The sequence below is a fragment of the Haloarchaeobius amylolyticus genome (genome assembly GCF_042678045.1).
Taxonomy (GTDB): Archaea; Halobacteriota; Halobacteria; order Halobacteriales; family Natrialbaceae; genus Natrinema; species Natrinema amylolyticus_A.
Genome location: NZ_JBHUDI010000001.1, coordinates 246921 through 359239, shown reverse-complemented (window position 1 = coordinate 359239; position 112319 = coordinate 246921). Strand labels below are relative to the sequence as shown.

General features: G+C 59.1%; 113 protein-coding genes, 1 tRNA gene and 4 pseudogenes (1 of these 118 only partly in view). 46 read left to right on the top strand and 72 right to left on the bottom strand.

All coding sequences use genetic code 11. The features are described 5' to 3' along the window. Positions 1–54 carry the final stretch of an AMP-binding protein gene (locus tag ACFR99_RS01815; RefSeq protein WP_390283803.1) on the top strand. Its footprint begins 1953 nt before the window's first position, so only the last 54 of its 2007 coding nucleotides appear in the window; its start codon lies beyond the left edge, outside the window; the stop codon is at positions 52–54. 98 nt (positions 55–152) lie between these two features. On the opposite strand, the gene ACFR99_RS01810 is transcribed toward ACFR99_RS01815, so the two are convergent. Next, a complete protein-coding gene (locus ACFR99_RS01810) occupies positions 153–983 on the bottom strand; it encodes an HpcH/HpaI aldolase/citrate lyase family protein (RefSeq protein ID WP_390283801.1) in 831 nt (276 codons plus the stop codon). Between the two features lie 821 nt (positions 984–1804). Between ACFR99_RS01810 and ACFR99_RS01805 the strand changes: the two genes are divergently transcribed. Further along, positions 1805–2557 (top strand): IclR family transcriptional regulator, encoded by a 753-nt coding sequence (locus ACFR99_RS01805; protein WP_390283799.1) that lies wholly within the window; start codon positions 1805–1807, stop codon positions 2555–2557. A gap of 22 nt (positions 2558–2579) precedes the next feature. Here the strand turns inward: ACFR99_RS01805 and ACFR99_RS01800 are convergent, their stop codons facing one another. From ACFR99_RS01800 to ACFR99_RS01790, 3 genes are all read right to left on the bottom strand, one after another. Then, positions 2580–3563, bottom strand: a complete 984-nt coding sequence (locus ACFR99_RS01800) for an LLM class flavin-dependent oxidoreductase (protein WP_390283797.1) — start codon at positions 3561–3563, stop codon at positions 2580–2582. A 97-nt stretch (positions 3564–3660) separates the two neighbouring features. Next, positions 3661–4449 carry an enoyl-CoA hydratase/isomerase family protein gene (locus ACFR99_RS01795; RefSeq protein ID WP_390283795.1) on the bottom strand — a complete coding sequence of 263 codons (789 nt, stop codon included), beginning with the start codon at positions 4447–4449 and terminating at the stop codon, positions 3661–3663. Positions 4450–4527: 78 nt separating this feature from the next. Beyond that, positions 4528–6084 carry an acyl CoA:acetate/3-ketoacid CoA transferase gene (locus ACFR99_RS01790; RefSeq protein ID WP_390283793.1) on the bottom strand — a complete coding sequence of 519 codons (1557 nt, stop codon included), beginning with the start codon at positions 6082–6084 and terminating at the stop codon, positions 4528–4530. A 136-nt stretch (positions 6085–6220) separates the two neighbouring features. Between ACFR99_RS01790 and ACFR99_RS01785 the strand changes: the two genes are divergently transcribed. Further along, the gene (locus tag ACFR99_RS01785; protein WP_390283791.1) at positions 6221–7345 is read left to right on the top strand and encodes an acyl-CoA dehydrogenase family protein; all 1125 of its coding nucleotides are present in this window, start codon (positions 6221–6223) and stop codon (positions 7343–7345) included. 9 nt (positions 7346–7354) lie between these two features. Here the strand turns inward: ACFR99_RS01785 and ACFR99_RS01780 are convergent, their stop codons facing one another. After that, positions 7355–8218, bottom strand: coding sequence for a 3-hydroxyacyl-CoA dehydrogenase family protein (locus ACFR99_RS01780; protein ID WP_390283789.1), 864 nt, complete (start codon positions 8216–8218; stop codon positions 7355–7357). A gap of 129 nt (positions 8219–8347) precedes the next feature. On the opposite strand from ACFR99_RS01780, the gene ACFR99_RS01775 reads away from it, so the two are divergent. Then, positions 8348–9517: a thiolase C-terminal domain-containing protein gene (locus tag ACFR99_RS01775; RefSeq protein ID WP_390283787.1), complete on the top strand. Its 1170-nt coding sequence runs from the start codon at positions 8348–8350 to the stop codon at positions 9515–9517. Positions 9518–9575: 58 nt separating this feature from the next. After that, positions 9576–9962: a Zn-ribbon domain-containing OB-fold protein gene (locus ACFR99_RS01770; protein ID WP_390283785.1), complete on the top strand. Its 387-nt coding sequence runs from the start codon at positions 9576–9578 to the stop codon at positions 9960–9962. Positions 9963–10010: 48 nt separating this feature from the next. Here the strand turns inward: ACFR99_RS01770 and ACFR99_RS01765 are convergent, their stop codons facing one another. Further along, positions 10011–11648, bottom strand: coding sequence for an acyl-CoA synthetase (locus ACFR99_RS01765; protein WP_390283783.1), 1638 nt, complete (start codon positions 11646–11648; stop codon positions 10011–10013). Positions 11649–11818: 170 nt separating this feature from the next. Here ACFR99_RS01765 and ACFR99_RS01760 point away from each other — a divergent pair, with 170 nt between their 5' ends. Next, complete coding sequence (locus ACFR99_RS01760; RefSeq protein ID WP_390283781.1) at positions 11819–13516, top strand: acyl-CoA mutase large subunit family protein; 1698 nt, start codon at positions 11819–11821, stop codon at positions 13514–13516. 12 nt (positions 13517–13528) lie between these two features. Here ACFR99_RS01760 and ACFR99_RS01755 read toward each other — a convergent pair whose 3' ends face one another. Next, on the bottom strand, positions 13529–14035 hold the full coding sequence (locus ACFR99_RS01755; RefSeq protein WP_390283779.1) for a GNAT family N-acetyltransferase: 507 nt from the start codon (positions 14033–14035) through the stop codon (positions 13529–13531). A 115-nt stretch (positions 14036–14150) separates the two neighbouring features. Here ACFR99_RS01755 and ACFR99_RS01750 point away from each other — a divergent pair, with 115 nt between their 5' ends. After that, entirely contained in the window at positions 14151–14567 is a 417-nt protein-coding gene (locus ACFR99_RS01750; RefSeq protein WP_390283777.1) for a cobalamin B12-binding domain-containing protein, read from the top strand. A 596-nt stretch (positions 14568–15163) separates the two neighbouring features. Here ACFR99_RS01750 and ACFR99_RS01745 read toward each other — a convergent pair. Then, a complete protein-coding gene (locus tag ACFR99_RS01745; RefSeq protein ID WP_390283775.1) occupies positions 15164–15814 on the bottom strand; it encodes a dienelactone hydrolase family protein in 651 nt (216 codons plus the stop codon). A gap of 161 nt (positions 15815–15975) precedes the next feature. Here ACFR99_RS01745 and ACFR99_RS01740 point away from each other — a divergent pair, with 161 nt between their 5' ends. Then, entirely contained in the window at positions 15976–17454 is a 1479-nt protein-coding gene (locus ACFR99_RS01740) for an AMP phosphorylase (RefSeq protein WP_390283773.1), read from the top strand. A gap of 18 nt (positions 17455–17472) precedes the next feature. Here ACFR99_RS01740 and ACFR99_RS01735 read toward each other — a convergent pair whose 3' ends face one another. Further along, complete coding sequence (locus tag ACFR99_RS01735) at positions 17473–17931, bottom strand: universal stress protein (RefSeq protein ID WP_390283771.1); 459 nt, start codon at positions 17929–17931, stop codon at positions 17473–17475. A gap of 59 nt (positions 17932–17990) precedes the next feature. Then, entirely contained in the window at positions 17991–18791 is an 801-nt protein-coding gene (locus ACFR99_RS01730) for an ABC transporter permease (protein WP_390283769.1), read from the bottom strand. Between the two features lie 174 nt (positions 18792–18965). Here ACFR99_RS01730 and ACFR99_RS01725 point away from each other — a divergent pair, with 174 nt between their 5' ends. Beyond that, on the top strand, positions 18966–20093 hold the full coding sequence (locus ACFR99_RS01725) for a COG1361 S-layer family protein (protein WP_390283767.1): 1128 nt from the start codon (positions 18966–18968) through the stop codon (positions 20091–20093). A gap of 108 nt (positions 20094–20201) precedes the next feature. Here ACFR99_RS01725 and ACFR99_RS01720 read toward each other — a convergent pair whose 3' ends face one another. Both ACFR99_RS01720 and ACFR99_RS01715 read right to left on the bottom strand, forming a co-directional pair. Further along, positions 20202–21143, bottom strand: coding sequence for an ABC transporter ATP-binding protein (locus ACFR99_RS01720; RefSeq protein ID WP_390283765.1), 942 nt, complete (start codon positions 21141–21143; stop codon positions 20202–20204). A gap of 97 nt (positions 21144–21240) precedes the next feature. Next, positions 21241–22401 carry a sodium:phosphate symporter gene (locus tag ACFR99_RS01715; RefSeq protein WP_390283763.1) on the bottom strand — a complete coding sequence of 387 codons (1161 nt, stop codon included), beginning with the start codon at positions 22399–22401 and terminating at the stop codon, positions 21241–21243. 207 nt (positions 22402–22608) lie between these two features. Between ACFR99_RS01715 and ACFR99_RS01710 the strand changes: the two genes are divergently transcribed. Continuing rightward, the gene (locus ACFR99_RS01710) at positions 22609–22752 is read left to right on the top strand and encodes a DUF7557 family protein (protein ID WP_390283761.1); all 144 of its coding nucleotides are present in this window, start codon (positions 22609–22611) and stop codon (positions 22750–22752) included. A 193-nt stretch (positions 22753–22945) separates the two neighbouring features. On the opposite strand, the gene ACFR99_RS01705 is transcribed toward ACFR99_RS01710, so the two are convergent. From ACFR99_RS01705 to ACFR99_RS01695, 3 genes are all read right to left on the bottom strand, one after another. Beyond that, on the bottom strand, positions 22946–23365 hold the full coding sequence (locus ACFR99_RS01705; protein WP_390283759.1) for a CBS domain-containing protein: 420 nt from the start codon (positions 23363–23365) through the stop codon (positions 22946–22948). Positions 23366–23950: 585 nt separating this feature from the next. Beyond that, positions 23951–25081 (bottom strand): S1C family serine protease, encoded by a 1131-nt coding sequence (locus ACFR99_RS01700; protein ID WP_390283757.1) that lies wholly within the window; start codon positions 25079–25081, stop codon positions 23951–23953. Positions 25082–25218: 137 nt separating this feature from the next. Continuing rightward, complete coding sequence (locus tag ACFR99_RS01695; RefSeq protein WP_390283755.1) at positions 25219–26457, bottom strand: mandelate racemase/muconate lactonizing enzyme family protein; 1239 nt, start codon at positions 26455–26457, stop codon at positions 25219–25221. A 177-nt stretch (positions 26458–26634) separates the two neighbouring features. Here ACFR99_RS01695 and ACFR99_RS01690 point away from each other — a divergent pair, with 177 nt between their 5' ends. After that, positions 26635–27447, top strand: coding sequence for a high-potential iron-sulfur protein (locus tag ACFR99_RS01690; protein ID WP_390283753.1), 813 nt, complete (start codon positions 26635–26637; stop codon positions 27445–27447). A gap of 78 nt (positions 27448–27525) precedes the next feature. On the opposite strand, the gene ACFR99_RS01685 is transcribed toward ACFR99_RS01690, so the two are convergent. From ACFR99_RS01685 to ACFR99_RS01660, 6 genes are all read right to left on the bottom strand, one after another. Beyond that, positions 27526–28395, bottom strand: coding sequence for an alanyl-tRNA editing protein (locus tag ACFR99_RS01685; protein WP_390283751.1), 870 nt, complete (start codon positions 28393–28395; stop codon positions 27526–27528). 78 nt (positions 28396–28473) lie between these two features. Continuing rightward, positions 28474–29004 carry a multiprotein-bridging factor 1 family protein gene (locus ACFR99_RS01680; RefSeq protein ID WP_390283749.1) on the bottom strand — a complete coding sequence of 177 codons (531 nt, stop codon included), beginning with the start codon at positions 29002–29004 and terminating at the stop codon, positions 28474–28476. Between the two features lie 93 nt (positions 29005–29097). Then, the gene (locus ACFR99_RS01675) at positions 29098–30375 is read right to left on the bottom strand and encodes a J domain-containing protein (RefSeq protein WP_390283747.1); all 1278 of its coding nucleotides are present in this window, start codon (positions 30373–30375) and stop codon (positions 29098–29100) included. A 130-nt stretch (positions 30376–30505) separates the two neighbouring features. Then, the gene (gene dinB / locus ACFR99_RS01670; protein WP_390283745.1) at positions 30506–31771 is read right to left on the bottom strand and encodes a DNA polymerase IV; all 1266 of its coding nucleotides are present in this window, start codon (positions 31769–31771) and stop codon (positions 30506–30508) included. Between the two features lie 87 nt (positions 31772–31858). Next, on the bottom strand, positions 31859–32590 hold the full coding sequence (locus ACFR99_RS01665; protein ID WP_390283743.1) for a GNAT family N-acetyltransferase: 732 nt from the start codon (positions 32588–32590) through the stop codon (positions 31859–31861). A 570-nt stretch (positions 32591–33160) separates the two neighbouring features. Next, the gene (locus tag ACFR99_RS01660; protein ID WP_390283741.1) at positions 33161–33796 is read right to left on the bottom strand and encodes an IS6 family transposase; all 636 of its coding nucleotides are present in this window, start codon (positions 33794–33796) and stop codon (positions 33161–33163) included. A 209-nt stretch (positions 33797–34005) separates the two neighbouring features. Here ACFR99_RS01660 and ACFR99_RS01655 point away from each other — a divergent pair, with 209 nt between their 5' ends. Beyond that, the gene (locus ACFR99_RS01655; RefSeq protein WP_390283739.1) at positions 34006–35013 is read left to right on the top strand and encodes a hypothetical protein; all 1008 of its coding nucleotides are present in this window, start codon (positions 34006–34008) and stop codon (positions 35011–35013) included. 16 nt (positions 35014–35029) lie between these two features. Here the strand turns inward: ACFR99_RS01655 and ACFR99_RS01650 are convergent, their stop codons facing one another. From ACFR99_RS01650 to ACFR99_RS01640, 3 genes are all read right to left on the bottom strand, one after another. Beyond that, positions 35030–36307: a hypothetical protein gene (locus ACFR99_RS01650; protein ID WP_390283737.1), complete on the bottom strand. Its 1278-nt coding sequence runs from the start codon at positions 36305–36307 to the stop codon at positions 35030–35032. Positions 36308–36433: 126 nt separating this feature from the next. After that, on the bottom strand, positions 36434–36655 hold the full coding sequence (locus ACFR99_RS01645) for a hypothetical protein (protein ID WP_390283735.1): 222 nt from the start codon (positions 36653–36655) through the stop codon (positions 36434–36436). A 90-nt stretch (positions 36656–36745) separates the two neighbouring features. Next, the gene (locus tag ACFR99_RS01640) at positions 36746–37552 is read right to left on the bottom strand and encodes a Cdc6/Cdc18 family protein (RefSeq protein WP_390283733.1); all 807 of its coding nucleotides are present in this window, start codon (positions 37550–37552) and stop codon (positions 36746–36748) included. A gap of 210 nt (positions 37553–37762) precedes the next feature. On the opposite strand from ACFR99_RS01640, the gene ACFR99_RS01635 reads away from it, so the two are divergent. Continuing rightward, positions 37763–38821 (top strand): Cdc6/Cdc18 family protein, encoded by a 1059-nt coding sequence (locus tag ACFR99_RS01635; protein WP_390283731.1) that lies wholly within the window; start codon positions 37763–37765, stop codon positions 38819–38821. On the opposite strand, the gene ACFR99_RS01630 is transcribed toward ACFR99_RS01635, so the two are convergent. From ACFR99_RS01630 to ACFR99_RS20305, 4 genes and pseudogenes are all read right to left on the bottom strand, one after another. After that, positions 38804–39253, bottom strand: a complete 450-nt coding sequence (locus tag ACFR99_RS01630) for a DUF8104 domain-containing protein (protein ID WP_390283729.1) — start codon at positions 39251–39253, stop codon at positions 38804–38806. The two genes, ACFR99_RS01635 and ACFR99_RS01630, sit on opposite strands and share 18 nt — an antisense overlap. A gap of 35 nt (positions 39254–39288) precedes the next feature. After that, a complete protein-coding gene (locus tag ACFR99_RS01625; RefSeq protein WP_390283727.1) occupies positions 39289–39432 on the bottom strand; it encodes a hypothetical protein in 144 nt (47 codons plus the stop codon). Positions 39433–39508: 76 nt separating this feature from the next. After that, positions 39509–39619 (bottom strand): annotated as a pseudogene (locus ACFR99_RS20310) (hypothetical protein); the annotation flags it as partial. Positions 39620–39753: 134 nt separating this feature from the next. Continuing rightward, positions 39754–40050 carry a DUF8011 family protein gene (locus ACFR99_RS20305; protein WP_465260884.1) on the bottom strand — a complete coding sequence of 99 codons (297 nt, stop codon included), beginning with the start codon at positions 40048–40050 and terminating at the stop codon, positions 39754–39756. Positions 40051–40292: 242 nt separating this feature from the next. Between ACFR99_RS20305 and ACFR99_RS01620 the strand changes: the two genes are divergently transcribed. Next, positions 40293–40871, top strand: coding sequence for a DUF8100 family protein (locus ACFR99_RS01620; RefSeq protein ID WP_390283725.1), 579 nt, complete (start codon positions 40293–40295; stop codon positions 40869–40871). A 1217-nt stretch (positions 40872–42088) separates the two neighbouring features. On the opposite strand, the gene ACFR99_RS01615 is transcribed toward ACFR99_RS01620, so the two are convergent. From ACFR99_RS01615 to ACFR99_RS01575, 9 genes are all read right to left on the bottom strand, one after another. Beyond that, complete coding sequence (locus ACFR99_RS01615; RefSeq protein ID WP_390283723.1) at positions 42089–42601, bottom strand: hypothetical protein; 513 nt, start codon at positions 42599–42601, stop codon at positions 42089–42091. A 2-nt stretch (positions 42602–42603) separates the two neighbouring features. Continuing rightward, complete coding sequence (locus tag ACFR99_RS01610; RefSeq protein WP_390283721.1) at positions 42604–42996, bottom strand: hypothetical protein; 393 nt, start codon at positions 42994–42996, stop codon at positions 42604–42606. Between the two features lie 533 nt (positions 42997–43529). After that, positions 43530–43820: a HalOD1 output domain-containing protein gene (locus ACFR99_RS01605; RefSeq protein WP_390283719.1), complete on the bottom strand. Its 291-nt coding sequence runs from the start codon at positions 43818–43820 to the stop codon at positions 43530–43532. 67 nt (positions 43821–43887) lie between these two features. Continuing rightward, positions 43888–45162 (bottom strand): tyrosine-type recombinase/integrase, encoded by a 1275-nt coding sequence (locus ACFR99_RS01600; protein WP_390283717.1) that lies wholly within the window; start codon positions 45160–45162, stop codon positions 43888–43890. Between the two features lie 582 nt (positions 45163–45744). Continuing rightward, positions 45745–47757: an ATP-binding protein gene (locus ACFR99_RS01595; RefSeq protein WP_390283715.1), complete on the bottom strand. Its 2013-nt coding sequence runs from the start codon at positions 47755–47757 to the stop codon at positions 45745–45747. Between the two features lie 76 nt (positions 47758–47833). Next, a complete protein-coding gene (locus ACFR99_RS01590) occupies positions 47834–48610 on the bottom strand; it encodes a deazapurine DNA modification protein DpdA family protein (protein WP_390283713.1) in 777 nt (258 codons plus the stop codon). A gap of 22 nt (positions 48611–48632) precedes the next feature. After that, on the bottom strand, positions 48633–48779 hold the full coding sequence (locus ACFR99_RS01585; protein ID WP_390283711.1) for a hypothetical protein: 147 nt from the start codon (positions 48777–48779) through the stop codon (positions 48633–48635). A gap of 185 nt (positions 48780–48964) precedes the next feature. Continuing rightward, the gene (locus ACFR99_RS01580) at positions 48965–49924 is read right to left on the bottom strand and encodes a DUF932 domain-containing protein (protein WP_390283709.1); all 960 of its coding nucleotides are present in this window, start codon (positions 49922–49924) and stop codon (positions 48965–48967) included. A 94-nt stretch (positions 49925–50018) separates the two neighbouring features. Then, positions 50019–51194, bottom strand: coding sequence for a hypothetical protein (locus ACFR99_RS01575; RefSeq protein WP_390283707.1), 1176 nt, complete (start codon positions 51192–51194; stop codon positions 50019–50021). 192 nt (positions 51195–51386) lie between these two features. On the opposite strand from ACFR99_RS01575, the gene ACFR99_RS01570 reads away from it, so the two are divergent. The 5 genes from ACFR99_RS01570 to ACFR99_RS01550 are packed head-to-tail and all read left to right on the top strand — an operon-like array spanning position 51387 to position 58024. Next, the gene (locus tag ACFR99_RS01570) at positions 51387–51605 is read left to right on the top strand and encodes a hypothetical protein (protein WP_390283705.1); all 219 of its coding nucleotides are present in this window, start codon (positions 51387–51389) and stop codon (positions 51603–51605) included. After that, entirely contained in the window at positions 51605–52600 is a 996-nt protein-coding gene (locus ACFR99_RS01565; protein ID WP_390283703.1) for a hypothetical protein, read from the top strand. Before ACFR99_RS01570 ends, ACFR99_RS01565 begins: the two co-directional genes overlap by 1 nt. Continuing rightward, positions 52600–54981: a hypothetical protein gene (locus tag ACFR99_RS01560; RefSeq protein ID WP_390283701.1), complete on the top strand. Its 2382-nt coding sequence runs from the start codon at positions 52600–52602 to the stop codon at positions 54979–54981. Before ACFR99_RS01565 ends, ACFR99_RS01560 begins: the two co-directional genes overlap by 1 nt. Beyond that, a complete protein-coding gene (locus ACFR99_RS01555) occupies positions 54963–55970 on the top strand; it encodes a DUF8128 domain-containing protein (protein ID WP_390283699.1) in 1008 nt (335 codons plus the stop codon). Before ACFR99_RS01560 ends, ACFR99_RS01555 begins: the two co-directional genes overlap by 19 nt. Next, the gene (locus ACFR99_RS01550; protein ID WP_390283697.1) at positions 55967–58024 is read left to right on the top strand and encodes a type IV secretory system conjugative DNA transfer family protein; all 2058 of its coding nucleotides are present in this window, start codon (positions 55967–55969) and stop codon (positions 58022–58024) included. Before ACFR99_RS01555 ends, ACFR99_RS01550 begins: the two co-directional genes overlap by 4 nt. A gap of 60 nt (positions 58025–58084) precedes the next feature. On the opposite strand, the gene ACFR99_RS01545 is transcribed toward ACFR99_RS01550, so the two are convergent. The 11 genes from ACFR99_RS01545 to ACFR99_RS01495 form a co-directional block, all read right to left on the bottom strand. Next, entirely contained in the window at positions 58085–58783 is a 699-nt protein-coding gene (locus ACFR99_RS01545; RefSeq protein ID WP_390283695.1) for a hypothetical protein, read from the bottom strand. A gap of 2 nt (positions 58784–58785) precedes the next feature. Then, positions 58786–59754 (bottom strand): MvdC/MvdD family ATP grasp protein, encoded by a 969-nt coding sequence (locus tag ACFR99_RS01540; protein WP_390283693.1) that lies wholly within the window; start codon positions 59752–59754, stop codon positions 58786–58788. A gap of 9 nt (positions 59755–59763) precedes the next feature. Then, the gene (locus ACFR99_RS01535; RefSeq protein ID WP_390283691.1) at positions 59764–59985 is read right to left on the bottom strand and encodes a hypothetical protein; all 222 of its coding nucleotides are present in this window, start codon (positions 59983–59985) and stop codon (positions 59764–59766) included. Positions 59986–60118: 133 nt separating this feature from the next. Further along, the gene (locus tag ACFR99_RS01530) at positions 60119–61531 is read right to left on the bottom strand and encodes a 7-cyano-7-deazaguanine synthase (protein WP_390283689.1); all 1413 of its coding nucleotides are present in this window, start codon (positions 61529–61531) and stop codon (positions 60119–60121) included. Beyond that, positions 61528–61953: a hypothetical protein gene (locus tag ACFR99_RS01525; RefSeq protein ID WP_390283687.1), complete on the bottom strand. Its 426-nt coding sequence runs from the start codon at positions 61951–61953 to the stop codon at positions 61528–61530. Before ACFR99_RS01525 ends, ACFR99_RS01530 begins: the two co-directional genes overlap by 4 nt. Beyond that, on the bottom strand, positions 61946–62359 hold the full coding sequence (locus ACFR99_RS01520; protein ID WP_390283685.1) for a hypothetical protein: 414 nt from the start codon (positions 62357–62359) through the stop codon (positions 61946–61948). The genes ACFR99_RS01525 and ACFR99_RS01520 overlap by 8 nt, the downstream gene beginning before the upstream one ends. 162 nt (positions 62360–62521) lie before the next feature. After that, positions 62522–63796: a hypothetical protein gene (locus tag ACFR99_RS01515; protein ID WP_390283683.1), complete on the bottom strand. Its 1275-nt coding sequence runs from the start codon at positions 63794–63796 to the stop codon at positions 62522–62524. 70 nt (positions 63797–63866) lie between these two features. Continuing rightward, a complete protein-coding gene (locus ACFR99_RS20300) occupies positions 63867–64070 on the bottom strand; it encodes a DUF8139 family protein (protein ID WP_465260883.1) in 204 nt (67 codons plus the stop codon). A 97-nt stretch (positions 64071–64167) separates the two neighbouring features. Next, entirely contained in the window at positions 64168–65352 is a 1185-nt protein-coding gene (locus tag ACFR99_RS01505; protein WP_390283679.1) for a hypothetical protein, read from the bottom strand. A 220-nt stretch (positions 65353–65572) separates the two neighbouring features. Next, the gene (locus tag ACFR99_RS01500; protein WP_390283677.1) at positions 65573–66577 is read right to left on the bottom strand and encodes a tyrosine-type recombinase/integrase; all 1005 of its coding nucleotides are present in this window, start codon (positions 66575–66577) and stop codon (positions 65573–65575) included. A gap of 115 nt (positions 66578–66692) precedes the next feature. Next, the gene (locus tag ACFR99_RS01495) at positions 66693–67022 is read right to left on the bottom strand and encodes a transcription factor S (protein ID WP_390283675.1); all 330 of its coding nucleotides are present in this window, start codon (positions 67020–67022) and stop codon (positions 66693–66695) included. Positions 67023–67286: 264 nt separating this feature from the next. Here ACFR99_RS01495 and ACFR99_RS01490 point away from each other — a divergent pair, with 264 nt between their 5' ends. After that, the gene (locus tag ACFR99_RS01490) at positions 67287–67616 is read left to right on the top strand and encodes a DUF5789 family protein (protein WP_390283673.1); all 330 of its coding nucleotides are present in this window, start codon (positions 67287–67289) and stop codon (positions 67614–67616) included. A gap of 118 nt (positions 67617–67734) precedes the next feature. Here the strand turns inward: ACFR99_RS01490 and ACFR99_RS01485 are convergent, their stop codons facing one another. Then, positions 67735–68727: a beta-ribofuranosylaminobenzene 5'-phosphate synthase family protein gene (locus ACFR99_RS01485; RefSeq protein ID WP_390283671.1), complete on the bottom strand. Its 993-nt coding sequence runs from the start codon at positions 68725–68727 to the stop codon at positions 67735–67737. A 169-nt stretch (positions 68728–68896) separates the two neighbouring features. On the opposite strand from ACFR99_RS01485, the gene ACFR99_RS01480 reads away from it, so the two are divergent. Next, positions 68897–70090 (top strand): CobW family GTP-binding protein, encoded by a 1194-nt coding sequence (locus ACFR99_RS01480; RefSeq protein WP_390283669.1) that lies wholly within the window; start codon positions 68897–68899, stop codon positions 70088–70090. 38 nt (positions 70091–70128) lie between these two features. Here ACFR99_RS01480 and ACFR99_RS01475 read toward each other — a convergent pair whose 3' ends face one another. Then, positions 70129–70284 (bottom strand): hypothetical protein, encoded by a 156-nt coding sequence (locus ACFR99_RS01475; RefSeq protein ID WP_390283667.1) that lies wholly within the window; start codon positions 70282–70284, stop codon positions 70129–70131. A gap of 121 nt (positions 70285–70405) precedes the next feature. Between ACFR99_RS01475 and ACFR99_RS01470 the strand changes: the two genes are divergently transcribed. Then, on the top strand, positions 70406–70609 hold the full coding sequence (locus tag ACFR99_RS01470; RefSeq protein WP_390283665.1) for a hypothetical protein: 204 nt from the start codon (positions 70406–70408) through the stop codon (positions 70607–70609). Positions 70610–70760: 151 nt separating this feature from the next. Here the strand turns inward: ACFR99_RS01470 and ACFR99_RS01465 are convergent, their stop codons facing one another. Next, complete coding sequence (locus ACFR99_RS01465) at positions 70761–71921, bottom strand: glutathione-independent formaldehyde dehydrogenase (RefSeq protein WP_390283663.1); 1161 nt, start codon at positions 71919–71921, stop codon at positions 70761–70763. Between the two features lie 455 nt (positions 71922–72376). Here ACFR99_RS01465 and ilvD point away from each other — a divergent pair, with 455 nt between their 5' ends. Together ilvD and ACFR99_RS01455 are read left to right on the top strand one after the other, a co-directional pair. Continuing rightward, positions 72377–74104, top strand: coding sequence for a dihydroxy-acid dehydratase (gene ilvD / locus ACFR99_RS01460; protein WP_390283661.1), 1728 nt, complete (start codon positions 72377–72379; stop codon positions 74102–74104). 96 nt (positions 74105–74200) lie between these two features. Beyond that, complete coding sequence (locus ACFR99_RS01455) at positions 74201–74356, top strand: hypothetical protein (protein ID WP_390283658.1); 156 nt, start codon at positions 74201–74203, stop codon at positions 74354–74356. Between the two features lie 21 nt (positions 74357–74377). Here the strand turns inward: ACFR99_RS01455 and ACFR99_RS01450 are convergent, their stop codons facing one another. The 3 genes from ACFR99_RS01450 to ACFR99_RS01440 all read right to left on the bottom strand — a co-directional run bounded on the left by ACFR99_RS01450 (position 74378) and on the right by ACFR99_RS01440 (position 75909). After that, positions 74378–74809 (bottom strand): FAD synthase family protein, encoded by a 432-nt coding sequence (locus tag ACFR99_RS01450; RefSeq protein ID WP_390283655.1) that lies wholly within the window; start codon positions 74807–74809, stop codon positions 74378–74380. 112 nt (positions 74810–74921) lie between these two features. Next, positions 74922–75419, bottom strand: coding sequence for a Mov34/MPN/PAD-1 family protein (locus ACFR99_RS01445; protein WP_390283652.1), 498 nt, complete (start codon positions 75417–75419; stop codon positions 74922–74924). Between the two features lie 79 nt (positions 75420–75498). Continuing rightward, positions 75499–75909, bottom strand: coding sequence for a MaoC/PaaZ C-terminal domain-containing protein (locus tag ACFR99_RS01440; RefSeq protein ID WP_390283649.1), 411 nt, complete (start codon positions 75907–75909; stop codon positions 75499–75501). Between the two features lie 122 nt (positions 75910–76031). Here ACFR99_RS01440 and ACFR99_RS01435 point away from each other — a divergent pair, with 122 nt between their 5' ends. Beyond that, positions 76032–77936: a DHH family phosphoesterase gene (locus tag ACFR99_RS01435; protein ID WP_390283646.1), complete on the top strand. Its 1905-nt coding sequence runs from the start codon at positions 76032–76034 to the stop codon at positions 77934–77936. Positions 77937–78076: 140 nt separating this feature from the next. Here the strand turns inward: ACFR99_RS01435 and ACFR99_RS01430 are convergent, their stop codons facing one another. From ACFR99_RS01430 to ACFR99_RS01420, 3 genes are all read right to left on the bottom strand, one after another. Further along, positions 78077–78205 carry a hypothetical protein gene (locus ACFR99_RS01430; RefSeq protein WP_390283643.1) on the bottom strand — a complete coding sequence of 43 codons (129 nt, stop codon included), beginning with the start codon at positions 78203–78205 and terminating at the stop codon, positions 78077–78079. Between the two features lie 225 nt (positions 78206–78430). Further along, positions 78431–78754 carry a hypothetical protein gene (locus ACFR99_RS01425; protein ID WP_390283640.1) on the bottom strand — a complete coding sequence of 108 codons (324 nt, stop codon included), beginning with the start codon at positions 78752–78754 and terminating at the stop codon, positions 78431–78433. 80 nt (positions 78755–78834) lie between these two features. Beyond that, on the bottom strand, positions 78835–79104 hold the full coding sequence (locus tag ACFR99_RS01420) for a hypothetical protein (RefSeq protein ID WP_390283638.1): 270 nt from the start codon (positions 79102–79104) through the stop codon (positions 78835–78837). A gap of 102 nt (positions 79105–79206) precedes the next feature. On the opposite strand from ACFR99_RS01420, the gene ACFR99_RS01415 reads away from it, so the two are divergent. From ACFR99_RS01415 to ACFR99_RS01405, 3 genes are all read left to right on the top strand, one after another. Then, a complete protein-coding gene (locus tag ACFR99_RS01415) occupies positions 79207–80130 on the top strand; it encodes an HhH-GPD family protein (RefSeq protein ID WP_390283635.1) in 924 nt (307 codons plus the stop codon). Positions 80131–80491: 361 nt separating this feature from the next. After that, the gene (locus tag ACFR99_RS01410) at positions 80492–81190 is read left to right on the top strand and encodes a helix-turn-helix domain-containing protein (RefSeq protein ID WP_390283632.1); all 699 of its coding nucleotides are present in this window, start codon (positions 80492–80494) and stop codon (positions 81188–81190) included. Positions 81191–81634: 444 nt separating this feature from the next. After that, positions 81635–82216, top strand: a complete 582-nt coding sequence (locus ACFR99_RS01405) for a DUF7344 domain-containing protein (RefSeq protein ID WP_390283628.1) — start codon at positions 81635–81637, stop codon at positions 82214–82216. Between the two features lie 126 nt (positions 82217–82342). Here ACFR99_RS01405 and ACFR99_RS01400 read toward each other — a convergent pair whose 3' ends face one another. Continuing rightward, complete coding sequence (locus ACFR99_RS01400; RefSeq protein WP_390283625.1) at positions 82343–82792, bottom strand: hypothetical protein; 450 nt, start codon at positions 82790–82792, stop codon at positions 82343–82345. A 221-nt stretch (positions 82793–83013) separates the two neighbouring features. Between ACFR99_RS01400 and ACFR99_RS01395 the strand changes: the two genes are divergently transcribed. Then, complete coding sequence (locus tag ACFR99_RS01395) at positions 83014–83745, top strand: GNAT family N-acetyltransferase (protein ID WP_390283622.1); 732 nt, start codon at positions 83014–83016, stop codon at positions 83743–83745. 93 nt (positions 83746–83838) lie between these two features. Continuing rightward, complete coding sequence (locus tag ACFR99_RS01390; RefSeq protein WP_390283620.1) at positions 83839–85017, top strand: redox-regulated ATPase YchF; 1179 nt, start codon at positions 83839–83841, stop codon at positions 85015–85017. Positions 85018–85069: 52 nt separating this feature from the next. Here the strand turns inward: ACFR99_RS01390 and ACFR99_RS01385 are convergent, their stop codons facing one another. After that, a complete protein-coding gene (locus tag ACFR99_RS01385) occupies positions 85070–85297 on the bottom strand; it encodes an Mn2+/Fe2+ transporter (RefSeq protein WP_390283617.1) in 228 nt (75 codons plus the stop codon). A gap of 113 nt (positions 85298–85410) precedes the next feature. Here ACFR99_RS01385 and ACFR99_RS20295 point away from each other — a divergent pair, with 113 nt between their 5' ends. Then, complete coding sequence (locus tag ACFR99_RS20295) at positions 85411–85563, top strand: DUF8066 domain-containing protein (protein WP_465260885.1); 153 nt, start codon at positions 85411–85413, stop codon at positions 85561–85563. Between the two features lie 5 nt (positions 85564–85568). On the opposite strand, the gene gcvH is transcribed toward ACFR99_RS20295, so the two are convergent. Continuing rightward, a complete protein-coding gene (gene gcvH, locus ACFR99_RS01380) occupies positions 85569–85952 on the bottom strand; it encodes a glycine cleavage system protein GcvH (protein ID WP_390283614.1) in 384 nt (127 codons plus the stop codon). A 1-nt stretch (position 85953) separates the two neighbouring features. Beyond that, the gene (gene gcvT, locus ACFR99_RS01375; protein WP_390283611.1) at positions 85954–87051 is read right to left on the bottom strand and encodes a glycine cleavage system aminomethyltransferase GcvT; all 1098 of its coding nucleotides are present in this window, start codon (positions 87049–87051) and stop codon (positions 85954–85956) included. Positions 87052–87181: 130 nt separating this feature from the next. Between gcvT and ACFR99_RS01370 the strand changes: the two genes are divergently transcribed. Further along, positions 87182–87658: an NYN domain-containing protein gene (locus ACFR99_RS01370; protein ID WP_390283608.1), complete on the top strand. Its 477-nt coding sequence runs from the start codon at positions 87182–87184 to the stop codon at positions 87656–87658. A gap of 27 nt (positions 87659–87685) precedes the next feature. Here ACFR99_RS01370 and ACFR99_RS01365 read toward each other — a convergent pair whose 3' ends face one another. After that, on the bottom strand, positions 87686–87958 hold the full coding sequence (locus ACFR99_RS01365) for a DUF7513 family protein (protein WP_390283606.1): 273 nt from the start codon (positions 87956–87958) through the stop codon (positions 87686–87688). Continuing rightward, positions 87955–89526, bottom strand: coding sequence for a Na+/H+ antiporter NhaC family protein (locus ACFR99_RS01360; RefSeq protein ID WP_390283603.1), 1572 nt, complete (start codon positions 89524–89526; stop codon positions 87955–87957). The genes ACFR99_RS01365 and ACFR99_RS01360 overlap by 4 nt, the downstream gene beginning before the upstream one ends. 295 nt (positions 89527–89821) lie before the next feature. Between ACFR99_RS01360 and ACFR99_RS01355 the strand changes: the two genes are divergently transcribed. From ACFR99_RS01355 to ACFR99_RS01335, 5 genes are all read left to right on the top strand, one after another. Then, entirely contained in the window at positions 89822–90025 is a 204-nt protein-coding gene (locus ACFR99_RS01355) for a hypothetical protein (RefSeq protein ID WP_390283600.1), read from the top strand. A 163-nt stretch (positions 90026–90188) separates the two neighbouring features. Then, positions 90189–91040, top strand: a complete 852-nt coding sequence (locus ACFR99_RS01350) for a TatD family hydrolase (RefSeq protein WP_390283597.1) — start codon at positions 90189–90191, stop codon at positions 91038–91040. 199 nt (positions 91041–91239) lie between these two features. Beyond that, a complete protein-coding gene (locus ACFR99_RS01345; protein ID WP_390283594.1) occupies positions 91240–91818 on the top strand; it encodes a DUF2150 family protein in 579 nt (192 codons plus the stop codon). Positions 91819–92117: 299 nt separating this feature from the next. Then, on the top strand, positions 92118–93455 hold the full coding sequence (gene hmgB, locus ACFR99_RS01340) for a hydroxymethylglutaryl-CoA synthase (RefSeq protein ID WP_390283591.1): 1338 nt from the start codon (positions 92118–92120) through the stop codon (positions 93453–93455). Between the two features lie 256 nt (positions 93456–93711). Then, a complete protein-coding gene (locus ACFR99_RS01335) occupies positions 93712–94929 on the top strand; it encodes a CBS domain-containing protein (RefSeq protein ID WP_390283588.1) in 1218 nt (405 codons plus the stop codon). A gap of 15 nt (positions 94930–94944) precedes the next feature. Here ACFR99_RS01335 and ACFR99_RS01330 read toward each other — a convergent pair whose 3' ends face one another. Then, the gene (locus ACFR99_RS01330; RefSeq protein ID WP_390283586.1) at positions 94945–95391 is read right to left on the bottom strand and encodes a universal stress protein; all 447 of its coding nucleotides are present in this window, start codon (positions 95389–95391) and stop codon (positions 94945–94947) included. A gap of 146 nt (positions 95392–95537) precedes the next feature. Between ACFR99_RS01330 and ACFR99_RS01325 the strand changes: the two genes are divergently transcribed. The 3 genes from ACFR99_RS01325 to gcvPB all read left to right on the top strand — a co-directional run bounded on the left by ACFR99_RS01325 (position 95538) and on the right by gcvPB (position 99666). Continuing rightward, complete coding sequence (locus ACFR99_RS01325; protein WP_390283583.1) at positions 95538–96632, top strand: AI-2E family transporter; 1095 nt, start codon at positions 95538–95540, stop codon at positions 96630–96632. Between the two features lie 197 nt (positions 96633–96829). Then, entirely contained in the window at positions 96830–98167 is a 1338-nt protein-coding gene (gcvPA, locus tag ACFR99_RS01320) for an aminomethyl-transferring glycine dehydrogenase subunit GcvPA (protein ID WP_390283581.1), read from the top strand. Further along, a complete protein-coding gene (gene gcvPB / locus ACFR99_RS01315) occupies positions 98164–99666 on the top strand; it encodes an aminomethyl-transferring glycine dehydrogenase subunit GcvPB (RefSeq protein ID WP_390283578.1) in 1503 nt (500 codons plus the stop codon). The genes gcvPA and gcvPB overlap by 4 nt, the downstream gene beginning before the upstream one ends. 137 nt (positions 99667–99803) lie before the next feature. Here the strand turns inward: gcvPB and ACFR99_RS01310 are convergent, their stop codons facing one another. After that, positions 99804–99980, bottom strand: coding sequence for a DUF7838 family putative zinc beta-ribbon protein (locus tag ACFR99_RS01310; protein WP_390283575.1), 177 nt, complete (start codon positions 99978–99980; stop codon positions 99804–99806). A 133-nt stretch (positions 99981–100113) separates the two neighbouring features. Here ACFR99_RS01310 and ACFR99_RS01305 point away from each other — a divergent pair, with 133 nt between their 5' ends. After that, entirely contained in the window at positions 100114–100647 is a 534-nt protein-coding gene (locus tag ACFR99_RS01305; protein WP_390283573.1) for a cob(I)yrinic acid a,c-diamide adenosyltransferase, read from the top strand. Between the two features lie 51 nt (positions 100648–100698). Here the strand turns inward: ACFR99_RS01305 and ACFR99_RS01300 are convergent, their stop codons facing one another. Beyond that, a complete protein-coding gene (locus ACFR99_RS01300; RefSeq protein WP_390283571.1) occupies positions 100699–100839 on the bottom strand; it encodes a hypothetical protein in 141 nt (46 codons plus the stop codon). Positions 100840–100876: 37 nt separating this feature from the next. Between ACFR99_RS01300 and ACFR99_RS01295 the strand changes: the two genes are divergently transcribed. From ACFR99_RS01295 to ACFR99_RS01280, 4 genes and pseudogenes are all read left to right on the top strand, one after another. Further along, positions 100877–101107: a DUF7553 family protein gene (locus ACFR99_RS01295; RefSeq protein WP_390283569.1), complete on the top strand. Its 231-nt coding sequence runs from the start codon at positions 100877–100879 to the stop codon at positions 101105–101107. A 69-nt stretch (positions 101108–101176) separates the two neighbouring features. Beyond that, a tRNA-Val gene (locus ACFR99_RS01290) sits at positions 101177–101251 on the top strand. 669 nt (positions 101252–101920) lie between these two features. Then, positions 101921–102313, top strand: a pseudogene (locus tag ACFR99_RS01285) (transcriptional regulator FilR1 domain-containing protein); the annotation flags it as partial. A gap of 334 nt (positions 102314–102647) precedes the next feature. After that, on the top strand, positions 102648–103712 hold the full coding sequence (locus ACFR99_RS01280; RefSeq protein WP_390283566.1) for a methyltransferase: 1065 nt from the start codon (positions 102648–102650) through the stop codon (positions 103710–103712). 18 nt (positions 103713–103730) lie between these two features. Here the strand turns inward: ACFR99_RS01280 and ACFR99_RS01275 are convergent, their stop codons facing one another. The 6 genes and pseudogenes from ACFR99_RS01275 to ACFR99_RS20290 all read right to left on the bottom strand — a co-directional run. After that, the gene (locus ACFR99_RS01275; RefSeq protein ID WP_390283564.1) at positions 103731–104561 is read right to left on the bottom strand and encodes a cupredoxin domain-containing protein; all 831 of its coding nucleotides are present in this window, start codon (positions 104559–104561) and stop codon (positions 103731–103733) included. 13 nt (positions 104562–104574) lie between these two features. Beyond that, positions 104575–104940, bottom strand: coding sequence for an EthD family reductase (locus tag ACFR99_RS01270; RefSeq protein ID WP_390283561.1), 366 nt, complete (start codon positions 104938–104940; stop codon positions 104575–104577). After that, positions 104937–105413 (bottom strand): metal-sulfur cluster assembly factor, encoded by a 477-nt coding sequence (locus tag ACFR99_RS01265; protein WP_390283559.1) that lies wholly within the window; start codon positions 105411–105413, stop codon positions 104937–104939. The genes ACFR99_RS01270 and ACFR99_RS01265 overlap by 4 nt, the downstream gene beginning before the upstream one ends. A gap of 5 nt (positions 105414–105418) precedes the next feature. Beyond that, on the bottom strand, positions 105419–106528 hold the full coding sequence (locus ACFR99_RS01260) for an amidohydrolase family protein (protein ID WP_390283556.1): 1110 nt from the start codon (positions 106526–106528) through the stop codon (positions 105419–105421). An 815-nt stretch (positions 106529–107343) separates the two neighbouring features. Then, a pseudogene (locus tag ACFR99_RS01255) lies at positions 107344–107700 on the bottom strand (transposase); the annotation flags it as partial. Between the two features lie 96 nt (positions 107701–107796). Further along, a pseudogene (locus ACFR99_RS20290) lies at positions 107797–108777 on the bottom strand (winged helix-turn-helix domain-containing protein); the annotation flags it as partial. Positions 108778–109696: 919 nt separating this feature from the next. Here ACFR99_RS20290 and ACFR99_RS01250 point away from each other — a divergent pair. Next, positions 109697–111988, top strand: a complete 2292-nt coding sequence (locus tag ACFR99_RS01250) for a hypothetical protein (protein ID WP_390283554.1) — start codon at positions 109697–109699, stop codon at positions 111986–111988. Positions 111989–112319: the final 331 nt, after the last annotated feature.

The window sequence follows — 112319 nt, the reverse complement described above, 5'->3', positions numbered from 1 at the left end:
ATGAGCAGCATCGAGAATCCCGAGGCACTCGAAGGAATCGAACAGGCGCGATAAGCGCCCGGGGCCGTCTCATACGGGCTCCTGTTAGTCAGTGCCGGTCCAACCGCGATCAGACCTGCGGTTGTCCCGGGAACCCGGGACAGCAGACCGTTTCAGTTGTCAGTCTCGTCGGCGCGCTCGAGGATCCGTTCGGCCTGTGCGATGAGTGGTGCGTCGATCATCTCTCCGTCGACTTCGAACACACCCGTGTCCGCGCTGTCACGGGCCGCGAGAACGCGTTCTGCCCACTCGATGTCGTCGTCGCTGGGTGTGAATGCATCGTTGATAACCGGCACTTGGTCGGGGTGAATCGCCATTTTCCCGTCGTAGCCGAGCTGTCTGGCGAACGCCGTTTCTTCGCGGAGGCCGTCCGTATCCCCGTAGTCGGTAAAGACGATGTCGATCGCGTCGATACTGGCAGCGCTGGCCGCGATCACCGTTCGTTCGCGCGCGTACAACACTTCTATACCCTCGCCCGTGCGCGTCGCACCGATATCGGCCGCGAGGTCTTCGGCCCCGAACAGCAGCGCGTCAGTCGCGTCGACCGCGGCGATCTCGTCGGCCCGAAGGACGCCCGCCGCGGATTCGATCAGTGCCAGTACCGGGCAGGACGCGTCGGCTTCCTCGAGGCGCGCCTGAACTCGCTGGATATCCGTCTCAGCTTCCGTTTTCGGCACCATCACACTGTCCGGGCGTGGCCCCTCGAGGATCGCCTCGAGGTCGGCCATCGCTCCCAGGCCGATCGGATTCACGCGAACGGCGACCTCGCAGTCCGGATCGGTCTCGTCGAGGACCTCGCGGACGGCCTCACGTGCCTGGCCCTTGTCACCCGGCGCGACGGCGTCCTCGAGGTCGAACACGACGACGTCTGCGTCTCCCATCGCCGCCTTCCGCATGAGCTCGGGCTTATCGCCGGGGGAGAACAAAACGCTTCGTCGAACCATACCACGGACAAGTACGGTATATGACTAAATCGTATGGGTTTCCACGCTGAATGGACTCGGAGCACAGGTAACGTGGGCGTCGTGTTGTCAGCCGAATGCCCGGGATATAGAACCACCTCACACTAATAGTCGTTAGAATTATGAATATGTGTGAACAACATATTTCTTATAATAAATTCCCCTCCACCACAACAGCCGGTTCAGCATACACCACAGCTCTGTTAGCTGTATTCTCCCCTAAGTTCTGTTCATTTGTCGGTAGTTATGATTAGATTCAGTACAAATGTATTCTCATCTGGCAGTACTGCTACGATGTCTGCTTAATAATATATGTCTTCCGAATACTATTGGTATCTGACCAGTGTATAATATAATTGTTTGTGTAAGCCAGTCCTTGGTCTCTGCGTTACAACCATATGATTGTAATGTTCGGGGCAACGAACATGGTATGGTCGTCGGACGATCGATCCGGTGCAGTTGCACGACCGTATTCGGCCGCTATTCGATTTCGGTTGAACCGAATGTTTCCTATTCGGTAGTGTGGGAGTTCGAGCAGCCAGAACACGACAAATAGGCCGTGATATCGAGAGAAATGCGTTTCGGGACGTCCGAAACGGAATTGCCTCTCGTTTCGCACCAGCTCAGAGACGTTTTTGCCAGATAGCCGCCATTGAGTCCGGCAACGCGTGCCTTCTCGAGTCCACACTGCTGCTGCCGACCGGGTGTCTTCCGTCTCCTCGACCGAAATCGACACGAACTGCCCGAAACTTCATTCGGGAGAGCCGAAAGACTTCTATGAGTTCGGTGGCATGCACAGAGTGATGACGGGCGCGTCAAACCGATCGGTCGAACGGGCGTTCAGGATCGTCGACGAACTCGCGGAAAACGGCGGCGGGCGGGTCTCGGAACTCGCGGATCGCCTCGAGATGCCCGTCAGCACCGTTCACAACTATCTGCAGGCGCTCGTCGAGACGGGCTACGTCACGGTCGAAGACAAGGAGTATTCGACGACGACCCGGTTTCTCGAGGTTGGTCATCGACAGCGCCACCGCCTCGAAGTGTTTCAGGCCGTCAGCGACGAACTCCAGGACATCGCGGCGGAGACCGGCGAGCACGTGACGCTGATGGTCGAGGAAAACGACCAGTGTGTGATCGTCGCGGTGCAGGAAGGTCCCGATGCTGTCAATCTGTTCGCGTATCCCGGCGCGCGCATGCCGCTGCACGCAGCGGCTCCCGGAAAAGCGATCTTGGCACACATGTCCGACGAGCGCGTCGAAGAGATCATCGATCGACAGGGGCTCGTCGAGATGACCAACCGGACCGTCACGGATCCCGACGTGCTCTTCGACCAACTCGAGGAGATCCGCGAACAGGGGTACGCCATCGACGAGGGCGAACGCATCGCAGGCATGGTCTGTATCTCCGCACCGGTGCTGGACAAGAGCGGCGAGATCCGCGGGGCGATCTGTGTCTGTGGCCCACAGAGCCGAATCGACGAGGCGCGCCGCGAGGAGATCGCCGATATCGTCAAGCGGTCGGCGAACGTGACGCAGGTCAACCTGGACTACGTCTGAACCTCATCCGCTGGAACAGCGATCAGTCGTCGGCGACCGGTGCCAGCGCCTCGATCGTGTCTTCGGCCACGTCGTCGGCGGCTTGCTCCGGAATCGTCACGAGCGGCCGGTCGACGATCGTCTCGTTGACCAGCTCGCGGAGCCGCTGTCGAGCTTCGGATGGCGTTCCGGCGACGCCGAGGTCGTCGACCATTTCGTCGGTGACCAGCGCCGTCGCGTCGGCGCGGTCGCCCGCCTGCCAGGCCTCGGCGACACGCTCGACCCGGTCGGGAAACGCGGTGGCGATCGCGTTCCGGTAGCCCTCGGCACTGCCCGCGTAGTAGGCGATGTGACCGCGAACGGCGTCGTAGGCCTCTTCGGGGTCCTCGCTGACGGCCGACGGGACGTATGGAGCGATCGTGATCTCCTCGGGATCGCGATCCCGTTCTCGAGCGCTCGTTTCGACGACCTCGAACGCCTCGTCCAGTTGGGAAAAGGGGATGTTGTGTGGCAGCCACCCGTCACAGAGGCGGCCGACGACCCGGCGGTTCGCGGGACCAAGCGCCGCGTGGTAGACCGGCACGTCCCGATCCAGCGGCGGGACACCTGAGACGCTGACGAGCTCGCCGTCGTAGTCGACCGGCTCGTCGTCGGTCAAGATGTGCTGGATGATCTCGATGGTCTCGTGAGAGCGCCGCACTGGTCGTTCGAACGACTTCCCGTGAATCGTCTCAACGGCAGTGGGCGTGCTCGTGCCGACGCCCAGCGATGCACGGCCGTCGGCAACGCGGTCGAGCGTCGCGGCGGTCATCGCGAGAACGGCCGGCGTCCGCGAGAACACGTTGACGATCGCGGTGCCGAGTTCGACTTCGTCGGTCAGCGCGGCGATCTCGCTGAGTTTCACGACCGAGCTCGAGCCCCACAGCTCGCCCATCCAGACGGAGTCGTACCCCTGTGCTTCGGCGCTGATCGCGAGGTCGGTCGGGTCGTGCGTGCCGGTCCGCGGGATGACTACTCCGAGATGCATATCCGCTCGGTTCGACACACAGTGTGATAAATGATCACGTTCAGTGTCACAGGTTATCGAAGGGGAAACATCTCCTGTTTATACTCGGCCTACACCCTTAGCGGCCGACGAAGTCTGGCTCGTCGTCGCCGAAAAAGGCCTCGAGGCCGCGCTCGTAATCCTCCGTTCGCGTCGCGGCTGCGATGCCATCGGTCTCCGCTGCGAGCTGTCGCTCGAGCGACCGGTCGTAGCTGTCTGTCAGCAGGCGGGTCGTCGTCCCGAACGCCTGGGTCGGCCCTGCCGCAAGCTCGGCAGCGAGTTCGGCCAGCCGGTCGTCGAACTCGTCGGCGGGGACGACCTCGTTGGCCAGTCCCAGCTCGCGGGCTTCCTCGGGACCGATGGGCTCGTCTTTCAGGACGAGCTCCTTGGCGGTCCGGAGACCGACGAGCCGCGGCAGGAAAAACGTCGCGCCGCCGTCGCCGGTCAGTCCGATCCCCGGATACGCGAACTTGAGCGTCGTGTCCTCGCCGAGCACCAGCAGGTCCGGGAACAGCGTCAGGCTGAAGCCGAGCCCGGCAGCGATGCCGTTGACGCCACCGACAACTGGTGTCTCCGCCCGATGGAACTGCACGATCGCTTCGTGGGCCCGGCCGGCCAGCTCCCGGATGTGTGCTGCATCGGAGCCGTCGCCGGAGAGGGCGGTGAGATCCGCGCCAGAACCGAAGAAATCGCCCGCGTGCGTGAGGACGATACAGCGCGTGTCGGGGTCCTCGCCGAGGGTCGTCGCCGCCGACACCAGTTCGTTTGCCATCTCGAGGGAGAGTGCGTTTCGCCCGGCCGTGCTCTCGAGCGTGACAGTCGCGACGCCGTCGTCGTGATCGATCGAGAGGTTGTCGTACGCAACCATGGAAAACCGGTTTTCGGTGCGGTTGCTTAATCGTTCCTGCTCCGGCGCTCCAGGGGCGACAGCCCCGCAGGGCACAGCTTAGACCGCGTCGGTCAGGTCGAGCGGCTCGTCGGCAAAGAGTGCAGGGGACATCTCCGCGAGGTCCTCGGCCACGAGCGGCTCGAAACCCATCGGGTCGATGACGTCGTCCTCGACGTCAATGCCGGGTGCGACTTCCGTGAGCTCGAGTCCGTCCGGAGTGAGCTCAAAGACGGCGCGTTCGGTCACGTAGACGATCGGCTGGTCGATTTCGACGGCGTACTCGCCGCTGAAGGTGATCTGCTCGACCGAGTCGACGAACTTCGAGCTCGTCCCCTCACTCTCGATCGAGAGTTCGCCGTCGCCGGCCTCGATCTCGAGGCCGTCGGTCGTCAAGGTGCCACAGAAGACGACCTTCTCGGCGTTCTGGGTGATGTTGATGAAGCCACCACAGCCGGGCAGCTGCGAGCCGAATCGGCTGACGTTGATGTTGCCCATCGCGTCGGCCTGTGCCATCCCCAGAAAGCCCATGTCGAGGCCGCCGCCGTCGTAAAAGTCGAACTGCTGGGTCGAGGAGACCAGCGCTTCGTGGTTGACCGCGGTCCCGAAGCTGATGTCGCCGGAGGCAGCGCCGCCGACCGGCCCCGACTCGACGGTCTGGGTGATCTCGTCGTCGACGCCGCCCTCGGCCGCGACGACCGGGACGAGTTCCGGGACACCAACGCCGAGGTTGATGACCGAATCCGGCTCGAGTTCCATCGCGGCACGCCGGGCGATGATGGTTCGCACGTCGAGTGGGAGCGGCTCGCGCTCGTCGTCGGTCGGCTGTTTGATCTCGCCGCTGTAGGCAGGATTGTAGTCTTCCGCGTACGTCTGCTGGTGGTGACTCGGCGGCGCTTCGACGACGGAATCGACCAGCACGCCGGGGACGGCCACGTCGCGCGCGGTGAGCGTGCCCGACTCCGTGACGCGCTCGACCTGGGCGATCACGGTGCCGCCGGAGTTGTGGGCGGCCTGGGCCATCGCTAGCACGTTCGAGTCGAGGGCTTCCCGCTCCATGGTGATGTTACCGTTCTCGTCGGCCGTCGTCCCCCGGATGATCGCCACGTCGATCGGTACCGAGTGATAGAAGAGGTACTCCTCGCCGTCGACGGTCATGAGCTCGACGATGTCCTCGTCGGTGACGTCGTTGGCCTTCGCGCCGTCCTGACGCGGATCGACGAACGTCCCCAGCCCGACGTGGCTGATCGTGCCGGGCTTGCCCGCAGCAGTGTCCCGGAGCATGTGGTCCATCGCGCCGAAAGGCAGGTTGTAGGCTTTGATTTCGTTGTCGACGATTTTCTCCATCAGGTCGGGCGTAAAGCCCCAGTGGCTCGCGATCGTGCACTCGAGCATCCCGTCCTGGACCAGATGCGAGAGTCCACTGCCCTGTCGGTCCCCCTCTGCAGCGGGATGATAGAGCGTGAGATCGCGAGGATGGCCCGTGTCGGCGTAGCGTTCGCCGAGTGCCTCGAGTACGTACTCCGGAATCCCGACGGCGACGAAGCCGCCGACGCCAACCGTATCGCCGTCGTCGATACGCTCGACTGCTGCCTCTCTTGACTGCCGAACTGTCATATGTACCCTTCTCGAGAGGCGCTATTTTTAGCTATCTATCTGTGACACACCGCGGTCTCGAGCGGTAACGCCGGCATCGGCGGCGGTTGCATAACGGAATCGCACGCTTTACTACCCCGCTCTCGAACACTCCGGTATGGAGCTGACAGCCGAGCAGCAACTGATACAGGACACCGTCCGCGATTTCGTCGAGAAAGAAGTCGCCGAGACGGTCGACGAGCACGACGAGGCCCAGACGTTTCCGGAGGACGTCTGGGATGGACTCGCGGAGCTCGACCTGACCGGCCTCACGGTCCCTGAGGAGTATGGCGGGTTCGACGCCGACGAAGTGACTTACAGCATCGTCAACGAGGAACTGGCGCGGGGCCACCTGGCGGTCGCGACGGCACTGTCGGTGCACTGCCTGGCTACGTCGTGTATCCGTCAGTTCGGCACCGACGAGCACAGAGACGAGTGGCTGCCGGAGATGGTCGACGGCCGGCCGGTCGGTGCCTTCGCGCTCTCGGAACCCGACGCCGGTTCGAATCCGGCAGAGATGAGTACTGAAGCACGGCTCGAGGACGGCGAGTACGTCATCAACGGGAAGAAACAGTGGATCACGAACGGCAAGCGCGCGGGCGTCGTCATCCTATTCGCGAAGACCGACCGCGACGACCCCGATACCGTGACGCAGTTTTTGGTTCCCAAGGACACGCCGGGACTCGAGGTCGGCAAAAAAGAGGACAAGCTCGGGCTGCGCGCCAGCGACACCACGACGCTCATCTTCGACGACGTGCGGATCCCCGAAGAGAACCGCCTGACGGAGGTCGGTGACGGGCTCAAAGCCGCGTTCTCGATCCTGACCGGTGGCCGGATCGCGATCGCCAGCCAGGCGGTCGGCGTCGCCCAGGCGGCCCTCGACGCTGCCGTGAGCTACGCCAACGAGCGCGAGCAGTTCGGCGAGCCGATCATAAACCATCAGGCGATTGCCCACAAGCTCGCGGACATGCAGACGAACGTCCAGGCCGCACGCCTGCTGACCCGCGACGCTGCTCGCAAAAATGACGACGGGCTCGATCCGCAGGCGGCGAGCATGGCGAAGTACTTCGCCAGCGAGACGGCCGTCGACGTTGCTGACGAGGCGGTGCAGGTCCACGGCGGCTACGGCTACACCAAGGACTTCGACGTCGAGCGCTACTACCGCGACGCCAAGATCACCACGATCTACGAGGGAACCTCTGAAATACAGAAGGAGGTTATCTCACGGCACTTAGGCGAGTAGGACGAGTCGTTACTCGTAGTCGTAGAAGCCTTTCCCCGTCTTCTTGCCGAGTTCGCCGGCCTCAACTTTGCGTTTGAGGAGGTAGGCCGGCTTGTAGCGGTCGCCTAACTCCTCGTGGAGCGTCTCGGAGGCGTGCAGACAGATGTCGAGACCGATGTGGTCGGCCAGCGTCAGCGGCCCCATCGGAACGTTCGTGCCCAGTTCCATCCCCGCGTCGATGTCCTCTTTCGTCGCGACGCCTTCGTCGTAGGCCCGGATGCCCTCGTTGATCCAGGGCATCAGGATGCGGTTGGTGACGAAGCCCGGCTTGTCGTCGGACTCCCAGGTCGTCTTCCCCAGGTCTTCGGCGAAGGCATGGGCCAGCTCGGTGACCTCGTCGGCCGTCTTCTCGCCGGTGACGATTTCGACGCCCTCCATCACGGGCACCGGGTTCATGAAGTGCAGGCCGATGACATCCGCGGCCCGCTCGGTCGCGCTCGCGATCGAGGTGATCGAGAGCGTGCTCGTGTTCGTCGCGAGGACGGCGTCGTCCCGACAGATTTCATCGAGGTCGGCGAAGATGTCGCGTTTGACCTCGAGGTCCTCGAGCGCGGCCTCGACGACGATGTCACAGTCCGCGAGGTCGTCGAGGGCGGTCGTGCCGGTGATCCGGTCGCGAGCCGCGTCGGCCTCGTCTTCGGTGAGTGCGTCCCTGTTGACGAGTCGGCCGAGACTGTCGTCGATCGTTTCGAAGCCGCTGTCGACGAACTCCTGTTCGATGTCGCGCATCACGACGTCGTATCCGGCCGTCGCGGCGACCTGTGCGATACCACTGCCCATCGTGCCGGCGCCGACGACGCCGACACGGTCGATCGTCTCTACGTTTGCTACCATCACTCGGTGGTGGTCGGACTGTCGTAGTAAATGTCCCGACTCTCGTCAGTCGTCGAGACGACATGTGCAGCGTCGGTCGCCGTCCGACACAGCTATACCGTGTCGACTGATATGTAGTGCTGGTAGCTAATGTCGCAGGTACGTCTCGCCGGAACAGGCATGACTTCGTTTGGATCGCATCCCGATCGGACGGGCAGGGACATGTTCGCGGAGGCCGGCCTCGCCGCCCTCGAGGACGCGGGAGTCCCAGCTGCGGACGTCGACGAACTCTTCTATGGCAACTTCGTCGGCACCCTCTCCGAAGAGCAGGGCCATCAGGGGCCACTCATGGCGGAGGCACTCGGCACGACCGCCCCTTCCCGACGGGTCGAAAGCGCCTGTGCCTCGAGCGGGGTCGCGGTTCGTGACGCCGTTCGCGCGATCAGAAGCGGCGAGGCCGACGTCGTCGTCGCTGGCGGCATGGAGCGGATGACGAACATGGGCACGGCCGGAGCGACGAAAGGACTGGCCGGCGCGGCCGACGACCTCTACGAGGTCCGGTCGGGCGTTACCTTCCCCGGCGCGTACGCGCTGATGGCACGGGCCTACTTCGACGAGTATGGCGGGACCCACGAGGATCTAGCCCACATCGCGGTCAAAAACCACGACAACGCGCTCGTCAACGACCACGCCCACCTCCAGCAGGAGATCACGGTCGAGGAGGCACTCGGTGCGCCCGAGATCGCGTCCCCGTTTACCCTGTACGACGCCTGTCCGATCAGCGACGGTGCGTCCGCGCTCGTGTTGACGTCCCCGGCCTATGCCGAGGAACACGACCTCGAGGCCAACGTCGCAATCACGGGAGCCGGCCACGGCGGCGATACGATGGCGCTGCACGACCGACAGTCGCTCTCGCGGACGCCCGCGACCCGGGAGGCCGCCGAGGCGGCCTACGACGACGCCGATATCGAGCCCAGCGACATCTCCCTCGTTGAGGTCCACGACTGCTTTACCATCGCCGAGGTCCTCGCACTCGAGGCGCTCGGGCTCTACAGCTATGGCGAGGCGATCGGGGCCGCCCGCCGCGGCGAGACGCGCCGCGATGGTGACCTGCCGGTGAACCTCTCCGGCGGCTTGAAAGCGAAGGGCCATCCCGTGGGCGCGACCGGGGCCGCACAGGTAGCGGCCGTGGCCACGCTGCTCGACGGAACCCATCCGCGTGCCGACGCCGTCGACGACGACGCGACGGTCGGCGTCGCCCAGAACGCGGGTGGCACGGTCGCCAGTGCGACTGTTCACGTTCTGGAGGTGATCGCATGAACGAACGAAGTGCTGTGAGTGCGATGACGCCAGCGCACGCGCTGGAGGTGATCGAACAATGAGCGACGTGACCAACGGCGAGTACGACGCGTTCCTCGAGGCGCTTGCGGACGGCGAGGGCTACTACCTCGCCTGCGAGAACGAACACGGCCTGCTCCCGCCACGGCGTTCCTGTCCCCACTGTGGCGACCGCGACCTCGCACAGCGTGACCTGCCAGCGTCCGGCGAGATCGTTACGCACACGACCGTGTTCGTCCCGACGCCACAGTTCGAGGACGACGCGCCCTACGTCACCGCCGTCGTCGACTTCGACGGTGTCCGGCTCACGGGGATCGTGCGGGGCATCGATCAGAACGATGTCGAAATCGGTGACCGCGTCACCCCGACTGTCGAACCCAACGAGACGGACGGCGAGCGGACCATCGTCTTCCACCCGGCAGAATAACGGGACAGAACTGCAGCAAAAACTGCACTCGAGCGGCCGACGGCCCGGCTACAGGCCGTGTTTCTGTTGCTCTTCTTGCCGGAGTTCGACGCGGCGGATCTTCCCACTCGAGGTCTTGGGGAGTTCGTCGGTGAACTCGATCCGACGGGGATACTTGTAGGGAGCCGTCTCCTCTTTCATGAAGTCCTGTAGCTCGTCTTTTAGGTTGTCACTGCCCTCGTAGCCATCGGCGAGGATCACGTAGGCTTTGACGACGCTGCCGCGTTCCTCGTGTGGGCTGTCGACGACGGCGGCCTCGGCGACGGCGTCGTGGCTGACGAGCGCGTCCTCGACCTCGAAGGGGCCGATCCGGTAGCCCGAGGAGATGATGATGTCGTCGGCTCGACCCTCGAAGAAGAAGTAGCCGTCCTCGTCGCGGGAGGCGAGGTCGCCCGTGCGGTAGTACTCCCCGGAGAGTTTCGCTTCGTCGAGCTCCGGTTTCTCGTAGTAGCCGTCGAAGATCGCCGGCGAGTCGACCGGGACGGCGATCTCGCCGATCTCGCCGGCCTCGACCTCTTCCTCGTCGTCGACGTCGATGATCGTCGTGCCGACGCCGGGCGTCGGCTTGCCCATGCTGCCGGGCTTGACGTCGATGCCGGGGTAGTTCGTCACGAGCGCGACGGTCTCGGTCTGGCCGTAGCCGTCACGCGGAGTTACCCCCCAGGCGTCCTGAATGCGATCGATCGGCTCGCGGTTGAGCGGTTCGCCCGCCGAAAGCGCGTCGTTCAGCTGGACGTCGTATTCCTCGAGATCGGCGTTGGCGAACATCCGGTACTGGGTCGGGACGGCACAGAGCTTGGTGACGCCCTCGGCTTCGAGGATCTCGAGGAAGGCGTCGGGTTCGAACTCGCCGTCGTAGATGAGTTGGGTCGCCCCTGTTGTCAGGCCGACCCCGACCGGGCTCCAGAACCACTTCGCCCAGCCCGTCCCCGTGGTGGCCCACAGCAGTTCGTCATCGAGATCCGTCTCCTCGTCGACGCCCCACCAGTAGGGGGCGTTGATCCGGTTGAAGCAGTACTGCCAGCGGTGTTTGTGCAGGACCGGCTTGGGCTGGCCGGTCGTCCCGCTGGTGTAGTTGATCGTCATCGAGTCCTCGGCCGTCAGCTCGGGGCCATCGTAGTCGGTCGACCCGTCGGCCATGACGGCCGCGACCGTCGTCCACCCGTCGCCCTGCAGGTCGTCTTCGGAACCGTCGAGGACGATGACCCGCTCGAGTGGCGTCTCCTCGAGAATCGGCTCGACCATGTCGGTCAGCGATTCGTGGACGACGATGCTCGTCGCGTTGCAGTCGTTCGCCCGGAACTCGATGTCCTTCGAGCGCAGCATCGACGAGCAGGGAACCAACAGCGAGCCGGTCGCCAGCGCCCCGAGTTGCACCGCGAAGGCGTCGGGGTGGCGCGGGAACAGGTGCATGATCCGGTCGCCCTCGCCGACGCCGAGGGACTCGAGTCCGTTGGCAAACCGGTTCATGTCGTCCCGGATGTCGGCGTACGTCCGTTCCTCGCGGGTCCCTTCATCGTCGAGGAATCGGACGGCGACGCGATCGCCGACCGACTCGGCGTGGTCCGCGACGACCGACGTGATCGCGTACGAGTCCGGGATTGCCCACTCGAAGTCCGCCACTTCTGTGGTGTAATTGACACCCATACCCTGGTAATCAGAACTCTCCATCTTGAATCTTTTGTTACTATTGTTAATTCTTCTCACGAGGAGTGACCCCATCCAACATACGTTGTTGCCGACTATCGATTCTGCGGCGGCCTGCCGTATGCTGACGGGGGCAAAACTTTAGAAGAGTTGCATCTATACGCTAGACAATGTTCGACGAGCAAGAGCTGGCAGAGATCTCCCAGCAACGGGAGTCGTGGGAAGACGAGACGCTCGAGCCGTTTTTGGAGCACGGGGAACGCAAAGAGCAGTTCGCGACGGTTTCGAACCACGAGGTCGACCGCCTCTACACGCCTGAGGACATCGCCGATCTCGACTTCGACGAGGACCTCGGCTTCCCCGGCGAGCCGCCGTATACGCGGGGGCCGTACCCGACGATGTATCGCGGGCGCACGTGGACGATGCGTCAGTTCGCCGGCTTCGGGACCGCCGAGGAGACCAACGAACGGTTTCACTACCTGATCGACGAGGGCCAGACCGGCCTCTCGACGGCCTTCGATATGCCGTCGCTGATGGGGATCGATTCTGACCACCCGATGAGCGAGGGCGAAGTCGGCAAGGAGGGTGTCGCCGTCGACACGCTCCGGGACATGGAGGTACTGTTCGACGGGATCGACATCGGCGAGGTCTCGACCTCGTTTACGATCAACCCCTCCGCGGCGGTCATCTACGCGATGTACATCGCGCTGGCCGATCAGCAGGGTGTCCCCCGTAACGAAGTCAGGGGAACGCTCCAGAACGACATGCTCAAGGAGTTCATCGCGCAGAAGGAGTGGGTGATTCCCCCGGAACCCTCCCTCGAGATCGTCACCGATACGATCGAGTTCGCCGTCGAGGAGACGCCGAAGTTCCACCCGGTTTCGATTTCGGGCTATCACATCCGCGAGGCCGGTTCAACCGCGGCCCAGGAGGCCGCGTTCACGCTCGCCGACGGCTTCGCCTACGTCGAGGACTGTCTGGATCGTGGGCTCGACGTCGACGAGTTCGGCCCACTGCTGTCGTTTTTCTTCAACTCACACAACTCGATCTTCGAGGAGGTCGCGAAGTTCCGGGCCTCGCGTCGCGTCTACGCTCGCGTGATGGAAGACTGGTACGGCGCAGAACAGCCCGAATCGAAGCGCATGAAGTTCCACACCCAGACGGCGGGCCAGTCGCTGACGGCCCAGCAGCCCTTGAACAACATCGTCCGGGTGACGATCCAGGCACTGGCCGGCGTCTTCGGCGGCACCCAGTCGCTACACACCAACAGCTTCGACGAGGCGCTGGCGCTGCCAAGCGAAAAGGCCGTCCGCGTCGCCCTGCGTACCCAGCAGATCATCGCCGAGGAATCCGGCGCGGCAGACATCGTCGATCCACTGGGCGGCTCCTTTGCCATCGAGAAACTCACCAACGAGATGGAAGCCGAGATCATGGACTATCTCGAGGAGATCAAGGAGATGGGCGACGGCTCGATCCGCGACGGCGTGCTCAACGGCATCGATCAGGGCTACTATCACCGTGAAATCCAGGAAGCGAGCTACGAGTACCAGCAACGCGTCGAACGCGGCGAGGAAGTCGTCGTCGGCGTCAACGAGTACACCATCGAGGAAGACACCTCGCCGGAGCTATTACACGTCGACGAGACGACGCGCGACCGCCAACTCGAGCGCTTGGAACAGGTCAAAGCCGATCGCGACGACGAAGAAGTCGACGCCACGCTCGAGGCCCTGTCGGACGCGATCGAACGCGACGAGAACGTCATGCCCTCCATCGTCGACGCCGTCAAGGCCTACGCGACGATGGGCGAGATCATGCAGGTCTTCGAAGACCACCACGGCGCCTATCGAGAGGAGATCAGCCCAGTCTGATACAGCCTTCCGTCACTGTGTCTTGAATTCGCGCTCGAGGACGTACGTGCGTTCTTCGTAGCTCTCCGCGCCGATCTGGACCGACTCGGTTGCCGTGTGTTCGAAGCCAAAGCTCCGGTAGAACTCGTTGCCGACGTCGTTTGCCGCGAGGACCATCGCCCTGATTCGCTCGACGCCCTGTTCGAACAGTCGGTCACGGGTCGCTGTCAGGAGGTCGCTCCCGATCCCCTCACCGCGATGGTCGGGGTCGACGTACAGTCGGAGGATCGTCCCTGTGTGTTCGTCCGGCTCGAACGTAGCGTGGGCGAACCCGACGACCGAGCCGTCTCGCTCGGCGACCAGCATGAGCGCCTGCGACCAGATGATCGAGTCGCGAATCAACGCCTCGGTGTACCAGTCGTCGACCCCTTCCTGAATCGATTCACGACTCAGAATATCTGGATAGTCTGCTTCCCATGAGGTGTGGGCTACGCGTTGGATCGCGTCGACGTCGTCGGTCGTCGCGTCGCGGATTGACATATGGTGTCATCCATCTATCCGAGATTAATTCTTTCCCCGGACGGGACCGCGGTTTCGACGGCCGAAACTGTCTGACTCCGATAGAATCATACTTCTCCTCTTCGAACCGCGGTCCATGAGTACCGAGAACGATGAGCGGACGATTCGGTGTATGGTAGCGAAAGTCGGTCTCGACGGCCACGACCGTGGCGCACACGTCATCTCTCGAGCGTTCCGTGACGCCGGCTTCGAAGTCATCTACTCCGGGCTGCACAAGGCACCCGACGACATCGTTCAGGCCGCAGTCCAGGAGGACATCGACGTCCTCGGCATCTCGATTCTGTCCGGGGCCCACAACACGCTCGTACCGAAAATCATGGACGGCTTAGAAGAGTACGGCGCGAAAGACGACACACTCGTGCTCGTCGGGGGCGTCATCCCAGAGGAAGACCGCGACGATCTCAAAGAAGCAGGTGCGGCGGCGATCTTCGGTCCCGGAACGTCGATCGAGGAGACGATCGAGTTCGTCCGCGAGAACGTTCCCGACCGATAAGCGCGACTATCGGTCGATCGTGAAATAATGGGAAGTCTATGACTTCCGAAACCTACCAGAAGACAGTGATATATGGAGATACGTCGTTTATCAAATATGTTTTTATATGGATGGTTGGGTCCATCGGCGACCATCTTCGGGCGTCAAGTCCGCAGTGACGTTCTGAAACTCGTGACTTCCCGGGTATATGCTCTAAAACGCCGCTTGTAACTACTAGCTTCCGGACCGCGTTGAATAGCGGACGACTTCGAAACCATATTTCGACGCTCGAGGACCGAATCATTCATTCTTCACAGAAAGCTGAATAGTATTCGAAATAGATCGTTACAGCGACCTGTTCCGTGAACAGTCGGTTAGGACGACTCGAGCATCGCCACTCGAGACCACGTCAGTATCCGATATCGATGGCACAAGTGCGGTGGGGGGTGTCTGTCCCGCCACCGCGGGTTGGTTTCGCAGGCGACAGCGCGTGGGATCGACCCACAGAATATATTATTCGACTACGGTAATGAAAACAGTGGCACGACTATCGAAAGGAGTCCGATAGCCGGGCGGACGCGAGATCGTACACGAGGCAGTCCCTCGACGACCGGTCGTCAGCCGCTGTGTGGCGCTTGCAGGTGTGTCTCGAACCAGTCGGCCGCTACCTCGGCGACTTCCTCGAGTTGGCCCGGCCCCTCGAAGAGGTGGCCTGCACCCTCGACGACGTGCAGTTCGGTTTCGCAGGTGAGCGCGTCGGCGGCGTCGCGATTCAGGTCGAGTACCTGCGTGTCGTTGCCGCCGACGATGAGCAACACGGGGGCCGTCACGTCCTCGAGGACCGGCGACGCGAGGTCGACGCGGCCACCGCGGGAGACGACGGCGTCGATGTCGGTCGTGTCGCAGGCGGCCCCTCGCAAGGCCGACGCGGCACCGGTACTCGAGCCGAAGTAGCCGTACCGGAGCGATGCAGTCTCGGGGCGGTCCCGCAGCCACTCGGTGACCGCGACGAGTCGGTCGGTCAACAGCGGAATGTCGAACCGGTTTTCGCGCGTCTGATCCTCGGCTTCGGTGAGCAGGTCGAACAGCAGCGTCCCCAGTCCCCGTTCTCGGATCACGTCGGCGACGTAGTTGTTGCGCGGGCTCTTCCGGCTGCTCCCGCTCCCGTGGGCGAAGACCACGAGTCCGCTCGCCCCCTCGGGGACGATGAGTTCCCCCTCGAGTTCGACATCGTCGACCGGAATGGACACGAGGTTCGATTCGGACATACCTCGAGAATCGACGCCCGCTGTCTTAGTAGCGCCACCCACTGATCACTCGACAGGACTGTGTCGTGTTACCGTCGATCATTGACGGCGACCCGCCACGTGCAGGCGCTCGAGAACCGGCCCCTATCGTTTTGCCAGCACGGAGCGTGCGATACGGACGAATGCGTCTCGAGACTACTCCGATCGACATCGGAACGAGTCGCCCGCTCGTTCTGTTGAACACTGCCGATGCGAACGAACTCGGTGCACACCCGCTCGATCGGCTCCGGATCGACGAAAACGGCACGACGACGACGGGGATCGTCAAAGTGACCGACGAACTGGTCGAACAGGGCGTCCTCGGCGTGACCGAGCCGCTACACTACGTTCGCGGTCCCGTCGACGTGACCCTTGCCGGAACGCCCCGATCGGTCCAGTACGTCCGCAAGAAGTTGAACGACATCGAACTCGAGAGCCACGAACTCAAGGCGATCGTCCAGGACATCCACGAGAACCGGCTGTCGGACATCGAGTTGAGCGCGTACGTCTCGGGGGTTTACGCGAATGGACTCTCTCTCCAGGAGACCAAACACCTCACGCGGGCGATGACCGACATCGGCCAGCAACTCTCGTGGGAGACGCCGGTCGTCGCCGACAAACACTCGATCGGCGGTGTGGCGGGCAACTGCGTCACGCCGATCGTCGTCTCGATCGTCGCGGCGGCCGGCCTGACGATGCCCAAGACCTCCTCGCGTGCCGTCACCTCGCCGGCCGGGACCGCAGATGTCGTGGAGGTCTTTTGTGACGTGGAGTTTACCATGGACGAGATCGAGTCGATCGTGGCGGAGACGAACGGCTGTCTCGTGTGGGGCGGCGGCGTCGACCTCTCGCCGGTCGACGACGCGATCATCCGCGCCGAGAACCCGCTGTCGATCGACCCACCGGGGCAACTCATGGCATCGGTGCTCTCGAAAAAGCGCAGCGCCGGCTCGACGCACGTCGTGATCGACATCCCCTACGGCGAGGGCGCGAAAGTCGAGAGCCTCGCCGACGCTCGCGAACTCGCCGACGACGTCAAGCGCGTCGGCGCTCACCTCGACGTGGCGGTCACCTGTGCGATCACCCACGGCACGGAGCCGATCGGGCGCGGTATCGGCCCTCTCCTCGAGGCCCGGGATGTCCTCGCCGTCCTGCACGGAAACGGACCGGAGTCGCTCCGTCTCAAGTCGGTCCGGCTGGCCGAGATGCTCCTCGCACATTGCGGCGTCGACGCGTCGGCTGCCGACATCCTCGAGTCGGGGCAGGCGCTCGATCGATTCCGGCGCATCGTCGCGGCACAGGGTGGCGATCCGGACGTCGAACCCGCCGATTTGGAGCCGGGGTCCGAATCGACTACCGTACAGGCCGACCGGTCGGGCGTCGTGACGAGCGTCGACAACAGAGGACTCTGTGAGCTCGCGCGGCGAGCAGGGGCACCGAAGGATACGCGCGCCGGCCTCGTGATCCACAAATCGACGACCGATCCGGTCGACACTGGCGACGATCTCTATACGATCTACGCCGAGACGGCGAGCAAACGCTCCGCGGCGGAGTCGCTAGCCGAGCGACTCGAGCCGATCCGGGTCCGGAGCAAGACTGACGCGCTCGTCGAACAGCGGTGAGCTACTCCACGATGGTCATCAGGTCTCTGGCCCGCGAACCACGCTGACGCTCACCGGCGAACGGCGGACGACCAGTTCGGCGACGCTCCCGAGCAAGGTTCGGCTCGTCTCGGAGCGGCCGTGGCTCCCGATGACGATCTCGTCGATGTCGTTCGCTTCAGCGTAGTCGACGATTTCGCGTGCCGGGTCGCCGACTGCCGATTCAGTCGTGATCTCGCCGTCGGCGTCGGCGGCCAGCTCGCGTGCCTCGTCGAAGAGCTGTGCTTCGACCTCGTGGGCACGGTCGTACCAGTCTTTGGACCCGTGGAGTGGTTCGTTTCGCACGTCGACATCGATGACGGAACTGTAGCCGGGATCGGTCGGGTCGATCACGTGTAGCACGACGACGGAGACGTCGTCGTATTCGTCGAACGCGTATTCGAGTGCACGTTTGGACAGCGGTGAGCCGTCGAACGGGACGAGGAGATTCTGTGGCATCGTCACTCCGTGCTACCCCCAGTCTCAAAAGAGTATTCCGAGTCGCCGGATGTGGTCTGTCAGCCGGAAAGATCGCGTCGCTCGAAGAATTCGCTACTCGCAACGACGAGGACGACGACGGCGATCACGAGGAGTGATAGATCCGGCCACGCAATCTCGCCGTCGACGAGAATCGCGCCCGGATCGAAGTAGCGTGAGAAGGCGATGTCGCCGAGCCACTCATACTCGGTGTCGAACGTAAACGTATCGAGCAAGAACAGCCCGAAGACGGCTCCTGCTCCCACGGTCTGTGCCCGACGGACGGAATCGAACGCGACCGAGGCGACCAGTCCGACGCCGGCACAGGCGAGCAAGTACGCAATCGAGTACGCGTGGACGGCAAACAGACGGGGCGCAGAAATCGATTCGTCGATGAGTTCCACGCCGAGATAGACCGCCAGGAAAGTAATCGCGTTGACGAGGAGCAGTCCCGGGATGAGTGACAGAAGCTTCGCGACGACGAACCGTGTGCGCGAGACTGGTAGCGACAGCGTCATCTCTGCCGTGCCGCGTTCGACTTCACTGGCGACCGTCGATGCGGCGGCGTACGCATAATAAATCGCGAGCAGCAACACCCAGCCGAACTGATAGAGCTGCGAAACGAGATACCCCTCGATCGTCGTCAGCGTCGTCACGCTCCCCACGAACGCCCGCGTCGCTTCCGGCGGCAACGACTCGAGATAAGCGTCGAAATCGACACCCGTCTCCTCGATCGACGGAAAGAGCGCGACCGTGAGGACGATCAACGCGATCAGCGCACCGGCGAGCAACAGCGATCCGCGGAGCCGACGGCCGGCCTCGAACGAGGTCATCTCGAGCATGCGGCGTCGAACCGTCGGGTATAGATGCGTGACAGCGGCTTATAGGTGCAGGACCGTCGGATGAGACGGCGCGACGTAACACGTTGTTGGCCGGCGAGCGCTCGAGTAAGTCAGTTGTTCGCGGCTGGAACGGGCCTCGTGGTTTATTCTGTAATAGCTCGTTTCGGGTTGGATATGACAGGCGCGGAGCGTGAGCCGACACGGCGACGTCGCCACATTGTCACCCTCTTGCTCGCCGCAGTGGTGGTCGCCAGCGGCGTCGGCAGTGTCGCTTCGCTCCCCGATGGCAGCAGTGTCGCGCCGCAAGTCAGCGCGCCAGACAACGCCACGGCGCGCAACGAGTCGGCCACGACGGTCGACGGAGACGGCACTGCCGATGGGGCGGCCGTCCGCCCTCAACCCGGTCCGCCTGCGCCCGCAGGTAACGAGACGATCGCCACCTCGGAGACGGGACCATCGACGGCGGAAACGGCAGGCATCCCCGTACTACGACCGGTCGATGACAACGTCACGGTTGCCGTCGCGGACAACGAGTCCGTCCGTGCGGGTGAACCGACGACGATGACGTTCGAGGTGACAAACGACGGTGATGAGGACGTGACGGACGTCGTCGTCACGCTACAGACGACAGGGACGGTGACGTTCGGCCCGCCGACTGCACCCCAGCCGAGCCAATCGCTCTCCCTCGAGGAACTCGACGACGACGAGACCGAGACCGTCACCATCGACGTCAGTGCAGCCAGAGTCGAGTCGGGGACATATCCGGTGTTTGCGACCGTCCAGTACACCATCGATGAGGACGAAGACGATGACGACGACACCGACGAAACAGTCGTGACTGGCGGTCCCTCGCCAGTTCCGATCCCGGTCGACGATGCCCGCTCGTTCGACATCACGCTGGTCCGTGACCGGATTCCAGTCGACGGGTCTGGGGTCTATACGGTTCGGGTGACGAACGACGGCTCCGAGACGGTGACCGACATCGTCGCCGCGCTGAACGTGACACCGCCACTCTCGAGCGAATCGCCGACGGCGTACGTCGGGCGGCTCGAGGCCGGCGAGTCGGAAACGGTTCGGTTCGCCCTCGAGTCGTCCACGGACGCGATCGAGACGACGACCGGCGTCGAGGTCACGCTCATTTACGACACCGGGACCGGCGATCGCACGCGGACGGATCCGGTGACGACGCCGGTCACGATCGCTGACACCGACGAGCCGACCGATGTCGACTCGGTCGTTCCGTTCGCTGCCGTCGCGGTCGTGTTCCTGCTCGCGGCGATCTGGTGGCTTCGACGGCGATGAACGATCCGAGGGCCGCGATGGCGCGTTCGTACGGACGGCTGACACTCAGTGCCGGCGGGCCTGCGACCGCCATGCGGGCTCGCCGGGAATACAGGGGAGCAATCCGTATCAGGCGTCGGGCTCCGATTGCGCCGCGCGCTCTCCATCGTCTTCGTCGTCCGTCTCGCCGTAGAAATGCATGAACACGTCCTCGATAGACGCTTCGCGGACGGTCAGATCGAGGACCGTGTACTCGTGCAGGCGGTCGATCAGTGCGTCGAACTCCTGTGCGAGGACGAGCCGGTACGTATCGTCCTGCCGTTCGACGTGTGCCGTGCCCGGGAACTCGAGTGCCGACACCGGCGGCTCCTCGGCGAGTTGGACGGTGACGACCGTCCCTCCCTCTGCGAGAATGTTGTCGACGGTATCGAGTTCGATCAACCGGCCCTTCCTGATGATCCCGACGCGATCGCAGACGCGGCGCACCTCGCTCAGGATGTGCGAGGAAAAAAAGCTCGTGCCACCCCGCTCCTGTCGTTCCTCGAGCAGGGCGTAAAACTCGTTTTGGACGAGTGGATCGAGTCCCGACGTCGGCTCGTCCATGATGACCAGGTCGGGATCGTGCATGAACGCTGCGACGATGGCGAGCTTCTGGCGATTGCCGCTCGAGTAGGCCTTGACGTTGCGCTCGAGTGGAACGGGAAACCGCTCGAGCAGTTCCGCCCGCCGCTGGTCGCCACGGAGTCGGCCGAAGTAGTCGAGGACGTCCGCTCCCGTCACGCGGTTGTAAAAGGTCACGTCGCTTGGCAGGTAGCCGAGCTGCCGTTTCGCCTCGCACAGCTCGGTTCGGTCCGTGACGTCCCGTCCCAGCAGCCGGGCCTCGCCGTCAGTGGGTTTCAACAGCCCGAGTAGCAGTCGAATCGCCGTCGATTTTCCCGCGCCGTTCGGGCCGAGAAAACCGAAGATTTCCCCGCGTTCGACGGCGATCGAGAGGTCCTCGAGCCCGCGGACGTCCCCGTAGTACTTCGTCAGCCCGTCGGTTTCGATCGGGGATGGGTCGGCGCTTGTCACGTCATAGCGAACGACGACTCGAGCCTTATATGGACGACCCGTCGTGATCTGGCAACAGGTGCCGGTTCGCCCGTTGTCGCCCCATCAGGACTGTGTCTCACCGAAGAACGATAAGCAAGAGCGGGACGAGCAACAGTGAGACGAGAAAGCCAAGAAAGTAGCTACGAGTATCGACGATTTCCTCATACAGCACGGTGATGCCGCTAACGTATGTCTTATAGAATAGCAACAGCAGCAACGAGATAACAAAACCGAGAGCTAGCAATAGAGCGACTGTCATGACGCCGAGGGGGATGTCGAGTGCAACAGCGATAATGAGCGTGTCGACCAGCGTTCCGATATTTGCCCCCAGGATATACGAGATGATCTCGTGTCGTTTGATGTGGCCCCGGTTATAGAGTGGCACGATCACACCGAGGGAGAACGCAACACTCGTGGTGAGTGCGGTAAAGACGAGTCCGATCGTAAACGACGTCCACTTATCGTTCAGTTTGGTCACATACCGTTGACGCAATCGCTGTTTGTCAACGCCGTCGAGTGTTCGATCGAACAGTTTCATACTCAGGAAAATCAGTCCAAGTGCCACGAGAAACGCGAGTGCTGCCCCAACGGATCTGATGATTCCCTCGGTGACTACCGGGATCACAGCCGGAGCGTGCAGATTCGATTCGGGAACCAGCTGATCGGCGATACCTGTCCCGTCGATCAGCACGTACTTTCCGACCCCCGCCGATTCAACGACTGGGAGCAAGACGTATCCGACCACCAGTACCGGCAGATAGACCGAGTGGGTGAGCAAAAACGCCAATAGCCCGAGCTCCACCGACTCGCTCAGGGACTCGAGTTCTTCGTTCAGATAATCGAATGCGCCGATGAAGAGAACGATCGCAGCACCACCGAGCCGCGAGCCAACGAGCATGAGAAATAGCTGTGATGTGACGACGAGATCCGAGTTGAACAAGGTAAGCGAAAGGGCAGCAACGATCGAGCCGTTTGCCAACACGTACGATGCAATCCAACTGACACCGAGTGCCGAGCGATCACCGACGATGATTCGGTTGAGATTTCGTCTGAGAAACGGAGAGAGTGTCTCAACTGCCGACCCCAGCAGTTGGATTGCAAAGAGGAACAGAGCAACTGTTATGATGACCTGAAATGAGAGCGACAACGATGATTGGTTAGACAATCCCTCCACCTGTCCACAGCGATGCGCCAAGCCAACTAAAGAATTATCAGCAGTACGGACGTTAGTAATCAAACAACGACATTCTAGCGGTAAATATTAAACGCATTTGTCAGCTACGCGCTCGATGCCGCTAGACTCGGATCGCGTTCAACCTATCCCGCTCGTCCCTATATGGACCGATTCGGACCGGCAAACGTTTGACCAGTCCAGTCGTTCGCCGGTCGAACTGCTGTCGTGACGGGGAGTGATTTATTCATTTGGCGAACGTTAGCTTTTGTGATGGTCGAAACGATCGAACTCGAGGACGACCTCGTAGAACGCATGAATAGCTACCTCGAGGAGGACGAAACCCTCGAAGAGTTCATCGCAGAGCTGGTCACGATCTACGAGCAGGAGGGACGTTTTCTTCAAGAAGGCGCCTAGAAGAGCACGTTTCGCCGGAGACTCGCCCGAGACGAGCGACGTTCGAGCAAAACCGGTTGGCGTGGTATCCTGTGGCCGTAGTGATTCCGGCAGTGGTGCTGGTCGATCGAATCTGTGACGTCGGTGTGTCGCACCACCCGTGGCTACGGCTGGTGGTGTCCCTACATCTCGGACGAGAGGCTGGGATGGCCGGTCAGTACGGCGGCCGTTGTGCCCGGATGACTTCCGCGAGCTCCTGTTGTTCGTCGGCGAGGAGTTCGTTGAGGTCGTCGGCCGTGATAATGCCCTCCAGGGCACCGTCTGCGCCGGTGACGGGAAGCCGTCGGATACCGTGCTCGCTCATCAACTCGGTGGCTTCGTAGAATCCGGCGTCGTGCTCGATCGTGTGGAGGTCGTCCGACATCACGTCTTCAGCCACCATCTCGTCCGGATCGGCCTGGTCAGCGAGCACCTGCATCGTGAGATCGCGATCTGTGACGACCCCAACTGGCCCGTCGTCGGCAATGACGATGCACCCGACGTTTTCGTCTTGCATCGTCGCTGCGAGTTCGTGAACGGCTTCGTCAGTCGAGGCTGTAACGACATCGCTTCGTGCGAGGTTATCGATAGGCATGGGTTTCCTCCATCGTCCATCCCACAACGAGTGACATAGTTGTTCGTGGTGATCGAAGTGACAGTCTACCGATTCTAACAACTGCTCTCGGTACCTACACCGAGAGTCGATTCGAACACGATGGACAGTACATCACTCCGTCTCGAACGAGCATATACGACTGCTCACAGTGTGGACACGAACAGCCGAGTGAGACACCCGTCTCACGGGCGAGTCCGCGGATCGTGTTTCGCAGCCGGCGTTGTTCGGCTTCAGTCTTCGCTACTTGTCGTTTCAGACGCGTGAGTTCTGCAGACAGCTGCTGTTCACGGCTCGGTTCGTTTCTGCGTTGTCGTGGTAACATCACACAGGGTACGCGGTGGATCAGCAAAAAGAGTACGCTGACGTGACACCGAACTGACTACGGCGTTCGGATACGGGTGCCGACGTTGCACGTGACAGCCCCGCGTCCAACCGACTCGGCGACCAACCTCGAGAGATGGCTGAAGACGACGCCGATAGAGCAAACGAGGACGAAGCGGCTGACGCGCTCGTCCCCAGCGATGGTCTCCCGTAACTGGGTTTCGGCACGTCCGCAACCCACCCTCACGGAGCGGGCTCGATCGGCGTTTGCGGCAGTCGAGGTTCCGGCCGCGCTTCCAACGTCACCTCGACCGATTGCTGGTCGCCGTTTCGAACGACGGTGAGTTCGACCGTGTCGTCGGGGGCGGTCTCGAGCGCGAGATACGACAACAACTGTGCCTGATTTTGAATCTGCTCGCCATCGATGGCGACGATCACGTCGCCGCTACCACGACGGGCGGGAACCGCCGGCTCGAGGACGCCGTCGGCGGGTGCGTCCGGGACGACCTCCGTGACGAGGACACCAGTGGCGTCCTCGAGGCCGACCGCGTCGGCGATCTCCGGTCCGACGGGCTGGACGGCGACGCCCATGTATGGATGCTCGTACGTGTCGTCTTCGATGAGCGCTGGGACGACCCGATTGGCGAGTCGCGGCGAGATCGCAAAGCCGATCGCTTGCCCGGCACCGGCGAAGACGACCCCGAACACCTCGCCCTCGAGACTCACGAGCGGGCCGCCGCTGTTGCCGGGGTTGACCGGTGCATCGGTCTGGATCGCGGCCGGGATCGAGAACCCGGATGGGCTGGGTAAGACCCGATCGACACCGCTGACGATCCCCTGGGAAATCGAGGCGTCGAGGCCGAGTGGATTGCCGAGGGCAAGCACCTCCTGTCCGATGGCGGGTTCACGATCGACGATCGACAGTTCGGACGCGGCGTCGGGCATGTTTTCGACACGCAGGACGGCGAGATCGCTGTAGGGATCGGTGCCGACGATCGACGCGGTGCGCCACTCTTCGGTATTAAACTGCAGTTCGACCCCGTCGTCGGTCGCGTTCGAGACGACGTGGTCGTTGGTCACGACGTGTTGGTCGTCGATGACGAACCCCGAACCGAGGCCGCCACCGCCGCGCGGACCGGTGACGGTAACCAGGACGACGGAGCCGATCGTGTCGCGATACACTGCGGTGTACTCTCCGGTCGCGTCACCCTCGCCCTGCCCGTTCGACTCGCCATCCTCGTCTTGACCGTCCTGTGCGACGCTCGCGCCGACCCCGATTCCACCGATCGCAGCAACGGTTCCGACCGTTCGCAGTACTCGTCTGCGAGTAGGGTTCTCTGAAGACACGCCCGTAGCCACCCCAACGAACGGCATAAAAGGGCAACCAGCACACTCAGCCGGTCGGCTGGTCGGGCGCCCTGCAGGTCGTTCGACGCCGACTGTGACGGATCCGCCACAGCGCTGCCGCGAGGTTCGATGCGAGCACGTTTGCCCGTACTCACAACGGGGCGCTACGCCTCGTCGAAGAGCTCCTCGCCGTCGACCATATGTGATTCGACGGCGTCCATATCGAGCGTGACACCCAGCCCAGGTTCCTCGGGGATCTCGATATAGCCGTCCTCGATGACGTCTTCCTCGACCAGGTCCTCCCACCACCCGAGTTCGTAGGAGTGGTACTCGACTGCAAGCGAGTTCGAGATCGCCGCACCGACGTGGGCGCTGGCGACCGTCGCGACCGGCGAGGCGACGTTGTGCATCGCGACCGGGACGTAGTAGAGGTCCGCCAGATCGGCGATCTTCCGGGTCTCACGCATCCCGCCGACCTTGGGCATATCCGGCGCGATGATGTCGATGGCCTGCTCCTCGATGAGTCGGCGCTGGCCGTGCGTACGGTAGACGTTCTCGCCGACCGTGATCGGCGTCGTCGTCGATTGGGTGACCTCGCGTTGCACGTCGTGGTTCTCCGGCGGCACCGGGTCCTCGAGCCACCAGACGTCGTACTCCTCTAGGCGCTTCGCGAGCCGTTTGGCGCTGTCCGCCGAGAACGTCCAGTGGCAGTCGAAGGCCACGTCGGCCCGGTGGCCGACGCGTTCGGTGACTGCCTCGACGATCGACGCCTTGTGTTCGATCTCGGGGGGACGAAGGTGGCGGTTGGCGCGGTCCTTCTCGTGGCCGCTCGGGACGTCCAGATCGAACTTCAGGGCGTCGTAGCCCAGTTCCTCGACGACGCGTTCGGCCTCGTCCGCGCAGGCGATCGGATCGGCTTCCTCCTCGGTGTGACAGTCGCAGTACACCCGCACCTCGTCGCGGTACTTGCCCCCGAGTAACTGATAGGCCGGCACCTCGAGGATCTTCCCGGCCAGATCGTGCAGCGCGACTTCGATGCCCGCGATCGCAGTCACGGTGACGCCGCCGATCGAGCCCTCGCCGGACATCTTCTGGACGAGGTGTTCGGTCAGCCGATCGATGTCGAGGGGGTTCTCCCCTTCCAGGAAGGGAGTCATCCGCTCGATCAGTTCCGGCGCGCCGGCCCCCCAATAGGCCTCGCCCGTGCCGACGATGCCCGCGTCGGTGTAGATCCGTACGAGCGTCCACGGGAAGTTGCCGTCGACCATCGTCGTCTGCACGTCGGTGATCTCGACGTCCCGCCCCTGGCCGCGTTCGCGCGTGACTCCCATCGTCTCGCTCGAGAGGTCACGCATCGTGTACTCGGCGTTCGGGTCGCGTAACTGAGAGTAGTCGATGCCCATAGGGGCTCGTTCACTCCTAAGATAGTAATAGTTTCCACCCTCCGTGAGCAAGGTGGTCAACTCGGACCCGGTGAGACACTGTCCGATATCACGGGCCGCTATCGATCACAGCGGCGTCCTCGTGCGAGCGGGTGTGCGACCCCTCTCATTTATCTTTGCAGGTGATGTGGGACGGATATGGTGGGTGATGACATACCAAAATCCCGTCCTGACAACGTCGATGAGTGGCATCGACGGGCGTATCTCGCCGCCACTGCTGGCAGTACGGCAGGGATCGTGTGGTTGAGCGGATGTGTCGATGACACAGGAGACGGTGGCAACGGTGAGGACGCGTCGGACGAAAACGGGGATGCAAACGGTGATGACGACGAAGAGCTACCGGAGGGCGTCTCAGAGGAGGAGTTCGAACGCGGCCCCGTGCCGGAAGAGTATCGGACGGCGCTGTCACTCGGTCGGGAAGAACGAGACCCCGACGATCTGACCGCGAAAGCGGACGTCGGCTTCTCGGAGTACGACGAGGCCGACGAATACTCGTCACACGAACCGGGCATGTGCTGTGCGAACTGTGCCGACTACATCCCCGACAAGAACGGCGACACGTTCGGCGCCTGCGCGGAGGTCGAAGGCTACATCGACGGCGCGGATTGGTGTACGATCTACGAGGAACTGCCCGAACCGTCGGTTCCAGACGGGCTGTCCGAAGACGAATTGGCCACGGCTGCAGTTCCGGACGAGTACCGAACGGCGACCTCGCAGGCTGGTGAGGAACGGGACCCCGATGACCTGCGGACGCAAGCGGACGTGAACCTGATGGAGTCCGTCGAGGCGATCGCGGAGGAAGTGGCACTCCCAGGTCAGTCCTGTGGAAACTGTGCGGAGTTCATTCCCGATCAGAACGGGGATACGTGGGGTGCCTGTGCAAAAGTCGAAGGCTACATCGCAGTCGAAGACTGGTGTGGCATCTGGGAACACATCAGTGCAGAGAGCTGATAGCGGCGACCGGTTACAGAGTCTCGAGTGACCGTGTCTCTCGAGCGAACCGGGTTCGCATCCTGGCTCCGTCGGCACTCACATGTGCTCGAGTTCGTCACCGACTGCCTCGAGTTCGACGTCTAACGCCGATGTCGCGGCGAACGCGGCTCGCTTCTCGGCGAGCCGACGGCTGATCGCCCGCGGGCCGACGGCGAATTTGATCCGGATCACGCCCTCAGCGGGACGCGAGCAGCCGAGTACGGTGACGGGGCCGATTTCGCGGGTGTTACGGACGTGGGTCCCCCCACAGGCCGTCACGTCCCACGGGTTCGTCGGCCTGGTCGGACCGGATAGGCGGGTTTTGTTCTGTGCGTCGGTCTGGTCTTCGATCGTGACGATGCGAACCCGCCCGTTCTCGATGGCACCCTCGTCGGCACAGGCGTCGAACGCGAGCTCGTCGCGCTCGCGTGCCGCCGCGATCGGCATGTCGTCCCACGAAACCGGTCGAGACTCCCAGATCACGCGGTTGACCGTTCCATCGAGTTCGATCAGCGTCCCGTCGTCGACGGTCGCGTCCGTCTCGAGGTCGACCCGGACCGTCTCCGGGCCGATCTCGAGGCCGGCATACGAGCAGTCCGCGAGCAGCCGCCGTGCGGCCCCCGCGAGGACGTGACTGGCGGTGTGGGCCCGCATGCAGTACATCCGAAACGCCCAGTCGACTGAACACAGCACGCGATGACCCACCCTGAACGACGGCTCCGCGGCCAAGACGTGGACCGGCTCGCCGCCGACCAGTTCGACGTCGGTGACGTCGATATCACCGATCGTCCCGCGATCGGCCGGCTGGCCGCTGCTCGCACCATAGAAGTGACTGCGCTCGAGCCAGACGCGCCGGCCGTCGATCGACGTCACTTCAGTCTCGAACCGCGTGGCGTACGGCTCCGCTGCCGCCCGTTGCCCGGTCATCGGTCACAGTCTGTCGGCCGCAACCAAAAGTTTGCCCGCTCTGACTGTCACAGAATCCGAAAAATAATCGGCTCCCGCTCACTCGGACAGCGTCACGTCGAGGCGCTCCTCGAGCGCCTCGATCAGTCCGCCGCCGATGCCGGCCTGGGTCGCACGGCCCTGTTCGACGGCGAGGATGTCCGTCTCCGGTGCGCCGAGTTCTTCGGCGAGTTCCTCACGCTGAAGGCCGGCTTCCCGGCGGGCCGCGACGAGTGCCTCACCGTAGTCCGAGACGAGATACGGGAGCGGATCGTCGTCGTAGTTGGTGCCCTCGCTCTCCCAGTGTTTGGAGTCGCCGTCCCAGACCGGGTTCGCTTTCGCGACGTTCTGGGCTGCCTTCTGTTTTCGACTGGGCTCGTCGCTCGAGCTGCCGCCACTGCTCGCGTTCCCCCCGCTTCGGTTTCGGTCCCGGCCGTGAGTCTGCGAATCGTCGTGTGGTGCACAGTCCGGACAGACCTCGAGTTCGGCTCCCGCGACCGACGCGAGCCGAAGCGAGTCGCTCTCGGCACCACAGAGTTCGCAGTTCGTCCCGCCACCGCCGCCGGACGAACCGGTCGAATATTTGGCCATGCGACACATTGTCCCCTGTCGCATTTTAACCGTTCGGTACGGGGAACCTGACCGACGGTCTCGGCCCATGAGCGTCGCTCCGAACTGCGAAAATCAACGACCGAGATGTTTCCGGATGGTCGCCCGGACCGGCAGCGCCAGCCCGCCGAGCAGCGGGACGAGGACGAACGTCGCGAGATCGACTGGCAGCGAGGCCGCGCCGGCCACAGCAGCGACGAAGCCAGCCGCCGGAGCGAGGACGGGCACCACGTACAGGTACGATGGCGTCCAGCCAGGCAGCCGCCGCGTGTGGCGGACGATCACGCCGAACAGCAGCGGCATCAGGACCGCCCCCGCGAGCAGTGGCCCGCCGACCAGCGTCGTCGTCGCCCCCAGCGCGAGCGCGATGACGATCGTCTCGTCGATCGTCACTGCTCCCCACGTGTCCTCTCGACGGACGAGACGCGTCACGAGCAGGACGGCCAGTGCGAGTGCGACGACACCCGCTAACGCAGCGTACCACAGTGTCGGCTCCAGCGACGGCGTCACGATCTCGACACCCTGGACGAATCCGACGGTGGTCTCGAGCCCGTGGCGACTCGCCGACAGCAGCGTCCAGATCCCTGCTGGATCCGCCCCGGTCGCACGCACGTCGGCCCAGAGCGACCGCAGCGACGATTCGTTTGCGAGCGCGAAGTGAGCGAGGCCAGCGACGTAGACGAACAGTGACAGCCAGAGCAGCGGCAGCGAGAAGTTCTGGCGACGCCACCAGCGAGCGATTGGATTGCCGGTCGCCGTTGCCGAATCGGACTCGACCTGTGTGTCCGTCTCGCTCGACTGACCGGTTCCGCGAGCCGTCTCGCCTGCGGAACTCGTGGTCTGCCCGGCTGTCCCCGGGTTGCTCCCACCGGCGGTCCCTGCTCCGGTTGCGCTCGCGGTACGCTGTGCAGTGCCGGTCGCCGTCGATCCCGTCGTCGAACCGGTCGCACCAGCGGTTGCCGTCGACGAGCGATTCGACGCGCTCGCGCTAGCCGTTCCGGAGCTAGCTGTCGTCGATGAGGACGATTTCGTCTTCGACTCCGAATAGTTCAGTTCCGTTCCGTCGGTTTCCTCGTCGTCTCCGTCGTCGCTTTTCCAGACGTCGGGCGAGGGCAGGCCGCTTGTCCGTTTGGCGACGTAATCTTCGTGGCCGAGTCGGTCGTAGGCCTGTCGTTCGACCGGATCGCCGAGGATATCGTAGGCAGTCTTGACCGCGGTGAACTGGGCCTGTGCGCGGTCGTCGTCGTTTACGTCCGGGTGATAGACCCGGACCTGCTCGCGGTAGGCCTCCTTGACCTCGTCCTGGGAGGCGTCGGGGGAAATCTCGAGCAGGTCGTAAAAGTCCTCTGTCATGTGAGCGTGGAGACGATGTGGTCTGTCCTCTGATTGTTGGGGAGGGGTTATAATTTCAATGTTCTTTCCGGTTCGGATTCCTGATCACATCGCTCGAGATCGAGCTTCAGGCGTCATCGCGGTGGCTGGCTCACGAAAAATCGGTCAGCGACGACTGCCCGGCCGTGCGGTCGTCGCTGGCCGCGGTCCCCGTCGGCGACTCACTGCTCGGCTCGGGATCGTCCCCGCTTCGTTCCCAGCTCTCGAGGCTGGCCTGATCGGCGGCCGCGAACTCGAGGTTGGCCACCCGAACGCCGACTTTGCGGACGGGGTCGGTTTCGAACTCGGTGAATAGGTCACGAGCGATCCGGTCGACGAGGTCCGGTTCGTCGACCGGCCCGGGCAGCGATCGCTCGCGTGTATTGACATCGTATGGTGGCGTAACGGCCTTGACGCCGATCGTCCGGTACAGCGCACCCTCGCGCTGAGCGCGATCCGCGACGGCCGCCGCGAGGGTCTCGATCTGCTCGTACTTCGGACTCGGCTCCGTGACCGGCTCGGCGAACGCCGACTCCCGGGAGAAGCTCTTGGGATCGCCTTTCGGCTCCACGCGGCGGTCGTCCTCGCCGCGAGCGCGGTCGTACAGCTCCCGGCCGCGCTCGCCGAAGCGCTCGACCAACGGCTCCGGATCGGCTGCGGCGACGTCGCCGGCCGTCTCGAGGCCCATCTCCCGAAGCTCGCGGGCGGTCACAGGGCCGACGCCGTGGAGTAAGTCGACCTCGAGCGGTGCGAGAAAGTCCCGAATTTTGCCCGGCTGGACGACCGTCAGGCCGTCGGGTTTGTCGAAGTCGCTGGCGATCTTGGCCGCGCTCATCGTCGGGGCGACGCCGACGCTGACGGTCACGCCGACCTCCCGGCGGATGCGATCCTTGATGTGACGGGCGAAGCCGTCCGCGACCTCCCAGGCCGTACGATCGGTCACGTCGAGGTAGGCCTCGTCGATGCTGACCTCGCGGACTACGTTGGCACAGTCGTGGAGGATCTCGCGGACGTCGGCCGCGACCAACTCGTAGTAGTCCATGTCGACGGGCCGGTAGTAACCGGTTTCTGCGCGCTCTCTGTCGTCGTCCAGCTTGCCGGCCTCGTACGCTGTGCGTCTGGGCAGTCGCTCGAGGGCCGTCGAGATGGCCTGGGCGCTCTCGACACCGAACTCGCGGGCCTCGTAGCTGGCGGTGGCGACCGCGCCGACGGTCTCGCCCGGCTCGTACCCCATGCCGACGACGAGGGGCTCGCCACGGAGGTCGGGCTCGCGCAGTCGCTCACAGGACGCATAGAAGCAGTCGGCGTCGACGTGACAGACGATGCGGTCCTCGTCGTCCTCGCGTTCGACGCCCGGCAGCCGCGGGCCATCGGACATTCGTCTACCAGTCGATTCGTCCGGACGGACGTGAACGTTGCGCCCCGAGCAGGGAGCGACCAGCGGACGGTGAGGTTCGCGCGGCGGCTAGAGTTCGTAGGCCATCATCACTTCGTCGACGTACTCGTCGTCGATCGTGTAGTGGTCCTTGCGGATCGCCTCGGTGTTCCACCCGTGTGCGGTCAGGAACTCGAGCGCGCCATCGTTGACGACCGGCACGCTGTTGTAGACTTTGCGGTAGCCGTTCGCTTCGGCCCACTCGATCCCCCGCTGTAAGAGCGTGCTCCCGATGCCGTGGCCCCGGTAGGCTTTGCGGACGCCGACGGTCTGCTGGGCGACTTCCCGAACCGGGTCAACCTGGTGGAGATCGAGGTGGGTCCAGCCGATGACGTCGCCGTCGACGGTCGCGACGAAGAACACCCGGGACTCCACTGCGTTGTGTCTGCTGACGGTGTCGTCGTACAGGAGCTGCTCGGCGATCGTCTCGGCGACGACGTAGGTCTCCTCTGCGGTGACGTCGCGGATCGTCTCGATGAGCCCGTCGAAGTCCTGCTGGCGCGCTGGCCGGACGGTGACGGTAAACTCGCCCAGGTCGTGCTTTTCGATGGCCCCGAACTCGAGTGCGATCCGGAGCGTCCCGCCATCCTCTTCGAGGTAGCCGTCCGTTTTCAGCGTCTCGAGCCGGTCCTGAAACTCCTCGGCCGGGAGCGAGACGACATCCCGGAGCTTGTGCCGCTCGACGGTCCCGTGCCGTTCGACGTACTCGTAGATTCGTCTGCTGGCTTCAGACGCAAACGTCGGCCGATCTATCGCGTCCATACGCACTGTATGGAGACCCACCGCTTATCCCTTGTGTATTGGTACCACACGCCTAATAAGTCGTCGAGCGACCCGCTATAGTAGCTACTGAACGTCACTGCACACCCGATCGCATGATGGGAGCGCGGTTCGGAGCGAGCACCGGGAGCGAGAACGGCGGACTGTGCGATCGGTGTGTCAATCGTTTCAGTTGTTGCTATCTCCCCACAAGTAGCCGCAGCCGCTGAAAAGGCGGTGTTAATTATATCCGCGCCACTTCTTCCCGCACTCGGTACACTTGAAGGCCTGTACTGGCAGCGTGGCGAGAAACAATCAAATATAGCGGAATAAACTCGGTTTAACTCGTACTTTCGGCATAATCGGTTTTGGCGGTTGCTGGCGGAGGCCGGATAAAACCGCGTCTGCCGCATCCGGGTCATCGCCGTCATGCCCTCTCCATAATAAGGTAATACGGGAAGCAACCTAGGTTTTTCGGTCCTCACACCACTATAACCCTGTAAAAAACTGTATAAGCAGTATCTGATTTCGAAGAGGATGTATTAATTCTTGAGTGGCTTTGACCGGTCGTGTTCAGATTAGCTGATTCCATGCGAAGGCGAACGATCTGAGCCACTGATTAGCAGTTTCTGCGGAAGCGTTGCTAAAGCAGTTTGAGAACGATGACGTTCTTCGTTTTATCTCTCTAAAGACACGTTCGACGCTGTTCCGATTTCCATGTCGTTCATGTCTGAAATCGAGGCTATGTCGCTGACAGGCATAGTTCAGTGATTTATCTCCATCAACGAGAAACACAGCATCATCGACATCATGTTTCTCGCGTAATTCCGTGAAGAACGCACTAGCGATAACCTTGTTTCTCGTCGGTTCAAGCTTTGTATGGAGTAATTCATTAGATGCTGGATCGACGGCTGCGTACAGCCAATACTGCTCATCATCGAGTCGGATCACTGTCTCATCGACTGCAACGTGATCCGGACTCCGACAGGAAGTTGGCTGTAGATCTGCCTTGTGAACCCAGTTATGAACAGTCGAGCGAGCCCGTTCAACACCGAATATCTCGAGAACTCGAACAGTATTCGAAAGCGAGAGTCCAGCAAGATGGATCTGAATACTGAGCTTCATCAACAGCCGCGGTGTTGCTTCTCGCTCCACAAAATCCAAGTCGATCTGGCCGATACTACGGCTGAGGCACGCGTTTTCTGACATGGACACTCACAAAACGCGACGCCTCACCTTTCAATCCTTATTTGAACACTGCCCTTTGACCGCACGTAGACAGGAATTGAGGTTGAACAGCGGCAAGCACAGCCATAACCGAAACCATGCCGCGGACACAGAGAGGGTAGACCTCTAACGGCGACAGCTCCCCGGCTGTATGTCAGAACGCCGATTACTCCGGGTTCGGAGCCGACAAGATGGAGGTAGTGGAGTACTACGCTAACCAGAGCTACTTCCAGGCACTGGCGAACGCGGAAGGCGTGGATCCTTCCAACGGTGTCGCAACCAAGTTCGTCGATAACAACGGCTGGACAACACAGTGGCAGACAATCCACCAGGCAGAGAAAAAGTACGACGGAAAGGACGAAACATCCTGCGACAGCTGCCAGAGCTTCTCACTCTGGAACAATACAGTGAACATCAAGATGCCGGAGGTCGAGAAAGCTTACGACGACACCGATTCAAGCGACAACGAAAAAGCATGGCGTGTAGAGAACGCTGGTATCAGTGAGGCAGACATCCTTTCGCCCTTAGATCCCGAAACCACGAAACCAATCTTTCCCGGTGGTTTTGCGGGTAAATGCAGCGAAGGACAGATGTGGCAGTATGACAATCCAGACGGCAGCGGTGATCCTCAGTGGATGTGTTCGGGAGATATTCCATGGGATCAGCCCGTGATGCTTCCGGAGACCAACGGAGGTTTCATAGCTCTTATAATACCTCACACAAACCTGATGACGGGGGATGAATTAGTTTCTCAAGGTTGGTCAATATTCGAGTCTTATCCTCAGGCGTCTTCCAACAGAGATGAATTAGGTTCTCTTAAAACTCTGAAGGCTACGTGCTGGGTTGGAGACCTAAATGATGACCCTCAGGAACTGCCTGACAGTAAGGTAATCAGTGATAACGTAGATATTTCAGATAGTGGTAGTCCATTCGGGATTTATGGGGAGGTCGACAAAGCACCGAACTCCGAGTACAGCTGTAACTGGGAGTACGTTACAACTACAGGAGAGGTTATCTCTAACGTCGGTACTCCTGTCCCTATGCAGGAAGGTGACACGACGCTTGAGAACATGGACCAAGACTTTGTTGACTGGAAGAGTGACCATCTCACAAATATCAACGGCCTCGAAACAACTTACAGCAGTCTATCAGACCTCAGAGGCAACACTTCAGAATGGAATCTTGTGGAGATACAGTAGAAGAAGGGAAGAGATTTTATAGGGCAGCTACTTCCATATCGGTAGCTGTTCCCTCTGCCTGGTAATCGATTTCGGGGCTGAGTTCGGCGGTGAGTCCGAAGTCTTGGAGTGATTCGATGAGTTCTCCTCCTTTTCCTTTTCTTAGTCGGGTCATTGCGTTGATGAGGAGGTCGTTTTCCCAGTTCATGTTGTGTCCGAAGGCGTGTTCTACTTCTTCCATGTATTCTCTGTTGCTGGATAGTGCTGTTAGTTGTTGTAGTGTTCCTTCTGCTTGGTCTAGGTTGTTTTCTGTTGTCCAGAGCGGTGTTTGGTTTCTGTGGGCTTCTGGATATCCTGCTTCGCTTGGTGGTTGGTGTGTTAGTCCGCCTCTTCCTGTTTCTACGTGGTATGTTTGGTCGGTGTCGTGGTCGTGGAGTAGGACTGTTTTATGTCCGGTGTTGTACATTGTTCCGGTTGTTACGTTGTCGAGTTCTGTTTCGAGTGTGGCTGCAAGGAAGTTGGCTTGTCCGCTGGGTTGTCCGCTTCCGCCGATTGCTGGTCCGGCTTCCTGTATCCATTCCATTGCGTATCTTTGGAGTTGGTCTTTTCTGGATAGGTTTTCTATGTCCCATTCATTGTGGGCGTTTTCTATGGCGTTTTCTCCTACTTCTTTCCAGGTTTTTCGTGCTCTGGGTGTGCTGCGTTCCAGTTCTTCTTCCAGGTAGTCTTCTCTAAGCTTTCCGTGTATTTCTTTGTCGTCGACGAGGGTTTCTTCGTATATTTCTTCCGGGTTTTTGTTTATGGTTAGTTCTGTTTCTACTGTTTTGGTGATTTCTCTTCCGTATTCTGGGTCTTCGGCGGTTATTTCGAGGTGGAGTGTGGTGTTTCCGGGGAGGACTTCTTCTTTCGCTGCTTGCCAGATGTTTCCCTCGGTGTATTCCATGCCGTCGATCTCTGTGAAAAGTCCTGCTTCTTCGAGAAGTTCTTCGCTGTAGTCGGGGTGGTTCCTGACGGTGTATCCCGTGACCTCGGCGATGTTCTCCTGTGACAGTGTCTCGGTCTCTCCGTCAAGGGTTCTCTGTATGTCTATACCCATCTCGAACCGGTCTTCCCCTTCAAGATCTGTCGCACCGTCCTTGAAACCTATGGCGGCCTGGTAATCCGGCTCCAGGTCATCTTCCTCTGGCTTCGAACTGCTGTTTGGTTCTCTATTCTCGCTGTTATTTGAGCTGTTGCAGCCTGCTACTACTGTTGCTGCGGCTGTTCCTGTTGCTGCGAGAAGGTTGCGTCGAGAGTAGATGCTTTGGTCGGTCATACCGGTTATTTTCTCTACTTGAACCTATCTTTCAAATAATTACCGGCGAGTGAACACAACACTGTTTCTGCAAAGCCCGTAATCCTGCAAAGGTAGATATACCGATCAAACGTCCGAGGAGAGTGATCAGGGCCACGGCCGGTAGTACTGTAGTTCTGCGTCTTCGAACTTTTCCTCGAACCGTGTGATGTGGACCGGGTAGACCTCTTCCAGGAACTCTTCGGGTGTGAGTTCGCTGTAGGTGTAGACGCCGTCGATCTCGTAGTCGCCTTCCTCGTCGTCGAGGACACGGACGTTCACCTCCAACTCGATTTCGGGAGGTTCCTCGTAGAGTCGTGGTCCAATCACAATCCCGATCTGGTTTTTCTCGAGGCCGCAGAGATCCAGGTACTCCTCGATATGCCGGACCGGGTCGTACTCTGTCCTTTCGACTGTTGATCACCCTTCGATTTTTTCCAGGAACCGTGGAGTGACTTCTTGGACGTCTTCCTTGGATGCCTGGCGTCCTGCCTGAAGCAACCGTTCGAGTGCGTCCCGGCAGTCACCGCCTGACTCAGCCACCTCTTCAGCGATCTGTTCTACTGCCTCGGGCTGTACCGCTCCCGGAAGGAACGCCTTCTCAACACGGTCACCGAGGATTTCACGTAGCTCCTCAACGGTGTAGGGTTTGAACTCTATGGACCGGCAGTTCAGTCGGCTTCTGCTCCGTGAGTCGAGGAAGATCTTTCCGGGCGGCCGGTTCGAGATCAGTACCTGCCCAACCTTGTTTTCAGAACTTTGGCTCAGCATGTGGAAATCGTATATAATCTCGGCCTTGTCCTCGAGCTGGTCGAACTCGTCGAGGGCGACCGCGATACAACGGTTCTTGTCGAGCCATGAACCGATGATCTTGAGGAGCGAGTCAACGGGTTTCCCTTTCCGTGGAGCAGGATAGCCCAGCTGGATCAAGAGTTCTGTCAGGAGTGAAGGCCGTGTCCTGTACTGCCAGCAGTTGATACGGACCGTTCTCACCCTTGTCTCGTTCTCCAGTGCGTCGAAGACATGGTCGACACAGACGGTTTTCCCGCTTCCCGGCGGACCGTACACCAGAAGGTTTTCCGGAGCCTTCTGTTCTGTAAGCGGCCGGACCGCGTCCCGTATACCGTGGATCTCACGCTCTCGATCCACTATGTCCGGAGGAGCAGACTCCGCGTTAAGGAGTTTTTCAGACCGGATAATGCCATCGTTGGATGTAGTTTCGAACATTCCAGTATCTCACCTCTGTACTTCTCACACCTGTCTGTCCTCATTGAAAAGCGGGGCCGCGGACTCTGTTTCGTATGTGGAAGACTGCATTCATCCTCGAAAAGGTTCAACGTCGAACAATGGTATGACGCTCGATTCGTGGGGAAGTCGTCCAAGCGAATACGGGTGTGTCAAAACCTGTGTAGAGGTACTCCAGAAACCATCTATGTTATGTCAAACCTTATTGATACGCGGACACCTTTGGAAACCACGCATCTCCCGGCACAGTTCGTGGGGAGAGAGGCCGAACAGGACGCTCTCAACGATGCTTTCAGCGTTGAAGACGAGAGCTGTCTCCCCAACTTCCATGTGTACGGGCCGCGCGGCACAGGAAAGACACATCTCCTCCAAAGGTTCCTGACGACGTTTCCACCGACGTTCACCACCTGCTACATCTCCGGCATCCACCAAGACACACAGTACAAAGCATTGGAACGTCTCTACCAATTACTGACCGGTACAAAGCTCGGCACAGGACACCACATCGCCGACATCCAACGAAAGGTGGAAGAACAGGTTACTCTGCCGACGGTGATCGTGGTTGACGAAGTCGACTTCCTTCTCTTGGACGATGGGGACGACCTCCTCTACTTCCTCACACGTCTCGAGAACACCGCGGTCATCACGGTCTCAGCCAACCAGCCAACGATCAAGGACGAAATGGATGACAGGACGTACAGCTCGTTCCAGCCACAGCACCTGACACTGAACAGGTACACACCCAACGCGGCACGTCAGATCCTTGCTGACCGCGCACGGAAAGCACTTCAACCAGAGTCACTGCAGAGAGACGCACTGACGTACATCACAACGACAACCCAGAACATCTCCATCGGGCTCACCTGGCTGCGGGAGGCGGTCGAAACCGCTGAAGAACAGATCAACACCGAACTGGTACAGGAGGTCGAGGTTGCGGCTTACCACAAGTATGTGAGAATGCTTCTCAACCGGTTTACCACGCACCACCGCCGTCTGTACAACACTATCGCCCGTCTCGAACAAGAACGAGATGCGCCGCTTACGACAGGAACCGTCTACAGAGAGTACAGCGGACGTTGTGAATCCGCGGGTGTCGCACCATTGAGCGAACGCCGTATAAGCGACTTCCTGACCCATCTGGAACTGCTTGACCTGATCGAGGCATCCTACCACTACGGAGGACCGATGGGGAAGACACGTGAGATACAGTTGGTTGACTGGAACTCCCACGGTTCAGAGGAGACCGAGTAAGAGGTCGTCGTCGAGTGCGTCTAACTCACGGCGGACCTCGCGACGTTCCTGTTCGAGTCTCTGTCGGTCACTCCAGTGCCGTCGACGTTCCTCCCTGAGTTCCTGTCTGAGCTCCCGTATACGGCTTTTATTATGTTCTTTCCTGTCTCGGCTGCCGCTTCCGAACCGTCTGAGCAGCTGTTTCAGGTTTTCCTCGTACCGCTGTACCTCCCTCTCCAGTTCGTGGACCAGTTCTTCGTGTAGACCGGTTCGTTCCTGGATCTGTTCCTCGATCTCCTCGAGCAAGGTTTCAACACGTCTACGTTCCTCTCTGTGTGCTTCGGTCAGCAACTGTTCGATTCTCTCTTCACCGTAGGTTTCCCCGCCACGTCCGAGTATCTCATCAGCAGCGGTGTGAGGTTCCAGCAGCTCGACGTACTCTTCGTAGACCATTCCCTACAGAATAACGGGTTCCAGTGCTACAGGTGTTAGGTATCGCCGTGTTTCCGTAGCTCTCGGTACTGTTCCGCCTTTTCACGGTAGAACCGAGGTAGCTCCTTGACCTCTTTCTCCGACCAGTCCTCAACTTTTCCAAGCAACCGTTCCGCCTCCGCAAGTTCGTAGAAACCCATTCCGTATCACGTAGTCAGTAGGACAGGGGCAGCCTTGTCTATCTTTCAGAACCCCTGTCTACGGTTGATATAGAAGCTACGGTCCATCGACAGGCACCAAGGTCACTGACGAAACGAAACAGGGAGTTCCTCTCTCAGTCTCCACGTCCCGAAGTATGTACGAGTATCCGTCCGTATCCCGACCGGTCTCTACACCAAGATCGTCTTCAAGGACCTCGACAACCTTACAGACGCTGTGTCATAGATCCGTTCGTGGCTGTCGGTAGGGCTTCTGGTTGAACCTTTAACCATCGAATAGTGTTGTAGGAAATAATATTTCCTTTATCCAATGGCTCCTGGAGTGAAGATAACAGCAGCGGGGAGATACAGTAATACGAGGATTGCTGCTAGACGTAATGCGCCGGCTGCCTGTCGCCGGTTCTCTGGAAGGGACTCGGCAATACCAGCCAACGCGGACCCGACCACCATAATAAGCAACCAGCTGCTTGAGTCAGCGTTACCCTCAATCCAAGAGTATACGTAAAGCCCTAGGAAGATAATCGATCCACCGAACTGAACTAACGCCGTAGGGCGGCCAGACGGTTTACTAAACACGACTTCGTTGATACTGGAGGGCATCAAGAGGGTATTCTCGCCCGAAATCTAAATAGTATGGGTGTTAACACTTTCTCGAGCGGTAACTCCTCCAACCCCTCCGAAGTTCGTGGCGAACCTTCCTATGAAAGAGTGTGTCATAGAATCGGTCACAGGCCAATTCGACTTCGTAGTGTACGGTCAGTACAGCAGAGGTAGTTGTCGAGAGACACGCGAGGGTTTGCAAACCACAAACAGTATGTGTGATTCTTGTAGCTACTTACATAATGGAACGAGAACGCCTCGGCCGCGGTCTCTTACTGGCCCTTCTCGGACTCGGCGGTATTTTCTTCATCCTCAGTATTGGCAGTGGCCGACCAATCGGTGCCATGTTTGGCGTGTTGGTCGTGTTTGCAGGAGTAACGTGTTACCGACTATTCGACCAGTTATTTGATACGGCCTCCGTCACGTTCAACCCTACAGACACTCAAGTATTGACCGTCAATCTCCTGCAACTCGGGCTAGTCCTCCTTGGTTTCGCTCTCGTCACTTACGCCTTCAGTGACCTCGAACTAATCATAGAGGCAGTTCGGACAGACCTTCAACCGCCGACCGCGCCGGTATATATCGGTTCTGTCATCGGACTCGCCCTCGGTGGAGGAGCGGCCTATCTCACCATTCGATGGGAGCGAGTCCAAGATGCGAGCCAGTCAGTTCCGTTCCGAATGGTCGGCTTCTCCGTTACGTTTGGCACGTACTTTCTGTTACTCCCCAATCATCCGGAAGCTGCACTCGTCTATGCCACAGCCTATACGCTCAGTCGCCTTCTTGTCCTCTTTGGGATGAGGTCGCTATCGCAACGGTAAGTTCACAGGTGTAGTGTGCAGTAGATTCACGTGAATATATCTCTAAAGAATAGGTTTTCAACAGAGCCAGATAAGGATAAATTCAGGACGTAACGTTATTTGATTGACGAGATACTAACGCAGATATCAATAAAAGCACGAAATCAAGCGCAAGAGTCGGAATCATACCAAATATAAACAGGGATGCGAACCCCACACCTGTGACCATAGCCCCAATCAGCATCCCAGAGCCGTTTCCACTACTAGCAAGTGAACGATAGAGATGGTATCCAACACCAGCTTGGAGGACAAACAATACAATACCGAACGGAGATATCGCGATCATCATTTACTTATTTAAGTTACATATTCATATAAGTGTGGTATGGTTTTCAAGGAAGTTCGTGGAACGGCAAACAATCAATACGCACATCTACTTACCGGTTGATTCAATCAAAGAGGGTCGAAACAAATTGCCTGTGAGTCTTTTTATGACAAGCTCATGAAAAGCTGCTCCAACAGACATTATCCATGGCGAGTTAGTTTGTAAGCGAGTACGGTTTCTTAATACGATGGGCGTAAAGTATATACGCGTATTTTCTATCTTTTGGCCCTGTTGAATCCTCATCAAGTGATATATCTTGACTCGGTTGCGGTCAATACAGAGGAGGTGTTCAGCACCTCGTTCCTGACTGATTCTGAGTAGATGATTGCCCGATGTGATGCAGCATTCAGACGTATCTGATAAATTAAGTATTTGTAGCAATATATGCGAAAATACCGGCCAGAACGATCAGAACCAGCAGTTGTACTGTGATTAACAGTAGCCGTTCTTTGAGCCCTGTCCAAAAACTGTCCCACTCAGATTCCATACCGGCATGTGATCATTAGTTCACATATAAATGTTGCTAATAAATATGTAGTTCTCATCGACCGGCTATTTCGGGCGAGAATATGTCTGAAGAAGAGGATTTCAACAGAGCCGTTCACCAACAATTACTACCACAAGAGCGTTCCGAGTAGGCAAGTAACTGATCTTAACCTGCTTGACTCCATGCAAGTAATGAAATACCTGTGAGTATGAAAAACACTATTGCATCAAGTGGCTTAAGATACTGTGTCGTATCTGTGACTGCAACAATCGCTGTAATTACGCACAGCACACCGAAGAAAAAGTATATTCGTTTTAGTCCGACCATGCTACTAATACAATCTCCTCAGTGATATATTTATTGTGTTCAGATATTTATAATATCCCACCCCTCCTCAGCAAGACTCCCAATCCCATCAGCGAGATCGTCTGCGATATCTGTTGCAGTATTCCACGCATCATCAGCCGTATTTTCAAGATCCGATACCAGTTCATCATCAAAGAGATCCCCATCACAAACCGGGACGATGATCACCTGCGGCTCTGTCTCATAGGTGACGAACACCTCAAATTCAACTCCATTACAACTAGTCTGTTCAGAGAACACCCCTTCAACAGTACACCCAATGACGCCACCAGTACAAAGCCCACCAAAAATTGAAGCACCACCGACAACACTAACAGGGCCACCAAATGCACTAGCAGCACCGCCAGCGACAGCGACTCCAGCACAAGTAACTCCCGCTCCTCCGGTTGGTGCACCTAATTCGTTCAGCTTTTCAGTTACTGGGTTGTCAGACCCATAGACATCATTACACAACTCGTTTAGATCTACTGTGGAAACATACTCCCATCCCTCAGGTGCGTCAAACTCAGGCATTTTTATTCACCACCTGAAGACGTTTGAATCTCCAGTACATTTACTTCGTTTTCGTCCATTGCCCCGGATTTATCATCCACTCCTGTGAGACAATCGTCAACATAGATTGGATCTCCTTCACACTGGGAAACACAGCGTGCAAGAATTTCATCATCGGATTTATGACCAAACAAGACGGCACCGCGAGTCTTGTCGTCATCGGCATCTCCGACATAATCACAAGGCACCTTCAACACAAGCGTCTCCTCATCTGTTTCTTTATCTATCAGTTTCGCGCCTTCCACATTACCAAAATTCGGTTTGAAATCACGTTCTCTCGTCGTCCGACGGATAGTTTTGAACGCAGCGGAGGAGAGGACTACCACCCGGACGACCGGTACCTCGAGATACGTCACAGGGAATCAACCCCGTTGAAGAACAAGGAGGAAGGTGAGCGTTTAGTCGCACTGGATCCGGAGAGCTGTGAAGTCCTCCATGACTGGATCCGGATTCAACGGCCGGAGACACGGGACGACTACGGACGAGAACCCTTGCTATCAACAGTCCATGGACGCGCCCACAAAAACACTCTCCGGATGACGGTATACCGTTGGACACGGCCATGCACCTACACCGGTTCCTGCCCGCATGGAAGAGACCTCGCCAGGTGTGAGGCGTTGCACGACAACCGGAAGACGGCAAGCGTCTGCCCATCCTCGGTCGCACCCCATGCGATCCGACGTGGGTCCATCACATACCACCTTACCAAGAACGTTCCAACCGAGGTTGTCAGCAACCGTATGAATGTAAGCCCCAGAGTCTTGGATATCCATTACGACAAGAGGAGTGAGGAGACGAAGATGGAGCAGCGGAGACGTTATCTGGAAGATCGATCAACACGGTTCCACCGTCACTGACAACGGGAAACAAAAAATGAGAGGGTGTGGTTTTAGTCGCCCGCCACGTCTTCAACCGGCTGCGTGCTTTGTTCGGTGAAAGAGACTGTTTCACCTATCTCGACTTCCCCGGAGCTGCTGAGTTGAACCTTGTAGCCGCGGTACCGGAACTCAACCATCCCAGTTGTTCTATCTGCGCTTGGAGTGGACTGGAAAAGTGAGTCCAGGGCTTCTGTATCGATGACCGTGTGAAGCGGCGGGTGAAGCTCCAAGGGGTCAACGCCCTCCAGGTCGGCGACTTTCTCAACAACTTTGAGACTGATCCGCTCCCCCTTCTGTGACATGGATGGGTCTGATACAGCGTGGTACATAACTCTAAGTGAGAGAGGTTGACATACCAGACCTATACAGTTAGGTTTCGGATGATCCGGCCTCTACATTTCCTCTGTCTGACTGTGTGAACGCGTCAAGCTGTTCGAGGACACCCTTCTTCTCGAGCTCCGCCAAGCGTTCCAGGACTGCCTGTTTCTCCTCCTTCTTTGTCTCCTTCTCGAGGGATAGTGGTCTTCCGCATGTCCTGCACTCCGTCTCTTCCGGCTGGTTCTCGGTCCCACAGAAGCTGCAGTTGACGGGTTGAGTCTTGTCTTCCCCGTTATTGAGTCCGTATTCTTCTCTGATGGCTTGGTTGACGTCGTCGTTGTTGAGATGGACATAGACCTTCGCACGATCACTCCCAGGTTTCCATCCTGCGAACTTGTTCAACTGCTCGTAACCCATGAACGTCGCCACCTCCGTTAATCGTGTGTGGCGGAGGTTGTACGGACGGCGTTTGTTCTCCGGTATCTCGGCCCGTTCGCATGCTTGTTTGAACCGGCGGAGAAATCCGTCGTACTTGACCCGGTCGCGGAGGTCTGGCTCATACCCACACTCCGAGTCATCGTGGTGGTGTGGGATCTCCCCACACTGCTGGCAACGCTGTTGTTCTGTTTTTACCCAGAGCGGTGCACTGGGATCGCTGATATCCCCGATTTTTCCGCCGAGGGGATGGGCCGTGAGCCATTCCCGGACAGTTCGACCAGCACGTATTAACTGATTCGTACGGTCTGGCGTGTTCTTGAGTCCCTCAAGTGAGATGAAATCTCCTTTTCCGTTCGTGATGAAGTCGCTGATATTCCGGGAGAGGATTTCGCCTGGTCGCGCTGCTGATTCATACAGGACCTTCACGAATGCTCGATCTCGCGTTGACTGGAACCCTTGGAATAGGCGGGTCAGTTCTTCTTCGGTAAAGAGGTCGTCCCGTGTGACCGGTGTTGCTTTCTTTTGTGTGACCGTGAAGAACTGGACCTTGTCTGGATGTTCGTGTCCGCCGTTCTCGACCTTGTAGAACTTCTTGATTGTGCTCTTGAACTTGTGTTTGGTCGCGTCAGCGTAGCTACTTCGGTTGACGTTGGCAAGCAGCTCTTTGAGTTCGGCTTCGGTGGCACCGCGAAGTCGGAAGTCGGACGAGGCGAGTTTTGTGAGGAGTGTTTTGAACGCCTGTATCTGTCGTTCCTGTTGGACTTCGCTGATGCCTTCTGCTGCTTGATGGTCGATAAACTCCTGGATCGCTTGGTAGTTTTCGCGGTGGACGGCGTCTCTGAGATTTTGGAGGCTATGGTTGACGTCGACGTAGTTGGTCGTGGACATGGTAGTGGTTCACATTTTGGTTGTAGAAGAAGGAGGTGAGAGACCGACTTTCATATGTAGTTCAGAACCGGTGTTCGGTTGGTGCCCACTGAACGGTTGGTTGGTTGGACTCTCCGTCCGTCAAATTAACCGTAAGGAGCGTCTCTAAGTCGTCTCTTTTCCTTCTCCGTGTTTCGGTTGGTTTTCAAGATAGATTCACAGTCAAGCTTTTTATGGAAAATTGTGAGGATCTGTATGTGTCAACGGTGCTGTCGACCCAGTCTGGTAACTCGCGCAGCCATCGTACAGGAGGATACCCTGTTTCATGTGCTCTCTGACCGCATCAGAACTAACGGGTCTGGATGCCTGCTCTTCCTCGAGATTGGTATCCCTCTTCGGCAAGCGAGTTACCAGACACTATGTTCCGTTTTGCCGAACACCCCTAACACCCCTCCGACCAGCACTATCTGGGTTGGTTTTCTGCCGAAGTAGTCGAACTACGCCGCTTTTCCGCCCTTCTTCTTGTTCGATCCTCTGCTGATGTGCTAGGTGGTAGATCTGTTCAAGAGGACAGGGTCGAAATGCCTCGTAACACTTGGGGTTCTACGGCCAGTCGGTGAGTGCATCGGAAACGTCCTGTGCCAAGTGAAAGACGACCTGGTCCGTGTCGATGCCGGATTCTTCGAGCCGTTGTTTCAGTCCATTCTTTACTTTTTCTGTGCGGCATACGATCCAGATCACGTCGAACCCGTACTCGAGGTGTTTCTCCACGTGTTCCCGTTCGCGTTGAGTGTTTTCCATTGCGACTTCGATAGCGAGCTCGAGCTTGCCCGTATTCACGTAGACGTCTGCGTCGAACAGTTCGAGTTTCACGGCCCAGCCCGCCTCCTCAAACATCTTCTTTACTTGGTGCTGCCAGTACCTGTGGACGATACCACCGCGCCCCTCCTGGCTCGGATCGAGGCCGAGGTGTTTTTCGACGTAGCTGCGTCCTCTGTCCGTTAATTCCAGTAGTTTTCGTGCGCCTGTCTCCGTCCGTGTGGACTGTTCTGTGACCAAGCCCGACTCCACTAACTCTGTCTTGGCTTTGTTGCCCTTGTACCGGCTGGAAAACTCTTCGTACCGCTCCGTCAACGGGACGAACGGCTCCTCAACCAATCCCTTCAGTAAGTGTTCCGCGTCGTCGGAGACCGTGACCTCGGACTTGTTTTCATCGAGTACCTCCGTCTCCTCAGAATCAGTGTTTCCATGCTGTACAGATTCTACAAACCTATCTGGCTGTTCACGTGGCTCCGCTGTCAGTGAGTTCCAGAGCTGTCCCTGTCTTTTCTGTAGGTCCGAGTCTGTAACCGTCTTCGACAACCGGTACGTGTCAAGCGTTACACGGGCCGGATCACTGTTCCCTGTCTGGACAACTGCCTCCCCAGTATCGAGGTCTTTAGCAGCGTTTGTCTGCCTCTCAGTGAGGTTCATCGACTCCGTCACCGCTGTGAACTGCTTCCGGTCGCCCGTGGGGAGCAAGGCTTTGGTGTACGTGTTGGCCTTGATGGAATCGGTCAGCTTCGACGCTTCCTGATCCGCCACGATCAGTCCTTCACCGAACTCCCTCATCTTCGCCGTCAGTTCGTCGACCGCCGGGATACCGGACTCCGATTGACGTTCTTTGTAGACGCTGAAAACTTGCTTCGCCTCGTCGAGGACGAACACATGGTTGAGATCCTCTGAACGATGTGTCTTGGCGAGTCGGTACTCGTAGACAGCAGCGAGCAGGATCTCCATCAGGAAATTCTGTGTGTCACGGCTTAACCCGTCGAACTCGAAGACGACGTCCCGCTCGAGAAGATCCTCGAACATGTAACCCGTGCTGCAGTCGAAGACGGTTCCGGCTCCAAGGTTCATCGCCTCCACACGGTTGAGGACCGTGTCACGGTAGTTCGAAGTCTTCCGCATGTAGTTGATCGGGTCGGAGACAAGGAACCGTTCAAGATCATGGAAGCTGGGGTACGGTGGAGAACGTTCCTCGAAAAGACCGTATAACCGGTAGAGTTCGAGGATCGATTTCAAGAGATGGTTCTTCGACCCGGACAGTAATGCTGTGGCGTGGCCGAAGATCTCGCTGACGACCTGTGCCCACCGACGAAGTTTGACCCCCGGTGGTGGAGCCAACGGATTATACTTTAACTCGGTCCACGGCAAAACCAGCAACTCGCTTCTGTCCTGGACGAGATGGCGGTAGTCCTGCTTGAGATCGAAACACCAGAACGGGACATCCAACTGGGACAGAACGTTGTAGAACAACGTGGTCTTCCCGGAGCCTGACTGCCCGATCACCAAGAAATGTTTCGAGAGCACCGACTCACCGAGACCAAACTTCTGTCCGGAGACGGTCGACCCGAGACGTATACCACCGGAGGAAAGAGAACTACGTGTCGGTTTTTTGAACGGGTGTATCCGTCTGTGTGCTAAACTGGCTGCGAGCGCTTGACGCCCCTTCTCCTGGACCGGCTCCGGTGCAAAAGTGTTGTACAGCAACAGCCGCCGGATACGCGGATCCTGTAGCTCTTCCTCCTCAAGCAGTTGGAGAAGAGAGGTCCGGTCTATAGGACGAGAAGACATACCTTCATCCTCGAGGTGCAGGTTCGAATACCGTTGTAGACACCGCGTTTCCCTTATCCTTGAGAAGATGCCAGGTTTATTGGAGTGTTTGGTGGAGCGACTGTTGGCTTCCTGAACCCTGTATGCATTCTTCGATCCGCTGTTTCATATTGAGGTAGTGGTAGACCTGGTTCTGCCAAGTCTGCCGCCTTTCTTGCATCCGTGTCCGTATGTCGTAGGCTGTTGAGTCGGCTGAGTCCAGGGATTGGATGACTCGAGGACGTCGAAGAACGTTGGTCTTGACTCCGAAGGCATGCAGCCGGTGTTTGGAGGGGAGTTCGTCACGGACCCTGTGGATGATCCTGGCCACCGTTTCCGGGTCACGTTTGTTGAGTGAGCCGATCGCCACGTACCGTGTTAATGCTCCTTCTGTCCGTAGATCGTCGAGATGGGTGAGGTACTGGTGTGGTGACCAGCCCTGGAGGACAGCCACCGGCTCGGAAGATAGGTCGGTGTCGTCGTATGTGTCGAGGAGTTTGCTGTGGTGGTGTGTCGTCCTCCACTGATGTTCCTCGACAGTACTGTCAACCTTGGACAGGAGTTCCGGGCTGCATGGGTAGTCCCTTAGCGCGAACAGCTCCGGCCCATGTTCCTCGAGGTACGAGAGATACTGTTTGTCCGAAGACGGGTACTCGTGGTGGTTGTACAACTGGCTGTAACCGCCTGAGTCAGTGAACAGGTGTTCGATGGTCTCGAACGGTGTACTGTTGGCGGTCGCATAGCTGATCATCACGTTGGGCTCCTCCATCTTCCGAAGGGCTTTCCGTGCGCTGCCCGAGGCACAGCCGTAGTAGAACCGGAACCCATCAGCCATAGAACTTCCCTCACCGATTCTGTTACCAGGTCGCTCCGGAACGGGCAGCGAGCTCCACCTCGTAGAGCCTGACCTCGACAGTAGCATCAACGGTTTTCCCCTCCAACACGGAGTCACCCATGTCCAGAGGCAGTTCGAAATAGCCCGTAGTCAAGTCGACATCGATCATTCTGAGTACACCTCGTGCCAACACCAGGTGGAACCGACTCAAAAATACGCACCGGGACACCCCGTTTCATTTGAAAGACTTTGAAAAGCGTTGTACGGCGTAGAGGTAGCTCCTAAACATTTCAAATGAGGTCTGTGAAATCTGTCCGAGCAGCGAAATAAGGAAAAAGATTGGAGGGCCGTGTTCTATGCTTGGATTTCGTGGAGTTCCCGTAGCTGTCGTAGTGCGTCTGGTTCGTCTTCCCAGTAGGGTTCGGTGTCGTCCTGTTCGATCAGTTGCCGTGTCCTGTCCTCGACCGCCTGACTACCCAGTATTTCTGGTTCCGGTATCTGGTTGTCTCCGTTCTCCAGGAGCTTGGCCGCGTTTTCGTATCCTTTGGAGAGTTCGTATCTCGGGGTGTTTTCGGTGTAGTGTGTCAGTGCGCGTGTGGCCGCGTTGTAGGTCTCCCAGAGCGACGGGTTTTCCGGGTCCTTGACTTCGTCGTGTAACGCGTTCAGTAGGTCGGGTACCGGCTGCTCGAGGTAGGAGTCGATCCCTGTCTCGAGGAGCACGAGCAATGCTTCATCCTGGTTCATCAACACGTGTTCCTGCGCTTTTTCCAGTCGTCTTTCAACCATTTCCGGGCTTGTGGCCACTGCGTCCACCGCGTTGTACGCAAGACGGGGTTGGAACGGGTCCTGATGGGTTTGATCGAAGCTTAGTTCGGAGATGAAGGCGGTCATCCCGTTGCTGCACACCAGTCGTTCCGCGCCGACGTCGTACTTCAACCGGTGGTATCCTGAGTGCCCGCTCTGGACCTGGAGTCCGAGAGTGACCGGGTCATCCCTGTTGGCGTAGACAGTGTTCCCCTCAAACTCGATACTGGCGTTCATCTTATGGGCTGTCGGTGAAAGAGAGACCGTTCCCTCTACGTCCAAACCGTTCTGTTCTATGGCTTCCCCCACCGTCTCCAAGATTTCGCCGTACTGGATGATGTTGTAGAAGTCCTTCGAGGAGGAGACCACGCCGGTCGCCCGCATGTCATCCGTCCACAGACTATCTCTGTACGGGACCTCCTCCCACTCATCTTCCTCCACATGGTGTGCGTAGACCTCGTGGCGATCCACCTCAGGAAGTTGTTCACTGGTTTTGTAGAGCTCGTCCAAACTATCGAAACTGTAGAGTTCTTCCGAAATAATGTACCACCCTTCCTGAAACGGGGTTCAGGGAAACCGGTTATACACGACGGAACACCCCGTTTCACATGGAGAAGTATTCACGGAGTTTAGAGAGAATTCGTGAGGTGGTTTGGCAGGGGGCGTAGACAGTTATACAGTCTTCACGGCCGTTGTCCTCTATGTATTTCCCTGTCCAGTCTCCGACTTCGGGTGCTACCCAGGATTTCCGACTATGGAAGCCTTCTCCGTGGTAGAGCACTGTATACTGCTCGCCGTACCAGGTCTCTGTGACGATTTCAAACGATCCTTTGGCTGGAAGAGTGATTTCTGCTTCTTCAACAAGTATGTCCTTATGAACTACCTTGTTTCTTGAATGCATACCGTATCCCAGTCCGTCAGGGTCCCAGTAGATCTTCAGCGTCTGCGCCTTGTACCGTGGGACGCGGTTCTTTTCAGCCACCTCCTGAAAAAGATCAGGATCGGGCTGACCTGCCTCAGAATCAAACCCTTCACCGCTCTCCCTGAATAGACTGTGTTGGGCGTTGAAAGGGATAACACGGAACTTCTGCGTGCCGATCCCTGCCAGATCTGCGTAGATATTCACCAAGCTAAGCGAGAGGCCGGAGAGAGACAGCTTCTTGTAGACCGGTTTTCGGCCTTCCTCAGATAGGTCTCGGTCCCGGTACCGGTACCCCTCCGGACTGTAGATCCTCATCTCATTGTTTTCTTGGTCGACTTCGAGGGTAGCGGAGCCGCCATCTTCATATCCGTGGAGAGGACTGCTGTCATTATGTTTCGTGAACTCAACAGGGATATTCATTGAGTAATCAAGTTTCTTTGTACGCCAAGAATCGTTCACCTCCCTCTCCTTTCTTTCTTCCTTGGAAAAGCTATCCGAACTTTCGTCGGCTTTTATAACGCGTCCATGTCGGCCCTGTTCTTCAAGACCGATACGGATGTATTCCAGGCCCTTATCATCCTCCTTTCCTTCAGCTGACCTATCCGCCTTGTTTTTCACCAGTTTCGGGAACAAGACATCCTCTTTTTCCAGTTCATCATCATCATCGTCCTCGTCGTCATCATCGTCGTCGCTGTAAAAATCTTGTATCTTCCTTAGTTCCGACTCCAACTCATCCAGTTCTTCTATCTCTCCCGGTAGCGGGATCTCGAGGTATTCGTCGCGTTTGTCATCGTAGGAGTTCAGTTCCGTGATGTACGCGGTCGGTGGCTGCGTCGTGTCTTCTAATCCGTCTGTCATTTTTACTCACGAATTTTCTTCAAACATGTATCACCTCACCCGACATCGCCTTAACCTGTCATGCGAATCTCAAAAATAGAGAGAGTGTCATGGCTTCACGAGATACAGATCCCATGGAACATAGTAGTACTGTCCCAGGGTGTTGAGCCTTGTGGTGGAGAGGGTTCACCGCCCGTAGCCGACTTAATTCGTTTGATTGACCAGCTTCAGGCGGATGGAGTCACTCTTGCGTTACCGGCCGCGGCGCTGGGTTACACGATCTCGGGGCTACTGTGGCTGTCCGGGTACCCTCCGTGGCAGCGGACCGCCCGCCGACTGTTCTTCAACGTCACCGCCGGGCTTATCATCGTATTGCTCGCCGGCTCGTTCGTCGAAATGGTCACTACGGCTATCTGTGAGGGTGGGAGCTGATGACGTTGCGTAAGACCGCTGCCATCACCACGGTTCTCGCCCAGACGGTTCTGGTTGGTACGGTTGCAGGTCAGGAACCGTCCGGAAACCAGACCGGTGCTTCAGAAGGAGGTGGTGGTCTGGCCGAAGGGTTCAGGGAAGCATTGGTCTCGGTGCTTCTGGACTCGGTGCAAGGCCTTACCGAGACTTTGACCGCTGTGCTGACACGGATACTCGTGAGCTATCCTGACGTCACGAAGCCGTACGTGCTCGAGATCCACAGGAAGGTGTTCCCGGTGTCGACGGCGTTGGCGGTGGCCGCGTTGGTCTGGATCGGCTTCCTAAGTATGGGCGGAAGGAGCGGTGGCGTGCGACAGGTGGTGTACGTACTCAGCTCAGTCGCACTCGGAGCGGTCGCACCCACCCTGCTCCAGTATCCAATTGAGTTGTCACGTCTGACCACAGAAGCGTTGGCACCCACCAACCCGGGCCTGTTAGCAATCACCCGGTTCTCGTTGGAGCTGATCCTCGTCGCATTCCTCGAAGCGTTCCTGTTACTAGGAGTTGTCATGATCTTCGCAGCCCGGGATGTGTTTCTGATGCTCGGGGTGTCTCTAGCCCCGCTAATCGGATTGATGGCGGCGACTCCCAGACTCCGCGGGTTCGCCTCAAAACTGTCAAGCATCTGGGTGGCATGCCTCCTAATCGGTCCGTTGAACGCGGTCGTGCTCGATCTGACCCTGTCGCTGTTGAAATGGAACAATGGAGAGGTCCCGCACTGGATCTGGGCATTAGGCGGGTTGAGCCTCATGTTTGTTCTGCCATTGATCCTTCTACAGTCAGGGTCGATGATGTTCGCCCCAATGACCCGTGTGGCAAGTAAGGCGGCCAGAACCGGTTGGCGGTATACCGGTGGTGCTGTCGTCAACCGGTACAAGTCCAACAGGGAGCCGGAACCCCAGGAGAGGGACAGACAGAAAGACGACGAAAACCGGTTTATGAGGGGTGATGACTGATGAAGGCTGAGTTCCCTGGCTCGATCGACGGCAGCGTCAGGTTCATAGACAGGTACACAGTCTGGGACGCTCTCTGCACCGTCGCTCTCGTACTGGCTGGCTGGGCTGTGGCACGGCCTCTAGGACCGTTCGTAGGTGCTGCCCTCGGAGTCGTCCTCGCGGAGGTTACACCGAACGGGGAACGTATCGACAAGAAAGTCGTCGACGAACTCAGATACGTTCTGAGCTCCCCGAAGGTTGTGTGTCCGAAGCTTTCGAAGATGGGTGATGGTTCAGCCGTGTTTGATGACGGCTACGTCATGGGTGTTGTAGAGGTGTCTTCCTGTGACATCGAACATCTGCCCGAACCCGATAAACGTGCGAACCGGGACGTGGTAGCCGAGCTGCTTTCCGGACTCGATTACAGGTTCGAGATCCATTCCCGTCAACGACATGTAGACCTCTCGGAGTGTAATGGTCCGGGAGATACCGCTACCGCCACCGACCATTACGTTGTGGTGAGGGTGTCGGCCTCGACCGTGGCGAAAGGACACCACGAGGTAAAGGATCGGTGTACCGAGATCCGTAACACGTTGACAGCGGCGGATCTACGCGCTGAACGGCTGACAGGGCAGCGTCTTAAAGCCGTATTGAACCAGCTGTACTTCAGGAAGGCGAAGGTCTCCCAGGGAGGCTACGTGGTGGCACAAGGCCGTAAGCCGGTTCGCCGTATGACGTACGTCTCTGAATACCCTGAGCAGATGTCTCTCGGCTGGATCGCAGACGTACTGAACGCCGAGTCGCCGGGGCTCGTCGATGTCGTCCAGGTCGTAGAGCCGGTCTCCGACAGGCAACGGGACTGGATGGACCGTATACTTGCCAGGACGGACGCAGAGCTCTCTGCCTCATGGAAACCGTTCCGTCAAGCAGGGCTTCAACGGCAGAAACAGGACCTGGAGGACTTGATCGAGGCGGATGCCAGCGGTGAGCCTCTTGTGAACTACGGTGTGTACTTCGTCGCCCGGGGCGAAAACAGGGTTGAAGCCGAGGAAACCCTTGAAACCGTTCAGTCGGTCCTAAACCGATCCGGTGTAGACACAGGAGAGCCAGGACTGTATTTCAACCGAGGCGTTAAATCCGTATCCGCCTTCCACCGTGACCGACTTAAGAAGAAAGAGATAGTTCCCGGAAGCTCCGCTGCAGCAGGCTTCGCCTTCGCTGCGTACGACACGGTCGAGCCCGGCGGGATCGTAGTGGGCGAGGACCACCGGAACAACATGCCCGTGGTCCTTGACCGCTTTTCGTGGGAGGCCGGCCATACCGCTGTGATGGGGAAGATTGGGTCGGGTAAGACTTACTGGACCGGCTTAACCTTAGTCCGCTCCGTTCAGGAGTACGACGACCTCGAGATCTACGTCATCGACCCGAAGAAACGGGACTACGGCGGTATAGTCGAAGCGTTGAAGGGCGAAACGGTGGTTATCGACAACGGCCTAAGCAGAAGCCGCAGCAGTAACATAACGCGGTACACGGTCCAAGACCCTTCGAGAGACAATACGGCCAGGCTGGCGGAAACGGTCCGGCATGTCTACAGGGAGGCATCGAAGACCGACTCGAAATCCTTAGTCGTTATCGACGAGGTCCACCGTATCATCACCCGGGCCGACGAGATCTACCGTGATGGGTTACAGGCGGTCTCCACACTGGTCAGAGAGAGCAGAGACAAGGACATCGCGGCCACCCTCGTTACGCAGAACGCCGATGAGTTCGTACGGTCGACCGAAGGTGAAAACATACTCCGTAACATCGACTGCAACCTGTTCTTCAGACAGAGGGACGTCGACAGCGAGGTGACTGACTTCTTCCACCTCTCCGAGAAGGAGTCAAGCGAACTCCGGAAGCTGCGTTCCGGTACCAAGCTTCCGTTCAGCGAAGCACTCGTCCGCGGACCGGTGAACACACGGCTCCGGATCGAATCAACCAGGCCCGAACACACCCTCTTCGAAAACGGGATCGAAGGACTCAGATCCGGCGGAAACAACAACCGTGTTCAACCGTCTAACACACCAGGACAGGCGTCGTCCGGTGTGGAGACAGACGGCGGTCACCAGTCCAAAGACACTGAAACAAACACTTCAGATTCCGACAGCGAACGGTATGGACTGGCAGAAGTCTTCAACCTCACGTTCGCAGGACCCCTCGGACTCTTCGAATACGTACTGTATCCCACGTTCTTCGCCGCCTTGCTGCTCTCTTTCGTTACGGGTCTACAGCCGTTCCACCCGATAGGGCCTTTCACTCCGAAGGACTCCGTAGGCCTCGATGCCGCATTATCTGTAGTGTCTGCTGAAATTCTCTGGGTGCTGGGTCTGAGCCTATATAGATGGATGACACAGCCATAGATGGTGATTCCCAGATGGGGTTCCTTTCCCGTTTCGGAAGCAGCTATGTGACACTGGATGAACGAACGGCAGAAAGGCTTTCCCGGCCTTCGAAACGGTTTCGGACTGTGGAGATCCATCCGCCGTTCGACGCTGAGCTCCCATCCACACTCGATCGGTTCGTGAGAGCGATAACGGAGTACCAGACGCAGCTTCTGGGCGTTCAAAACACGTCGCCTACCATCGCCTACGAGATCTGGCGGTACAAGCCTTCCCGAGTCCGTTTCCAGTTCGCTGTTCCCACCGCCAGGATGGAGAGGAAGATCCGGACACATCTAGACGAGGAACTCCCCGAGGTCGGCTTCAGTGAAGGCGTAAACGGCCTCCCTGTAACAGCGAGTGATACGGTCGGTGTAGGCATACTCACGCCACGTCGAGACGATGTGTACCCGTTGAGGACCGAGTTCGAAAAGCCGCCTATGAACTCCGTTGCCACGTCGTTACACCGTGACGCGATGCGTGACAGCCGTATCATCATACAGTTGTTGTTCAAACCGACTACCGGCGGCCCGGTACGGAAACGGCTGTGGCACCACCAAGCATCTCGAGAGAGCCAAGGCCTTCGAAGCGAGAAGGTCGGCGTCGTTCCATGGCATGACAGGGATGCAACGCCACGTGAGAAACAGCAGGCCCGCCGGATCGATGAGAAGGCAGGTACGTCACGTTTCCAGGTAACGGTACGGATCCTCGTGATCAGCGCAGGGAAGTACACCGCCAGCCGTGTAAAAGAGGTATCCGGCGGCTTCAACCTTTACGCAGAGCCGGAAACAGGTCAGTCGTTTACCACCACAACGGTTCGAGGCATACGGAACTCTTCCATACTCAAACACGTGAAAAATATAAGGGATAGAAGGCTGAGCCATACATTCCAAGCTTCAACGGATGAGCTCGCCGCTTTGGTATCCGTCCCGGACCGCCTCCAAGAAAACATTCAGTACGCACAGCCATGAACCCGGAAGACGCACGCAGCCGTATACAGAACCGTTCAGGTAAGACCTTTCTCGGAAGCAGGAAGTCGACCCTGGGTGTCGAGAGAGACATCGAAATCAGTGATGAGAAACGACTGACACACGTCCTGAACCTGGGACCGACAGGGTATGGGAAGACCCAGTCACTGGCTCACACCGCGCTTCAGGACGGCTACAAGGGACACGGCCTCTGCATCGTCAACCCCAAAGGCGACCTGATCGACGAGTTCATCGCGAAACTCCCTGAGGAACGGTGGGAAGACATCATCTACATCAACCCCGGGCAGGAGGAAGTGGCCTCGGTCAACGTCCTTGAACCGTACACAGAGGGCATGACACCTGTGCAGAAGGAGAATCAGAAGGAGATCATCGTCTCCGACCTCATCGACCTGTTCAAACGCCGAAGCGAGAACTGGGGAGACCAGTTCGGCCGTATCTTAGAAATCCTTCTTCGAGCCCACATCGACCTAAACATTAAAAATAATGAAAGTAATACATTGGTTGATGTTTACCGATGTGTTATTAATCCGGATGCGTTAGATGATTTGATTGACCGGACCGATGACCTGGTTACACGGGAGCAGCTGGTCCGTATTAGAGAAGATATCACGAGTTACGAGATGGGGCCGTTACGCCGACGTCTCAACGACTTCATGATGAACTCTGTTATCCGCCGGTTCATCGACGGGAAAGGCTCGGTCATCGACTTCCGTGAAGCGGTCAACCAGGGAAAGATCATCTTAGTGGACGTCCAGAAGGGCGAGGTCGGCGGCACCGTCTCCGAAATCGTCGGCAGCATAGTCATCACCGAGGTGTGGTCTGCGGTCCAGAGCCGTGTCACCCAGCCCGTCGAGGAACGGCAGCCCTTCTACCTATTCATCGACGAGCTCCAGAACTTTGTGGGGGAAGAAAGCAACTTTGTCAAAATACTTTCAGAATCACGTGAATACCGGTTGGGATGTTGGCTTAGCACCCAGTACCTTGAACATCTACCGGTGAAGATGCGGCGATCGGTCACCAACAACTGCCGGACCAAGATCTGCTTCAACCCCAGCGGATCAGAAGACGAACACCGTATCGCCGGAATGCTCCAAGGCGTCGAGAAACAACAGTTGAAAGCACTGGGAAAGTACAGGGCCGCAGTCCAGAAACCCTCTGAAAGAAGCTACAGCTCCGCTACCTTCTTCAGCACGTACCCTCCCTGGAACGTCGACAGAGACCACGTCGACCAAATCAAAAAGAGACAGACACCAAGGACAGACACAGATACAGATATAGGCCTCACCCCGTCACTCGGACAGGGAACAAACGCAGGAGGCAAGAAACATGCAGAACTCCTGGAAAAAGCGAAAGAACGACTCGAGGAACGAGGACTCCAGGTTAACCTACTCTACCAAACTGAAGGGGAGAGCAAGCCTGACGGCCACGTACACCTGCCAAACGGAACTGCCTACCTCGAGGCAGAACACACTACCCTGACGAAACCAGCCAAAGTCCTTCAAAACCTTCGGAGAGCAGTCAACAACGATGTGGAGTGTATCTTCGTCGTCGAACAGGGCAACGCCGCCAAACTCGAGAACATCGTCGAGGACCCTGTCAACCGTAACGGAGACGAACACATGGACGAGTACGGAACCTACAGCTACTACACCACTGACGGAGACGAGTTCACCGATATAGAACAAGTCCTGGACGGGGAGTACCGTATCATCGAAGTCGGGGAAGACAGTCTCGCGGTCCACGAACCCGGTGAATCCGAAGATGAGGAATCCTCTATAGACGAGTTACGTGAAAAGGACCGTACGGTTTTGAACTGTATCCAGAACGGTGAGGATGATGTACAGAAGATCACGGAAGCCACCTCGTTGGAGAACCACGAGGTCAACTACTGCTTCCGAAAACTCGAGAAACTCGACCTGATAACAGTAGAAAAACCGGAGGGAACGGTTGAACGCGTTATCGATGGACAGAAACGGGTGTTCGAAGCACCGAAACAAGCCGCCCTAACCGACCAAGGAAAACAACTCCTCAGGTAACTCTCCCTGTCCGTAGACTATCCAGCTCAGTATCGTCTAAATATACGTTCTGAGATACTGTTATAGGATATTCAGCAGTACGGCTGTGGTTATCCCGAACCCTAATCCGATGAGTCCGTTACGGTTGAGAGCTTCAGCCGTTGACAGAGTGTTCAGTTTGTCGATAGTATACTCCTCGTTCTTCTTCCGGCAGGTCAGTAGAGCAACAACCTGATCCTCTTTCCCGAACTCGTCGTCTTCTATCTGACTCTTGAGGCTTGATGCGGAGTAGTAGGAGTCGAAGGCTGCAATCTCCATCGTCTTGGTTGAGTAGACCGCAGATAGAAGGAATGAGACAACGGCATATCCGAAGAAGACCAGAACGGCTGAATCAGGCCAGGTCCCAGTAATTAAGGTTTCTTCGCTGGGTCGTAGAACTACTGCAAGAACCGGTAGAAGGCTTAGAAGGCTTAGAACTACGCCGACGTTCCCTAGATAGGTTGCGGCTTTCGAGTCTATTTCGGAACTCCGATCAAGCTCCAGTTGATGGGCATTATCGGCTGCCGCCCGCACATCGTCGATATCCCCTGAGAGGCCGGGTAATGCATTCCAGATACGGTTCTGGAACTCTTCTTTTTGTTCTTGATTCTCAGACACTCTCTGACTATAATCTATTTTCCGGGTTTCCCAGCAGTGCTCGATCGGTGGAAACACTTCATAGACAACTGACTTGAAGATAGAGACTGTTTCAGATAGCAAACCCTTGATCCCGCTTTTCACCGTCAATTTCTGTCCGCCTCCCTGTCGAGCTGTATCAGCTTTTCAGTAAGACTTTCAGCGATAGGGACGCCCCACGGTTTCTGAAGCCATCCCCATTCGCCGTTCGGATTGATCTCTAAAAACACGAAATTACCGTCAGTTTCGACAAGATCAATCGCTCCGAAAACCAAACCGGCCTCGTTGACGTACCTCCGGCACAAATCTTCTATCCTTTCGGGTAACTCCTGTTGGACAAACTCTACATCCTCCTTCTTAGTTCTCCAGTCCACAGGAACCCCCTCGTCGTCATCAGCCCTGATTTTCACAGGGAATACCGTGTCGCCGATAACCGTTACTCGGTAATCGGTCTTGGGAAGCATAGGCTCCTGAAATATGGTCGGAGACACCTGTACACTCTGGTTATCTGCAGGAGGTTCATCTAGACAGACGGTGTATACAAACTCGTCCTCTTCATTCTCCGTGACCAGAGGCGACGACAAGGCCTTCGAGATTACCGACCCATGCCTCTCAAACATTTCATCGATATCCGGACGACGGTTCGTCACCTTCGTCTGAGGAATCTTGAAGCCGATTTCGTCAGCTAGGTTGAGTTGTCGTATCTTGGACTCCATCTTATGGTTGAGAAGCGGGTCATTCATCCACGAGATATTCGGGACTGCCTGTAGGGACTCTATCCATGCACCCCACTGCTCTCGTATATACTCAACAGTTCCCTGGCTTGGCTTCTCATCATCAGTGAACTCAAATGGCTTCCCAGGACGTCGATACCAGACTGCTCCAACCTCTTTGACTAGATCCACAGATCTACCGTGATTCTCGACGGTTACGGATAGATCCGGAAGCTCCGTCGAGATATCTAATTCGGAGATGTCCTCAGTGTTCAACCGGAGATAGGGGTGCTCCCGTTCTTGGAGTTCCCTCACGACAAAGTCGACCGTGACGTCCCATTTGTTAGAGAGGATTAGGATCATCAATCTGTTCTACATCCAGATGCCTCGGTCCTTGCTGTCGTCCGACTTTTCAACATCTTTCTTTTTGGTTTGCGGTCCGTTTTCGCCTGCCATTTCGATGGCAGGTGGTTTGTCGGGGTGTTCTTTCCAATGGAGGAGGTCGTCTTCTGGGTCGAAGTAGTAGTTAGACGCAGGATCTGCTCGGGCATTGGATTCAGCGTCTTGGGCGTGCTGTAGGAGGAATGGCTTCATTCGGTTGACCACCTATGTTAACTAACATATTCTAAGCCAACGTTTTAACCGTAATGGTGGCAGCCTGTCCTCTTCTGATTCCGGATTAATTGTGGGTGGTCGTAAATCGCTTCTATCGAAGTCTCCCTATCGGTTAAGGGAGTAGAGTTGAGATCGTCTGGTTCTCATCCGAGATACGGTCAAGTGCTTCTGTGAAGTTCTCTGCGAACCTGTGGTGTTGTCTGTATATTGTTTCGTCTGTGAGTTCCGGGTACTCTGTTGCCAGTTCTCGTGGACTGTCCTCGAGTAGTCGTCGGCAGAAGTACGCTATCTCCGTGATCCCTTTGAGGAAGATCTCCGAGGAGTTCGCGGACTGATTCAGACTTTCTTTGATTTCTATGTCGTAGACCTGGTTTTCGAAGTCTGCTGAAACCAGGGGGTTGTACTTGGACAGGTCTTCCAAGGGGAGTTCGTGGCTGCTTGTTATTATGCCGATGTTCCGTATGAGGCAGGGTACACAGAGCCCGCAGTTCTGGTTTCCGAAACGTGCTTTATGTGGGCAGGAGACCGTTTCCTGTACGATCTCCGTGCTGGGAATCTTGTCTATGATCTCGGACTTGGTCAGGTCGACGAACGGGTTCTTGACCTCTACAGATGGGGAGACCGTGTCTTCCAGTATCTTGTTGAAGTATGTGAGGAAGAGCGGTGAAACGGTCCGTGTGGTCATCCATCCTTCGGAGAGGATCAGGAAACGGGCCATGACACCGTTCTCGAAACACCGAACCTCTTCAGCATCGTTGGCGATAGCGGCTGCAGCACCGAAGCTTAGGTGTAGGAGTCCTCGAGAGAACTGTGTTGGTTCACTGCGGCCTTTGTACCGTGTCCGGAAGGTCCGTGACCGGACTCCGGCTTGTTCAGCTATTTCTTCTGCTTTGGATCCCGCACCGCTTCCGTAGTTCGCTGTAACGTATTTCGAGTCGGTTCCCTGTCGTTGGTTGTGGTAGATACCGGCTGTGCTGTCTAACCCGTCTGAGAGAAGGCTGACCGCATCCAAGTCGTTTGTCTCGGTGTACGTCTTGACGGGTCCGTTGCCTTCGACAAGCTGGAAGTCGTACTCTATGATGTCCCGGGTGATATGGGACACCATCTCGGAGTAGAGCTGTTCGACCTCCTCGTCCGCGATCTCAGGTGAGAGGACAGGGATCTGCAGCTTGATGTTCCGGGTGTTGAGACGGCTTTCATCGAAGTCGTCCGCGATCTGTATGCCTCGTTCTACGGCTTTGTCAGCAGCGAACGTAGCTACCGCGATTTCCAGTATGTCTAAGACGACGTCGGGAACCCTTTCCGGGAACAGACTGTTTACGATAGAGTGGTCGTATTTGATACGTTCGTCTGCCTGTGGTGGCTTCCTCTTACGGTAATCCCCTCCACCGGGTACTTCTGCGTACTTGTAAGGGGTGACGGCGATGATCTCTTTGTAGTCCGTCTCATCATACCGTTTGAGCTCTGTATCCGTCCGTCGATGGAACTCGGGGTGCCGCAGAACATAGTATTTCTCAGTGGTCATTCTAACTCCTCAAGGAAGGTTTCGAGCTGTCCGCTCCACTCGTTGAATTTGGTGTCGAGAGCTTGTTCGACACGTTCTTCCACGTTTTCGTCTTCAAGACGTCCGAGATCTCCGGACTCGATGACCTCGGCCACCACCTCGTCCTTCTTCAAATGGTCTACTAGGTCCTGTGCCCAGTGCTCGCACCGTTCCAGCATCTGTTCACGGTTGTCTTTGAGGAGTTCGTCGCCCTCTGCATCGAAGTGGAGCTGGGTTCCGATGTCGTTGACCTCTTCGTCGCTGGACTTCAGCTCCTGCATTATGAAGCTGAAGATGAACTGGCGGAAGTAGACTACGAACAGTCCTTCGTTGCCGTGCTCCTCGAGGAACTGCTCAAGGTTTTGTTCTGCTTCTTCCTCGTCGATGAATGCGTCTTCACTCATTGTCCTTTGAACTGTCTGTCATCATTGCGTCGGCTCCGTTCGAGATAACCGATCCTAGGGTGGCTTTTGCGGCTTCTTCTGAAGGGGTTCCAAAGTTGTTGTTCACCTTGTCGACACCTTTACTCACGGCCTCGTTTTCAGAAGCTGCTGATACGGCTTGCTGGGATGTGTGGACGATCCCTCCGGAGACCTGGTTGGCGATCTCGGCTTGTACCGCGCTTTTACCGGTGGCTTCGATGCCTGCTTGGACTCCGTCCTGGCTGGCCGTCTGGATAAACGTGTTCGTGTGTTTGAGGTAGGAGTATGTCGTGACCTTGGCCGGTCCGTTAGGCTGGACTGCTAACGCGCCGGTGACAGCGATATCAACGGCCATCTTCGTCCTATCTGATTCAAGTGCCTGGTTCATCCCCCGTTTAGCGTCCTCGTATCCGATACTGGAGGCAGCCGAGGACGTAGCAGTAGCACTTCCCATAAACTATTGAACAGTCTTATCTACTAACCATAAATAACTACTGCCCGGTCGTACCGCCATCCGGCGATTTGAGGACCGTTATTCAAAACTCTCTTTTTAGAAATCGACTTTGAACTCAGACTTCAAAAGTTCTTCACGGATCTCTCCATGACTCGAGTTCCCGCGCTGTTTTCCAGCGATCGCATCATAGATATCCGTAGTGTCCAAGACCTTGTGTCCATAACTTTTCAGGTGGTCTTCTGGATCGCCGACGATGCCTTCGTCTCGTGCTTCTGGCGGCTTTTGACGGTACGCATTCGCGACTAAGAGACCTTCTACCCGAGTATCATCGGAAAATTCGTCTTCAGCTTCCCGAACCCATCTGTTCAACTGATCCACTTTGTTGATCCCTATCGCGTTCTTCGTTCCATGGGTCTCCAACACAAATACGGTATCGTCGACTCGGACTAATCCGTCTCGTCTACCGGAGATCTCCGGTTCTGTTTCAAAGCCGAGCTCTTCAAACGCTTCTAAGACTACCTGCTCCAACTCCTCACCGGTAGAATACAGAAGTTTCTGATACCGCTCCAGTTGCTCATACTCATCCTGGAGCTCACGGTACTCCTCAACGATCTTCTTCTGCCGAGGCAAACGGTAGTTCTCCGTCCAGTCCGGAACGCTCTCCTGTGGTTCAACAGATAGGCCATGAATGTTTGAAAGGACTTCAGACGCCAGTTCACTGAAACTGTATCCTGGCTTCAACGGCAGAAGATAGACTGAGCCCGAGAACTTTCGTTCCGTACCTCCATCAAGAACTTCCACAATATCTGAGACATGCTTGATAGAGACACGGGATGCGATGTTTTCCTCAAAAGTTGTTTCAGCAACTGTATATTGGGTTGCGGAGTCAAGAGGTGTTTGACCTACGTATAAGTCGTCTTCTTTCAACGAGACTGTTTTGAGGTACATCGGCCAGTCGAAATCCCTGTCAAAGTACCAGCTCCACCGCTTTGATACAGAGCCGTTTTTAACCGACACGCCAGACTCCTCAAATGTTTTAACACTGAATGGAAGCCATGAAAGTAGATCCAGTTCCTCTTCGCTGGTCTCACCGCCATCCTCTACCATTAGCAGATCAGTACATCTTGTATCGGGAAGAACGACATACATCTTGTTCCCCGATTCAAGCAGCTTTACAATATCTTCTGCATCCGGAAACTCCACAGACTGCGGGACACTGCTGTCAGGATGAACAAGGGTTCCTGCCTGCTGAATTAACGTATTGAGATTTACGAAAACGGTGTCGTAGTCTTTGATATTAGCTGACTCGTTCCAGTCAGACTCATCACAGTCGATATTCGGCAGACTATCGCCTTTGACGAGGATCCTCATTCTACACCATAGATGACATACCTGAATTTTATAGCTGTTGAGAATATCCAACAGTTCTCTGCCGTGCGTGTTAGTCGACTTTTTTGAGGTCGTGTCTTCGGAAGTTGAGGCTGGGTGTTTCGCCGTTGTCGAGTTTGACTGTGTAGATGAAGTTGTCTTCAGGGTTTCCTGTAACGGCAGCGGCGTCGTCGAACTCGATATCCGTGATTTCGCCTGTCTTTTCGTGGAGGTGTTGGCCGGGCCCGAACTCTTCGACCCCTGGGTATCGTAGCAAGGAGTCAGTCTATATCACCGTGAATCAGGCATGACACGGGTCTTCAGTCGGGAAGTACCGAAATTCAGTTAGTTCAGTATGTATTCCAGTGCTTGAGTCAGGGTTCCGGCGCCCACATCGGTACGGGGTCCTGTTCCAGCCATTCTTCGTAGTCTTCCTCTGGTACGGGTTCCACTGCGAGGCTTCCGTTGTCGTTGTAGACAATCCCTTTCTGCTCCTTTGTCACTTCTCCGTTGAACCCGTTGAATAGTTCTATTACGTGGTCGGGCCCGTTGTAATAGGAGTCTGTGGTTCCGTCGTATCCGTTGGTTCCTATTTGTTGTCTGAGTCTTTCTGCTCCGGATTCCGCCATCCACATCGGCGGGTTTCCAGGGATCATTCCTGGAGGATACAGACCTGGCACAAGCTTACCGTACTCCATGTGTGTGGCGTCTACTCCGCTCTGACCGAGGTTGCCTTTTTCTCTTACCGCTTTTAGGTCGGAGGCAAGTCTTGTAAGGTTCTCAAGTCGGTAATTTAAGTGATTGTCTTCTCTTTCTGCGAATGCGTCTGCGAGTTTGGTTTCTGTCATGCTCAGTCTTCTGCCGTTGCCGGTGAATGCGTCTTCTTTGTCTTTTGGAGACAGTATCTGACCTTTGTTTATCCGTTCGAATGATGGAAGTCCTACTGTGAGGTTGTCTTCTGTGTGGATGTCCACTCCATGGAGTATTCCTCCGTCGATTACCATCGATGTGGGTATGGCGTAACCTCTATCCGAGGAGTCTGGACTGATGTCTTTCTGGAACTCTTCGTCGAGGACTTCGTGCATCACGAAGTTGGTTGAGTGGGCGAGGTTGGTAGCTCCCCTGTATGTGTGGTCTTCGCCTACACCCATGTCTGAGAAACCGCCCATGACGATCTCGCCGTAGAACTCATCCGGATTATTCCGGAGCTGTTCCTGTACTTTTTCTTTCGGGTATGCTTCTCTGAACGCGTCCACTCCCTGGGTGAACTTGTCCATGTTCGGCATCAGCTTTTCACTGAACATTTCCTCGAACGACTGATCGATCCAGTACTCCGCCTCCTCCGTGATCTCTTCCTCGGGCTCCTGTTCTTGTTCTTCGGTCGTGTTCTCTTCTGGCTGGTTGTAGTCGGTGTCAGAGGTTGTCGGTTTGACGTCAGAACTGTCGTCGTTTTGCTTGTCTTCTGTGCATCCTGCGGCTGCTCCCATTGCCGCTGCTGTGGTTGTGAGAAATCCTCTTCTCGAGGCTGAGTAATTGTCTTCTCCCCGGTCACGTGTCATAGTTGTTACTGAAGAATGACGTATCAAGTCTTTTTATTCTTTACCGTAACCGTCCGGATCGTCCAAGGAGATGAGAAGTGGAGTCCCCAGCCTCGAAACAGCCCCGAAACCAGGTTAGAAAGTACCGATTCAGCCTTGAAAGACAGCCCTGAATCAGCCCCGAAACAAGGAACGACTATACACTGTATATCGATTCAACAGAGAGAGGAGACTGGGTTTTTTAGAGTTGGTTGAGGTATTTTCTTCGTTGTTGTGCTTTGCCTTCTTCTGTTCTCCGGTCGTAGTGTTGTTCGATTACGTCGCGTGAGACGTTCATCCGGTCGCTTACGGCTTCAACAGGTACGTCTTTCTGTCGCCAGTATGTGATTGATGCGGAGCGGATGACGTGGGGTGAGACGCTTTTTTCGCAGTCGGTGGCTGTCTGTCTGGTGCGTTGTTCTTCGCAGTTGCAGGTGCCGATTCCTGTGGTTTTTGGGCAGGTGTAGTAGAGGCAGGTTTTCCGTATCTGGTCCTGGCTGTACCTGTTGTACGATGGTATCAAGGGTTTTCTCCCGTGTTCGTCCGTGTTGTCGAACCGGTTGTGTTCGATGTAGTCTTTGAGTGCGGTGGCTACTTCGTCGGAGATGTTGATGGGTCGTTCTCCGTCGAGTCCGTTCTTCAACGGTGTTCCTTTGTCGGGTCGGTGTTTGACCTGGAGGACCGGGTCTTTGTCGAGGTGGGTGAAGTCTTCGAGGTCGAGTGCTCGGAGGCTTCCGGTTCTGATACCGCAGTGCCAGAGCAGCAGCATTATGATGTGGTCTCGTGAGGCGTACTTGAACCGTGAGAGCCAGTCAACCACTTCTTTGACTCGTTCGGGGTCGATCTCGGTGTCCCGTCTCCGTTCGCTTTTCTCGAGGACCGGTCTGTGAACCTTGTCGGCGATGTCGGGTGGTGCTGCTTCGACCCGTTCGAGGTAGAGGAGGAACTGGCGTACGGCGGTCATGTAGTTTCGGAGTGTGGCCTTGGCGTAGTCCTCTTTTTTCAGTTCGTTGTAGAACTTCTGTACGTCCATCCCTGTTAGACCGGACAGTTCTTTTTGATGGTCTTCGCACCATTTCGCGAACCGTTTGACGCCGGTGCTCTGGCTTTTGAGCGTGGTTTCCCGTACTTCGCCTCTCCGTGATTCGAAGTACTGTTTCTTTGCCTGGCTTGGCGTTATCTGCACTAAGTCCTGGTCACGTTTCATTTTTCAGTGTCACCTATCCGAATCGGGAGAGGAACACGTTTCCGAGTAAAAACCAGGTCTCGAATCCTCCGGCCCCCGCCCCGCATTACAATTATTGGCGGCCAGATTTATTAGTTTAATTGTATTCGCGCCATTTATTTTTACACGCAGTACACTTGAAGAACCGCGTCGGCGGCTCGTCCGCGGAGGCGGTCTGCTTGAGCGTGTACCACGCTTCTTCGTTGCCACACTCGTCGCAGATCACGTCGGTCGCCTTCGGCTTCCCCTCGAAGTTCGCGTTCTCGTCGGATTCGATCACGTCGTCGTCGGTCTGTGACTCGGTCGTGACGAACGCATCTTCCTGCTCGCGGTCCCGTTCGCTCGAGGCGCCACACTCGTCGTTCGTACAGACCATGCGGTCGCCCTGGGCTTTCATCATCGAGCCGCAATCGTCGCAAAACTGCATACCGGGTGTCTACGAACTCGGCACGCAAAAAGACTCCACTTCGCCCGAGCTGGCCTTGTTGAAATCCCTTGCTGGTGATATCGAAACAACTGAAACGATTGACACACCGATCGCACGGCAGTCGTGCGATCGGGTGTGCAGTGACGTTCAGTAGCTACTATCGGTTTCGGCAGCAGGGCGCGTAATTATCATCTATGACGAACTAAACGGGTCGAGAAATCACGTGCAGTGTTTATTATGATCGATGATGAAGGATTCTCCGTAATGTCCGACCCAACCGATCGCGAACGCGTCAGAGAACTCGGGGTCGAATTCGGCCCCCTCGCCCACCAGCTCGATCAGCACGAGTATCCGGCGACGTGCGAAGAACTGGTCGAGGCATACGGGAGTGCGGTCCTCGGGTTCCAAAACGGTGAACAGACGCTTGCGGAGGTGCTGAGCCCGGTGCCTGAAGAACAGTTCAATTCGGCTATGGAAGCCCGTGCAGCCATCTTCAGTAACGTCCCCGAAGGCGCCATCGGACGAAAAGGCTACAGTGATCGCACGCCGCCAGCGCTCGGTGAGCAAAGCGAGGTATCGGACGAATCGTTCTGAGTACTCCTGAAAGACACATCCGCCGTATTCAGCACGTTATTCTTATAGACTGTTGAGAACTTGAACGGAGCCCTCGAGCCTTATCGCGTCAGCACCGTCCCCGCGCGTCTCGTGTCGGTCACGCCTGCGTTCGATCGTCGGCCGTCCGAACGCGAGCCCCACGCTGTGCCGGCTCCGCGAGAACGACCCGTCCCTCGAGCCCGCGCTCGGCGAGTGCGTCTCGCGCCGCAGCCTCGGCTTCCGCGGCGTGGTCGACGTCGGTGACGCCGTAGACGGCCGGTCCCCACGACGACTGGCCGACGCCCGACAGTACCGGACAGTCCTCGAGCGATTCGACGAGCGCGCCCGCGGGCGGTCGGAAGACGCCACCCTGCGCGTCGGCGTACCAGACGCCGTTCTTGCGGCCGATTTCGGCGATCGCCTCGCCGAAGGCCTCGAGCCGGCCCGCCGCAGCGGCCGGCAACAGCTTTCGGGTGACGACGCCGGCGATCTCGTCGGCGACGGCGGGGTCGGCACGTTCGACGACCGCGCGCATACTCTCATCCTCGTCGTCGCCGCTGCGGCCGGGGTCGGCGTCGGGGACGACGACGAGGAATCGCCACTCCGCGGGCAGGTCGTGGCGGGCGACGACCGGTGGGACGGTCCAGTCGCCCTCTGCCGGGGGCTCGGTGGTAAACCGGTTCGTCGGGTGGCCGGCGTCGACGACGAACCCGCCGTCCTCGAAGGTCGCGACGCCGCCGCCGCTGCGACCGCCCCGCCCCATCGCTGGGGCGTGCTCACGGACGCGCGGCTCGAGACCGTGGGCTCGCGCCGTCGCCATCAACACGGTCAGTGCCAGCTGAGTGCCGCTGCCCAGGCCGACGTGGCGGGGCAGGGATTCCTCGAGCGTGACCGCGACGCCGGAAACCTCGAGAACGTCGATAGCCCGGCGCGCGTATCTGTCGACCAGCGGATCGTCGGTTGTGATGTCGGCAGCCGGTTCGGCGGTGACGGTCACCCGCGGCTCGGCGAGCCCGACGCCGATGCCGCCGTAGAGGCGTTCGCGAGCGAGAGAGAGATTCTGAAAGCCAACGTGGAGTCGCGCACCCGCGCTGACGGTCGCGGTCGTCATGATCGTGTTCCCGGCTATGGAGGCCCTCGGGAAGGGGGTTTCGACGCTGGCAATCACTGGCAGCAGTGACGGTGAGCGCCGAGTGACGACAGCGATGCAACGGTGGACTCGAGCACCCGACCCGGCACTTTACTACCGTCCCTGTCGACATCACTGGTAACACATACCAATGTCTTCCGATCGTATTCCGGTCACGGTCGTCAGCGGCTACCTCGGGGCCGGCAAAACCACGCTCGTCAATCGCGTGCTGTCGAACCCTGCCGGACACGAGGTCGCCGTCATCGTCAACGACATGGGGGAAGTGAACGTCGATGCGAACCTGATCGCTCGAGAGAACGACGATGAGGGAATCATCGATCTTTCGAACGGCTGTATCTGCTGTCGATTACAGGGCGATCTGCTCTCGGAAGCCCGTCGGCTCGCTCAGCGCCGAGAGTTCGATTACTTGCTCGTCGAGTCCTCCGGGATCAGCGAACCGATTCCTGTGGCACAGGTTTTTACCGAGGGAACGGACGCAAGCGAGATCGATCCGACGGAGCTGTTCCGACTGGATACTATGGTGACCGTACTCGACACGTACGGCTTCTGGAAGGAGTTCGACGCCGGCGAAACGCTCCCCGAGCACGCTCGGCCGGACGAGCGGAGACCGCTGAGTGAAGTACTCGTGGAGGGGATCGAGTTCTGTGACATCCTCCTCCTGAACAAGACCGATATGATTCCGGACGACGTCCTCGACGAGATCGAAACCGTGGTGGCACGACTCCAGCCGCAAGCGAAACGCGTCCGAACCACGTACTGCGAGGTCGATCCTGGACTAGTCCTCGATACCGGCCGCTTCGACTTCGAGGAGGTGCAACGATCACAGGGCTGGAAACAACACCTGCGCGGTGACGTCCATGGGCATAGAGACGAGCGCGATCATCACGAACGCGGTCACGGGAGCGACGGTGACGACCACGAGAGCGACGCCGAGAGCACGTCTGAGAGTCGCCAGCAGACGACGGCCGCCGACAGACACGGCGTTTCGTCGTTCGTCTACCGCGAGACACGCCCCTTCGACCCACACCGGCTCGCGGACTGGTTCGAGACGTGGGACGGGTCGATTGTTCGGGCCAAAGGCGTCTGTCACGTCGCTGGCCGGGACGACGTAATCGGCCTCAGTCAGGCCGGCCCAGCAGTGCAGGCGGGACCGATCGGTGAATGGGGCCCCGACGACGACAGAACGACGCAACTGGTGTTTATCGGAAGCGAGATGGACGAAGACCGGATCAGGCACGAACTCGATGCCTGCCTGCTCGAGGCGGACGAACCCGAGGCGACGGGGCCGAGATCCGATCGTGACGCCGACCCGTTTCCGCTGTAAGTGTGTCGACGTCCTCGCCGGTCGCGGCGGTCAGGACCTCACAGGTCGAGTTCGTTCCGAAGGTCGTCCCATGACTCGTGAAAGCCGTGGGTCGACTGCATCGTCGAGTCGAGGAGCGCCGACTGGTATACCTCGTCGTACTCGAGGAGTCGCCCCCAGCCATCGTGGAACGAGTAGTTACAGTACTGGCACATACACGCAGCTATGCCGGCGGGTGGCATACTCGTTTCCCTGCCTGCAGCCGGGACTCGAGTTCGGACGGGACCGCTGCAAGGGGCAGCAAGATACACCTCACGTGCTGAGGACCAGGACGCGATGGACCAGAAGGGTGATATCGGATCGATCGAAACCAGCCACATGGATCGCACTGGCGGATACGTTCGACACCCGAGCGAGACGGTCGAACGCGGCTGTGAGTACTGTTCGTGGCATGCGGTCGACGGCTCGTATCCGGCACTGATCAAGCGCTACCAGGACCACCTTCGTGACGAACATCCGACGGCTTGGCTCCGACGCTGACCCGGACGCTCGACTCGCCCGGCGTGGCAGCTCGTAACCGGTTAAAAACAGGCCCGTCAGCCGAACCGTCATACGGTCTGCTGTCACTGTGTCCCGGCGCACCCGCATGACAGGTTGCGGGTGCGCCGGAAGTGACTGACAGTTGTCCGTATCAGGGCTCGAGCAGCACTTTGGTGACGCCTTCCTCGCGTTCGTCGAACTTCTGGTACATCTCGGGTGCCTTCTCGAGATCGACGCGATGTGAGACGACCCAGCTCGGATCGGCGCGCCCTTCGATGATCATGTCGCGGAGCTGCCGGTTGTACTCCTTGACGTTACACTGGCCGGTGCCGAACTTCTGGCCTTTCTCGAAGAGCTTCCCGAAGTCGATGCCGAGTCGGCCCTGGGCTGCCATCTCGTCGGGGGCCCCTGGATCGGACGGCACGTACAGGCCCGGCACGCCGATTTCACCGGTTGGACGGACCGTCTGGATCAGCTGGTTGAGCACGACCGCCGGATTCTCACGAGCGGGGTCGTATGCGTCGTCACCCGGGTCCGTCTCGGGATCGATCGCCTGGTAGCCGACGGCGTCGACGCCTTTGTCGACTTCGTCGCCATGTTTCTCGACGATCTGCTCGACCGGGTCGCCCTCCTCGAAGTTGATCGCGTATGCGTCGCAGTGGTCTTCGGCGAGTTCGAGTCGGCTCGGAACCCGGTCGACCACGTAGATCTCCGATGCACCCTGAATCTTCGCGCTGTACGCTGCCATCAGCCCGACCGGCCCGGCACCATAGATCGCGATCGACTCGCCGGGCTGGAGGTTCGCCAGTCGCGTCCCGTGCCACCCCGTCGGGAAGATATCTGCGAGCAGCGAGAACGCGTCCTCGTGTTCGTCACCCTCTGGGAGTTTGAGCGCGTTGAAGTCGGCGTAGGGAACGCGGAGCTTTTCGGCCTGTCCGCCTTTGTACGGCCCCATCGCGACGTACCCATACGCACCGCCGGCGAAACCAGGGTTGACGTTGGTACAGAACCCGGTGTATCCGTTTTCACAGTTCTGACAGAAGCCACAGGCGACGTTGAACGGCATGACGACGCGATCGCCCTCCTCGAGCGAGGTGACAGCGTCACCGACCTCGCTGATGATCCCCATGTTCTCGTGTCCGAAGACGATACCCGGGTCCGCAGCGGTTCGGCCCTCGTACATATGGAGGTCCGAGCCACAGATCGCCGTCGTCGTGATATCGACGAGAACGTCGTTCGGATGTTGGATTTCGGGTTCGTCTACTTCTTCGACTGCGACGTCGTGTGGTCCTTGATACACGACTGCGTTCATAGACATTGGTTATCACACCACTGGATCGGACCACGATAGTCGGGTTAAAGCTTGCTGTGAGCTCTAAGGCGGCAATAGCCAATTATTTTGATAGAGATCCAGTCAGGAACGAAGCCCCATCGATCGGCGTTCCGAATTGGCCAGAAAGACGCTGTTGTTGATTGGTCCCGGTGAGAGCCAGTGATTCAATCGGAGGATCCAGTGGCGGTCGGACACACACCGTTGACGGTTCGCCGCCCCTCGAAGGTAGTACACGTATAGCACTCACACGAATTCTCGCAGTATATTCAGGACAACCCGCATCGTCGGTCCAGGGGGACGAGAAGTCGTCGCCGTACGTACTCGCCGATCGACTACCTGTTGTCCCGGACCGAACCAGTTCCCCTCTGCAGGAAGTCCCAGCAACGCTTGTGCGAGAAAGGACGACTTATGGCCCTTCGATGCGAGGTCCGACCATGAGCGGCGATAGCGAATTTGACTACGGAAAGGACGAGGCGTTGCGGAGCCGCGAGGTGACCGAGGGCGCAGAGAAAGCCCCACACCGCGCGATGTTCCGCGCAATGGGTTTCGACGACGAGGATTTCGGCGCGCCGATGATCGGCGTTCCGAATCCGGCGGCCGACATTACGCCGTGTAACGTTCACCTGGACGATGTCGCCGAGTCCGCGCTCGACGGGATCGACGAGGCTGGCGGGATGCCCATCGAGTTCGGGACGATCACGATCTCGGACGCAATTTCGATGGGGACGGAAGGAATGAAAGCCTCGCTGATCTCCCGGGAAATGATCGCCGACTCCGTCGAACTGGTCTCCTTTGGCGAGCGCATGGACGGGCTGGTCACCATCGGCGGCTGTGACAAGAACATGCCCGGAATGATGATGGCCTCGATCCGGACGGATCTCCCCAGCGTCTTCCTCTACGGCGGGTCGATCATGCCCGGCGAGCACGAGGGTCGTGAGGTTACCGTCCAGAACGTTTTCGAGGGCGTCGGGGCCGTTGCCGACGGCGAGATGTCCAACGAAGAACTCGACGAGATGGAGCGCCACGCCTGCCCCGGCGCGGGGTCGTGTGGTGGCATGTTCACCGCGAACACGATGGCCTCGATCTCGGAAGCGCTCGGCTTTGCCCCGCTTGGCAGCGCCAGCCCACCCGCCGAGGCCGAGTCACGCTACGAGGTCGCCCGCGAGGCCGGCGAACTGGCCGTCGAGGTCGTCGAAGAACAGCGCAAGCCCTCCGACTTCCTCACCAAGGAGTCCTTCGAGAACGCCATCGCGCTGCAGGTCGCCGTCGGCGGCTCGACCAACGCCGTCCTCCACCTGCTGGCGATGGCTGCCGAAGCCGGCGTCGATCTCGAGATCGAGGAGTTCGACGAGGTCAGCCAGCGCACCCCGAAGATCGCTGATCTCCAGCCCGGCGGCACGCGGGTGATGCAGGACCTCCACGAAGTCGGTGGCGTCCCGGTCGTCCTGAATGCCCTCTACGAGGCCGACCTGCTCCACGGCGACGCGCTGACGGTCACGGGCAACACGATCGGCGAGGAACTCGAGCGCCTCGACCCGCCATCGATCGAAGAGCTCGACGTCGACTTCCTCTACACTGTCGACGAGCCGAAAAACGAGCAGGGAGCCATCCGCATCCTGACGGGCAACCTCGCGCCCGGTGGCTCCGTCCTCAAGGTGACCGGCGACGACGACCTCCACCACGAAGGCCCCGTTCGCGTCTTCGAGGACGAAGAAAACGCCATGAAGTACGTCCAGGAGGGCCACGTCGAAACGGGTGACGTGATCGTTATCCGTAACGAGGGTCCACAGGGCGGGCCCGGCATGCGAGAGATGCTGGGCGTCACGAGCGCGGTCGCCGGCCAGGGCCACGCCGAGGACGTCGCGCTCATCACCGACGGGCGCTTCTCCGGCGCGACGCGGGGATTCTCGATCGGCCACGTCGCCCCCGAGGCGTTCGTCGGCGGCCCCATCGGCCTCATCGAGGACGGCGACGTGATCACGATCGACATCGAAGACCGCACGCTCGAGGTCGACCTCACGGACGAGGAGCTCGCGGCCCGCCGCGAGGAGTGGGACCAGCCCGAGCCCAACTACGAGACCGGCGTTCTGGCGAAGTTCGGCCGTGACTTCGGCTCGGCGGAAAACGGTGCCGTGACCAACCCCGGCGTCAAAAACGACTAAGCGTACGAGCGCGCTCGATACGGTCGAAACCGTTCCCTTCCATTTCCTGCACGAGTCTTTCCCGTCTATGTGAAGGATTGCCAAGTAGATCGACACATGTGTAAGTACTGTCTCGAGTGTGACTGGCAGCTCAGCACCGCCGACGGCTACACCGAGAAAGAGGTCTCCGAGAAGGCAATCGAACACTTCGTCGAAACGGGACACACAGTCGAGTCGCTTCGGTTGCCGCCGCCGTTCGTCCTCGAGAATTGATACTGTCGGACGAACCGGTTTTTATCCGCGCCGCTCGAGGATTCGATCGATAATCAACCGGGTCGAGAGCAGTTGGTCGCCGTCGGTCGGCTCTCCGGCACTCGCTCTGCGAACCTCGCAGTCGATTCCGCGCCGCTCGAGTTCTGATCGGATCGCCTCGTCGTCGTGGTGCTGGTCGTGGCCGAGCGCGATCACGTCGGGGTCGAGCTCCTCGATCGGGACGAAGATGTCCTCTTCGTGGCCGAGGATGGCCTCGTCGACGGCCTCGAGCGCGTCGACGACGTCGCGGCGCTGGGTCGCGGGACAGATGGGTTTCGCCTTGTGATCGACGTTGGCCTTGCGAGCGACGATGACGTACAGTTCGTCGCCCATCGCGGCCGCCTCCTCCAGATAATGAACGTGACCGGGGTGGAGGATGTCGAAGGTCCCCTGTGCGATGACCGTCCGCGTCATGGCTGGCTCGCCTCCGGTCCGAACGCCGGTGTCGTGCCGGCCGGGTGCGGGTTCTGTGTCGGTTCCATCGGTAGTCTGAGTCCTGAGAACATCGTCTCGAGCATACACGGTCTCATCGTCGCAGTTCCTCGTCGATGTCCGCCTGCGTGAAATCGAAGAAGTCCTCGGTCTCCGGCAGGTCGACGTCGAGAACGTTCAACTGGGTCGGTTTCCCCTGCGAGTCGAAGGCCTTCCAGTCCGTCCGGCGGTAGGGTGCACCGATGATGATGTGGACGCTCCCGCGGCCGAACGTGTCCAGATCCGCGCTACTCGGGCTGATCACGCCGTTGGGATGGGAATGAATGCTACCCAGTGCCTTCACATCGTTTGGTATCTGGTTCGTCTTGACGGTCGCACTGACGCTGTTGGTCTCGGTGCCCGGCACCACGAGAATATCCGTAATGACCAGGCCGTCCCGGTCCAGATCCAGGCGCTCGGCCTCGGTCCCCCGGAGAAAGCCCATGTACTCGTTCGGATGGGTCTCCTCGGAGGACTCGAGGGCGAACTCGAGGGTTTCCTCGGCGATGCCGAGGATCTCGCTCGAGCGAAACAGCGCGTCGAACAGCCCCATGTCTCTGCCTGAGGCTTTGCGAGTGCTAAACGTTCCGATGCCGCTGGCTCCGTTCGCTACCATCGCGCGGAGCCGGGGCCTACGTCCCGTCAGGGGAGGCGTTCATCGGGATGATACCGTCGATCTCGCCTCGCAACACCACCTCGTCGTCCTCGTCGGTACAGACCGCCGAACTCTCCACGTCGTAGTAGCCGTCGTGTTCGGTCACCGACTCGAGGCGAACCGTACAGGTGATCCGGTCGCCGGTGTAGACCGGCTGGACGAACTCGAAGGTCATGCTGCGAGCGATATAGCGGAGGTCGCCGCCGATCTTCGTCGGCAGCGTCGCTGTGAGCAACCCCTGGACGGTCAGTCGACCCAGTTCGTCGGGCTCGGTGTGAATCGGCTGCTGGTCGCCCGAGAGTTCGCCGAACTCGCGGACGTCCTCGTGGTCGAAGGTTCGTTCGAACGTGTACTCGTCGCCCTCCACAGGCGGGTGTGAGATGTCCATGCACGGATGGTCCCGACGAGATTCCTTGTAGCTACTGTTCACACCAATCGAAGATCGGTGCCGCGAGCTACATCCCTTCTTGACAAGGGTTATACGCGACCGCCTCCAACCAGCAGACCAAGATGACACGTGACTCCGCCGGGGAACCCGGCGCAGACGACGGGGATTCCGTCGTCTACGATCTCGCTCCTGACTGTACCGCCGACGATGTCGAGCAAGGCCGTCCATACCTCGCCGAAATCAACGGCATCGTCGACTACGGCGTCTTCGTCGACCTCTCTGACTCCGTCTCCGGACTCGTCCACGAGTCCGTCCTCGAGGGCACCTACGCCGTCGGCGACGAACTCGTCGTCGAACTCGAGAGCGTCCGCGAAAACGGCGATATGGCGTTCGAACCCGTCGAGATCGACGACTACACTGTCGAGGAAGTCGGCCACGACTACTCGCTGACCGGCACCCACCGCCTCGAGGACAACCTCGGCGAACAGATTCACCTCGAGGGCGAGGTGACACAGGTCAAACAGACCGGCGGTCCGACGATCTTCCACGTCGCCGACGAGAACGGCGTCGTTCCCTGTGCGGCCTTCGAGGAGGCTGGCGTTCGTGCCTATCCCGCTATCGAGATCGGCGACGTCGTTCGCGTCACTGGGACGCCCGAACACCGCGAAGACTCGGTCCAGGTCGAAGTCGACGGCCTCTCGAAACTCGAGGGCGAGGACGCCGACGAGGCTCGCGAACGGCTCGAGGACGCCCTCGAAGCCCGTGCTGAACCCCACGACGTCGCACCGCTGATCGACTGGCCGGCCTTCGAAAAGCTGCGACCGAGCCTGGAGGAAGTCGCCCGGCTGCTCCGCCGGACGGTCCTCGAGGGCCGCCCGATTCGCGTGCGCCACCACGCCGACGGCGACGGGATGTGTGCGGCTGTGCCGGTCCAGATCGCCCTCGAGCGCTTCATTGCCGACGTTCACGAGGACGAAGACGCGCCACGTCACCTCATCAAGCGGCTGCCCGCGAAAGCGCCGTTCTACGAGATGGAAGACGCGACGCGCGACCTCAACTTCGCGCTCGAGGACCGCGAGAAACACGGCCAGCAACTGCCGCTCCTGCTCATGCTCGACAACGGCTCGACGGCCGAGGACGTCCCGGCCTACGAGACGCTGGCCCACTACGACATCCCGATCGCGGTCGTCGACCACCACCACCCCGACCCCGAGGCCGTCGAGGACCTGCTCGACGCCCACGTGAACCCGTACCTCCACGACGAGGACTACCGGATCACGACGGGCATGCTCTGTGTCGAACTCGCGCGGATGATCTACCCCGACCTCACCGACGAGCTTCGCCACGTTCCCGCCGTCGCCGGCATTTCGGACCGCTCGAAGGCCGACGCGATGGACGACTACCTCGAACTCGCCGCCGAGGAGGGCTACGACGAGGACCGTCTACAGGACGTCAGCGAGGCACTCGACTACGCCGCCTTCTGGCTGCGCTACAACTCCGGCGACCAGCTGATCCAAGACCTGCTCCAGATCGCCAGCGACGACGAAGATCGCCACCGCGAACTCGTCGAGTTCTTCGCCGAGCGCGGCCGCGAGGAAGTCGACGAGCAGCTCGAGGCCGCGATGCCCCATCTCGAGCACGAGACGCTCGAGAACGGCGCGCACCTCTACCGGATCGACGTCGAGAACTACGCCCATCGCTTTACCTACCCCGCGCCGGGCAAGACTACCGGCGAGATCCACGACCGCAAGATCGAGGAGACCGGCGACCCGGTGATCACGGTCGGCTACGGTCCAGACTTCGCCGTGCTCCGCAGTGACGGCGTCCGACTCGACATCCCCAACATGGTCTCGGAACTCGAGGCCGAGATCGCGGGCGGCGGCGTCTCCGGCGGCGGTCACCTCGTCGTCGGCTCGATCAAGTTCGTCTCCGGCAAGCGCGAAGAGGTAATCGACGCCCTGGTCGAGAAGATGGCCGAGGCTGATATCGACGAAGCACTCTCGAGTGCGGCCCCGATCGACGACTAATACTGTCAGATAGAAGTCAATACGAATTCGCGACCGACCTTCACGTCGTTCTGTCCGGCAGTAGAAGGTCGGTCGGACGGGACCGATAAAAGTCTGTTTTCGGCTTCGTAACTGTGCGGTTCTCTCGAGTCGTCTCTCACTCAGTCGGCGCCGTGGCGCGGCGTGTAGCCGCAGTCGTCACAGACGAGCGAGTCGTATCGGGCCGTGAGTACGCCCGAACAGTCGGGACAGCGGTAGTCGGCGTCGGGTGAGCGTTGACTGATTGCCATATGCGACGCGAGGAATCGCGCACTGATAAGCGCACCTCTTATGTTGGCCAAAGTATATATTGTGCCTAGAACACATAGGGGGGTGTGACGTGGTGACATAGTCACACCGATCGCGTCCCGCTCGTGAGTAGCCGCGACCGTGTCATACGGTCTGCTCTCCCGCTGTCCCGGCGGGCCCGCAGGATGGGTCGCGGGCCCACCGGTACCCACTGACAGGAGTCCGTATCAGAACTGGTAGCGTCGCTCGTCGTCCATCGACGGATACTGGTCCGCGCCGGTCATCTCTTCGAAGGTCATTCCGGACAGATATTCGTCGTACGTTACGTCGTAGGCCGTCCGTAGCTGGAAATCGAGTTTGCCGGTGTCGACGGTCGACTGAAAGAGCATGTGGATCGCCCGACGGACGAGTTCGTCGGTCTCCTCGGGCTCGAGGGCCGTCTCGAGCAAGGCGAGTTCGTTGCGCGTCTCGCGGTCGAGCGAGACGGCCAGTTCGTCGCTGATACTCGAATACGAGTCCGTCACGTCGTCGGTCAGGTCGTCGAGACTCATACGGGAGGGGACTCGAGCGGGCCGGATAGACCTTTCGTGGTGGAGCCAAACGGAACCAGTGTTGTAATCCGTATGCCGGCTCAGCGCGCAGCTCCGCAGTACTCGCAGGTGTCGGCGTCAGCGTCGATCCGTGCACCACAGTCGTCGCAGTTCGTTCGATTGGTGCGGTTGACGTCCCCGTATCCGGTCGATTCCCGTAGCGAGACGACGATCCCGAGAACAATGACGGCGCCGCCGAGGAGGGCCCACCCGAGGGGACCGATCGCCAGGACGAACATGACGAGAAACGGGATGACGATGATCCCGAAGCCGACGGCGATCAGCGTCGGACCGAGCGATCGCGAGGACATGGTCGTGATATATGACGTTCGATAGAAAAATCACGGGGAAGCGTCGAATCCGGGTCGACGCATTGCGACACCCACTTACAGCCGACAACCCAACCCCCGTCGATGACAGCAGAGGCTCAGGAGTGGTCGTTGCCCGATGATCTCGAGGCCGTTCGTGAGACGCTGATCGCGTGGTACGAGGCCGACCACCGCGACTTTCCGTGGCGGCGGATCGACAATCCCTACGCGATCCTCGTCAGCGAGGTCATGAGCCAACAGACCCAGCTCGGCCGCGTCGTCGAGGCCTGGGAAGCGTTTCTCGAGCGCTGGCCGACGACCGCCGACCTGGCCGACGCAGATCGAGCGGACGTCGTGAGCTTCTGGACGGCCCACAGTCTGGGCTACAACAACCGGGCGAAGTACCTCCACGAGGCGGCCCGTCAGGTCGAAGAGGAGTACCGCGGGGAGTTCCCGGCCACGCCCGACGAGCTTCAGGAGCTGATGGGCGTTGGGCCCTACACCGCCAACGCGGTGGCGAGTTTCGCGTTCAACAACGGCGACGCGGTCGTCGACACGAACGTGAAACGCGTGCTCTACCGCGCCTTCGATGTTCCGGACGACGACGCAACCTTCGAGGACGCCGCGAGCGGCCTCATGCCCACTGGGCGCTCGCGGGTCTGGAACAACGCGATCATGGAACTCGGTGGGGTCGCCTGCGAGCAGACCCCCAAATGCGACGAGGCGGGCTGTCCGTGGCGCGAGTGGTGCAGTGCCTACGCAAGCGGTGATTTCACCGCTCCCGACGTCCCCACGCAGCCGAGTTTCGAAGGGAGCCGTCGACAGTTTCGGGGCCGCGTGATCGCCACGCTCCGGGAGTACGATGAACTCGAACTCGACGCGCTGGGCCATCGCATCCGTGTCGACTACACCCCCAACGGCGAGTACGGCCGCGAGTGGCTCGAGGGACTGCTCACTGATCTCGAGTCGGATGGGCTGGTCGAACTCGACCACGATGGGGGTGCTCTCGTCGCACGGCTGCACCGATAAGATCGGTCGCGAAGAAGAAACGCCGCACGGCCTGTATTCCCTGTCAGCCAAATTTTTTCGTTGGCCATCTAGTCCAAGGATACGGGGCTACTTGTAAGTGACCGATAATTACAGGATGTGAAAATAGTTGTCGAGACGCTGCCCACTTGTGTCGTCTCGGGGCTGATAGCGTCAGATCCAGTTCGCTGCCGGATACGCGCCACTGCCGGGTATCCCCGGTGAACTGTCGCCGCGGAAACTTCAACTGGAAGTAATTACTCTAGTGAAGAATCACGCTGAATTGATAGTCGTCGGAATTGGGTGGCGGGAAAGGCTACCGGAAACCAAATCCGTCTATACGTCTTCGTGGTGGGCTTCGGTGATGACCACAGTCGTCGAACTCGAGATTCCGGCTGCGCGACTCGGCTTCGCCCGGGCGTTCGATCGAGTGTCGACGTTCGAGTTTCAGGTCGGTGGAATGATCGGCGGATCGGCACCGCTCGTCTGGACGAACGGGCCGGATCACGAGACGGTCAAACAGGAGCTCGAGGCGGATCCCTCGGTCGAGGTCGTCGCGAGCGTCGCCGACGACGATGAGCGCTCCACGACGGATGAGAGCGCGGTAGCCGGCCAGAACGATCGCTGGCTGTTTCGACTCGAGTTTGGGGACGGCGTGAAACTCTTCGAACAGATCGTCACCGAGAACGATGGCGCGATCCTGACGGCTCGCGGGGCCGACGGGCGATGGGTAGTGAAGTTACTCTTTCACGACCGTGAATCGGTGTCGGCGTGCCACGGGTTACTCGAGCAGTACGACTTCCAGGCCGCCGTCGTCCGGATTAGCGGCGTCGACGACCTCGCGCGGGCACAGACGCCCCTGACAGAGACCCAGTACGAGACGATCTGCAAGGCCCACGAACTCGGCTATTTCGACGTCCCGAGGGGAGTGACACTCAAGGAGTTAGCCGCGGAACTGGACATTTCACATCAGGCGCTCTCCGAACGGCTCCGGCGAAGTCACGCCGCCCTCGTCAGCGCCGAACTGTCCGAGCGAACGGCACCGATAGAGATCGATCGGTGATCGTAGCCGGCGTGTGGTGTCGCTGCGCGAGATTGGACGCCCTGATCCCCGTCGCAGTCGCGTATCGACATTGCTGAATCTGCTCTCGAAGAGATTCTGATCTTCACACACTTATTAGTGTTCAATTCGCACGTACGTTCTATACTATGGGCGAAACGGCATAATTGCCCTAGTGAGTAAATTTATTACTGGACGAATCCATAATCGGATGTCGGCGTGGTGCCGACCGCTCGGACACCGACGATCGCGGTGCGTATCGGTGGATCATCCCATGCTCAATCACGATCCGCGATCACTCGTGGCTGTGTGATCGCGTCGCTGTTGGACGCATCACGGGTCGTCTTACGGCCCGTCTCCAGCGTTTTCACCGGAAATCCGGACTCACGATCGACCGAGTGCGTAGTTTTATTTGTTGACCGAGAATACTGTCGGCCGGGAATCCACGTGATCGGACGTAGTCGGACGGATGCCGTCGGTGAATCGTCGCGAGCGTCCGAGACGATCGACCGTGCGTCGACGCTTTCTCTCGATGAGATTTACCATCTGCTTCAGACACAGCGCCGGCGGGACGTGCTTCGATACCTTCAGACCGCTGACGGCCGCGTTCGGTTACGCGAACTCGCCGAACAGGTCGCCGCCTGGGAACAGGAGACGACCATCGACGAGCTGCGTTCCGACGAACGCCAGCGGGTCTACATCTCGCTGTATCAGTCACATCTCCCGAAACTCGACAACCACGGCGTCGTCGACTACGACAAGGACCGTGGCTGGGTCGAGCCAACGCCGCGTGCCGAACGGCTGTATCCGTATCTCGAGCCACCGTCTCGATCACCGTCGCGCGACCGGTGGCCACGGCGCTACGCAGGAACGATCGTCTGCTGCGGGCTGGGTCTCGCGGCGATTGCTGCAGGGATCGTTCCGATCTCCGAACGCGTCGGCGCGTGGGTCGTCCTCGTCGCGTTCGCGATCGTTACGGGCGCTCACGTGTGGTCGACTGGCACGCTCGATCGCGATCGGAGCGACTGATACGGGCCGATATCTCGAGGTATCGGCGCGACCGCGAGCCGCCCGGTAGTCACGCCGGCACGGATTGTCAGGAGTTCGTACGAGCGACGCGCATTCGTGTCGAACACGGCGACCGAACGACGACCGTCAGTCGGCGCGGGAGAGGATCTCCGTGTTCGAGTCACGGGTGCGCTCGAGGAGCCGGCCGGCGTAGAACACGACCGAAAAGTCCTGTGGACTGGGGAGCGCACAGGCGAGCCAGCCGATGGCCGCGGCAGCGACGACCGGCGTGTCGGTCGTCACGTAGCCGGCCAACCCAAGTCCGAAGACGGGGATAGCGAGCACAGCGGGTGCGAGCGCAGCGAGGCGGAGGATCCAGGCGGGTTCGTCCCCGGTCGGTTGGGGGAAGACGACGGCCCACGGGTGGGTCGCCATCAGCGCTACGAGCCCGTCTGATCGGCCGGGAAGATAAGAGATGGCGTAGTCGACCCCGGCGAGCCGAAGGACCGTCGCGTGTGCCCACTCGTGGGCCACCAAGCCGACCGCGAGGGCGAGGGCGAGCGCACAGCCAGCACCAACCAGGTTCGAGCCGATCATAGGGACCGCGAGATGCACGCCTCAAATCCTGAGAGCGACATCTCGCGCATTTTAGCCGATGACCTGCCGGTGGAAGGCCGCTGGGCTGTACCAGTTGTCGTCTTAAGGGCAGTGTCGGGTCGATGCCCCACGATCCGGTACCGGAGCGTTCTCTGTCCGTCGTGGCGTGGACGGGATCGATTCGGCCAAGCGTTAAGTATTGGGTTGTGGTACCGCCCCTCATGGACACGACAGAGACACTCGAGTTCGGTCACGTAGACCGGAAACAGATCTACGAGTACGTCGAACGGCGCGGGGCAGTCGATCCGGAAGAGACGCGAAAACAACTCGGCCTCGATCCCGGCGGTTTCCGCCATCACATCGCGATCCTCAAGCGAGACGGGCGACTCGAGGAGGAAGAGGGAACGCTCAGGGTCGCGCTCGAGGCGGGCACGGAGGAGGAGTACGTCGACGAGGACCTCGAGTTCCACATTCGGCCGGCGCGTCAGGAGGATCTGACAGGGATCGTCGGGGCGATCAGACAGGTCGCCGAGGAGAAAACCTACATCGTCGCCGAGACCGTCGCCGACGAAATCGACCACGAGAGCGCCTTACTCCGACACAACGAGATCGAGTCGCGGATGTTCTTCGTCGCGACCGTCGACGATGACGTTGTCGGCTGGGTCCACCTCCACGCGCCGGAACTCGAAAAACTGAGCCACACCGCCGAACTCACTGTAGGCGTCATCGAGGAGTACCGCGGTCACGGTGTTGGCTCACACCTCCTTTCGCGCGGCCTCGAGTGGGCCGCCACCAACGGCTACGAGAAAGTCTACCAGAGCGTGCCCTCCTCCAACGAGGAGGCGATCGAATTCCTCGAGAGCCACGGCTGGGAGACTGAAGCGGTCCGCGAGGATCACTACAAACTCGCCGGCGAGTACGTCGACGAAGTGATGATGGCCGTCGAGCTCTAGGCGAAGCGCACCGAGCGCGCGGCCCGCTCGCTCGAGCCGGCCGCCATCGTCGGAATCGAAAGGTAGTTTTCCCGGACCCTGCTACGCTGAGCCATGCTTTCGATCGCGCTTGCCGGGAAGCCAAACGCCGGCAAGTCCACGTTCTACACGGCGGCGACGATGGCGGATGTAGACGTCGCCAACTATCCCTTCACGACGATCGACGCCAACCGCGGCGTCAGCTACGTCCGGACCGAGTGTCCCTGCCTCGAGCGCGACGAGCGCTGTAACGCCGACAACTGCAGGGACGGCAAGCGCTACGTCCCGATCGAACTCTTGGACGTGGCGGGGCTCGTCCCGGGTGCCCACGAAGGAAAGGGGCTGGGCAATCAGTTCCTGGACGAACTGACGAACGCCGACGTCATCGTCAACGTCGTCGACGCCTCCGGCGGCACGAACGAGAAGGGCGAACCGGTCGACATCGGCGAGCACGACCCGCTCGAGGACATCGACTTCATCGAGGAGGAGATGGACCTCTGGCTGGCAGGGATCGTCGAGCGCAACTGGGAGTCCGTCGAGCGCAAGTCCCGCTCGCCCGACTTCGACATCGACGACGCGCTGGCGGACATGCTCTCGGGCTTTGGTGCCTCGCCGAAACAGATCGCGATCGTCCTCCGCGATCTGGATTACCCCGACGACCCGATCCAGTGGGAAGACGACCACCGCGAGGCCCTCGCGCGTGACGTGCGCCAGCGCACCAAGCCGATCGTCGTCGCGGCGAACAAGATCGACATCGCGCCCGAGGAGAACGTCGAACGCCTGCTCGAGTTGGACAAACCCGTCATTCCGACCACCGCCGAGGGCGAACTCGCGCTCCGCCGGGCCGCCGATAACGGCCTCGTCGACTACGATCCCGGCGACGAGACGATCGCGATCGGCGACGAGGTCAACGACGCCCAGCGCGAGGCCCTCGAGGACCTCGCGGACACGATGGCCGAGTGGGGTGGTACAGGCGTCCAGGCGGCACTCGACTACGCGGTCTACGACTTGCTCGAGCACATCACCGCCTATCCGGTCGAGGACGCCGCGAAGTGGTCCGACGGCAGCGGCAACATTCTACCCGACGCGTTCTTGCTCCCCGACGGCTCGACGCCGGTCGATCTCGCCTACGCAGTCCACTCCGACATCGGCGACGGCTACCTGCACGCCGTCAACGCCAAGTCGAATCGGGAAGTGGGGGAAGATTACGAACTCGAGGAAGGGGACGTGATCAAGATCGTAAGCACCAATTGATTTATTATATTTATATAATATTTACGGGCGCAACAAGGACTGTGCTGAGCGATTAAGATTCGTACCCAAGTTCCTTCACGCTGTTAGCGATGTCGTAGAGAAGATAGACCGCAGCAAGTCCAATTCCGATCCAAATCCACGTTGCTACAGTTCCAAGGCTGTCTGTTACTTCGATAAAGCCCCACACTCCGATGAACGTTGAACCGAGAATAGCTGCAGTCACGACGAAGGCATTTTTTATAGCCGGATTAGAACGGGGACCGTCCTGTCGTTTGTCCATACCGTTGGCACTCTACTGAGGAGTTATTTTTCTTACTGGATTATTTTGAGGCTCGCTTATACGTTGTGTACACTGTGTGGACTCAGTATCAGTAATCAAGATCGTGAGCACGAATTAAGCGCCTCCGTTACGAATCGAGTCTATCTCCTCATTTCTGGCCGAGCATACTGCTCGGAGTGCGCTATCTCTCGTGGCAGTTCGTCGCTGCCGTGGAGGGCATCGCGGATGTGCTCTGCCGGATCGCCCAGCACCAAGAACAGAACTAACTCGTTTATGCGATCTGGTCTTCGTACTCGTCGGCCGTCAGCAGCTCCTCGAGTTCGTCTGTATCGTCAGGGTCGATCTCGAGCATCCAACCGTCGCCGAACGGGTCGTCGTTGACGAGTTCGGGGGCGTCGAACAGCTCCTCGTTGACCGCGACGACCTCGCCACTGACTGGTGCGTAGAGGTCGGAGACGGCCTTGATCGATTCGACGACGCCGAACTCGCCTTCCTGCTCGAGTTCCTCGCCTTCGTCGGGGAGTTCGACGAAGACCACGTCGCCGAGCTCGTCCTGGGCGAAATCGGAGATGCCCACGCGAACGACGCCGTCGGTCTCGTGTGCCCATTCGTGCGATTCCAGATACCGTCTATCGTCGGGAGTGTCGAAGCTCATGTTATACTGTGTCAATGAAGGGGGTGGTCTCAACTCTTGCTTTTTTCGACTGGCCGCGGACGACGACCTGCAGCGTCGTGCCGGGTTCGGCGTACTCGACAGGCACGTAGCCAAGACCGATCGGCTGCGCTAACGTCGGGCTCATCGTCCCGCTGGTGACGGTCCCGATGACCCGGCTCTCGGTGGTCGTGATGTCGTAGCCGTGGCGGGGGACGCCGCGGTCGATCAGTTGGAAGCCGACGAGCCGTTCGTTGACGCCCGCCTCGTCGAGCTCGGCCAAGGCATCGCGGCCGACGAACTCGGTCTCGAGCGCGACGGTAAAGCCGATGCCGGCCTCGTAGGGCGTCCGCGGATCGGTCTCGTGATCGAAGTCCTGCCCGGCGAGCAACAGGCCGGCCTCGATGCGTAGCGTATCGCGGGCGCCGAGCCCGCAGGGCTGGCAGTCGAACGCCGTCCAGATCTCTTCGGCTGCGGTCGAAGGAACGATCAGCTCGAAGCCGTCTTCGCCGGTGTAGCCCGTCCGGGCAGTCCAGCAGTCGATGCCGTCGACCGTCGCGTACTGGGCCTCGAAGCGGGCGAGATCGGTGACCGACTCGTCGGTGACGTCCTCGACCAGCCCGGGCGCGTTCGGTCCCTGGACGGCGAACATCGCGTACTCGTCGGTCCGGTTGTCGACGGTCGCCTCGAGCTCCCACTCGTTGCGGTAGCTGAGCCACCGTTCGTGGGTCGACTCGTCGGTGCCGGCGTTGGGAACGAACAGGTATGTCGCCTCGCCGTCCTCGTTTGGGAGCCGGTAGACGACGGTGTCGTCGATGATGATCCCGTCCTCGTCGGTGATCGCGGCGTACTGGGAGTCGCCGACCGCGAGCCGGGAGACGTCGTTCGACGTCAGCCGTTGCATCAGCTCCGTCGCGTCCGGGCCGGTGACGTGAATCTGGCCCATATGCGAGACGTCGAAGATTCCGGCATCGTCCCGGACGGCCGCGTGCTCGGTCTGGATCGAATCGAACTCGACCGGCATGTCCCAGCCGCCAAACTCCGTAAACTTCGCTCCGCGCTCGTCGTGTAACCCACGTAACGGCGGCGTCTGAAGCGGCATACTCGAACCGTCATCCGCGGAGTAGTAATGTCTTTTCGTCGGCCGGCCGGTGGCAATCTGCGCAGGACCCGACTGACGACCAGCCGGATCGTTTCGTCACATCTATCTCGGGGCCACGGGAACACCGAGTATGTTCGACCGCGTTCGCGCCCGTCTCGCCCACCTGGTCGACCCACAGCACGCCGCCGAGCCGTCAGTGGGCCTGTTCGTCGACGGGCCGAACGTCTTTCGCGACGAGTTCGACGTCGACCTCGACGACCTGCGCGATGCAGCGCGCGATCTCGGCCGGATCGGCGTTATCCGACTCTATCTCGACGAACACGCCACACCAGGCCTCATTCAGGCTGCCGAAGCGCGTGGTTTCGAGGTGATCGTCACCAGCGGCGACGTCGACGTCAAACTCGCCGTCGATGCGACCGCGTTCGCGGGCGACGGCACCATCGACCGGCTCGCGATCGCCTCGAGAGATACCGATTTCAAACCCGTCCTCGAGCACGCGGGCACCGTCGGCGTCGAGACGATCGCGATCGCACCGGGCTCGTATGGCCGCTCGGACGCACTGCGAAACGCCGCCGACGAGGCGGTAACGCTCGAGCCAGAATCGTAACGCGAGCGCGCCGGGAAAAGAGTTGTTCTAGCCGCTATAGGAGCTTTCGCCGACGATCTCGAGCAGTTCGCCCTGTCCCGTCGCCGTGGTCTCGTCGAAGTCGGTCACGCGCACGCGCACCTGTTTTTCGACCGTCTCCGGGCCGGCACCGTCGACGATCAGTTCCGTATCGCCGATGTACGCGCGGCCACTGGTGCCGTTGGTTTCGGCGACGAAGACGTCGATCTCGGAACCGGGCTCGAGCGTCGGCCGGTTCGCGCGGAACGTCCAGCCTTTGAGGTACTTGTCGAAGAGGCTCATACGCGAGCCACCTCCTCGCTCTCGCGGTCGATGACGTACTCGCGGCCGAAGCCGGTCAGCGCCGCGACGACGAACACCGCGACGAGCAGCCAGCCCTGGAAGACGAACGGCACGACGTCGATCGGCGTGACGAGCATCGACTGGTCTAACCAGTCGTACTCGCCGGGCAGGTTCTGCATCGCGCTGTAGCCAGCCAGCACCCCACCCGACCACGGGAAGATGTAGCCCAGCGCGGCGGTCTGGCCGTCCAAGATGTTCGCGCGCCGGTAGCCGTTGAGGTTGAACCGCTCGCCGATCTTCGAGATGTAGGGGCCGATCGCGACCTCGGCTGCGGTGTTGATCGTGATGATCGCGTTGATCAGCGCCGCCGATCCCACCATCGTGAGTTCGGCGTTGCGGACGTTGGTCGCGAGGTTCTCGATCGACCACTCGAGCAACACCTCGAACGCGCCGCCGCGGATCATGATCTGGGCCGCGCCGATGATCAGCAAGACGAGGATCGACAGCTCGAGGAAGCCCGCGACGCCGGTCATCAGACTCCCGGTAACGCCGACCGCGTCGGGGTCCTCGACGACGGTGAGGATCGGCAGGCCAGCAAGCGGTTCGGACAGCGGTGCGTCCGGTGGTGCGTTGAACATGACGATGTCGCCGAGGGTCGTCAGGCCAAAGCCGAGGTTGAAGACGACCGCGATGACGATCCCCCACGAGATGGCCTCGACGATGTGGCGGCCGGCGATCGCCGCACCGATGACGGCGAGCATCGAGATCACGTGGACGAGTCCGATCGCCTCGCTGCTCTCGAGGAAGATCGCCTGAGCTTCGGCACCGATCTCGAGGCCGCTCATCGCGCCGCCGGCGATGACGTAGCCGACGAAGGCGATAGCTGCGGCGATGATCACGTACTTGAACCGCGAGGCGACGACGCCGCCGATGTCGGCGTCCTGGGTGACGGCGCTGACGATCGTCGTGTCGCTGACGGGTGCCAAGTTGTCGCCGAAGATCGCCCCCGAGAGAATCGCGCCGAACAGCAAGACGGGGTTCGCACCGAGCAACACGCCCGCGGGAAAGAACAGGCCGACGAAGGCGACGGTCGCGCCGTAGCCGGTCCCGATCCCCGTCGTGAAGACGGCGGCGAGGACGAACGTGATCGCTGGGAACAGCGCCGCGCCGATGCCGGCAGTGTCCGCCAGCCAGACGAGGCCGCCGACGAAGCCGCCGTCCTGCAGGAGCTGGGCGAACATCCCGGCCCAGATCCACGCCACGATGGCCGTCACCGCAACCGGCTGGGTCATCCCTTCGAAGATCGTGTTGGCGTAGGACTGCCAGTTGCCCCGGACGAAGAACATGCCGACGATGAGTCCGATCAGGATGCCGACGATGAGCCCGCCCGTGTCGCCGATCCGCCAGAGGGCGGTCTGGACGATCGCCCACACGATGAAAAACGCGATCGGGAACGCGCTCATTCCCCGACCGCCGTAAAACTCGACGTGGGGACTGCCCTCAGTCTCCCCGCCGACGAACTGGTCGGACGGGTCGTCACCGGGCGAGGTCTCTCCGTTCTCGCTCATACGTAATCACTCATATTGACACACAGTCATTCCATACCGATGGCCCATAATAATCGTTGTTGGCAAAACGGACACCTGTGACAGTATCGGTACCGATACTCATTCCAGACATGTCACTGCGACCTGTCGACATGCTGTGGTGACCCCCACCGTCGACCGTCGCTTCGGTTCGAGATGTGAGTCCCCCTCGAGCGCAGCATCGAGGCCTGTACTCTCCACACCGGTAACATTTTTAATACCAGTCAGAGTTGTCCGAACCGTGACGACGCTCCAGTTCGGACGCTGTTTCGGTGGTATGACCGCACTGGTCGGGCTCGCAGTCAGTGCCGCTTTCTTCGGCCCACGAACCGCTGGGCCCATTGCTGCATCGTTCATCGATCCGCTCACGATCTGGACACGTCTGCTCGGAATTGTTGCTGGACTGGTTGTCATCGCAATCGGCCTGCGAATTGTTGGCCTGGCTGGCGATGTAAACGACGGTGCGTCGGAAAACACCTGACCGGAAGCGTTCGATTCATACGGTCTGCTGTCACTGGTTCCCGGCGGACCCGCCACGCGGGTGTGCCGGCACTGACTGACAAAAGTCTGTACCACCCGTCTGGCCCGCTTGCCGGTCGCTCGGAGTCGGTGAATATTCCAGCGTCGGGTTCCCAGTGAGGCACATGATCGACGGGATGCCGGTACTGGACAACCACCTCCACCTCGATCCGGACAACCACCGGGGTATCGACGCCGTCAAAGACTTCGCTCGCGTCGGCGGCACCCACCTGCTCGTGGTGAACAAACCCTCCTGGCACCTCGGCGTCGAGGCCGAGACCGGTGAGGACTTCCGAACGGTCTTCGAGCGCACGATCGAAGTCGTCAACGAGGCCTCGAGCGAACTCGCAGGCCGGGCCTGGCCAGTGCTGGGCGTCCATCCGGGGTTGATCTCGCGGCTGGTCGACGAGCGCGGCTTTGCGCCCGCGGAGGCCCGCGACATCATGCAGGCTGGAATCGACGTCGCCGCGGAGTACGTCGAATCTGGAAAGGCACTGGCGCTGAAATCCGGCCGCCCCCACTACGAGGTCGACGACGCCGTCTGGGATGCCTCGAACGCGGTCATGCGCCGGGCGTTCGAACACGGCGCGGACCTCGAGTGTGCCGTCCAACTCCACGCCGAGGCCACCGAGGACATGACCGACGTGGCCGATTGGGCCGTCGAGGCCGGGATGCCGGCCCACAAGGTCGTCAAACACTACGCGGGTGGCCGCCTCGCGGGGCCGACGCCGAGCGTGATCTGTGACAAGGACGAACTCGAGCGCGCCGCCGAGCGCGGCGAACCGTTCCTGATGGAGACCGACTACATCGATGATCCCGACCGCCCGGGAGCAGTGCTCGGCCCCAAGACGGTCCCCCGGCGGGTCAAGTGGCTGCTCGAGAACGGCTACGACGAGGCGGTTCGCAACGCCCACGTCGAGACGCCGAAGCGAGTGTACGGGATCGACACGGAAACGACGCTCGAGTCAGAGGCGTGACCGGACGTGGCTGTGTCGATGCCGACGCGCTGGAGTGCACTACGTTCGGACAGGTTTGGACCAGCGCCAGCAACTGCACGCAGTGAAACACCGAGACGGCTGCCTGAGCGGCTGTTGTGCTTGTTCACCGGATTCTAACAGTCGCTACGTTCGGCTAATGTAGAGAAAGGCATTTCAAGCGGCCGGTGTAGGTGTCTGTATGAGCAATCCCCCGACCGAGTTCTACTCGGAGGAACGCTGGCAGAACTGGATCGATCGCATCAAAGACGAAGACATCGATCCGGAAGACGAAGACTCGGCCCGACTCCTGTTGAACCTGCAAGACGACACGGCGATCGCGATTGCGAAGATCGTCGCCGCCTACGACGACGGGGAACTCGACGAGGAGGAGACGCTCGCGGAGATCGGAGACGTCCGCGAGATCGTCCTCAGCGAAGTCGACATCGACGACGAGGAGAAACTGATCCTCGTCGACGGCGTCCAGACGAGTCTGGTCTGTGTCTTCTTTGCGGCCGAAGAGTACGTCGCTAACGGCCCGGCCGAGGACGGCACCGTCGGCGACTATCTCAGCGCCGCGGCCGACGCCGAAGCTGAGGAAGACCTCGATGCCGCACTCGGCTATGCGGCCCAGGCTGGCACGCTCATTATCGACGGGCAAGAACTCGACATGACCGTCGCCGAAGACCTCGAGTACGGGCTGGTCACCGAATGGATCAACGGCCTCGACAGCCTCCAGAGCGCGATGAGCGATCCGGAAGTCGTCGAAGAAGACGAATAGTCCGCGGCCGCGGGTGCGGACGTATCCTATCGGAGACACGGACGTGACCGACCAATCGAATGGCTACGGACACCAGGGGTCGGTCTAGGTAATCCGGACCGTCGTAGTGATCGGCTGCTATCCGGCAGTCTCTTTTTTGGTGCGTGTCGTCACAGGACGCTCGAGCGACGAGCCTCGGCGATCACGCGACAGATAGCCGATCCTCGAGGACTGCTGATGGGTCCCTGCGCGGACTGATTTCGACTATCGTCGAAACGGGGAACGACAATACCTTGTACTATCACATCCATTGGATAGGTATGACAGCAGTCGGCATCGACGCCGTCGAGATCTGGACTGGGAACCTCAAACTTGACCTTCCTGGCACGTTCGCCCCGGAGAAGGGCGAAGACCCGGAAAAATACACGAAGGGGCTGGGACTCAACGCCAGTTCGTTCCCCGACAGCTACGAAGACATCGTCACGATGGGGGCGAACGCCGCCCACCGACTGATGGAGCGGAAAGGCCTCGAGCCCGACGATATCGGCCGTATCGACGTCGCGACCGAGAGCGCCTTCGACAATTCGAAGCCGGTTTCGACGTACGTCGCTGGCTGCCTCGAACAGGTCTACGACGGCGACTTCCACCACGCGAACAAGGGCGAGCGGAAGTTCGCCTGTATCGCGGGGACCCAGAGTCTGGACGACGCCTGTAACTGGATCCGTGCAGGCCGCAACCGCGGCCGTTCGGCGCTGGTCATCGCGACCGACACGGCACTCTACGCCCGCGGTGACGCCGGCGAGGCGACCCAGGGTGCCGGGGCCGTCGCGATGCTCATCAGCGAGGACCCGAGTCTCGTCGAACTCTCGACCGAGCAGGGGTATGGTTCGGCCGACGAGACCGACTTCCTCAAACCCAACCAGCAGTTCCCCTCGGTCGACGGCAAACGCTCCGTGCAGGTCTACCTCGCGCGGATGCGCGAAGCGCTCGAGGACTTCGAGAGCGTCGCCGGCGAAGTTCACGAGGACGATTTCGTCTATGCACCGTTCCACACGCCGTTCCCGGGCATGGTTCGGAAGGCCGCGCTGCTGGCCTATCGACACGTCATCCGCGATACGAGCATCGAAGACGAACTCGCCGACGAGATCGGTCGCCAGCCCCGTCCCGAAGCGTTCGACTCCGACGAGGAGTACCGCGATGCACTTCGGGAGTACATGGACGCGCTCAAGGGTACCGATCGCTACGCCGAGTGGTACGACGCAACGATCGACCCGACGCTGACGATCTCCCGCGAGGTCGGCAACTGGTATACCGGCTCCGTCCACGTCGCCCGCGTGAGCGCGCTCAAACAGGCACTCGAGGCGGGCCGCGACCTGACCGGCGAGAAACTACTCGTGGGCTCCTACGGTAGCGGCGCACAGGCGGAGATCCACGCCGAGACGATTCAGGACGGCTGGGAAGAAGAACTCGAGGCCCTGAACGTCGACGAGCAACTCGCTGACCGTTACGAGATGGCGTGGGAAGACTACGAGGAGATCCACGACGTCCACAACCACGAGATGGACGTCGACGTCGAGGAGTTTACGACGCCAAGCGAGGAGTTCGTCTTCGACGGCTGGGGCCGCATGGGCGAGCGGAAGTACCGATACGTGGAGTAACGGCGTTTTTGGTGTCTTCGCGAGTGTAGCGAGCGAAGGACTGGCGAGAGCGACGCTCTCGCAGGAGATTTTTGCGAGCGTGAAAAAAGGACCGTCGGCAACGGCTGAGTGTCGGGTTTGCGTGACTTGATAGATACCGAGACCGACGGTGGCGAGAACGACCCTCGAACATTTGGTACTCTGTAACGAAGGAGGTCCCTGCGGCATGCGGCCACCGTATCGGAGCGGGACAAACAGCGCGGAAACATACGAAACAATGGATATTTCCGATATCGTCTCAGAGGAGTACGTCGAATTCACACCGGAGACACCCGTCTCGAAGCTCGTCGGGACGTTCGCAGATTCTGAGGTCAAAGGCGTCGTCATACGCGACGACGAGTTCGAGGGCGTCGTGACGCGAAAACAGCTTGCCTCTTCGCATCACAAGCCCAACGAAAAGCTCGGCTCGCTGGTCTGGCACGTGCCACACCTCGCGCCCGACGAGGACATCCGGAAGGTGGCACAGCTGATGATCGACAGCGACTCACACCTGCTCCCGGTCTTCGAGGGCCACGAGCTGCTCGGTGTCGTCACCGTCGATGGGATCTTGGAGAAAGTCGAGCCGTATCTCGACGCGGCGACCGTCGCCGAGGCCTACTCCGGAGAACTCGTCTCGCTGGACCCGACAGCGACGCTGGGGAAGGCGCTCCACACGTTCCGGGACCATCAAATCACCCACCTGCCGATCATCGAGGACGACACGGCGGTCGGCATCCTCAGTCTCTACGACGTGGTCGGCCTGACAGTCCGTGCCGAGATCCAGAGTCAGGGCGGCGACGCGGGTGGAACGGACTCTTTCGGCGGTGAAATCTCATCCAGTACCGGCCGCGCTGGACGCGGCGGGTTCGGTGCCCGGGAGGGCGAGTCCGATCGGATGCTCGACCTGCCGATCCGGGACGTCATGGCATCACCGGTGCGGACGATCCGACCCGACGAGACGCTCGAGGTGGCCGTCGAGGAGATGGTCGCGGCCGACGCGTCGTCGCTGGTCGTCACCGAGAACGGCTCTCCCTACGGAATCGTAACGAAGACCGACGTTCTCGACTCGCTCACCTGGGAGGCCGGCGGGAACCGCGGAGTCCAGATCTACGGGACCGACCTGATAGACGACATAACCTACGACGAGATCGTCGCACAGGTCGAGAAGTTCGACGACAGGGACCACGGGATGAACGTCCTGGACGCGAAAGTCCATCTTCACGAGCACGACGAGACGCGCCGTGGACGCCCGCTCTTGCTCGCTCGCATCCGGCTCTACACCGATCGGGGACTGTACATCGCCTCCGGCGAAGGGTACGGCGCAAGCCACGCGATCAACGAAGCGAGCGACATCCTCGAGCGCCAGATCCGCGACGAGAAGACCTACGGCCGGAGCAAGAAACCCCCAGACGAGGAGTTCTGGGAGAAACGCTTCGGCGAGTTGCTCGAGGAGTGACCGCCACCGACAGTCTCAGCGCACGACGGTCACCGGAACGGTCGCGCGTTCGACGAGCGACTTCGCGACGCTGCCGAGCATCAGCCCTGCACGTTCCGATCGACCACGGTGGCCGACGAAGATCGTGTCGAACCCCTCGTCCTCGGCGTAGTTGGTGATCTCCCTGATCGGATTGCCATAGAGGAGTTCGACCTCGACGTCATGACCGAGGTCCGCGGCGAGGTCTGCCGCGTCGTCAGTAATGTCTATCCCCCGCTGCTCGGCGTCTTCGACGCTTTCGATGATCAGTCGCTGGTCCTCCCAGAGCGACGCGGTCGGTTCGCTGCCGCCCTCGTCGTATGCGGTGGGATCGATCGCGTGGACCACCGTGATCGAGCCATCCATCGCGTCGATGATGTCGGTGGCGTAGGCGAGGGCGTTTTCGGACTCTTCAGAGCCGTCGACGGCTACGAGGGCCTTCATGCTTCGACGTTCGTGCTGGAGCTATGTGAATCACGAGGGCAATTCGCACACCGTACCGGTGCGGACGTGGCCGGCACCGTGAAACTTCGACACAGCCGGCAAGTTCTATCATCGGAGTAATATGTCGGGCTGTTGTATCTCGGGCCATGTCAGACAGACCCGAGCCACCGGACTGGGTCGTCGAGCAGCCCGCCATGACCGCGCTCGCACTGGGAAGCGTTCTCCTCGTGCTATTCGTTCTCCTGCCGTATCTGCAGTACGTCCTCTTCGGTGTCGTGCTCGCCTACATCTTGCAGCCCGTCCAGCGCCGGCTCGAAGAACACGTCAGGCCGACGATCGCGGCGATCGCGGTCGTGGCAGCGACCCTGGTCGTCGTATTGTTGCCGCTGATTTACGTCGTCTCGGTCGCGGTCCAACAATCACTCAGGCTCGTCCGCTCGATCAGACAGGGTGAGATCGACGTCGCGACGATCGAGTCGGCTCTCGAGACCAACGGGTACGCAGTCGATCTCGTCGCCCTGTATGAATCGAACCAGGAACGGATCGCGACGGCCATCCAGGAAGTTACGACGGGGGCGATCGACCTCGCCGGGAGCCTGCCCGGCATCTTCATCGGCATCACGATCACGCTGTTCGTCCTCTTCGCGCTGTTGCGAGACGGGGACCAGTTCGTCGCATGGCTCGAATGGGTGTTACCCGTCGACGACGCGGTGCTCGCGGAGTTGCGTATCGGACTGGATCGACTCATGTGGGCCTCGGTCGTCGGGAACGTCGCTGTCGCGGCTATTCAGGCGGTGATGCTCGGCGTCGGGCTGGCGATCGCGGGTGTCCCCGCTGTCGTCTTTCTGACCGTCGCGACGTTCGTCCTGACGCTGCTCCCGCTGGTCGGCGCGTTCGGGATCTGGATCCCGGTCGCGGCCTATCTGGTCGCGATAGGACGACCGACCGCCAGCGTGGCGATCGCCGTCTACGGACTGATCGTCACGTTCTCGGATTCGTACCTTCGGCCCGCGCTGATCGGTCGAACCGGTGCCTTCAACTCCGCGATCATCGTCGTCGGCATCTTCGGCGGCCTCGTCGTCTTCGGCGCTGTGGGCCTCTTTATCGGTCCTGTCGTCCTCGGCGGCGCGAAACTCGTCCTCGATTCGTTCGCTCGAGTGCACACCGGGGAACCGATCGCCAACGATACACTCGAGCACAGCGGAACCGATACGGACGTCGACACCGGCGCTGATGGGTGACCGCTTGCTGTACATCCGGTCGGCCGACCCCTCACCACGAGCGGCGGCCCGGCGTTCGTCGCCGACACGAGGGACGTCCAAACGAGTGCGTTCATTACCCCCTGTCCGCTAGAGGTGCGTATCGTGTTTCGGATCGAATGCCACACTCGACAGCAGGAAGGGACGACCTGCTCGATCGACCGAGACCACCCCTAGTCATGCACGGATCACACACCTCGGGGAGTCCGTACGCTCCCCACACGGCGGAGGACCGCACGGCGATGCTCGAGGCGGTCGACGCGGAGACGGTCGAGGATCTCTTCGACATTCCGGACGATATCAGGTTCGACGGCCAGTTCGATATCGACGCGCGAACGGAACGGGAGACGCGACGGCTGGTTCGCTCGGTGCTGGGTCGCAACGACGACCGCACCGAATTACTCGGGCGCGGCCACTACGGCTACTACATCCCGTCGCTGGTCGATCACCTCGCGGATCGCTCGGAGTTTCTCACTTCGTACACGCAGTATCAGCCCGAAATCTCGCAGGGATTCCTGCAGGCCTTATTCGAGTATCAATCGCTGCTGGTCGAGTTGACCGGCCTCGAGATCGCGAACTGCTCGATCTACGACGCGGCGACGGCACTCGGCGAGGCTGCGACGCTCGCCGATCGCGTCCGCGACACCACTGGTCACCGTGTGCTCGTGCCCGAACTGCTGCGCGAGGAACGAAAGAGCACGCTCGCAAACTACGTCGCCGGCACCGACCTCGCCGTCGAGGAGTACCCGGTCGACGACGGCAACGTCGATCTCGCGGGACTCGAGGAAACCGTCGACGAGGAGGTCGTGATGATCTACGCCGAGACCCCGACCGTCCGCGGAACGATCGAAGAACGGCTGGGCGCGATCGGCGACCTCGCCGCGGACGCCGACGCCTTCTTCGTGCTCGGTTCGGACCCGATCGCGCTCTCGTTGCTCGAGCGCCCCGCCGACGTCGGTGCGGACGTCGTCGTCGGCGACGCGAGCGTGCTGGGCCTCCCGACGAGCTACGGGATGGGACTGGGGCTGTTTGCCACCAGCGAGGACTACCTTCGGCAGGTTCCCGGCAGGCTGGTCGGGGTCAGCGAGGACGCGACCGACCGCCGGGCGTTTACGCTCACGCTGCAGACGCGCGAACAGCACATCCGCCGGGAGCGCGCGACGAGTAACATCTGTACGAACCAGGCCTGGGTCGCGCTTCGAACGGCAATCCACGCTGCCGTCCTCGGCCCGAGCGGGATGGTCGAGCTCGCCAAGCGCGCCGTCACGCGTGCGGAGGACCTCGCGGAGCGCGTCGACGACATCGTCGGTGTGCAAGCGCCGGTCCACGACCGCCGACACTTCCGGGAGTTCGTCGCCCGCGTCGACCAGCCCGCGAGCGCCGTCGCCGACGACCTCGAGCAACTGGGCTTTGCGGTCCACGTCGTTGGCAACCACGAGATTCAGGTCTGTGTCACCGGCGTACCCGACGTGCAACTCGACCGGTTCGTCGCCGCGCTCGAGGGGGTGATCCGATGACCGGTGAACGCGACGCCGCCCAGTCGCGCTACGATCAGGCCCGATACGTCGAGAACGGCGAGTACGAACCGCTGCTCTCGGAGAAGGACCTGACGCGGGTCGATATCGGCGACGGGGACAACGGTGACGGTGGGGAGTCGACCGACTCGCCGCTACCTGACGACCTCACGCGGGACTCCCTCGAGCTCCCGGAACTCTCCGAACCAGAACTGGCCCGCCACTACACACGCCTCTCGCAGATGATCTACGGGATCGACAGCGGCCCCTATCCACTGGGGTCGTGTACGATGAAGTACAATCCCAAGTTCACGGAGGACGTGGCCGCGCTGCCGTCGGCAGCCGTCCACCCCGACCGGTCCGAAGCATCGGTTCAGGGCACTCTCGAGTTGCTGTACCGACTGCAGGACTACCTGGGCCGGATCGGCGGCATGGACGCGGTGACGCTCCAGCCGCCGGCCGGTGCAGCAGGGGAGTTCGTCGGCATCCGCGTCGCCGCGGCCTACCACGAACACAACGGCGAGGGCCACCGCAACGAGGTCATCGTCCCCGAGAGCGCCCACGGCACTAACTTCGCGAGCGCCGCCCTCGGCGGCTACGACGTCGTCTCCCTGCCCAGCGACGACGAGGGCCGGGTTGATCTCGAGGCGCTCGAGGCCGCGCTCTCGGAGAACACCGCGGCGCTCATGTTGACCAATCCGAACACGCTCGGCTTATTCGAGCGCGATATCGCGGAAATCGCCGAGATGGTCCACGACGTCGGCGGGCTGCTCTACTACGACGGGGCGAATCTGAACGCGCTGCTTGGCCGCGCACGACCGGGCGACATGGGCTTCGACGTGATGCACTACAACGTCCACAAGACGTTCGCGACACCCCACGGCGGTGGCGGGCCGGGTGCTGGTCCGGTCGGCGTCGTCGACGAGCTGGCCCCGTTCCTCCCTTCGCCCCGCGTTCGCAAGCGTGACGCGAACTCGAAGACGGGCAAGCCGGTCTACGAGCGCTTCGAGCCCGAGCACACCATCGGCAAGGTCCACGGATTCGACGGCAACTGGCTGGTGCTCGTCAAGACCTTCGCCTACATCGCCCGTCTCGGCGACGAGGGCCTCGCGGACGCGAGCGCCTCCGCAGTACTCAACGCGAACTACCTCGCCGAGCAGATCGACTACGAGATCCCTTACGGGCCGTTCCACCACGAGTTCGTCGCCAGCGCCGGCGAGCAAGACGCCGCCGACGTGGCGAAACGAATGCTCGACTACGGCGTCCACCCACCGACGACCAAGTGGCCCGAGATCGTCCCCGAGGCCCTGATGACCGAACCCACCGAGATCGAGAGCAAGGATACCCTGGATCGCCTCGCCGCCGCGTTCAACGCTGTCGCCGACGAGGACGCCGACACGCTCGAGGCCGCGCCGGAACGGACTACCGCACGCCGGATCGACCAGACCAGCGCGGCGCGAAATCCGCGGCTGTCGTGGCAGGCACTCGCTGACGATTCATAGCCTGTTCCCGCACTGACTTTACGGCGGTCGCTACGTGGAGACGGTTTTGGAACCGCGGGAGGGAACCCGAACGCGAATCGATTCGGGAACGAGAAAGACGGCTCTCGGCGCGAGAACGAAAGCAGGCAGAAGGCGAATTATGCCGTACTCGAGTCGACGGCAGTGCCGTTGTCGCCGATCCGGACGAAGCCGTAGTCACAGTCCGGGCAGTGCCACTTGACTTTCTCGCCGAGGTGCAGCGTCGTGCTGGCGGCGCGGTAAAACGTCTTTTCCTCCCCGCAGTTGGGACACTCGTGGTCGAGTTCCAGAGCCATGGCCGGTGGTTGCCGGCGAAGCGAGTTTAACGTACTGGTTCCGGCGGGGTTCGCGCACGGCACTTGAAACGGCCGAACCGACGGTAGTGCCGGTGACACGAGAATTAAGTGGTCGCCATCCGTCGGTCCAGCCATGTCGATCTACACCGGTCGCGGCGACGAAGGGGAAACCGACCTCCGAGATATGACTCGCGTCTCGAAGGCCAGCGCCCGCATCGAAGCGTACGGCACTGTCGACGAACTCAACGCACTGATCGGGACGATCCGGCCGACCGACCACGACGACATCAACGAGCGACTGGCGACGATCCAGAACCACCTCCACGTCGTGCAGGCGGACTTCGCGAACCCCGATCCCGACGAGGACGACCCCGTGATCCGTCCCACCCACGTCGAGACCGTTGAGGACTGGATCGACGAGTACGACGAGGAACTCGAGCCGCTGACCTCCTTTATCCTGCCGACCGGCAGCGACCACGGCGCGGCGCTCCACCACGCCCGCACCGTCTGTCGACGCGCGGAGCGACGAGCAGTCTCGCTCGCCATCGAAGAGAAGATCAACGAGGATGCAATCCAGTACCTCAATCGGCTCTCGGACGGGTTGTTTACCCTGGCTCGAGTCGTCAACGCACGCGACGGCGAACCGGAAGACGCACCGGACTACTAGACGTCGTCCGGCTGGAGGTACAGCGCTGGGAACAGCGATTCGCTGCCGATTTTAGAAGAGACCGAGGCTCAGCGCGTAGCCCCACGGTTCGCCGGCGAGAACCAGCACGAACAGGGACGCGCCCAGCAGTTGCACGTTCTTGAGGAAATGGGTAGTTCGTCTTCCTGTTAATTCTGTTGTCCGCGAAAGCACTATATCCTCATTCGACCTCTATACGGGAGAGCAACACATGAACAAACACCTCCACGACAGCCTGTATTACCTGCGGCGAGCCGCCACGCACGCCCGACTCGGCGCGGCCGAGTACCGAGCACGGCTCACGAACTGGGTTCGCACTCGGCTCGGTCGGGAGCCCGATCACGAACCCAGCCGCGTCGACCGTGTCCGCGAACTCGAGCACCGCGCCGAAAGGCGCGCCCGGAAAACGGTTCGGGACGCACGCGACCGTGTGATGCGGTGACGCTCGAGACGTACGACAACGACCGATGAAAGGAAGTCTTAAGTCGAACGGACGGAAACGTCTTCGTGCGGGTTGGTGATCTAGTCCGGTTATGATACCTCCTTCACACGGAGGAAGTCGGCAGTTCAAATCTGCCCCAACCCACTCTTGCGCCCGCGATTTTGAAGGACCAAGATCCGCATCCTGAGCCTACTGTATCGGTATTTTTCGCTCTCATTGAGCGAAGGCCGATTTTGAATTCGTTAACGAACATAGCGATTCTGTCCCGCACCCCAGGCACGTCTGCGCATTAGGTTGAAGGAGCACTTAAACCCACATGCCGTGAGAACGACTCTCGCACCACTGGTCAACAGACCAAAACCCTTAGCAGAATCTCAGGTAGCAGATTCGCGCCCGGCCCGCTTTCTGCGCTCGCGTTTTAGAGTACGAGCTAATCGCAGGCAGACGTAGCTTTCAGCGTCGCGCGGCTTTGCTTGTATCGCGTATCACCCGTGTTACTTAAAAGTAATTCGCGGCACAGCGTTCTGCGATACAGTCGTTGAGTGCCGCTGTCCCGTAGGGGTCCCCCGGTTCGAATCCGCTCCCGTGCCGGTTCAGAAGAGCTCACGCTCGTCGAACGTTTCGTCTATTTTGTAGCCGATGATCGTGATTAGCGCGTTGAGGAATTCGATTTCGTTGAGCTGGTTTCTTGAGTTAAAAAGGGGCGACTAGCGGCTCTGCAGGCCGTTGTGATCTGCTTACCGCATAGATAACTCGGCATCAGATATCGTTGTGATTTTCCATAGTACGTGACTTCTCTGCCCTAAGCGAACCCCAACAGATTCTGCTATCAGTTTGCTTCGAGGGTTCAATACGACACATCCGGCTCCATTAATGATTGTGAGCTCTACCAGCGAGTGCTCGATGGTACCGAAGCCGAACTCATTTACCCACTGAACATCGTCGAGAAGTGGCGTGAAACGTATCCGATCCGTGTGACTGAGGCGGTCGATCGCGGCCAGTTGACCCTCCGAACCCGTGAGAAACTCCCCCTACGGACTCGCAATCTTCGACGAGCGCGTCAGGCTCGGAGGCTACGACGATGACACAGGGCTGATGTAGGTGTTCGTCGATACGGACTCGCCCATGGCACGCGAGTGGGCCGAACGAGTCTACGCGTCGATCAAGGCGGATTCTACGCCACTCAACAGTCAGATGGAGCAGTGAGATCTATCTCGCAAGGAAGAAGATATAGTCGACACTCGAACTAGAGCCTGCAGCGCCCATAGCCGATTTTCGGGGTCGAAACCGCAGTACAGCGCCGGGGTGAATCGCCGTACGAATGCAAGGCCGTTGCTTCCGTTCGATGGTCGAACGAGATGGTGTTCATCGAGGAATTCGCGTACAGGTGACCAGGTTGCCACGGAGAAAATCAATCGCCGATTGATGGACAGTTCCCCGTGTACGATAAATAGCAGTTCTCGGGACCAGATACCTTAGATTCTACCACGCCGGTCCGGGCGAATTCCTAATACTGAGTCCGGGAACGTCTATACCAACAATGGCTGATGATACTGAGACTTCCACGACACAATCAGAAATAGATGCTCGCGTCGAAGAAGCCAATGACCTCATTGGGACCGAAGGAGTGTGGAGCGGCCGGATTCTCTACACTGGTGTAGAACTGGGGCTATTCAAAATCCTCGACGATGATCCTACGTCCGCATCTGAGCTTGCCACTCAACTGGACCTAGATTCGGGTAACACCTATCGACTGCTCCGCGCGATGACACATTTTGGGGTACTCGATGAAGACGAGAACCGGCGTTTCTCACTCACTCCCGTAGGCGAACTCTTCCAGGCGGATCATCCCCATTCGGTACAAGGTAACCTCCTGTTCAACCGCAGCCCCGAGTGGTCGAAGACGATGTTACACATGTCTGATATCGTCAACGAAGGCGGTCCAACTGGATTCGTCCGTGAATTCGGGTGTGACTTCTTCGAGTACCTCGAAAAGAATCCCGAGTTCGGTGATCGCTACAACGCACTGATGGAGTTCGCCTCACGAAATCATCCGGACCAGATTCTCGATGCGCTCGACACGCACGACTTTTCGCAATTTTCGCACGTTTGTGACGTCGGTGGTGGGCGCGGCCGTCTACTGAGCCATATTTTGAAGGCGAATCCCCGACTCCAGGGGACGGTCCTCGAACTACCCGACGTAGTTGCCGAGGAGGATCGATTCTGGGCACCACAGCTGAACGTGACTGAGCGATGTACGTATGTCGGTGGAGATATGTTTGAGGGAGTTCCCGAAGCAGACGTCTACTTCCTGAAGTGGATTTTGCACAACTTCGACGACGAAGAGTGCCAGCAGATACTCTCGACCATTCACGAGTCGGCACCATCTGATGGCCGTTTGTTTATCATCGAAACCGTCGTTCCGGATCCGGGAACACCCCACTATGCGAAGCGATTAGATATCACCATGATGGTACAGACGGGTGGACGCGAACGTACCAAAGACGAGTACGTGGAGTTGTTAGAACAGACGGGATGGAAATTCGTCGAGACGTGGGTCCCTGAGGAGGGGCCGTTGAGTGTCCTAGAAGCAGAGAGGGCGTAAGAATCGAGAGAGGCAATCTCAGGACTCGGGAGGACTTGGCCCGGTTAGTGTCACTTCGAGATCGATCTTCAGTTCGTCGTCCTCCGGTTCGTCGTTCTCGTTCTCGGGGTGAAAGAGTGAGATCGGACCATTATCAATAATGTACTGGGGAGCGAGTTTCTCGTGCCCGATATCCGGGTCTCCTCCTTCTTCTGGTGGGAGGCCCGATCCGAGTAGCGCCGCGGTTAGCGGGAGCGGTGGCCGTCCGTCCTCCCGGACTACGGGACCTGGATCGTCCCCGACGACGATTCGCATTCCCATTCCGCTCCATTCATGCGGGGAACAGAACAGGTCATACACGCCTTCCTCCTCAAAGCGATACAGCCAGAACCCATGATGCTCGTTGACCGTCGATGAGAACGCCGGAACGCCGTCGGGGACGCGTTGCTGGCGCTCCTGGCCAGGGTGGTACGCCGTTGCTGTGTGCTCCGGTGTGTGGAAATCGAATTCGACGATCGACCCAGGTTCTACCTGGAGTCCTACGGGGGCGAAATGAAACGCGCCGAACTCGACCGTGAGGTCGAAATCCGGCGGTTCGGGCTGAGTGATCTGCCCCTCGTCGACGTGGAGTTCGACGGTCTCGTCCGGTGTCAGCCGCTCGGGGATGTCGTCGTCGCTCGTTCCGGAGTAGCCGAAATGCGAGTGAATGATTGGTGGTCGGGCGTCGTCTGTCTGTTCAGTTCCTCGTTGTTCGTCCTGTTCTTTATCCTCCGCAACTACACCGACGCCGCTAATGAGGGAAACCGCCGAGGCCGCTCCGATTGCTTTCAACACGGGCCGCCGTTCGTGGGTATCTGGGTCGGGTGTCATTATCCTGTCGCCGCTAGAGATCCGCTGGGATCGTCTGATGTCGCAAGGTTTCATCGTCGATAGCGATCATTACGCCCCCATCGACATCGACGAAGTTCTGTGCGTCCCGAAGGACGGCTTGTCCGGGCTCGGAATCGAATGCTGCCTGTAAATCGTCGAGGCTCTCGAACTGCAATTTCGCCATCACGTCGAATCTCGTTCCGTCCGGATCGAGCGGGTATCCGATCCGCTCCGGATCGAACGGGATCGAGGTCGTGAACCGTTTGAGCCCCGGAAGTTCCTCGACCAACGAGACGTGTTCTTGTTCCAGGTACTCGATGCACTCCTCGTGAGTCAGACCCTCTTTTCGGGGAGAGAGGATTATCATCTTGCATGTCATCGTTCGTTCCTCGTATCCGGTGCAGACTGCGGAGTATGGCTCCGCATTTCATTATCACCTGTTGAGCCGGCAGTTCCGACATCGTCAACCCATTCCTCTCCGTCGTAGGCCGGAGAGAGTCCGTGCTCCGAAACTCGCTCTCGGAAGTACTCCTGTCGTTCTGCATACGCCTCTTCTGTCATCCGGTCCTGTGTCCAGATCTTGTCTGCGACCGTCTCGACGGAGACCGCGTCAACTCCAGGAACGTCCCCAACTCTGTTTTCGATATCTTCTGTCATGTGCGGAATGTACAGACAGAGTTGATTGGTTGGTAACAGAGCGACCGTTACGTCGCCATCATCGACAGAGACGCCGTCCACCAGTCCGAGTTCGACGATACTCTGGGGTCTCTCGGTGAACGTACTACAGGGATCGAGAACCTCGTCTAGTCGCTCCCGGACACGATCTTCGAGGTTAATGGTATCGCTACTCATCGGCATTAGTCATCACTGGCTGCTTTTTGTCGAGCCCTGGGTTGCTGCATCGGTTCCGATGCACCAGTGGGTTTGATCGAAGCCCACGGCTCTGGTCGTTCATCCTGTTCTGCACGGAGTTGAGCGACCTCGTCGTTGATATCTTCCAGCTTCGACCTGACCTCGTCGGGATCTTTGCCCATCATGCGGAGCGCGTTCTCCCCGAGGATCATGCGCTTTATTTCGTCAGTTAGTGGTGGAACGCCGTTCTCAAGGAGCATCTCCGGGAACTGGAACTCCCAGAACGCCTCGATCAGTGGCTGAGGATGGACGGCGGTGGGACCGGTTGACCAGATGATTCGTTCTGGCCCGCCCCACACGAGGAGCTCAGCCAGGACTTCGGCGAAGTTCATTGGACTCTCGGCCACCAGGAACGCCGTGATTTCGAGGTTCGCCCAGACGTTCGGGTATCGCTGAAGGAGGAACTTCGTCTCATCGAGGAACGACAGGCCAGCGTGGACGACTTCGAACGTGACTTCGGGAAACATCGACGCTGCCTCCTCCATGTCGCCCACGTCGTAGGTTTCGAAATTGGTCTGTCCGTACGGGACCGACTTGTGGACTGCGATATGGGGAACGCCGAGTTCGACGGCCTTCTCGATGATCGGTACTCCGACATCGGGATTGTCCAGCCGCATGTCGAGCGTCTGTCCGTCCTCGAAGAACGCGGGGTAGAGTTTGAATCCGTCTACGTTCTCCTCTTCGACCTGTCGTTCCATCTCCTTGATGGCGTCGTCTGCGATCGGGTTGACGCTACCCATCACCGTCGGAACCCGGAAGTCACCGTACTCTTCTCGAAGCTCGACCCCGGTATCTAGCCTGTTCATTCCGTCCGCGAAATAGTCAGTAAGTTTGGTGGAGAAGAACCGGGCGATGTCGATGTCGGTCTCAAGCCACATGAGCTCGGCGAGTTCTTCTGCTGTGTCATCTTTGAACCACTTCTCCGGTGGCATCTCGTACCCGTCCGGGTGTAGTGCGTTGATGATTTCGAAGAGCCCGTTGCCGGTGCCGACGGCCTGCGGGTTCAGGGCGTTCTCTTCCGATACGTGGTACGTGTGGCAGGTCCCTTCTACCACTACATTGTCCTCGTACATGGCCCGTGCAGAAATCCGTGCCACCGAATCAAAGACTTAATCTGTATGAGATTTTAGTAAATCCTTCTATGCTACTCCACACCATGGGGCAGGGCACTTCCCCATAAACGGTGGCAGCGAAGGTTCGGTCACAGGGCCATTAGATCAATTCTGTGGGCACTCTTAGCTTATGTGTAGAAACGTGTGCTTGTACTCTGATCGAGCCTCTCCTCCCATTCGACTGAGGTAATCGATTTGATGCCCGTGTAGGGGCTTCACAGACGTTGCTCTCGGTTGTCCAAACGGATCGGAATCGTGCTTTGGGTGTCGGGCTCTCTCGACAAATTGCTATCTTACTTCGGGGAGAGAATCCCGTCGTTTACGGCGGGCGTGAATCCGACACTGCCGACACAAACACTGTCTAACGGTAATACTGATATTTAAGTAGAAACGAAACGTAGCATGACGTACATCGAGGCGGTTACACCGCCCACTCAAATGCACAATATCGGGGACTCCGAGAACCAGAATGTTCGAGACACCCTCTCGAACCGCTGTGGTGTCTCGGCCAGCAAGATAACTCCGAGTCCCATGCCGGGATAGGAGTAACGGCGGTGTGGCCCCGCCATCGGCCTGTCATGCCGACAGGTCGTAAACCAGTAAATATCCCAACTCAGCGGTGCGGTGCCGTGGGAAGCCTCGTCGTTTACGGCGAAGGAGGAGGTCACTTTGGAGTCCGTTCGAACCCTACTCTTGGTTGATTCCGTTCACGTCGATTCCGATTCCATCACGGCCGGAGAAACGATCGATACGAGACCCTCATCACGGGCGGTTCGGGCTTTGTGAACGAAGTCCAGCACTGATTTGTAAGAACGGTCGAGTCGCTGCGCAAGCTCTGTCGTCTTCATCTCGTCCATTTGCCGGACGATGTAGAACATCTCTGGAAGGGAAAGACGATGGCCGGCGAAAACCGTCCCGGTCAAATCGTTGAACGTGCCGCCGCAGTTACGACATTTGTAGCGTTGCGCGTCTTTGCTTGTCGTTCCCTTCTTGAGTGTGTCTGCGCTGTCGCAGTGAGGGCACATCACCTCGTTAGACCACCGACGACGGATCTGCGCCAAACACTCTTCGTTGTCAGGCAACTCAACATCCGCCATTGTATCTCTACTGTTTATGGCCCGAACACTACTCGAACCAGACCGAGCTGCGTCTTCTGACCGGCTTTGGGTCGTTTCCTCGGTTTCCAAGACCATATTAGCCACTTCGAGATCGTCATCGAGAGTCAGGTGTAGGTAATCCCCCTCGTGCGATACCGTGACGCGAATTCGAATCGGATCCTCGGATACGAGTGTTTGCTCCATCCGTAGGTGGTGCCAGATCTGGCCGCAGGTTTCCGGATCATCGAGGCCGTACGTCGTTTCGAGCCCGTGGTCATAGTAGAACGCGATGATCGCGGGATGGTCGTAGACGGCGACCCACGCTGGATAGGACCCGTTATGCTTACAGACTGAGCAGGCGTAACTGACCCGGGCCTCGTTCCACCCGCCACGCATTGATGTGCCACAGGTCGAACAGAGTTCCCCTGGTGGAGCCTCGTGGGACTCGCAGATGTGCAGTGATTTCTCAACCTGGCCCGAACATTCCGGACAGACGCCCCTGATCAGTAACGTGACGGCTCTCATGTACTCGATCGTTCCCGCAACGAAGACCTCCTCAGGTGACCGGTGGGCCAGGCCAGCAGGATTGAAATTGTCGTACACCACGAGTGTTCCCTCAGGCGCTCGTTCGGTTGACTGAGGGCCGATGTTTCCTTCACACTCTGTGCAGATCTGATAGAGACGCTCGTCCTCGTAGCTGAGTTCTACCGAGGCACCACAATGGTCACATGATCTAGGGATCTCCGTTCGAGGGAGCCGACGCTCTCCGAGGCCCGACCCGGCGATGACTGTCCGGACGATTTGCATCCCGGAGTTTCGGAGTTGATAGCCGTCGTCGGTTTCCTCGACGAACTGCCCAACCAGCTTGTTGAGGTGGTACGTGAAGTTGGCGCTATCGCGTACGCTGACGCGATCGTACAACTTCGAGAACGGGACAGAGTTATCCTCGGCGTGAGGGTCGTAGGCTTCCCAGAGGGCCAGTAAGATAGCCAAACGCGTCTCGTCGCTCAACAGTTTAAACGCATCCACCGCATGAGGACCAGCGGCTCCAGCAACCGCTTCGAGTGGTGACTCGGTTACGTTCGAATTCTTCATGTGGTACGTTACTTCATGACGCTCAAAAACAGTGGGGTGAGTATTGAATATGCATGACGGTAAACGATCCTCAAATCATTCCTATTCCTCATCTTGAAACTCTCGAATCCGGTCCCCTCGGACCTCAGGCATCGATTTGTTCGACAGTCGAACGAGAGCCAACAGCGTCCAATTGACACCTTATCCTTCACGATCTCAATCCCAAGCCTTGTGTGTGGATAGCCAGCGATACCTGAATATTCGCCTCTGTTGAAATACCCAATAGATAATAAATTCTAACCCGGTTGTGTTCAATACAGGAGAAAGACTTTACACATGAGGTGAGGTGAAAGAATTATGAGTGGAATGAGGATTCTTACTACTGTTCTAAAGTATTCTGCTGGAGGAACACTCGGTAGTCTCTTCATCGCATATGGGCTAAGAGAGTTCCTCCGGGCTTCAGGAGGCGGATACTATTGCTGTCGTCACAGTCTTTACCAGAGTCAAGGAATTTCTCTCACCTTCATTGGATGGGTGATTCTCATTGTCACACTCATCAATCTCTACGGGGAAATGCAGTAAGTACGCACTCTTCAGTGACCGGCTGTTTCACACAATTTTATGCCTGAACAATAGGGTTTCAACAGAGACGAATATTCCACTAAACGAATTCCAGTAGATTCCGCTAATACACCACCGCGTGGGTATCAGATCCATGATCATTTCTTTTGTCACCCCATACTGTGTCCGAGGTCGTATCTACAATTCACTCCGTTTTACACCCACTGTACACCCCCATCTCAAATAGCCAACAGTATCATATACTGTGATTGCAATCGGTTAGACGAAATTAATGATGGAGCTTAGGGGTAGCCGACGCGACTTACTGAAAGGAGCAGGTGTAGGATTACTCGGTCTGGCAGGGATCTCCGTCAGCAGTATGTCAGCCGTAGCCCACGAGAAAATCGATAGACCAGCTACAGACCTTCTTGGGCCGATCCAAGTTCCAGCAAATAGCGATGCGGGATTCAATTATCCATACTATCTGTATCTCCCAGAGACGACTCAACGAGAACCCGTGCCGATGCTTGTCGAACCGAATAATTCTGGGTTCCCAAGTGATGATTTAGAAGAACATAGAGCAGTCGTGCAAGAGCGGTTGGCAGATGGGCTTGGACCGCAACTCTACAGCAAAGCTCTTGCTGTCCCGCTTCTTGTTCCTGTGTTCCCTCGACCAGCAGGAGAGATCGCATCTGTTAGAACATACACGCACGCATTAGATGAGAATACACTGAAAATAGAGGGAACAGAGATTGATCGTATTGACCTTCAGTTGCTCAATATGATCGAACACGCACAGGAGCTACTTGAAGATCTGTCGTATCCCGTCGCAGATGATATCTTGATGAACGGATTTTCTGCATCTGGAAACTTTGTCAATCGATTTGCGGCCCTCCATCCGGAGAAAGTCCGGTCGCTCTCAGCAGGAGGTATCAATGGGACACCGATTTTGCCACTAGAACGCGCGAAGGGACACGAACTCGACTACCCGATCGGGATCAAAAACCTCGAAGAGTTGACTGGAGAACGGTTCAATGCTGCAAGCTGGCGAGATGTCGCACAGTACCTTTACTTAGGAGGTGAAGACGAGAATGATACGATCCCATTCGATGATGCGTGGAGCGAGAGACACCAGCGGGTCGCTGTCGATGTGTATGGTGAAGATATGCAGGAGGATAGGATGCCGTATTCGGAAACAATATATGAGGAAGCCGGTGCAAATGCCACATTCAAAGTGTATGACGGAGTGGGTCATACGAACACCCCACTTCAGATCCAGCGAGATGTCGCAAATTTCCACCGGAGGAACGGCGAACTTAAACAAGTGACCTTCACCGAACAGCCGACATCTGGTGACACAAGCGTGCAGCTCAATACGTTCCTCTTCGACGATCAGGATTTCCAACTTCGTGTCTGGAGTGCGGACCGCGGTGATCTCACGGAGACGCCGGCTTCGGTGGCAACCAATAAAGAGGACTCAGTTGAGGTCCAACTCAGGTCAGCGATTGAACAAGAGGAAATCATTGGCGCTGCACTTCCCAAGGATGTAACGACACTCAACGATGCTGTTGCGTCCGTGAGTGCGGAGGTAAACCAACTGCCTCTGGTTAGCGTTGTCGATACGCCGACTAGCTCTCGTCCCACCATGACGGTTGAGTACGGCGTCGAAAGTAGTTACCAGTCCAGCTCGCCAATCCACCTGTTTGTGCTGGATAGTAGTGGTGGGAGAGCACTGCTCACGACTTTTGGGCCCGGAACAAAAGAGAGTAGGACATTCGATCTCACAGGCGAAGACAGCGATGTGAGTGTGGAAGAAGGGACTGAATTAACAGTCTCACTTGTCGATGTTGACGACGACAGAACTATCTCCGAAACGTCGGTCGTCGTTGGTAAAGCGGGGGACAATACCGACACAGCTTCGGGTATTGAGTCTATGACGTTTGCAACTCAGCCGACAAATACTCGGAATAGTCTTGATGTCACATATAGGGTTTCTGAGGAATATGAGCCGACCAACGGACTGACTCTCCAAGCGAAGATTGGTAGAAACACGACCGTACTCTTGGGCACATTGGCCGCTGGTGAGGAGACCACAGAGACGTTCTCCCTTGAACAGATTCCAAAGGCTGCTGGAGACGACATCCTGATCAAAGCAGTTGATGAGCAAGTGCTCGCCACTGACCGAACGATGATCCTCAGAGACACGGTCAGTGCTGTAACTGTCGAATATACGAGTCCACCCACAAGCGATGACCCGAGTGCAACTGTGAAATACAGCATCGACGAGTCATACGAGGTCAAAAACGCGCTTACGCTCCGCGTCTATGATGGAACACTCTACGGTGGAGACGCGGTTGATGCAATCAAACTACTCTCTCCGGGTGACACAGGAACAGCCACGTTTACTATCGGAGAAGACAGTGGTGCAGACGTTGACGATCCTGTTGTTGCCATTGTTGATGACGTCCCAGTTGCTCGTGCAACCACGGATGGGGAATTTAAAACCGATAACAAGGAAGAGGGTAGTGATGAGGAATCTAAAGCGGATAACAAGGAAGAGACTAGTGAGGACGGTAGCCCTGGTTTCGGTATTGGAACCGCACTTGCGAGTCTCGGTGGTTTAGGTTATGTTCTGAGAAATCGACTGACTGATAGTAATCAGCAGAGATAGTCGTAGACTCTCGGTGATGGAATTTAGGGGAGAACCGAAGAGCAGGAACGTCTCGACGAGGTTCAAATCGCGCCCAACCCATACGAACTACGTACGGATTGTAACCGTTCTTCTTCTGGCGTTTCAAGCCTTGTACCGGCTGGATCGGCATTTTGGGTAGGGGTTCGGGATCGGTGAATCCACACAGCCATTGCACGCGGGTCGTCTCCGTCTGGGAATCCGGATATATGAATTACGTCAGGGGATATATAGGTTCAGTACCTCACAAGGCATCCTCCGCTGAGCCGGTCTGCAGTCTGAGTTCCGTTGTCGGTCTCAGTGATCAGTTTGA

Bases quoted from the DNA above. Each gene is read 5' to 3' on its own strand.
- ACFR99_RS01775 (WP_390283787.1), top strand. From the start codon at position 8,348: ATGTCGCAGGTACGTCTCGCCGGAACAGGCATGACTTCGTTTGGATCG.
- ACFR99_RS01705 (WP_390283759.1), bottom strand. From the start codon at position 23,365: ATGCCTATCGATAACCTCGCACGAAGCGATGTCGTTACAGCCTCGACT.
- ACFR99_RS01780 (WP_390283789.1), bottom strand. From the start codon at position 8,218: ATGGTAGCAAACGTAGAGACGATCGACCGTGTCGGCGTCGTCGGCGCC.
- ACFR99_RS01325 (WP_390283583.1), top strand. From the start codon at position 95,538: ATGTCAGACAGACCCGAGCCACCGGACTGGGTCGTCGAGCAGCCCGCC.
- ACFR99_RS01725 (WP_390283767.1), top strand. From the start codon at position 18,966: ATGACAGGCGCGGAGCGTGAGCCGACACGGCGACGTCGCCACATTGTC.
- ACFR99_RS01365 (WP_390283606.1), bottom strand. From the start codon at position 87,958: ATGAGCCTCTTCGACAAGTACCTCAAAGGCTGGACGTTCCGCGCGAAC.
- ACFR99_RS01600 (WP_390283717.1), bottom strand. From the start codon at position 45,162: ATGTCCACGACCAACTACGTCGACGTCAACCATAGCCTCCAAAATCTC.
- ACFR99_RS01465 (WP_390283663.1), bottom strand. From the start codon at position 71,921: ATGAACGCAGTCGTGTATCAAGGACCACACGACGTCGCAGTCGAAGAA.
- ACFR99_RS01450 (WP_390283655.1), bottom strand. From the start codon at position 74,809: ATGACGCGGACGGTCATCGCACAGGGGACCTTCGACATCCTCCACCCC.
- ACFR99_RS01525 (WP_390283687.1), bottom strand. From the start codon at position 61,953: ATGAGTGAAGACGCATTCATCGACGAGGAAGAAGCAGAACAAAACCTT.
- ACFR99_RS01480 (WP_390283669.1), top strand. From the start codon at position 68,897: ATGTCTTCCGATCGTATTCCGGTCACGGTCGTCAGCGGCTACCTCGGG.
- ACFR99_RS01470 (WP_390283665.1), top strand. From the start codon at position 70,406: ATGGACCAGAAGGGTGATATCGGATCGATCGAAACCAGCCACATGGAT.
- ACFR99_RS01530 (WP_390283689.1), bottom strand. From the start codon at position 61,531: ATGACCACTGAGAAATACTATGTTCTGCGGCACCCCGAGTTCCATCGA.
- ACFR99_RS01550 (WP_390283697.1), top strand. From the start codon at position 55,967: ATGAACCCGGAAGACGCACGCAGCCGTATACAGAACCGTTCAGGTAAG.
- ACFR99_RS01370 (WP_390283608.1), top strand. From the start codon at position 87,182: ATGTTCGACCGCGTTCGCGCCCGTCTCGCCCACCTGGTCGACCCACAG.
- ACFR99_RS01475 (WP_390283667.1), bottom strand. From the start codon at position 70,284: ATGTGCCAGTACTGTAACTACTCGTTCCACGATGGCTGGGGGCGACTC.
- ACFR99_RS01505 (WP_390283679.1), bottom strand. From the start codon at position 65,352: ATGACACGTGACCGGGGAGAAGACAATTACTCAGCCTCGAGAAGAGGA.
- ACFR99_RS01760 (WP_390283781.1), top strand. From the start codon at position 11,819: ATGTTCGACGAGCAAGAGCTGGCAGAGATCTCCCAGCAACGGGAGTCG.
- ACFR99_RS01575 (WP_390283707.1), bottom strand. From the start codon at position 51,194: ATGACAGACGGATTAGAAGACACGACGCAGCCACCGACCGCGTACATC.
- ACFR99_RS01730 (WP_390283769.1), bottom strand. From the start codon at position 18,791: ATGCTCGAGATGACCTCGTTCGAGGCCGGCCGTCGGCTCCGCGGATCG.
- ACFR99_RS01305 (WP_390283573.1), top strand. From the start codon at position 100,114: ATGTCGATCTACACCGGTCGCGGCGACGAAGGGGAAACCGACCTCCGA.
- ACFR99_RS01765 (WP_390283783.1), bottom strand. From the start codon at position 11,648: ATGGGTGTCAATTACACCACAGAAGTGGCGGACTTCGAGTGGGCAATC.
- ACFR99_RS01630 (WP_390283729.1), bottom strand. From the start codon at position 39,253: ATGGTCTACGAAGAGTACGTCGAGCTGCTGGAACCTCACACCGCTGCT.
- ACFR99_RS01625 (WP_390283727.1), bottom strand. From the start codon at position 39,432: ATGGGTTTCTACGAACTTGCGGAGGCGGAACGGTTGCTTGGAAAAGTT.
- ACFR99_RS01275 (WP_390283564.1), bottom strand. From the start codon at position 104,561: ATGACACCCGACCCAGATACCCACGAACGGCGGCCCGTGTTGAAAGCA.
- ACFR99_RS01485 (WP_390283671.1), bottom strand. From the start codon at position 68,727: ATGACGACCGCGACCGTCAGCGCGGGTGCGCGACTCCACGTTGGCTTT.
- ACFR99_RS01620 (WP_390283725.1), top strand. From the start codon at position 40,293: ATGGAACGAGAACGCCTCGGCCGCGGTCTCTTACTGGCCCTTCTCGGA.
- ACFR99_RS01560 (WP_390283701.1), top strand. From the start codon at position 52,600: ATGAAGGCTGAGTTCCCTGGCTCGATCGACGGCAGCGTCAGGTTCATA.
- ACFR99_RS01425 (WP_390283640.1), bottom strand. From the start codon at position 78,754: ATGAGTCTCGACGACCTGACCGACGACGTGACGGACTCGTATTCGAGT.
- ACFR99_RS01595 (WP_390283715.1), bottom strand. From the start codon at position 47,757: ATGTCTTCTCGTCCTATAGACCGGACCTCTCTTCTCCAACTGCTTGAG.
- ACFR99_RS01790 (WP_390283793.1), bottom strand. From the start codon at position 6,084: ATGACAGTTCGGCAGTCAAGAGAGGCAGCAGTCGAGCGTATCGACGAC.
- ACFR99_RS01615 (WP_390283723.1), bottom strand. From the start codon at position 42,601: ATGCCTGAGTTTGACGCACCTGAGGGATGGGAGTATGTTTCCACAGTA.
- ACFR99_RS01675 (WP_390283747.1), bottom strand. From the start codon at position 30,375: ATGACAGAGGACTTTTACGACCTGCTCGAGATTTCCCCCGACGCCTCC.
- ACFR99_RS01590 (WP_390283713.1), bottom strand. From the start codon at position 48,610: ATGGCTGATGGGTTCCGGTTCTACTACGGCTGTGCCTCGGGCAGCGCA.
- ACFR99_RS01445 (WP_390283652.1), bottom strand. From the start codon at position 75,419: ATGGGGCTGTTCGACGCGCTGTTTCGCTCGAGCGAGATCCTCGGCATC.
- ACFR99_RS01520 (WP_390283685.1), bottom strand. From the start codon at position 62,359: ATGAACCAGGCACTTGAATCAGATAGGACGAAGATGGCCGTTGATATC.
- ACFR99_RS01605 (WP_390283719.1), bottom strand. From the start codon at position 43,820: ATGTCACAGAAGGGGGAGCGGATCAGTCTCAAAGTTGTTGAGAAAGTC.
- gcvPB (WP_390283578.1), top strand. From the start codon at position 98,164: ATGACCGGTGAACGCGACGCCGCCCAGTCGCGCTACGATCAGGCCCGA.
- ACFR99_RS01795 (WP_390283795.1), bottom strand. From the start codon at position 4,449: ATGGTTGCGTACGACAACCTCTCGATCGATCACGACGACGGCGTCGCG.
- ACFR99_RS01655 (WP_390283739.1), top strand. From the start codon at position 34,006: ATGGAGGTAGTGGAGTACTACGCTAACCAGAGCTACTTCCAGGCACTG.
- ACFR99_RS01265 (WP_390283559.1), bottom strand. From the start codon at position 105,413: ATGAGTAGCGATACCATTAACCTCGAAGATCGTGTCCGGGAGCGACTA.
- ACFR99_RS01540 (WP_390283693.1), bottom strand. From the start codon at position 59,754: ATGATCCTAATCCTCTCTAACAAATGGGACGTCACGGTCGACTTTGTC.
- dinB (WP_390283745.1), bottom strand. From the start codon at position 31,771: ATGTCCGATGGCCCGCGGCTGCCGGGCGTCGAACGCGAGGACGACGAG.
- ACFR99_RS01635 (WP_390283731.1), top strand. From the start codon at position 37,763: ATGTCAAACCTTATTGATACGCGGACACCTTTGGAAACCACGCATCTC.
- ACFR99_RS01680 (WP_390283749.1), bottom strand. From the start codon at position 29,004: ATGGCCAAATATTCGACCGGTTCGTCCGGCGGCGGTGGCGGGACGAAC.
- ACFR99_RS01440 (WP_390283649.1), bottom strand. From the start codon at position 75,909: ATGGACATCTCACACCCGCCTGTGGAGGGCGACGAGTACACGTTCGAA.
- ACFR99_RS01410 (WP_390283632.1), top strand. From the start codon at position 80,492: ATGACCACAGTCGTCGAACTCGAGATTCCGGCTGCGCGACTCGGCTTC.
- ACFR99_RS01640 (WP_390283733.1), bottom strand. From the start codon at position 37,552: ATGTTCGAAACTACATCCAACGATGGCATTATCCGGTCTGAAAAACTC.
- ACFR99_RS01735 (WP_390283771.1), bottom strand. From the start codon at position 17,931: ATGCCACAGAATCTCCTCGTCCCGTTCGACGGCTCACCGCTGTCCAAA.
- ACFR99_RS01690 (WP_390283753.1), top strand. From the start codon at position 26,635: ATGGTGGGTGATGACATACCAAAATCCCGTCCTGACAACGTCGATGAG.
- ACFR99_RS01685 (WP_390283751.1), bottom strand. From the start codon at position 28,395: ATGACCGGGCAACGGGCGGCAGCGGAGCCGTACGCCACGCGGTTCGAG.
- ACFR99_RS01385 (WP_390283617.1), bottom strand. From the start codon at position 85,297: ATGGACAAACGACAGGACGGTCCCCGTTCTAATCCGGCTATAAAAAAT.
- ACFR99_RS01710 (WP_390283761.1), top strand. From the start codon at position 22,609: ATGGTCGAAACGATCGAACTCGAGGACGACCTCGTAGAACGCATGAAT.
- ACFR99_RS01750 (WP_390283777.1), top strand. From the start codon at position 14,151: ATGAGTACCGAGAACGATGAGCGGACGATTCGGTGTATGGTAGCGAAA.
- ACFR99_RS01360 (WP_390283603.1), bottom strand. From the start codon at position 89,526: ATGAGCGAGAACGGAGAGACCTCGCCCGGTGACGACCCGTCCGACCAG.
- ACFR99_RS01495 (WP_390283675.1), bottom strand. From the start codon at position 67,022: ATGCAGTTTTGCGACGATTGCGGCTCGATGATGAAAGCCCAGGGCGAC.
- ACFR99_RS01770 (WP_390283785.1), top strand. From the start codon at position 9,576: ATGAGCGACGTGACCAACGGCGAGTACGACGCGTTCCTCGAGGCGCTT.
- ilvD (WP_390283661.1), top strand. From the start codon at position 72,377: ATGAGCGGCGATAGCGAATTTGACTACGGAAAGGACGAGGCGTTGCGG.
- ACFR99_RS01755 (WP_390283779.1), bottom strand. From the start codon at position 14,035: ATGTCAATCCGCGACGCGACGACCGACGACGTCGACGCGATCCAACGC.
- ACFR99_RS01455 (WP_390283658.1), top strand. From the start codon at position 74,201: ATGTGTAAGTACTGTCTCGAGTGTGACTGGCAGCTCAGCACCGCCGAC.
- hmgB (WP_390283591.1), top strand. From the start codon at position 92,118: ATGACAGCAGTCGGCATCGACGCCGTCGAGATCTGGACTGGGAACCTC.
- ACFR99_RS01310 (WP_390283575.1), bottom strand. From the start codon at position 99,980: ATGGCTCTGGAACTCGACCACGAGTGTCCCAACTGCGGGGAGGAAAAG.
- ACFR99_RS01535 (WP_390283691.1), bottom strand. From the start codon at position 59,985: ATGAAGCCATTCCTCCTACAGCACGCCCAAGACGCTGAATCCAATGCC.
- ACFR99_RS01390 (WP_390283620.1), top strand. From the start codon at position 83,839: ATGCTTTCGATCGCGCTTGCCGGGAAGCCAAACGCCGGCAAGTCCACG.
- gcvPA (WP_390283581.1), top strand. From the start codon at position 96,830: ATGCACGGATCACACACCTCGGGGAGTCCGTACGCTCCCCACACGGCG.
- ACFR99_RS01250 (WP_390283554.1), top strand. From the start codon at position 109,697: ATGTCAGCCGTAGCCCACGAGAAAATCGATAGACCAGCTACAGACCTT.
- ACFR99_RS01415 (WP_390283635.1), top strand. From the start codon at position 79,207: ATGACAGCAGAGGCTCAGGAGTGGTCGTTGCCCGATGATCTCGAGGCC.
- ACFR99_RS01810 (WP_390283801.1), bottom strand. From the start codon at position 983: ATGGTTCGACGAAGCGTTTTGTTCTCCCCCGGCGATAAGCCCGAGCTC.
- ACFR99_RS01565 (WP_390283703.1), top strand. From the start codon at position 51,605: ATGACGTTGCGTAAGACCGCTGCCATCACCACGGTTCTCGCCCAGACG.
- ACFR99_RS01650 (WP_390283737.1), bottom strand. From the start codon at position 36,307: ATGACCGACCAAAGCATCTACTCTCGACGCAACCTTCTCGCAGCAACA.
- ACFR99_RS01500 (WP_390283677.1), bottom strand. From the start codon at position 66,577: ATGAAACGTGACCAGGACTTAGTGCAGATAACGCCAAGCCAGGCAAAG.
- ACFR99_RS01745 (WP_390283775.1), bottom strand. From the start codon at position 15,814: ATGTCCGAATCGAACCTCGTGTCCATTCCGGTCGACGATGTCGAACTC.
- ACFR99_RS01660 (WP_390283741.1), bottom strand. From the start codon at position 33,796: ATGTCAGAAAACGCGTGCCTCAGCCGTAGTATCGGCCAGATCGACTTG.
- ACFR99_RS01270 (WP_390283561.1), bottom strand. From the start codon at position 104,940: ATGACATGCAAGATGATAATCCTCTCTCCCCGAAAAGAGGGTCTGACT.
- ACFR99_RS01435 (WP_390283646.1), top strand. From the start codon at position 76,032: ATGACACGTGACTCCGCCGGGGAACCCGGCGCAGACGACGGGGATTCC.
- ACFR99_RS01695 (WP_390283755.1), bottom strand. From the start codon at position 26,457: ATGGGCATCGACTACTCTCAGTTACGCGACCCGAACGCCGAGTACACG.
- ACFR99_RS01515 (WP_390283683.1), bottom strand. From the start codon at position 63,796: ATGAGGATCCTCGTCAAAGGCGATAGTCTGCCGAATATCGACTGTGAT.
- ACFR99_RS01585 (WP_390283711.1), bottom strand. From the start codon at position 48,779: ATGATCGATGTCGACTTGACTACGGGCTATTTCGAACTGCCTCTGGAC.
- ACFR99_RS01400 (WP_390283625.1), bottom strand. From the start codon at position 82,792: ATGATCGGCTCGAACCTGGTTGGTGCTGGCTGTGCGCTCGCCCTCGCC.
- ACFR99_RS01785 (WP_390283791.1), top strand. From the start codon at position 6,221: ATGGAGCTGACAGCCGAGCAGCAACTGATACAGGACACCGTCCGCGAT.
- ACFR99_RS01295 (WP_390283569.1), top strand. From the start codon at position 100,877: ATGAACAAACACCTCCACGACAGCCTGTATTACCTGCGGCGAGCCGCC.
- ACFR99_RS01395 (WP_390283622.1), top strand. From the start codon at position 83,014: ATGGACACGACAGAGACACTCGAGTTCGGTCACGTAGACCGGAAACAG.
- ACFR99_RS01345 (WP_390283594.1), top strand. From the start codon at position 91,240: ATGAGCAATCCCCCGACCGAGTTCTACTCGGAGGAACGCTGGCAGAAC.
- ACFR99_RS01555 (WP_390283699.1), top strand. From the start codon at position 54,963: ATGGATGACACAGCCATAGATGGTGATTCCCAGATGGGGTTCCTTTCC.
- ACFR99_RS01700 (WP_390283757.1), bottom strand. From the start codon at position 25,081: ATGCCGTTCGTTGGGGTGGCTACGGGCGTGTCTTCAGAGAACCCTACT.
- ACFR99_RS01490 (WP_390283673.1), top strand. From the start codon at position 67,287: ATGTCCGACCCAACCGATCGCGAACGCGTCAGAGAACTCGGGGTCGAA.
- ACFR99_RS01665 (WP_390283743.1), bottom strand. From the start codon at position 32,590: ATGGACGCGATAGATCGGCCGACGTTTGCGTCTGAAGCCAGCAGACGA.
- gcvT (WP_390283611.1), bottom strand. From the start codon at position 87,051: ATGCCGCTTCAGACGCCGCCGTTACGTGGGTTACACGACGAGCGCGGA.
- ACFR99_RS01430 (WP_390283643.1), bottom strand. From the start codon at position 78,205: ATGGCAATCAGTCAACGCTCACCCGACGCCGACTACCGCTGTCCCGAC.
- ACFR99_RS01355 (WP_390283600.1), top strand. From the start codon at position 89,822: ATGACCGCACTGGTCGGGCTCGCAGTCAGTGCCGCTTTCTTCGGCCCA.
- ACFR99_RS20305 (WP_465260884.1), bottom strand. From the start codon at position 40,050: ATGCCCTCCAGTATCAACGAAGTCGTGTTTAGTAAACCGTCTGGCCGC.
- ACFR99_RS01350 (WP_390283597.1), top strand. From the start codon at position 90,189: ATGATCGACGGGATGCCGGTACTGGACAACCACCTCCACCTCGATCCG.
- ACFR99_RS01280 (WP_390283566.1), top strand. From the start codon at position 102,648: ATGGCTGATGATACTGAGACTTCCACGACACAATCAGAAATAGATGCT.
- ACFR99_RS01800 (WP_390283797.1), bottom strand. From the start codon at position 3,563: ATGCATCTCGGAGTAGTCATCCCGCGGACCGGCACGCACGACCCGACC.
- ACFR99_RS01805 (WP_390283799.1), top strand. From the start codon at position 1,805: ATGACGGGCGCGTCAAACCGATCGGTCGAACGGGCGTTCAGGATCGTC.
- ACFR99_RS01420 (WP_390283638.1), bottom strand. From the start codon at position 79,104: ATGTCCTCGCGATCGCTCGGTCCGACGCTGATCGCCGTCGGCTTCGGG.
- ACFR99_RS01740 (WP_390283773.1), top strand. From the start codon at position 15,976: ATGCGTCTCGAGACTACTCCGATCGACATCGGAACGAGTCGCCCGCTC.
- ACFR99_RS01330 (WP_390283586.1), bottom strand. From the start codon at position 95,391: ATGAAGGCCCTCGTAGCCGTCGACGGCTCTGAAGAGTCCGAAAACGCC.
- ACFR99_RS01335 (WP_390283588.1), top strand. From the start codon at position 93,712: ATGGATATTTCCGATATCGTCTCAGAGGAGTACGTCGAATTCACACCG.
- gcvH (WP_390283614.1), bottom strand. From the start codon at position 85,952: ATGAGCTTCGACACTCCCGACGATAGACGGTATCTGGAATCGCACGAA.